This window comes from Mesorhizobium sp. M0016 (genome assembly GCF_040324035.1).
GTDB lineage: Bacteria > Pseudomonadota > Alphaproteobacteria > Rhizobiales > Rhizobiaceae > Mesorhizobium.
On sequence record NZ_JAMYVM010000006.1, the window covers coordinates 55,476 to 166,739 of the forward strand.

General features: G+C 62.5%; 113 protein-coding genes, 1 tRNA gene, 1 pseudogene and 1 riboswitch (2 of these 116 running past the window's edge). Of the genes and pseudogenes, 54 read left to right on the forward strand and 61 right to left on the reverse strand.

Annotated features, from left to right (window positions below; all coding sequences use genetic code 11):
- From gatB to NKJ88_RS11050, 3 genes are all read right to left on the reverse strand, one after another.
- Positions 1-187 carry the beginning of an Asp-tRNA(Asn)/Glu-tRNA(Gln) amidotransferase subunit GatB gene (gatB, locus tag NKJ88_RS11040; protein WP_023715796.1) on the reverse strand. 1,313 nt of this gene lie to the left of the window's left edge, so the window shows 187 of its 1,500 coding nt (coding positions 1-187); its start codon is at positions 185-187; its stop codon lies beyond the left edge, outside the window.
- Positions 188-381: 194 nt separating this feature from the next.
- The gene (locus tag NKJ88_RS11045) at positions 382-813 is read right to left on the reverse strand and encodes a CBS domain-containing protein (RefSeq protein ID WP_023667498.1); all 432 of its coding nucleotides are present in this window, start codon (positions 811-813) and stop codon (positions 382-384) included.
- 151 nt (positions 814-964) lie between these two features.
- Positions 965-1,732, reverse strand: coding sequence for a rhomboid family intramembrane serine protease (locus NKJ88_RS11050; RefSeq protein ID WP_352444053.1), 768 nt, complete (start codon positions 1,730-1,732; stop codon positions 965-967).
- A gap of 400 nt (positions 1,733-2,132) precedes the next feature.
- Here NKJ88_RS11050 and NKJ88_RS11055 point away from each other — a divergent pair, with 400 nt between their 5' ends.
- From NKJ88_RS11055 to NKJ88_RS11065, 3 genes are all read left to right on the forward strand, one after another.
- Positions 2,133-2,768 carry a PAS domain-containing protein gene (locus NKJ88_RS11055; RefSeq protein WP_023691213.1) on the forward strand — a complete coding sequence of 212 codons (636 nt, stop codon included), beginning with the start codon at positions 2,133-2,135 and terminating at the stop codon, positions 2,766-2,768.
- A gap of 124 nt (positions 2,769-2,892) precedes the next feature.
- Positions 2,893-3,510, forward strand: a complete 618-nt coding sequence (locus tag NKJ88_RS11060; RefSeq protein WP_023667501.1) for a PilZ domain-containing protein — start codon at positions 2,893-2,895, stop codon at positions 3,508-3,510.
- Positions 3,511-3,799: 289 nt separating this feature from the next.
- Positions 3,800-4,408, forward strand: coding sequence for a transglutaminase-like cysteine peptidase (locus NKJ88_RS11065; protein ID WP_023695381.1), 609 nt, complete (start codon positions 3,800-3,802; stop codon positions 4,406-4,408).
- A gap of 243 nt (positions 4,409-4,651) precedes the next feature.
- Here NKJ88_RS11065 and NKJ88_RS11070 read toward each other — a convergent pair whose 3' ends face one another.
- Both NKJ88_RS11070 and NKJ88_RS11075 read right to left on the reverse strand, forming a co-directional pair.
- On the reverse strand, positions 4,652-5,179 hold the full coding sequence (locus tag NKJ88_RS11070) for a gamma carbonic anhydrase family protein (RefSeq protein WP_023681510.1): 528 nt from the start codon (positions 5,177-5,179) through the stop codon (positions 4,652-4,654).
- Positions 5,180-5,264: 85 nt separating this feature from the next.
- Entirely contained in the window at positions 5,265-5,633 is a 369-nt protein-coding gene (locus NKJ88_RS11075) for a DUF6949 family protein (protein ID WP_352444054.1), read from the reverse strand.
- Between the two features lie 110 nt (positions 5,634-5,743).
- On the opposite strand from NKJ88_RS11075, the gene NKJ88_RS11080 reads away from it, so the two are divergent.
- Positions 5,744-6,469 (forward strand): hypothetical protein, encoded by a 726-nt coding sequence (locus NKJ88_RS11080; protein WP_352444055.1) that lies wholly within the window; start codon positions 5,744-5,746, stop codon positions 6,467-6,469.
- Positions 6,470-6,724: 255 nt separating this feature from the next.
- Here NKJ88_RS11080 and NKJ88_RS11085 read toward each other — a convergent pair whose 3' ends face one another.
- Complete coding sequence (locus NKJ88_RS11085; RefSeq protein ID WP_006200852.1) at positions 6,725-6,928, reverse strand: DUF3126 family protein; 204 nt, start codon at positions 6,926-6,928, stop codon at positions 6,725-6,727.
- 256 nt (positions 6,929-7,184) lie between these two features.
- Positions 7,185-8,033 (reverse strand): serine O-acetyltransferase, encoded by an 849-nt coding sequence (gene cysE, locus NKJ88_RS11090; RefSeq protein ID WP_023667506.1) that lies wholly within the window; start codon positions 8,031-8,033, stop codon positions 7,185-7,187.
- 133 nt (positions 8,034-8,166) lie between these two features.
- Here cysE and NKJ88_RS11095 point away from each other — a divergent pair, with 133 nt between their 5' ends.
- Positions 8,167-8,781, forward strand: a complete 615-nt coding sequence (locus NKJ88_RS11095) for an HD domain-containing protein (RefSeq protein ID WP_352444056.1) — start codon at positions 8,167-8,169, stop codon at positions 8,779-8,781.
- Here the strand turns inward: NKJ88_RS11095 and NKJ88_RS11100 are convergent.
- The 6 genes from NKJ88_RS11100 to NKJ88_RS11125 all read right to left on the reverse strand — a co-directional run bounded on the left by NKJ88_RS11100 (position 8,778) and on the right by NKJ88_RS11125 (position 12,189).
- On the reverse strand, positions 8,778-9,278 hold the full coding sequence (locus NKJ88_RS11100) for a GNAT family N-acetyltransferase (protein WP_352444057.1): 501 nt from the start codon (positions 9,276-9,278) through the stop codon (positions 8,778-8,780). The genes NKJ88_RS11095 and NKJ88_RS11100 overlap by 4 nt on opposite strands.
- Before the next feature lie 39 nt (positions 9,279-9,317).
- Positions 9,318-9,632, reverse strand: coding sequence for a hypothetical protein (locus NKJ88_RS11105; protein WP_023822943.1), 315 nt, complete (start codon positions 9,630-9,632; stop codon positions 9,318-9,320).
- Between the two features lie 70 nt (positions 9,633-9,702).
- Positions 9,703-10,074, reverse strand: coding sequence for a hypothetical protein (locus NKJ88_RS11110; protein ID WP_156033759.1), 372 nt, complete (start codon positions 10,072-10,074; stop codon positions 9,703-9,705).
- Positions 10,075-10,129: 55 nt separating this feature from the next.
- Positions 10,130-10,897, reverse strand: coding sequence for an alpha/beta fold hydrolase (locus NKJ88_RS11115; protein WP_027050417.1), 768 nt, complete (start codon positions 10,895-10,897; stop codon positions 10,130-10,132).
- A 10-nt stretch (positions 10,898-10,907) separates the two neighbouring features.
- Complete coding sequence (locus tag NKJ88_RS11120) at positions 10,908-11,480, reverse strand: DUF192 domain-containing protein (RefSeq protein WP_027050416.1); 573 nt, start codon at positions 11,478-11,480, stop codon at positions 10,908-10,910.
- Positions 11,481-11,592: 112 nt separating this feature from the next.
- The gene (locus NKJ88_RS11125) at positions 11,593-12,189 is read right to left on the reverse strand and encodes a cold-shock protein (RefSeq protein WP_031244492.1); all 597 of its coding nucleotides are present in this window, start codon (positions 12,187-12,189) and stop codon (positions 11,593-11,595) included.
- Positions 12,190-12,547: 358 nt separating this feature from the next.
- Here NKJ88_RS11125 and NKJ88_RS11130 point away from each other — a divergent pair, with 358 nt between their 5' ends.
- Entirely contained in the window at positions 12,548-12,988 is a 441-nt protein-coding gene (locus NKJ88_RS11130; RefSeq protein ID WP_023667513.1) for a VOC family protein, read from the forward strand.
- Between the two features lie 132 nt (positions 12,989-13,120).
- Positions 13,121-13,414 carry a DUF2218 domain-containing protein gene (locus tag NKJ88_RS11135; protein ID WP_023702485.1) on the forward strand — a complete coding sequence of 98 codons (294 nt, stop codon included), beginning with the start codon at positions 13,121-13,123 and terminating at the stop codon, positions 13,412-13,414.
- Between the two features lie 105 nt (positions 13,415-13,519).
- Here the strand turns inward: NKJ88_RS11135 and NKJ88_RS11140 are convergent, their stop codons facing one another.
- The 3 genes from NKJ88_RS11140 to ilvA all read right to left on the reverse strand — a co-directional run bounded on the left by NKJ88_RS11140 (position 13,520) and on the right by ilvA (position 15,684).
- Positions 13,520-13,765 (reverse strand): outer membrane protein, encoded by a 246-nt coding sequence (locus NKJ88_RS11140; RefSeq protein WP_352444058.1) that lies wholly within the window; start codon positions 13,763-13,765, stop codon positions 13,520-13,522.
- Between the two features lie 87 nt (positions 13,766-13,852).
- On the reverse strand, positions 13,853-14,431 hold the full coding sequence (locus NKJ88_RS11145; protein ID WP_023828646.1) for a DUF1697 domain-containing protein: 579 nt from the start codon (positions 14,429-14,431) through the stop codon (positions 13,853-13,855).
- A complete protein-coding gene (gene ilvA, locus NKJ88_RS11150) occupies positions 14,428-15,684 on the reverse strand; it encodes a threonine ammonia-lyase IlvA (RefSeq protein WP_023822945.1) in 1,257 nt (418 codons plus the stop codon). Before ilvA ends, NKJ88_RS11145 begins: the two co-directional genes overlap by 4 nt.
- A gap of 124 nt (positions 15,685-15,808) precedes the next feature.
- Here ilvA and NKJ88_RS11155 point away from each other — a divergent pair, with 124 nt between their 5' ends.
- From NKJ88_RS11155 to NKJ88_RS11165, 3 genes are all read left to right on the forward strand, one after another.
- Positions 15,809-17,212 carry an aminopeptidase P family N-terminal domain-containing protein gene (locus tag NKJ88_RS11155; protein WP_023710592.1) on the forward strand — a complete coding sequence of 468 codons (1,404 nt, stop codon included), beginning with the start codon at positions 15,809-15,811 and terminating at the stop codon, positions 17,210-17,212.
- A 100-nt stretch (positions 17,213-17,312) separates the two neighbouring features.
- Positions 17,313-18,386 carry an alpha/beta hydrolase gene (locus tag NKJ88_RS11160; protein WP_023710593.1) on the forward strand — a complete coding sequence of 358 codons (1,074 nt, stop codon included), beginning with the start codon at positions 17,313-17,315 and terminating at the stop codon, positions 18,384-18,386.
- A 133-nt stretch (positions 18,387-18,519) separates the two neighbouring features.
- Positions 18,520-19,683, forward strand: a complete 1,164-nt coding sequence (locus NKJ88_RS11165; RefSeq protein WP_352444059.1) for an alpha/beta hydrolase — start codon at positions 18,520-18,522, stop codon at positions 19,681-19,683.
- 21 nt (positions 19,684-19,704) lie between these two features.
- Here the strand turns inward: NKJ88_RS11165 and ade are convergent, their stop codons facing one another.
- On the reverse strand, positions 19,705-21,516 hold the full coding sequence (gene ade / locus NKJ88_RS11170) for an adenine deaminase (protein ID WP_352444060.1): 1,812 nt from the start codon (positions 21,514-21,516) through the stop codon (positions 19,705-19,707).
- Positions 21,517-21,777: 261 nt separating this feature from the next.
- Here ade and NKJ88_RS11175 point away from each other — a divergent pair, with 261 nt between their 5' ends.
- Both NKJ88_RS11175 and NKJ88_RS11180 read left to right on the forward strand, forming a co-directional pair.
- The gene (locus NKJ88_RS11175) at positions 21,778-22,629 is read left to right on the forward strand and encodes an alpha/beta fold hydrolase (RefSeq protein ID WP_023691196.1); all 852 of its coding nucleotides are present in this window, start codon (positions 21,778-21,780) and stop codon (positions 22,627-22,629) included.
- Between the two features lie 128 nt (positions 22,630-22,757).
- A complete protein-coding gene (locus NKJ88_RS11180; RefSeq protein ID WP_023691195.1) occupies positions 22,758-23,420 on the forward strand; it encodes an outer membrane protein in 663 nt (220 codons plus the stop codon).
- A gap of 397 nt (positions 23,421-23,817) precedes the next feature.
- Here NKJ88_RS11180 and NKJ88_RS11185 read toward each other — a convergent pair whose 3' ends face one another.
- Together NKJ88_RS11185 and NKJ88_RS11190 are read right to left on the reverse strand one after the other, a co-directional pair.
- Positions 23,818-24,201 (reverse strand): hypothetical protein, encoded by a 384-nt coding sequence (locus tag NKJ88_RS11185; RefSeq protein ID WP_352444061.1) that lies wholly within the window; start codon positions 24,199-24,201, stop codon positions 23,818-23,820.
- A 247-nt stretch (positions 24,202-24,448) separates the two neighbouring features.
- Positions 24,449-24,533 (reverse strand) — tRNA-Leu (locus tag NKJ88_RS11190).
- 1,185 nt (positions 24,534-25,718) lie between these two features.
- Between NKJ88_RS11190 and NKJ88_RS11195 the strand changes: the two genes are divergently transcribed.
- Together NKJ88_RS11195 and NKJ88_RS11200 are read left to right on the forward strand one after the other, a co-directional pair.
- A complete protein-coding gene (locus NKJ88_RS11195) occupies positions 25,719-25,910 on the forward strand; it encodes a hypothetical protein (RefSeq protein ID WP_352444062.1) in 192 nt (63 codons plus the stop codon).
- A gap of 953 nt (positions 25,911-26,863) precedes the next feature.
- On the forward strand, positions 26,864-27,112 hold the full coding sequence (locus NKJ88_RS11200; RefSeq protein WP_023691191.1) for a hypothetical protein: 249 nt from the start codon (positions 26,864-26,866) through the stop codon (positions 27,110-27,112).
- Here NKJ88_RS11200 and NKJ88_RS11205 read toward each other — a convergent pair.
- On the reverse strand, positions 27,109-27,972 hold the full coding sequence (locus NKJ88_RS11205; RefSeq protein WP_023748756.1) for an ATP-dependent DNA ligase: 864 nt from the start codon (positions 27,970-27,972) through the stop codon (positions 27,109-27,111). The genes NKJ88_RS11200 and NKJ88_RS11205 overlap by 4 nt on opposite strands.
- 86 nt (positions 27,973-28,058) lie before the next feature.
- Here NKJ88_RS11205 and NKJ88_RS11210 point away from each other — a divergent pair, with 86 nt between their 5' ends.
- Both NKJ88_RS11210 and NKJ88_RS11215 read left to right on the forward strand, forming a co-directional pair.
- Complete coding sequence (locus NKJ88_RS11210; protein ID WP_023681532.1) at positions 28,059-28,280, forward strand: hypothetical protein; 222 nt, start codon at positions 28,059-28,061, stop codon at positions 28,278-28,280.
- A gap of 724 nt (positions 28,281-29,004) precedes the next feature.
- Positions 29,005-29,193, forward strand: coding sequence for a hypothetical protein (locus NKJ88_RS11215; protein ID WP_023688348.1), 189 nt, complete (start codon positions 29,005-29,007; stop codon positions 29,191-29,193).
- A 367-nt stretch (positions 29,194-29,560) separates the two neighbouring features.
- On the opposite strand, the gene NKJ88_RS11220 is transcribed toward NKJ88_RS11215, so the two are convergent.
- A complete protein-coding gene (locus NKJ88_RS11220) occupies positions 29,561-30,532 on the reverse strand; it encodes an ATP-grasp fold amidoligase family protein (RefSeq protein ID WP_352444063.1) in 972 nt (323 codons plus the stop codon).
- A gap of 89 nt (positions 30,533-30,621) precedes the next feature.
- On the reverse strand, positions 30,622-31,200 hold the full coding sequence (locus NKJ88_RS11225) for an NUDIX domain-containing protein (RefSeq protein WP_023667531.1): 579 nt from the start codon (positions 31,198-31,200) through the stop codon (positions 30,622-30,624).
- Between the two features lie 143 nt (positions 31,201-31,343).
- Between NKJ88_RS11225 and NKJ88_RS11230 the strand changes: the two genes are divergently transcribed.
- From NKJ88_RS11230 to NKJ88_RS11245, 4 genes are all read left to right on the forward strand, one after another.
- Positions 31,344-32,441, forward strand: a complete 1,098-nt coding sequence (locus tag NKJ88_RS11230; protein ID WP_023667532.1) for an NADH:flavin oxidoreductase/NADH oxidase — start codon at positions 31,344-31,346, stop codon at positions 32,439-32,441.
- 124 nt (positions 32,442-32,565) lie between these two features.
- The gene (locus NKJ88_RS11235) at positions 32,566-32,880 is read left to right on the forward strand and encodes an SH3 domain-containing protein (protein ID WP_023704570.1); all 315 of its coding nucleotides are present in this window, start codon (positions 32,566-32,568) and stop codon (positions 32,878-32,880) included.
- Between the two features lie 84 nt (positions 32,881-32,964).
- The gene (locus NKJ88_RS11240) at positions 32,965-33,243 is read left to right on the forward strand and encodes a DUF982 domain-containing protein (RefSeq protein WP_032891817.1); all 279 of its coding nucleotides are present in this window, start codon (positions 32,965-32,967) and stop codon (positions 33,241-33,243) included.
- A gap of 59 nt (positions 33,244-33,302) precedes the next feature.
- On the forward strand, positions 33,303-33,542 hold the full coding sequence (locus NKJ88_RS11245) for a DUF2188 domain-containing protein (RefSeq protein WP_023667535.1): 240 nt from the start codon (positions 33,303-33,305) through the stop codon (positions 33,540-33,542).
- Positions 33,543-33,660: 118 nt separating this feature from the next.
- On the opposite strand, the gene NKJ88_RS11250 is transcribed toward NKJ88_RS11245, so the two are convergent.
- Both NKJ88_RS11250 and NKJ88_RS11255 read right to left on the reverse strand, forming a co-directional pair.
- Positions 33,661-33,933 (reverse strand): hypothetical protein, encoded by a 273-nt coding sequence (locus NKJ88_RS11250; RefSeq protein WP_023688343.1) that lies wholly within the window; start codon positions 33,931-33,933, stop codon positions 33,661-33,663.
- Between the two features lie 65 nt (positions 33,934-33,998).
- Positions 33,999-35,000, reverse strand: a complete 1,002-nt coding sequence (locus NKJ88_RS11255) for an alpha/beta fold hydrolase (protein ID WP_050586824.1) — start codon at positions 34,998-35,000, stop codon at positions 33,999-34,001.
- Between the two features lie 175 nt (positions 35,001-35,175).
- Between NKJ88_RS11255 and NKJ88_RS11260 the strand changes: the two genes are divergently transcribed.
- The 7 genes from NKJ88_RS11260 (at position 35,176) to NKJ88_RS11290 (ending at position 39,540) form a co-directional block, all read left to right on the forward strand.
- The gene (locus NKJ88_RS11260; protein WP_023681539.1) at positions 35,176-35,916 is read left to right on the forward strand and encodes a competence/damage-inducible protein A; all 741 of its coding nucleotides are present in this window, start codon (positions 35,176-35,178) and stop codon (positions 35,914-35,916) included.
- Between the two features lie 98 nt (positions 35,917-36,014).
- On the forward strand, positions 36,015-36,848 hold the full coding sequence (locus NKJ88_RS11265) for a universal stress protein (RefSeq protein ID WP_023681540.1): 834 nt from the start codon (positions 36,015-36,017) through the stop codon (positions 36,846-36,848).
- Positions 36,849-36,934: 86 nt separating this feature from the next.
- The gene (gpt, locus tag NKJ88_RS11270; protein WP_023667540.1) at positions 36,935-37,435 is read left to right on the forward strand and encodes a xanthine phosphoribosyltransferase; all 501 of its coding nucleotides are present in this window, start codon (positions 36,935-36,937) and stop codon (positions 37,433-37,435) included.
- A 206-nt stretch (positions 37,436-37,641) separates the two neighbouring features.
- Positions 37,642-38,139: an NUDIX hydrolase gene (locus tag NKJ88_RS11275; RefSeq protein WP_023667541.1), complete on the forward strand. Its 498-nt coding sequence runs from the start codon at positions 37,642-37,644 to the stop codon at positions 38,137-38,139.
- A 185-nt stretch (positions 38,140-38,324) separates the two neighbouring features.
- Positions 38,325-38,645: an ArsR/SmtB family transcription factor gene (locus tag NKJ88_RS11280; protein ID WP_023681541.1), complete on the forward strand. Its 321-nt coding sequence runs from the start codon at positions 38,325-38,327 to the stop codon at positions 38,643-38,645.
- Complete coding sequence (locus NKJ88_RS11285; protein WP_023688339.1) at positions 38,642-39,106, forward strand: SRPBCC family protein; 465 nt, start codon at positions 38,642-38,644, stop codon at positions 39,104-39,106. The genes NKJ88_RS11280 and NKJ88_RS11285 overlap by 4 nt, the downstream gene beginning before the upstream one ends.
- A gap of 20 nt (positions 39,107-39,126) precedes the next feature.
- Positions 39,127-39,540 carry a GFA family protein gene (locus NKJ88_RS11290; RefSeq protein ID WP_023725741.1) on the forward strand — a complete coding sequence of 138 codons (414 nt, stop codon included), beginning with the start codon at positions 39,127-39,129 and terminating at the stop codon, positions 39,538-39,540.
- 43 nt (positions 39,541-39,583) lie between these two features.
- On the opposite strand, the gene NKJ88_RS11295 is transcribed toward NKJ88_RS11290, so the two are convergent.
- The 6 genes from NKJ88_RS11295 to NKJ88_RS11320 all read right to left on the reverse strand — a co-directional run bounded on the left by NKJ88_RS11295 (position 39,584) and on the right by NKJ88_RS11320 (position 46,647).
- Positions 39,584-41,401 (reverse strand): ABC transporter ATP-binding protein, encoded by a 1,818-nt coding sequence (locus NKJ88_RS11295; RefSeq protein WP_023725740.1) that lies wholly within the window; start codon positions 41,399-41,401, stop codon positions 39,584-39,586.
- A 389-nt stretch (positions 41,402-41,790) separates the two neighbouring features.
- Entirely contained in the window at positions 41,791-42,201 is a 411-nt protein-coding gene (locus tag NKJ88_RS11300; RefSeq protein WP_023681545.1) for a GNAT family N-acetyltransferase, read from the reverse strand.
- Between the two features lie 70 nt (positions 42,202-42,271).
- Positions 42,272-43,222, reverse strand: coding sequence for a diacylglycerol kinase catalytic domain-containing protein (locus NKJ88_RS11305; protein ID WP_050588495.1), 951 nt, complete (start codon positions 43,220-43,222; stop codon positions 42,272-42,274).
- Between the two features lie 13 nt (positions 43,223-43,235).
- Complete coding sequence (locus NKJ88_RS11310; protein WP_023667548.1) at positions 43,236-44,120, reverse strand: SPFH domain-containing protein; 885 nt, start codon at positions 44,118-44,120, stop codon at positions 43,236-43,238.
- A gap of 32 nt (positions 44,121-44,152) precedes the next feature.
- Positions 44,153-45,868, reverse strand: a complete 1,716-nt coding sequence (locus NKJ88_RS11315; protein ID WP_023667549.1) for an NAD+ synthase — start codon at positions 45,866-45,868, stop codon at positions 44,153-44,155.
- A 62-nt stretch (positions 45,869-45,930) separates the two neighbouring features.
- On the reverse strand, positions 45,931-46,647 hold the full coding sequence (locus tag NKJ88_RS11320) for a DNA-3-methyladenine glycosylase I (protein ID WP_023667550.1): 717 nt from the start codon (positions 46,645-46,647) through the stop codon (positions 45,931-45,933).
- 91 nt (positions 46,648-46,738) lie between these two features.
- On the opposite strand from NKJ88_RS11320, the gene NKJ88_RS11325 reads away from it, so the two are divergent.
- Positions 46,739-47,302, forward strand: a complete 564-nt coding sequence (locus NKJ88_RS11325; protein ID WP_352444064.1) for a DUF1003 domain-containing protein — start codon at positions 46,739-46,741, stop codon at positions 47,300-47,302.
- Positions 47,299-47,907: a DedA family protein gene (locus NKJ88_RS11330; protein ID WP_023667552.1), complete on the forward strand. Its 609-nt coding sequence runs from the start codon at positions 47,299-47,301 to the stop codon at positions 47,905-47,907. Before NKJ88_RS11325 ends, NKJ88_RS11330 begins: the two co-directional genes overlap by 4 nt.
- Before the next feature lie 3 nt (positions 47,908-47,910).
- Here NKJ88_RS11330 and NKJ88_RS11335 read toward each other — a convergent pair whose 3' ends face one another.
- From NKJ88_RS11335 to NKJ88_RS11345, 3 genes and pseudogenes are all read right to left on the reverse strand, one after another.
- Positions 47,911-48,498 (reverse strand): hemerythrin domain-containing protein, encoded by a 588-nt coding sequence (locus NKJ88_RS11335; RefSeq protein ID WP_023667553.1) that lies wholly within the window; start codon positions 48,496-48,498, stop codon positions 47,911-47,913.
- A 43-nt stretch (positions 48,499-48,541) separates the two neighbouring features.
- Entirely contained in the window at positions 48,542-48,901 is a 360-nt protein-coding gene (locus NKJ88_RS11340; protein ID WP_023667554.1) for a diacylglycerol kinase, read from the reverse strand.
- Positions 48,902-48,976: 75 nt separating this feature from the next.
- A pseudogene (locus tag NKJ88_RS11345) lies at positions 48,977-49,395 on the reverse strand (GFA family protein).
- 338 nt (positions 49,396-49,733) lie between these two features.
- On the opposite strand from NKJ88_RS11345, the gene NKJ88_RS11350 reads away from it, so the two are divergent.
- From NKJ88_RS11350 to NKJ88_RS11360, 3 genes are all read left to right on the forward strand, one after another.
- The gene (locus NKJ88_RS11350) at positions 49,734-50,804 is read left to right on the forward strand and encodes a GGDEF domain-containing protein (protein WP_352444065.1); all 1,071 of its coding nucleotides are present in this window, start codon (positions 49,734-49,736) and stop codon (positions 50,802-50,804) included.
- A 105-nt stretch (positions 50,805-50,909) separates the two neighbouring features.
- Positions 50,910-51,308, forward strand: coding sequence for an MbcA/ParS/Xre antitoxin family protein (locus tag NKJ88_RS11355; RefSeq protein ID WP_023701176.1), 399 nt, complete (start codon positions 50,910-50,912; stop codon positions 51,306-51,308).
- Positions 51,268-52,038, forward strand: a complete 771-nt coding sequence (locus tag NKJ88_RS11360; RefSeq protein ID WP_023667558.1) for an RES family NAD+ phosphorylase — start codon at positions 51,268-51,270, stop codon at positions 52,036-52,038. Before NKJ88_RS11355 ends, NKJ88_RS11360 begins: the two co-directional genes overlap by 41 nt.
- A gap of 62 nt (positions 52,039-52,100) precedes the next feature.
- Here the strand turns inward: NKJ88_RS11360 and NKJ88_RS11365 are convergent, their stop codons facing one another.
- The 3 genes from NKJ88_RS11365 to NKJ88_RS11375 form a co-directional block, all read right to left on the reverse strand.
- Complete coding sequence (locus NKJ88_RS11365; protein ID WP_352444066.1) at positions 52,101-53,474, reverse strand: class II 3-deoxy-7-phosphoheptulonate synthase; 1,374 nt, start codon at positions 53,472-53,474, stop codon at positions 52,101-52,103.
- A gap of 135 nt (positions 53,475-53,609) precedes the next feature.
- Entirely contained in the window at positions 53,610-57,107 is a 3,498-nt protein-coding gene (gene mfd, locus NKJ88_RS11370) for a transcription-repair coupling factor (protein WP_352444067.1), read from the reverse strand.
- Positions 57,108-57,117: 10 nt separating this feature from the next.
- Positions 57,118-57,405: an FAD assembly factor SdhE gene (locus NKJ88_RS11375; RefSeq protein WP_023681561.1), complete on the reverse strand. Its 288-nt coding sequence runs from the start codon at positions 57,403-57,405 to the stop codon at positions 57,118-57,120.
- A 314-nt stretch (positions 57,406-57,719) separates the two neighbouring features.
- Between NKJ88_RS11375 and recG the strand changes: the two genes are divergently transcribed.
- Positions 57,720-59,828, forward strand: a complete 2,109-nt coding sequence (recG, locus tag NKJ88_RS11380) for an ATP-dependent DNA helicase RecG (RefSeq protein ID WP_352444068.1) — start codon at positions 57,720-57,722, stop codon at positions 59,826-59,828.
- On the opposite strand, the gene NKJ88_RS11385 is transcribed toward recG, so the two are convergent.
- The 4 genes from NKJ88_RS11385 to NKJ88_RS11400 all read right to left on the reverse strand — a co-directional run bounded on the left by NKJ88_RS11385 (position 59,780) and on the right by NKJ88_RS11400 (position 65,575).
- Positions 59,780-60,550 carry a DUF502 domain-containing protein gene (locus tag NKJ88_RS11385; protein WP_031193123.1) on the reverse strand — a complete coding sequence of 257 codons (771 nt, stop codon included), beginning with the start codon at positions 60,548-60,550 and terminating at the stop codon, positions 59,780-59,782. The genes recG and NKJ88_RS11385 overlap by 49 nt on opposite strands.
- 92 nt (positions 60,551-60,642) lie before the next feature.
- Positions 60,643-62,466, reverse strand: coding sequence for a glutamine--fructose-6-phosphate transaminase (isomerizing) (gene glmS / locus NKJ88_RS11390; protein WP_352444069.1), 1,824 nt, complete (start codon positions 62,464-62,466; stop codon positions 60,643-60,645).
- Positions 62,467-62,659: 193 nt separating this feature from the next.
- Positions 62,660-64,033, reverse strand: a complete 1,374-nt coding sequence (glmU, locus tag NKJ88_RS11395; RefSeq protein WP_352444070.1) for a bifunctional UDP-N-acetylglucosamine diphosphorylase/glucosamine-1-phosphate N-acetyltransferase GlmU — start codon at positions 64,031-64,033, stop codon at positions 62,660-62,662.
- A gap of 792 nt (positions 64,034-64,825) precedes the next feature.
- Positions 64,826-65,575 (reverse strand): cytochrome c biogenesis CcdA family protein, encoded by a 750-nt coding sequence (locus NKJ88_RS11400; RefSeq protein WP_352444071.1) that lies wholly within the window; start codon positions 65,573-65,575, stop codon positions 64,826-64,828.
- Positions 65,576-65,793: 218 nt separating this feature from the next.
- On the opposite strand from NKJ88_RS11400, the gene NKJ88_RS11405 reads away from it, so the two are divergent.
- The 8 genes from NKJ88_RS11405 (at position 65,794) to rpmG (ending at position 75,056) form a co-directional block, all read left to right on the forward strand.
- Positions 65,794-66,171, forward strand: coding sequence for a COG4315 family predicted lipoprotein (locus NKJ88_RS11405; protein WP_352444072.1), 378 nt, complete (start codon positions 65,794-65,796; stop codon positions 66,169-66,171).
- 316 nt (positions 66,172-66,487) lie between these two features.
- The gene (gene topA / locus NKJ88_RS11410; protein WP_023710622.1) at positions 66,488-69,151 is read left to right on the forward strand and encodes a type I DNA topoisomerase; all 2,664 of its coding nucleotides are present in this window, start codon (positions 66,488-66,490) and stop codon (positions 69,149-69,151) included.
- A gap of 4 nt (positions 69,152-69,155) precedes the next feature.
- Positions 69,156-71,462 carry a ribonuclease R gene (gene rnr / locus NKJ88_RS11415; RefSeq protein ID WP_023725727.1) on the forward strand — a complete coding sequence of 769 codons (2,307 nt, stop codon included), beginning with the start codon at positions 69,156-69,158 and terminating at the stop codon, positions 71,460-71,462.
- Entirely contained in the window at positions 71,462-71,914 is a 453-nt protein-coding gene (locus NKJ88_RS11420) for a DUF983 domain-containing protein (protein ID WP_031194788.1), read from the forward strand. The genes rnr and NKJ88_RS11420 overlap by 1 nt, the downstream gene beginning before the upstream one ends.
- A gap of 84 nt (positions 71,915-71,998) precedes the next feature.
- A complete protein-coding gene (locus NKJ88_RS11425; protein WP_023725726.1) occupies positions 71,999-72,739 on the forward strand; it encodes an NUDIX hydrolase in 741 nt (246 codons plus the stop codon).
- A gap of 79 nt (positions 72,740-72,818) precedes the next feature.
- Complete coding sequence (locus NKJ88_RS11430) at positions 72,819-73,994, forward strand: MFS transporter (protein ID WP_023681570.1); 1,176 nt, start codon at positions 72,819-72,821, stop codon at positions 73,992-73,994.
- 116 nt (positions 73,995-74,110) lie between these two features.
- Positions 74,111-74,566 carry a YqfO family protein gene (locus tag NKJ88_RS11435; RefSeq protein WP_023681571.1) on the forward strand — a complete coding sequence of 152 codons (456 nt, stop codon included), beginning with the start codon at positions 74,111-74,113 and terminating at the stop codon, positions 74,564-74,566.
- A gap of 322 nt (positions 74,567-74,888) precedes the next feature.
- Positions 74,889-75,056 (forward strand): 50S ribosomal protein L33, encoded by a 168-nt coding sequence (gene rpmG, locus NKJ88_RS11440; RefSeq protein WP_006201775.1) that lies wholly within the window; start codon positions 74,889-74,891, stop codon positions 75,054-75,056.
- 409 nt (positions 75,057-75,465) lie between these two features.
- Here the strand turns inward: rpmG and NKJ88_RS11445 are convergent, their stop codons facing one another.
- Positions 75,466-76,839 carry a PleD family two-component system response regulator gene (locus NKJ88_RS11445; RefSeq protein WP_023822972.1) on the reverse strand — a complete coding sequence of 458 codons (1,374 nt, stop codon included), beginning with the start codon at positions 76,837-76,839 and terminating at the stop codon, positions 75,466-75,468.
- 24 nt (positions 76,840-76,863) lie between these two features.
- Positions 76,864-77,235 carry a response regulator gene (locus NKJ88_RS11450; RefSeq protein ID WP_023667574.1) on the reverse strand — a complete coding sequence of 124 codons (372 nt, stop codon included), beginning with the start codon at positions 77,233-77,235 and terminating at the stop codon, positions 76,864-76,866.
- A gap of 239 nt (positions 77,236-77,474) precedes the next feature.
- Here NKJ88_RS11450 and NKJ88_RS11455 point away from each other — a divergent pair, with 239 nt between their 5' ends.
- A complete protein-coding gene (locus tag NKJ88_RS11455; protein WP_023822973.1) occupies positions 77,475-77,774 on the forward strand; it encodes a DUF3572 domain-containing protein in 300 nt (99 codons plus the stop codon).
- The gene (locus NKJ88_RS11460; protein ID WP_023822974.1) at positions 77,771-78,424 is read left to right on the forward strand and encodes a hypothetical protein; all 654 of its coding nucleotides are present in this window, start codon (positions 77,771-77,773) and stop codon (positions 78,422-78,424) included. The genes NKJ88_RS11455 and NKJ88_RS11460 overlap by 4 nt, the downstream gene beginning before the upstream one ends.
- 24 nt (positions 78,425-78,448) lie before the next feature.
- Here the strand turns inward: NKJ88_RS11460 and NKJ88_RS11465 are convergent, their stop codons facing one another.
- Both NKJ88_RS11465 and NKJ88_RS11470 read right to left on the reverse strand, forming a co-directional pair.
- Complete coding sequence (locus NKJ88_RS11465; protein WP_023822975.1) at positions 78,449-79,936, reverse strand: hypothetical protein; 1,488 nt, start codon at positions 79,934-79,936, stop codon at positions 78,449-78,451.
- Between the two features lie 100 nt (positions 79,937-80,036).
- On the reverse strand, positions 80,037-80,612 hold the full coding sequence (locus NKJ88_RS11470; protein WP_023822976.1) for a GNAT family N-acetyltransferase: 576 nt from the start codon (positions 80,610-80,612) through the stop codon (positions 80,037-80,039).
- A gap of 67 nt (positions 80,613-80,679) precedes the next feature.
- On the opposite strand from NKJ88_RS11470, the gene NKJ88_RS11475 reads away from it, so the two are divergent.
- Positions 80,680-82,008 (forward strand): DNA polymerase IV, encoded by a 1,329-nt coding sequence (locus tag NKJ88_RS11475; RefSeq protein ID WP_023734461.1) that lies wholly within the window; start codon positions 80,680-80,682, stop codon positions 82,006-82,008.
- Positions 82,009-82,014: 6 nt separating this feature from the next.
- Here the strand turns inward: NKJ88_RS11475 and NKJ88_RS11480 are convergent, their stop codons facing one another.
- The gene (locus NKJ88_RS11480) at positions 82,015-82,521 is read right to left on the reverse strand and encodes a hypothetical protein (protein WP_352444073.1); all 507 of its coding nucleotides are present in this window, start codon (positions 82,519-82,521) and stop codon (positions 82,015-82,017) included.
- Positions 82,522-82,704: 183 nt separating this feature from the next.
- On the opposite strand from NKJ88_RS11480, the gene NKJ88_RS11485 reads away from it, so the two are divergent.
- Positions 82,705-83,586, forward strand: coding sequence for a DMT family transporter (locus NKJ88_RS11485; RefSeq protein ID WP_352444074.1), 882 nt, complete (start codon positions 82,705-82,707; stop codon positions 83,584-83,586).
- 7 nt (positions 83,587-83,593) lie between these two features.
- Here NKJ88_RS11485 and NKJ88_RS11490 read toward each other — a convergent pair whose 3' ends face one another.
- The 4 genes from NKJ88_RS11490 to NKJ88_RS11505 all read right to left on the reverse strand — a co-directional run bounded on the left by NKJ88_RS11490 (position 83,594) and on the right by NKJ88_RS11505 (position 90,912).
- Positions 83,594-84,397: a potassium channel family protein gene (locus tag NKJ88_RS11490; protein WP_023710633.1), complete on the reverse strand. Its 804-nt coding sequence runs from the start codon at positions 84,395-84,397 to the stop codon at positions 83,594-83,596.
- Positions 84,398-84,550: 153 nt separating this feature from the next.
- Positions 84,551-84,949: a nuclear transport factor 2 family protein gene (locus NKJ88_RS11495; protein ID WP_023710634.1), complete on the reverse strand. Its 399-nt coding sequence runs from the start codon at positions 84,947-84,949 to the stop codon at positions 84,551-84,553.
- A gap of 169 nt (positions 84,950-85,118) precedes the next feature.
- Entirely contained in the window at positions 85,119-88,646 is a 3,528-nt protein-coding gene (dnaE, locus tag NKJ88_RS11500) for a DNA polymerase III subunit alpha (RefSeq protein ID WP_352444075.1), read from the reverse strand.
- 253 nt (positions 88,647-88,899) lie between these two features.
- A complete protein-coding gene (locus NKJ88_RS11505) occupies positions 88,900-90,912 on the reverse strand; it encodes an acetyl-CoA carboxylase biotin carboxylase subunit (RefSeq protein WP_352444076.1) in 2,013 nt (670 codons plus the stop codon).
- Positions 90,913-91,149: 237 nt separating this feature from the next.
- Here NKJ88_RS11505 and NKJ88_RS11510 point away from each other — a divergent pair, with 237 nt between their 5' ends.
- The 6 genes from NKJ88_RS11510 to NKJ88_RS11535 all read left to right on the forward strand — a co-directional run bounded on the left by NKJ88_RS11510 (position 91,150) and on the right by NKJ88_RS11535 (position 96,024).
- Complete coding sequence (locus tag NKJ88_RS11510; protein ID WP_352444077.1) at positions 91,150-92,277, forward strand: S-(hydroxymethyl)glutathione dehydrogenase/class III alcohol dehydrogenase; 1,128 nt, start codon at positions 91,150-91,152, stop codon at positions 92,275-92,277.
- Between the two features lie 122 nt (positions 92,278-92,399).
- Positions 92,400-92,969 (forward strand): S-(hydroxymethyl)glutathione synthase, encoded by a 570-nt coding sequence (gene gfa, locus NKJ88_RS11515; protein WP_023667587.1) that lies wholly within the window; start codon positions 92,400-92,402, stop codon positions 92,967-92,969.
- A gap of 64 nt (positions 92,970-93,033) precedes the next feature.
- Entirely contained in the window at positions 93,034-93,507 is a 474-nt protein-coding gene (locus NKJ88_RS11520) for a YaiI/YqxD family protein (protein ID WP_023667588.1), read from the forward strand.
- A 20-nt stretch (positions 93,508-93,527) separates the two neighbouring features.
- Positions 93,528-94,220, forward strand: coding sequence for a DUF1345 domain-containing protein (locus tag NKJ88_RS11525; protein WP_023667589.1), 693 nt, complete (start codon positions 93,528-93,530; stop codon positions 94,218-94,220).
- A gap of 135 nt (positions 94,221-94,355) precedes the next feature.
- On the forward strand, positions 94,356-95,231 hold the full coding sequence (locus NKJ88_RS11530; protein WP_023667590.1) for a cytochrome b/b6 domain-containing protein: 876 nt from the start codon (positions 94,356-94,358) through the stop codon (positions 95,229-95,231).
- A 1-nt stretch (position 95,232) separates the two neighbouring features.
- On the forward strand, positions 95,233-96,024 hold the full coding sequence (locus NKJ88_RS11535) for a molybdopterin-binding protein (protein ID WP_352444078.1): 792 nt from the start codon (positions 95,233-95,235) through the stop codon (positions 96,022-96,024).
- A gap of 151 nt (positions 96,025-96,175) precedes the next feature.
- Here NKJ88_RS11535 and NKJ88_RS11540 read toward each other — a convergent pair whose 3' ends face one another.
- Positions 96,176-97,177 (reverse strand): hypothetical protein, encoded by a 1,002-nt coding sequence (locus tag NKJ88_RS11540; protein WP_352444079.1) that lies wholly within the window; start codon positions 97,175-97,177, stop codon positions 96,176-96,178.
- A gap of 189 nt (positions 97,178-97,366) precedes the next feature.
- A riboswitch (glycine riboswitch) is annotated at positions 97,367-97,453 on the forward strand.
- 149 nt (positions 97,454-97,602) lie between these two features.
- On the opposite strand from NKJ88_RS11540, the gene gcvT reads away from it, so the two are divergent.
- The 3 genes from gcvT to gcvP are packed head-to-tail and all read left to right on the forward strand — an operon-like array spanning position 97,603 to position 101,906.
- Positions 97,603-98,703 carry a glycine cleavage system aminomethyltransferase GcvT gene (gene gcvT, locus NKJ88_RS11545; protein ID WP_352444080.1) on the forward strand — a complete coding sequence of 367 codons (1,101 nt, stop codon included), beginning with the start codon at positions 97,603-97,605 and terminating at the stop codon, positions 98,701-98,703.
- Between the two features lie 6 nt (positions 98,704-98,709).
- Entirely contained in the window at positions 98,710-99,078 is a 369-nt protein-coding gene (gcvH, locus tag NKJ88_RS11550) for a glycine cleavage system protein GcvH (RefSeq protein WP_023688297.1), read from the forward strand.
- A 17-nt stretch (positions 99,079-99,095) separates the two neighbouring features.
- Positions 99,096-101,906 carry an aminomethyl-transferring glycine dehydrogenase gene (gcvP, locus tag NKJ88_RS11555; RefSeq protein ID WP_023729867.1) on the forward strand — a complete coding sequence of 937 codons (2,811 nt, stop codon included), beginning with the start codon at positions 99,096-99,098 and terminating at the stop codon, positions 101,904-101,906.
- A gap of 12 nt (positions 101,907-101,918) precedes the next feature.
- Here the strand turns inward: gcvP and NKJ88_RS11560 are convergent, their stop codons facing one another.
- The 11 genes from NKJ88_RS11560 to cpaB all read right to left on the reverse strand — a co-directional run.
- Entirely contained in the window at positions 101,919-103,082 is a 1,164-nt protein-coding gene (locus tag NKJ88_RS11560) for a GGDEF domain-containing protein (RefSeq protein ID WP_352444081.1), read from the reverse strand.
- Between the two features lie 161 nt (positions 103,083-103,243).
- The gene (locus NKJ88_RS11565) at positions 103,244-103,714 is read right to left on the reverse strand and encodes a hypothetical protein (RefSeq protein ID WP_023667596.1); all 471 of its coding nucleotides are present in this window, start codon (positions 103,712-103,714) and stop codon (positions 103,244-103,246) included.
- Positions 103,715-103,847: 133 nt separating this feature from the next.
- The gene (locus tag NKJ88_RS11570; RefSeq protein WP_352444082.1) at positions 103,848-104,042 is read right to left on the reverse strand and encodes a hypothetical protein; all 195 of its coding nucleotides are present in this window, start codon (positions 104,040-104,042) and stop codon (positions 103,848-103,850) included.
- A complete protein-coding gene (locus NKJ88_RS11575) occupies positions 104,039-104,899 on the reverse strand; it encodes a PA3715 family protein (protein WP_352444083.1) in 861 nt (286 codons plus the stop codon). The genes NKJ88_RS11570 and NKJ88_RS11575 overlap by 4 nt, the downstream gene beginning before the upstream one ends.
- Positions 104,830-105,795: a type II secretion system F family protein gene (locus tag NKJ88_RS11580; RefSeq protein ID WP_023725707.1), complete on the reverse strand. Its 966-nt coding sequence runs from the start codon at positions 105,793-105,795 to the stop codon at positions 104,830-104,832. The genes NKJ88_RS11575 and NKJ88_RS11580 overlap by 70 nt, the downstream gene beginning before the upstream one ends.
- Before the next feature lies 1 nt (position 105,796).
- Positions 105,797-106,762, reverse strand: a complete 966-nt coding sequence (locus tag NKJ88_RS11585) for a type II secretion system F family protein (RefSeq protein WP_023688292.1) — start codon at positions 106,760-106,762, stop codon at positions 105,797-105,799.
- A 4-nt stretch (positions 106,763-106,766) separates the two neighbouring features.
- The gene (locus tag NKJ88_RS11590; RefSeq protein WP_023667600.1) at positions 106,767-108,188 is read right to left on the reverse strand and encodes a TadA family conjugal transfer-associated ATPase; all 1,422 of its coding nucleotides are present in this window, start codon (positions 108,186-108,188) and stop codon (positions 106,767-106,769) included.
- On the reverse strand, positions 108,185-109,399 hold the full coding sequence (locus NKJ88_RS11595; protein WP_023667601.1) for a CpaE/TadZ family protein: 1,215 nt from the start codon (positions 109,397-109,399) through the stop codon (positions 108,185-108,187). The genes NKJ88_RS11590 and NKJ88_RS11595 overlap by 4 nt, the downstream gene beginning before the upstream one ends.
- A 45-nt stretch (positions 109,400-109,444) precedes the next feature.
- Entirely contained in the window at positions 109,445-109,711 is a 267-nt protein-coding gene (locus tag NKJ88_RS11600) for a hypothetical protein (RefSeq protein WP_023667602.1), read from the reverse strand.
- A 4-nt stretch (positions 109,712-109,715) separates the two neighbouring features.
- Positions 109,716-111,116, reverse strand: a complete 1,401-nt coding sequence (locus NKJ88_RS11605) for a type II and III secretion system protein family protein (RefSeq protein ID WP_352444084.1) — start codon at positions 111,114-111,116, stop codon at positions 109,716-109,718.
- A gap of 78 nt (positions 111,117-111,194) precedes the next feature.
- On the reverse strand, positions 111,195-111,264 hold the final stretch of the coding sequence (gene cpaB, locus NKJ88_RS11610; RefSeq protein WP_352444085.1) for a Flp pilus assembly protein CpaB. Its footprint extends 836 nt past the window's final position; the window shows 70 of its 906 coding nt (coding positions 837-906); the start codon falls outside the window, past its right edge; its stop codon occupies positions 111,195-111,197.

Below are 111,264 nucleotides of genomic sequence, written 5' to 3' on the forward strand. Positions count from 1 at the left end.
TGGCCGCGTCGACGAGGCTGACATTGGCGTTGGGCGCCGCGCCGAAAGTCGTCGACGCCCCGGAAAACAGCTTTGCTTCCGAGGTCACCTGCGCATGAACCTCGAGGCCGATGATGATCTCCCAATCGCCGGTAGCGCCGGGAATAAAACGTTTGGCATCGGGCGTGCGGGTATCGATAAGGGTCATGGTGGCCTGCGCTTTTGGCTCGCGAAAACTGCGATTTTCGCGAATTTGGGTATCGGTCTTCGCTAGTGCAAACCGCTTCGCGAGACAAGCGCCCAAAGCAGCGGGCTGGCCTTTTCAGCCCCTTTCGGCCGCTCTACAACCAATAGAATGAACGCCGCCGGCCGGCATTCCCGGTCGGCGGTTTCTTCGTCAGGTCAGGCTGTTGCGATGTAGGCCCTGATCTCGTCGGCCTCGCGCTCGACATCCTCGATGCGGCGCTTGACCACGTCGCCGATCGACACGATACCGTCGAGCAGCCCATCCTTTTCCACCGGCAGATGGCGGAAACGGCCTTTGGTCATGATCTCCATCACCTCGTTGACCGTGTGGTTCTCGTTGCAGATCTTCACTTTCGGCGTCATCGCCGAGCGTACCGTTATATCAAGTGCGGCAGCGCCTTCCCTGGCAACGACCCGCACGATGTCACGCTCGGAAAGGATGCCGACGATCTTGCGATCGCCGTTGGTGATGACCAGTGCACCGATCTTGTGGTCGGCCAGGATTCGAATGGCTTCGCTGAGCTTTACATTCGGCCCGAGCGTGAACACGTCATGGCCTTTTCTCTCGAGAATTGCCTTAACCGTCATGGCGTCCTCCTCCTCCTGCTTGGCTAGCCAGCTCCCGCCCTGACCGGCTTCACATAAGAGTGAACATCGTGCGCCGTGATCGGTTGCTTTTCAAGTGTGCCAGTGGGGTGTGCCAGTGGGGTGTGCCAGTGGGCTGCGCCAATAGAGTGCGCTAGTCGGGGGTGCGCTGGTCGTCGGGGATCTCCCATTCAGGCGCCCGCCAGCGCCGGTCGAACCAGCGCAACCCGAAGAAGCCTGCGACGAGGCCGCCAATGTGCGCTTCCCAGGCGATCTGGCCGGGCTCTCCGAGCCCGAGACCGTAAAGGCCGGTGGCGAGATTGATGACCATCCAGGCGCCGAGAAAATTGACGACGCCGCGCATGCGCAAAACGATTGCGATCGGCAGCACGGGACCGGCAAAGGCCGCCCTGCCGGAGGAGCGGTCGGTACGGAACCCGAAGCGAGCCGCCGCACCCATCATGCCCGATATCGCCCCGGAAGCGCCGACCAGCGGTGCTTCGCCGTATGGATGGACCGCCCAGAACAGCACCACCGCGGCCAGCCCGGTAGCGGCGAAAAACAAGGCGAACCAGAACCAGCCGAGACGGTTGGCCAGCGGCGACCCGAAGGCGGCCAGCGCAACCATGTTGATGGCAATGTGGGCAACGCCACCATGCAGGAAGGCATAGGTGAAAGGACGGGTGAAGAGGAACCAGTCGAAACCGTATTGGCCGGTGTAGAGGACCGGAATGAAGGCGCCGTCGGTGAGCAATGTTATCTGCTGCTCTTCGGTCAGCACATATTGCTGCAGCAGGAAGACGGCAACGCAGATGCCGATCACCGCCAGCACCGCCGGTGGCAGGTTGAACACCGGCTCGCGGCGCGGCGGCGGCGCCTCCGCGGTCTGTTCGGTCTCCAGGGGGCCGGCCGGTTCGCTCATATGCTCTGATCCAGGGATTTGCGTGTCGCGAGCATCTAGGCCATGCCCGGACAAATCACAAACTACGAATCACAAAGCGCGAATCACAAACCGCGAATCAAAAAGAAGCCGTCCAAGGTTTCCCTTGAACGGCTGGTCGAGCCCCCTGCTCCCCTAAAACTATTGACCGAAGTGCTGTTGGTCGTCGCGAAACGACCGCTTCTGGAGTGGTTTTGGTGTGCCATGGCGAGCCTGTGCGCGCAACGTAAACCGTTTGTTAACCTTAACGTCCCCGACCCGTGAACAAGTCTTAACGACGCTGGCACGCATCCTGCTCCGGAACGCATGTAGGTCATCGGAGGGCGCCCTTTCTGTTCACCGATGGGACCATCAGACGGCAGAATGCGCGGAGTTTCATAGCATGAACCAGAACGGATCAATCGCGCTGTTCCATTATTGGAATCGCCTGCGTCATGGACGTCCTGCCCCAAAGCGTTCGGAAGTCGAACCGGCCGATATCAAGGCGCTTTTGGCCGACACCTTCATCCTGGAAAGGGATACGCGCGGCGAAGCGGTGTTCCGGCTTGCCGGCACCAGGCTTTGCGCCGGCTACGGCCGCGAGCTCAAGGGTTTTTCGTTCCCCTCGCTATGGCGCGAGAAGGACCAGCGGCTGGTGTCGCGCCTCATTCACGGCGTTTTCGAGCAGAAATCCGTGGTGTCGATCACTTATGAGGGATTCAGCCGCAACGGCCGTTCCAACCACTTCGAACTGCTTGCGCTGCCGCTCGATGGCGGCGTCGAGAACCCGCGCTGCCTCGGCGTCATCAGCGCCGTGGAAAAGCCGTTCTGGCTGGGCGCCGACCCGATCACCGATGCGCTGATCGATGCCATCCGCGTCATCGATCCCGACAAGGACCCGATGTTCCTGAAAAACCGGCCGGAAATATCCGTTCCGTCGTTGGCTCCCGAACTCGAAGCGCCGGAGACCATCTCGGCGCTCGGTCGGTCGCGCCGTATCCGCCACCTCGTCGTGTTCGACGGCGGGCGCGAGCAATAGTCTCCAAGCCGGCGCTAATCTTAACTATCGGCGACCCACTTTTCTCCTTTGTTAACCTGCTTGGCTGTAGTTTTGGCCGAGATTCCACGCACGACGCGGGAATGCCAACGGGGTGTAGGCAGTCATGAGGTCAGCGGCGGTCGAATACGCACCGTCCCGCGCCGAAAGGCGTAACTTTCAGCGCGTCCGGGTCAAGATCTACGGGCGCTTCATGCTGGAGGACCGCACCGAACACCCTTGCCAGGTCGTCGATATGTCACCGGGCAATGTCGCGTTGCGCACCGAGCGCGTCGGCATGCCGGGCGAAAAAATCATTGCCTATATCGATCATATCGGCCGCATCGAGGGCGTGGTGACGCGCACTTCGCAGGACGGCTTTGCTATGACCGTCATTGCCTCGGATCGCAAGAAGGACAAACTGGCCGCGCAGTTGACCTGGCTCGCCAACAAGCATGAACTCGACCTGCCGGAAGACCGCCGCCACGAACGCGTGGCGCCGCGCAACCCGACAAGCGTGCTGCAGCTCACCGATGGGCGCCAGTATCAGTGCCGCATCATCGACCTGTCGCTGTCGGGCGCGGCGGTCGAGATCGACGTCAAGCCGGCGCTCGGCATCCAGGTCATGCTGGGCACCATGCGTGGCCAGGTGGTGCGTCATTTCGAGGATGGCGTTGCCATCGAATTCGCCGTCATCCAACGCCCGGAAACGCTCGATTCCGAGTTCAACGCCCCGCGCGCCTGAACGATCGGCAACAGGCAGCAAAAACGAACCGGCCCTGCGCGGCCGGTTTTTTGTTGCCGGCGTTCCGCCTGCCTCTCCAGCTTGTAGCGGCACGCAGCAAATCCACGGCTCCACCCGGAAATCCGCGCCCCGACACCGCGGTTTTACGCCGAGACCCTGAACGATTTTATACTCAAATAGATCAAATTTTACGCGTATTCTATTGAGGTTTTACTCAATGTCTACTTCGGGTTTTTGCGTCAAATAAATCCAACGCTGTCATTGTCTCCTCAAACGGGGAGACTGACGAATGGCAAAGACGTGGGGCAAGCTGTTGCTCTTGGCAATGGCGATGCAGCTTTCCGCTTGGGGAACGGCGCAAGCAGCAGGACCGGCCTACATGCACACTGGCGGCCGCACGACACAGCCGGTCGGTCACTACGAATTCTGCCAGAAGCTGCCGCAGGAATGCGCTCAGCGCACGCCGAAGCAGGCGCCCGTCGAACTGACGCGCAAGCTGTGGGCGGCGATCGTCGACGTCAACAATTCTGTCAACACCCGGATCGTGCCGCGCACCGATATGGAAATGTGGGGCAAGGAAGAGGTCTGGTCCTATCCCGACAGCGGCTTCGGCGACTGCGAGGACTATGCGCTGGAGAAGCGCCGCGAATTGATGGCGCTTGGCGTTCCCGCCGGCAATCTCTTGATGACCGTAGCGCGCCAACAAAATGGCGACGGCCATGCGGTGCTGACCGTGCGCACCAGCCTCGGCGAGTTCATCCTCGACAATCTGGAGTCCAAGGTGCTGTCCTGGACCGACACCGACTACACCTACCTGAAGCGCCAGTCCGACCAGAATTCCGGCGTGTGGGTGACGATCAACGACGGCCGCGCCGACGCGGTTGCCAGCGTCCGCTAAAACGCCATCACAGAGGTCAAGCACATCGAATAATGCGACGTGCCTAACGAGAAAGCCCGGTCGAGTCCCCACCCTCCCCGTCCCCAACGACCGGGTTTTAAGGAGCCGGCCCCGTCCCCGGGCCGGCTCCACCATTTCAGACCATGATCCCGAGCCGAAGGACCGCGTCAGCGAAAGCGAGAAACGATTTTTGCTGCGCTGACCTGCCGTTCGGAAAAGATCAACGTCAAACATTAATAGAGTTCAGGCCTTCTTCAGCCCGGCCTTGAAGCGCTTGCCATTGGCGACATAGTGCGCGGCCGAGACGCGCAGCCTGGCAACCGCGGCATCGTCCAGCGTCCTGATCACCCGCGCGGGCGAGCCGACGATCAGGCAATTGTTGGGGAACTCCTTGCCCTCGGTGACCAGTGCGCCGGCGCCGACCAGCGAGTTCTTGCCGATCCTGGCGCCGTTGAGCACTATGGCGCCCATGCCGATCAGGCTGTTGTCGCCGATCGTGCAGCCATGCAGCAAGGCGCGGTGGCCGATCGTGCAGCCCTGCCCGATCGTCAGGGGAAAACCGGGATCGGTGTGCATCACCGTATGTTCCTGGACATTGCTGTCGGCGCCGATGACGATCGCCTCGTTGTCGCCGCGGATGACCACGCCAAACCAGAAGCCGGCATTGCGACCGACGCTGATGTCGCCGATCAACGTCGCGTCCGGCGCGATCCAGTTGCTGTCGGGATCCTCGAAACGGGGCGCTTTTCCGTCGATTGCATAGGTCGGCATTTGCAGTCTCCGATTCCTCGCAGGCCGGGACAAACCCTAGAACAATCCTAGGAAAACCGCGTAGCGGTTTCCCCCAGCAATTGCCTCAAGGCAAATACCGCGCCAGCGATTCCACCAAAAGCTGAAGCGCACCAGGAGAGCCAATGCCCCAGGAGGCAATGGCGATCAGCACGATGCCCAGCACCAGCGCCCAGGCGATCACCGTGCAGCCGCAGGACATCAGCATCAGCGTCGAAATGCGGCCCTCGCGCCGTGCATCGAGCGCATCGTTGGCGAGCATGAACGGCCCGGCGCAAGCGGTCGCGGCCAGCGAGCGCAGGATGTACGCCGGCGACACATAAGGCTCGGCAAAGGCAAGCCGGCGGCCCGCCGCCAGTTCCATCACGGACCCGGTAAGCCCGCAGGCGGTGAGCCCGACGGCAAAAGCGAAGAGAACGGGTAGCAGCAGGCTCATCTTTACCTTCCGTTTACCATGAAATCGCACAGTCGCGTCCAGCGCAGCAAGAGCCATGCCGCGGCATGTGTGCCGCCCAGGGAAAGAGGGCGGCGACTATGGGGATTGCGATGAAGCAGGCAGCGACCGCAGAAGAGTTCAACGTCGTCGATTCCGTGCTGATGAAGCGGGTGTTCTATGCTTTTGCCGCGCTGGCGCTGCTGTCGCTGGCGATCAGCCTTGGCGGAAAATGGTTCGGCCGCTCGATCGCCATGGCCGGCTACACCGACGACATCACGGTCCACAGGGTAGTGATCGGCAACAATGTCATTGCCGTACCGGCCAACGCCATCCGCTTCCTGCAGGCGCGCCGCGACGGCATCGCTTCGCGGCTCGACCTCTATCTGCGCTATCCCGAAATGGACGGCTACAGCGAAGCCGCCCGCGACGATTTCAACCACACGGGGGCCGCCAAAAACATCATCTTCCTGTCGTTCGAGCCGCAGATGATGTCGCGCGACATGAGCGGCCGTTTCGCACCGATCTACAGCGCGCTCATCAGCCAGCCCGGCGCGCCCGGCCCCGGCGGCACGACGATTTACGGTTTTACGGAAAAATCAGGCTATCTCAACGAGGTGCTCGCGGTCGCCGGCCGGGCCGGCAAGGACCCGTTCGTCGCCCGCTGCCTGAGCGGACCGAGCGCCGAGGAATCGCTGGCGCCCTGCGAGCGGGACATCCAGGTCGGCGACAGCCTCAGCCTGACCTACCGCTTTCCCCGGGAGTTGCTGGGCAACTGGCCGGCGCTTGACGCCGCTATCGTCGCCGAGGCCACGCGCGTCTTAAAGACCGCACGGTAGCGGCCCTCTGCTTTTGTCATACATGGGCGCGAAGCCGCGCGGACCCGAGGATCCGTTCCATGCGCTTAAGGCAGCGAAGCGGTGCAGAATTACTGTTGGGAAGCAGCAGAGGAAGTTCTGGACCGCCACATTCCTGAGCCGAGGCCTGGAATATATCCCAGGGTCTCAGCGACGCCGCTGTGCGGCTGCTTCTCCCCGGGATGACGATGGCGCAGCTGGCTGCCGCCAATCGCCGAAGTCCGTAGCCGTCTGGGCTCAGGCCAGATCGATGTCGAGGATCGCCATCGAGAAATTATAGTCGCCGTCGTCCTCGTCCTTGAAGACGATGCCGAGGAACTCGTCGCCGACATAGACCTCGGCCGAATCTTCCTTGCGCGGCCGCGCCTTCACCTCGAGTTTGGGATTCTGGAAGACGCGCTTGAAATAGGCGTCCAGCTTTCTGATTTCGTCCGGCTTCAAAAGTCTTCTCCGATCGTCGGGCTTGCTCGTTGGAACGCGCTTCTGGCACGTCGACAATGGCGATGTAAAGGCAAGCCGGCTGGATAGAACGCGAACCCTGGGGCCGGATGATTTCAGGTCGAATCCAAATCCGCCTCTAAATCAAGGAGGTAGAGCATGATGTCGTCCGAAAACCGCCTCACACTTTTCGGCATCATGCTTCAGAGGCAACGGCGCCGGCAATCGGACTTCCGTCCGGCGCGCCGGGTGTTGCAAATCAGATGTCGAAGCTGACGACCTGGTCCATCGATTGCGACGGCAAAAGCTGGTCCATCTGGCGCGAAGGCTGGTCGCAGCCGGTCTCGCCGACGACGCGGGCCGGTACGCCGGCAACCGTCTTGTTGTGCGGCACCGGCGACAGCACGACCGAGCCTGCCGCGATCTTCGAGCAATGGCCGATCTCGATATTGCCGAGAATCTTGGCGCCGGCGCCGATCAGTACGCCGTAACGGATCTTGGGGTGGCGGTCGCCGCCGGCCTTGCCCGTGCCGCCCAGCGTCACGCCGTGCAGGATCGACACATCGTCCTCGATCACCGCCGTCTCGCCGACGACGAGGCCGGTGGCGTGGTCGATGAAGATGCCCTTGCCGATGCGGGCGGCCGGGTTGATGTCGGTCTGGAACACCGAGGACGAGCGGCTCTGCAGATAGAGCGCGAAATCCTTGCGGCCCTGATTCCACAGCCAATGTGCCAGCCTGTGCGTCTGGATGGCATGGAAACCCTTGAAATAGAGCACCGGCATGATGAAGCGGTCGCAGGCCGGATCGCGGTCGTAATAGGCCTGGATGTCGACACGCACGATCGACGACCATTCCTTGTCGTCGGCCAGCATCGACTTGAACGTCTGGCGGATGAGGTCGGAGCCGATGTCCTGATGCGCGAGCCGCTCGGCGAGCCGATGGATGACAGCTTCCTCCAGGCTCTCCTGGTTGAGGATGGTCGAATAGAGGAACGCCGCCAGAAGCGGGTCGCGGTTGACCGCTTCCATCGCCTCGTCGCGGACCGAACGCCAGATCGGATCGACCGGCTGGACCATTGTGGGGCGGGAAATGCTGATGCTGTTCATCGACGTCTTGTCCTGCGTCCTGGCCGCTTGCCTATTCTCCGGCGGCACATATAAGCCAGATCATAGCACGATTGAACTCAATTTTCCTTAGTGCTCGGTGAAATGGATTTGGTTCACGGAAATTCAAGCCGCCATGGAAAACGAACCCTTGATCGACGCTCCGCTGAAACGCGCGCTCTCCGCGCTCTATCAAGCACCGGATCGCCACTATCACAACCTCGCCCATATCGAGGCGTTGCTGGCGCTGGCGGACGAATATCGAGCATCGCTGCATGATTCCGGCGCCGTCGAAGCCGCAATCTGGTTCCATGACGCCATATATGACAGCCGCGCCAAGGACAACGAGGCCAGGAGTGCAGCACTTGCGCAGGACAAACTTGCCGCCCGCACCGATCCGGAGCGCCTCGGCCGCATCGCGGCGATGATCGTCGCCACTGCCACGCATGAACTGCCCAGCCTTCAACCACGGGGCCTTGCCGATCAGAACTCCCTGCGCGACGCAGCGCTTTTCCTCGACATGGACCTGGCGATACTGGGTGCGTCAGCCGACACTTTCGACGCCTATGAACAAGCGGTCCGACGCGAACATGGCTGGGTCGAGGAGCCTATGTGGCGCGCCGGCCGCGGCGCGATTCTCAAGACTTTCCTCGCGCGCCAGCATATTTTTCACACGCAGGAATTCCGCCACAGGTTCGAGCCCCAGGCCAGGCAAAACCTGGCGCGGTCTCTAGAAACGCTCAAATCCTAATCCGGAAATGTCTCCATGCGCTGCGCATAGGCTTTGAAACCGGCGCGCCTGTAGACCGATTGCGCGGCCGGATGGTCGTATGTGTCGGTATGAAGCCAGACCCTTTGCGGCGCCCGCGACCAGATGGCGCGAAGCGCCTGGTCGAGCAGGAACGGGCCGAGCCTGCGACCCTGGAAGGCGGGAACCAGCCCGAAATGAACCAGCTCGACCTCAGGCTGGCCGACGCCGTTGAATTCGCACAGACCAGCGGCCTCGCCCTCGACGCGCAGCACATGGATATGTGTCGAGGGCAGCGCCAGCAGGCGCTCGAGGTCTTCCGCCGGCATGCGCAGCCGCTGGTCCCATTGCACGGGCTCGCCGACAGCGCGGTAGAGGTCGATGTAAGCGGCGCTGTCCAGCCTTTCCAGCGCCACCGTGGTCGCTGCTGCAGGGCTGACGCGTGCAGGCGCCAAATCGCGCGGGCGCATCTCCATGTAGGTGACGAGAAGATCAACCAAAGCGGCACCGCCTCCGGCTGCAAGCCAGACGAAGATCGATCACCTGAAGGCGCCAACGGACTTGGTCGCCGCCCAAACAAAGAACAGGCCGATCACCAACGACAGCCCGTTGAGGAGGATACCGACGATGCCGAGGACATGATTGTCGTTTGAACGTCCCAGTGCCATCAAGCCAAAAACCACGCCGGTGATGTGCGCCAGCGGCGCCGCAACGAGAAACACCACCAGAAAAACCCCGCCGAGGACGTTTTGAGCGGCCAGCGACGCCTCGCCTGGCATCAACGCCAGCGTGACCACCGCCGCAAAATCCATTGCGAACGCCAGCAGGGCCAGGATCACCGAGCGTTTGCCCAAGCTGCTCCGCCCCACCACGCCGGGCATTGCTATCGTGCTTCTTCCCCATCCGGCCATTACTCGTCCCCGATCAGGTGAAAGCGCCTATCGTCGATGCCATTGCCACAAGCAGCAGGAAGCCAACCGCCAGGGAGCCGCCGTTGAGCAGGATGCCGACGACCCCAAGCACGCGGCTATCGTTCGAACGCACCAGCGCCATCAGCCCGAAAATCAATCCCGCAATATGCGCCAACGGCCCTGCCAGCAGGAAAACCGCCATGAAGAAACCCGTGGCGATGTTCTGGGCACGCTCGGATGCGTGGGTCGGCAGCGCCACCATTGTGGTCAGCGCTATCACACCGGCACCGAAGGCGAGCAGCGCCAGGATGACGGAACGCTTGCCGAACTTGCTTGTCACGACGGCGCCCGGCAGAGCGTCGGCGCTTCTTCCCCATTGTGCCATTGTTGCCACCCCTCGCCGGCCGCCCAATCCATATCGCCCGAAAATCGCTTACCGGTTAAAGCGGATTTTCGGCATAAAACTCCAAAACCCGCTGCTTGAAGGTCTTGTCGCCCACAGCCAGCATATGGTCGCGGCCGTCTATGTGAAATGACTTGGCATTCGGCATCAGCGCGGCGAGCTCGTCGGGCGAGCCGCCGATATCGTCTGTCGTCCCGACCGCAATCAGCGTCGGTTGGGCGATGCGCGTCATGTCGTGTTCGCTGAGCAGTTCGCGCGACGTGGCGATGCAGGCAGCCAATGCCCGGCGGTCGCTGCGCGTCTGATCGGCAAAGGCGCGAAAGGAGCGACCGCGCGGATGGCTGGTGGCGGCCGGATCGTCGGCCAGCAGCGCCTCGGCGATCGGATCCCAGTCGCCGACCCCGTCGACCATGCCGATCCCGAGCCCGCCGAAGACCAGCGTCGCCACCTTGTCCGGATCCGACAGCGCCAGGAACGCCGAAATGCGCGCGCCCATCGAATAGCCCATGACATGCGCGCGCCCGATGCCGAGATGGTCGAGCAGGGCCGCCGCATCCGAGGCCATTTTGGCTGGTGTGTAGTCGGCCTCGTCATAGCTCTTCGACGACGAGCCGTGGCCGCGATTGTCGAAGGCGATGGCGCGGTAGCCGGCGTCGTTCAGCGTCTTGAACCAGCCGGGCGAGACCCAGTTGACATAGTGGCTGGAGGCAAAGCCGTGGATCATCAGCACCGGATCGCCATCGCCCGACGCCGGCTGGCGGTCGAGGAAGGCGAAGTCGAACCCGTCATGGGAGAAGAATTGCATCGGGAGCGGCTCAGCCGGCGCCGGGCGTGGGCGCGTTGCCCTTGTCCGATGGCGGCATGCCGGGGCCGGACACCGTGCCGACGGCCGGATGGCGCAGCAGATCGCCATAGTCGATGCCGTTTTTGGCGGCGGTGCCGGCCTTGAGCTCCAGCACGAAGCGCACTGGCACACCCGGCGAGATGACTGCATCGGACAATGGAGTGCCGTGCTTGACGGCCCGGACCTTGCCGTCCTGTCCAACAAAGATCAGGTCGAGCGGCATCGGCGTGTTGTGCATCCAGAAGCCGACCTGCTTCTGCATCTCGAAGACGAACAGCATGCCATGATTGTCGGCCATATCCTGGCGATACATCAGGCCGGCCTCGCGTTCCGAGTCGGTGTCGGCGACTTCGATCGAAAAGGATTTATCGCCCCCTTTCGTCGCCACGACCAAGGGTGTCGGATCGACGGGAAGGATCATCGCCTGACCGCCGGCGATCGTCTGCTGGGATGCGGTCGGCTGCCCGGAATAGAAGTAAGCGCCTGCGGCTCCCGCAACGATGACGCAGAGCGCGCCCGCTGTCAGCCAGTTCCTGTACGCCATTGGAAATCCTCGACCAAAGACCATGATCCCTAAAAGTGGTCTCAGGTATTCGGATAAGATCGTGGTGAAACCAAGAAAGAGCCGTCCTGACTTCCTCAGGAAGGCTCGCGTCCTAATGCGCGACCGGCAAGGTGCCCATATCGGGGTGAATCTCGGCAGCCATGAGGCCCTTGTCACCGCGTCCGAAACGCACCAGCACGACCTGTCCGGGCCTGAGCTCGGTGATGCCATAGCGGCGCAGCGTCTCCATATGGACGAAGATATCCTCGGTGCCCTCGCCGCGCGTCAGAAAGCCGAAGCCCTTGGTGCGGTTGAACCACTTAACCAGCGCCCGCTCGAGCCCGCTTTCCGGCGTCACCGCCACATGGGTGCGCTGTTCCTGCATCTCGGCCGGATGGATCGCCGTAGTGGTGTCCATGGACAGCACCCGGAACGCCTGCAAACCACGGTCGCCGTGCTTGACAAGGCACACGACACGCGCGCCCTCCAATGCAGTCTGAAAACCGTCCTTTCGAAGGCAGGTGACATGGAGGAGGATGTCGCCCGAAGAACCGTCATCGGGAAGTATGAAACCGTAGCCCTTGGCCACGTCGAACCATTTGATGGCGCCGGCGATTTCGACAAGGTCGGCGCTATCGCCGCCACTGTCACTCTTCAGGGCGTCGTCAAGGTTCTCATCCCGCCTCGTGAAAGAGGCCTTATCCCCCATAAGAATGCCCCCTTTTTTCAAGAAAACCGCAAGTGATTCTTGACATTAGATTAACACCGCCGCTTCCGGGGTGTGCAAGACCTGCCGTGCCTTTTTTCACGGTTGAATACAGGAATAGCTGACTTGTTGTTTGCCGGCGTCGCTGCCGACAGCAATGACGATCCATCAAGGCGGTCAACCGGTCGGCAATTTGCAAGGGATTTCGCCGAAATCGGCAACCACTTGTGTCCGACGCTTTTGTCAGAGCAATCTGATTTTTTCCAAAACCGGTGACCACTTTTCCAGTCCGATGCTCGTTGCCCTTCGGCGGGGTGGACCTTATGTTGCCTCGCAACCCAAACATCCCCGAGGAAATCCCATGCGCTACCTCCACACAATGGTCCGTGTCGCCGACGTCGATGTCTCGCTCGATTTCTACTGCAACAAGCTCGGCCTTAAGGAAGTGCGCCGCTACGAAAACGAGCAGGGCCGATTCACGCTGATCTTCCTCGCCGCCTCCGAGGATGTAGAAAGCGGCATCACTGAGAAGGCGCCGCTGATCGAACTGACCTACAATTGGGACCCGGAGGAGTACAAGGGCGGACGCAATTTCGGCCACCTCGCCTATGAGGTCGACGACATCTACGCCACCTGTCAGCATCTGATGGACAATGGCGTCATCATCAACCGGCCGCCGCGCGACGGCAACATGGCCTTCGTCAAGTCGCCGGACGGCATCTCCTTCGAACTGCTGCAGAAGGGCCCGGCCAAGCCCAAGGCTGAGCCGTGGGCATCGATGCCGAACACCGGCACCTGGTAGCGATCACGCCATCTTGAGCGAGGCGGCCGCGCCGACAAGCCGGCCCCTTTGCCATTTCGAGCAACGGCACCTATTTACCTGCCTGTCGCGCCAGCCAAGCAAAGCCAGTGCCTCACCCAGGAGAATTCATTTATGCCGACCAGCCGTGCCGATGTCTCCACCGCGTATGCCAGCCGCTATTTGCAGCAGTTGTGCAAGCACTGGGCGCACAAATTTCCCGTCGAGTTCGATCCGAACCACGGCACCATCGATCTGTCACTCGGCCGCACGGTTCTCGATGCCGATGCGGCAGCGCTGCATATCACGGTGTCGACGGATGAAAGCGGATCGCTGGAGCGCATGGAGAGCGTCGTTGCCGATCACATCAAGCGCTTCGCCTTCCGCGAGGAGCTGACTTTCGAGTGGAAGCAGGCTCCGGCGACCTGATCTGCGGTCAGCCGCAACGCCGAACGCCGGAAGCTGCCAGCCCCGGACAACGTTATGGCGTCACTTGGTTGCGACGCCATCTGAATTGTCGGAACGACGGATCGATCAGAACTTGTAGTTCAGGCCGATCTTGATCGTATGGGCGTCGATCTTCACCCTTGCGTCGTTGCCCTCGATATCTGTCAAACGGACCTTGCCGAAGTCGAAGTACTGGTATTCCAGCTTCGTGGTCCATTTGTCGGCGAAGGCCCATTCGACACCGCCACCGATCGTATAGCCGAAGCGGCCTCCGCTCCTCGATGCGCTGCTGTCCGGGTCGGGCACCCCCGTCAAAATCGAAAGTATCGCCATAACTCAATTTGTAGTGAGTCGCCGCCGCGCCGCCCTTGTTGTTTAGCCGAGGCTTAATTAGCATCGCGACCGCAACGCAGAAGCGGTTCAAAGCGAACGCGCTATCTGCAGCAGCGCCAGCACCGAGCGCCAGTTGCGCGCGGTGCCGGGCACTTTCAGCACGCGCGGGATGAGATTGGCGAACACCGATTTGCCGAGCCCGTCCGGCGCCTTGAGGTAGAGCACGTCGTCCCTGACCTCGAAGCTTTCCGGGCCGGTGCATTTCTCGGCAAGCCTGGCGATCTCGTCCGCCGTCGGCTGGCGCTCCAGCGTGTAGGCGTGAAGCTTGGTCGGATCGCCGGCGACTTCCGGATAAGGATTCTCCTTCACCAACCGTTCGAACCAGGAGAGATCGCGCACCATGATGCGCGAGTGAAAGCCCCATTTTTTCTCGAACGCCATTTCGATCTGTTTCGCCAGCGTGGCGGCGTCGCCCTTCTTGGTCCGGAACACGACATTGCCGCTCTGCACATAACTGGCGACATCGGTGAAGCCTAGCGCCTCGAATAACGCCCGCAACTCCGCCATCTGGACGATGCGGTTGCCGCCGACATTGATGCCGGAAAACAGTGCGACGAAGACCACCCTTCGCTCTTCGAGCTTCGGGTGGCAGGCTGTACCGCTCATATGATGAACCCGGCCAGGGTCTCGTTGTCGGTGATGTCCTGATAGTGCACGCCCTCGGCCTCGAAATTTGCCCTCAGCAGATCGAAGTTACGCCGGTCTTTGGTTTCGATGCCGATAAGCACAGAGCCGAAATTGCGTGCCGATTTCTTCAGATATTCGAAGCGGGCGATATCATCGTCGGGACCGAGCAGTTCGAGGAAGTCGCGCAGCGCGCCCGGCCGCTGCGGAAAGCGGATGATAAAATATTTCTTCAGCCCCTCGAAGCGCAGCGCCCGCTCCTTCACGTCGGGCAGCCGCTCGAAATCGAAATTGCCGCCCGACACCACCGCGACGATGGTCTTGCCGCGGATTTCCTTGCGCGAAAAATCCTTCAACGCGTCGATCGCCAAGGCACCGGCCGGCTCCAGCACCACACCTTCGATGTTGAGCATCTCGATCATGGTGGCGCAGAGCCGGTTCTCAGGGATCAGCCGCACCGCCTGAGCGGCGAACTCCTTGAGGTGGCGCAACGGCTCGCGGCCGATCTCGGCCACCGCCGCGCCGTCGACGAAATTGTCGACATTGGCGAGCCGGACGCGCTTGCCGCTGGCGAGGCTCTGATGCAGGCTCGGCGCACCGGCCGGTTCGCAAAAGACGTACCGCGCGTCACGTTGCTGCTCGGCGAAATAGTGCGTCACCCCGGCCGCCAGGCCACCGCCGCCAACCGGCAGCATGATGATGTCGGGCATGCGCGCGCCCGGCATCTGGTCGGCGATCTCATAGGCGACCGTCGCCTGCCCCTCGATAATGTCCTTGTGGTCGAAGGGCGGCACCATATGCGCGCCGGAACTTTCGGTGAATTCGAAGGCGGCGCGGTAGCAGTCGTCGAAGAAGTCGCCGACCAGCCTGATCTCGACGAAATCGCCGCCGAACAGCCGCGTCTTGTCGATCTTTTGCTGCGGCGTCGTCACCGGCATGAAGACCACGCCCTTCTTGCCGAAATGGCGGCAGACGAAGGCAAAGCCCTGCGCATGGTTGCCGGCCGAGGCGCAGACGAACAGCTCGGCCTCGTTGCCGGCGGCCAGCGCCTTGCGGAAAAAGTTGAAGGCGCCGCGGATCTTGTAGGAGCGCACCGGCGAAAGATCCTCGCGCTTCAACAGCACCCGAGCCCCCGTCTTCTTCGACAGATAGTCGTTTTCCTGCAGCGGCGTTTCGGGAAAGATCTCGCGGATCGCGGCTGCGGCGGTGGCGACACGGGAGGAGAAACTGTTCATGGCGCCGTCACCTCTGGATCGAATGGTTCGAAGGCGAAGCCTATTGCACAATTCGCCGTTTGCAGCCACCGATGCGGCGCGGCCGCTTTGACGCGCCAGCAGGAAATCCATTGGAGCCATCTTCATGCCTGTTTCGGCTGTCGCCCTGAAGACCGTAGACCTTCCTGAATTCGGCGAGCCAACAGTGATGCCGCTAGTTCAGCGGCGGACCTACGAAGCACGCATCGAGGCTCTGCTGGCGCGCGGCGCCAAGGCCGGGCTCGACGCCTTTGCCGTCTATGGCGACCGCGAGCACGCGGCCAATGTCGCCTATCTCAGTGGTTACGATCCGCGTTTCGAGGAGACGTTGCTGGTCATCGTCCCCGGCAGCCAGTCAAAGCTTCTCGTCGGCAATGAGGGCTGGGGCTATGCCGAAATCTGCGACGGGCCCTACGAGCGCGTCCTCTACCAGACCTTCTCGCTGCCGGCGCAGCCACGCGACCGCTCGGCCTCTCTATCCGACACGCTTGCCGCCTGCGGCCTGAAGGCCGGCCAGAAGATCGGCGCCATCGGCTGGAAGCCGTTCGGCCCCGGCGATGGCGGCTTTGGCGAGACGACGCTCGACCTGCCTTCCTTCATCGCCGATACGCTGCGCACACTGGCCGGCGACAGAGGCGCGGTGGTCAACGCCGCCAACCTGTTGATGAATCCATCCGACGGTCTACGCGCCATCAACGAGGCAGACCAATTGGCGTCCTTCGAATTCGCCGCGACCTTTTCCTCGCAGGGCCTGCGCAACGTGCTTGGGAATATTGAGCCCGGCATGAGCGAATTGCAGGCCGCGCGGCTGATGGGGATCAACGGCCTGCCCCTTTGCTGCCACCCGATGCTGTCCGCCGGCAGGCGTGCGCCCTACGGCTTGCCTAGCCCGCACCTCGACATCATCAAGCGCGGCGATCCCGTCACCATGGCGTACGGCATCCAGGGCTCGCTCAACGCCCGCGCCGGCTTCCTGGTCGAGAGCGCGGCCGAACTGCCGCGCGAGATAAGCGACTATGTCGAACAGCTGGTAGCGCCCTATTTCGCCGCCGTCGTCGACTGGTACGAGACCATCGGCATAGGCGTTGCCGGCGGAGCGCTTTGGAAAGTCGTGCATGACCGCATAGGCGACCCGTTCTTCGGCGTCTCGCTCAATCCCGGCCATCTCGTCCACATCGACGAATGGATGCATTCGCCGGTGTTTTCCGGCTCGGACATCAAGCTGCAATCGGGCATGGCGCTGCAGGTCGACATCATTCCGGCGACCGGAACCAGCTATTTCACCACCAACATCGAAGACGGTATCGCGCTTGCCGATGAGGCGTTGCGCGAGGAGATCGCGGCCCGTTATCCCGAGGCATGGCGCCGCATCGAGGCGCGCCGCGCCTTCATGGGCGATGTGCTCGGCATCAGGCTCAAGCCCGAGGTATTGCCCTTCTCCAACATCCCTGCGTTCCTGCCGCCATTCTGGCTTTCGCGCAACAGTGCGATGACCGTGGCTCGACGCTGACCACATTTCGGCTGGACACGACTTACTTCTGCCGCACTCTCACTGTCCGGGAGGTGCCGCGGGGGTATATGGGCCTTTTGGCCGGAGTGGAATTTTTGACGTGCGTTTGAAGACGATTTGCATTCTTGCACTTGCCCTGTTGATCGCCGGCTGCGGCGGCCGCAAAACCGAGGAACTGCTCGGCAGCGCCGTCATGTCCACGCCGGTGACCGAAATCTCGGGCAATCACTCGATCTTCATTGCCACCACACGCAAGAAATCCGACGATCCCAACAAAGTTTTCGACGGCGAACGCTCGGCGACGCTGAACTACGCCCGCGTCACCGTCACCGTTCCCGGCACCCACCAGACCGGCCAGATCGAGCGCCGCTCGCGCGGCAAGTCGAACGACCCGGCGAAATACTTCATGGCTTCCGAGGTCGTCGGCTACGATGCGCAGCCTCAATTCTCAAGCGCGCTCAATGCCGACATTGCCGCGCGCGGCGGCCGCGTCATGGTCTTCGTGCATGGCTACAACACCGGCTTCGACGACGCGGTCTACCGCCTGACCCAGATCGTCCACGATTCCGGCTATCCCGGCACGCCGGTGCTGTTTTCCTGGGCATCCGGCGCCAGAACCACCGACTATGTCTATGACAAGGAAAGCGCCAGCGCCGCCCGCGATCAGCTGGAGGTGACATTGCGCATGCTGCAGCAGTCCGGCGCGCGGCGCATCGACATCGTCGCCCACTCGCTCGGAACCTGGGTGACCATGGAAACGCTGCGCCAGATGGCCATCACCGGCGACCGCGATCTCGGCGGCAAGCTCGGCGATGTCGTGCTGGCTTCTCCCGACATCGACGTCGACGTCTTCAAGAGCCAGATGCGCCGCTACGGCAAGCCGGACAAGCCGTTCATCCTGCTGCTCTCCAACGACGACCGGGCGCTGCGGCTCTCAGGCCTGATCGCAGGCTCGCGGCCACGCGTCGGCGACTACAAGGATGCCGCCGACCTCGCCGCTTATGGCGTCACCGTGGTCGACCTCTCCAAGGTCAAGGGAGGCGACAGCTTCAACCACACCAAGTTCGCCGACAATCCCGAACTGGTGAAGATGATCGGCCAGCGGCTGCGCGAGGATGACGGCTTTGCCAGCGACCAGACGGTGACCGACCGCATCAGCGCGCTCGGACAATAAGGCTGTTGCCTTGCGGCGACCGTCGCCGCGTGAGGTCGCGAATGCCGCTCGGCCCGATCACTTTCAACTGGACCGGGCCGGTCTCTGCCTCTACGACATTGAAATCGGCGCCAATGCGCCAGCGGGAGCCCGCTTGAACGAGCGATGGAAGACTGTCCTGGTCCTTGCGTTCGCGCTAGCTGCCGCCGGCTGCGCCGGCCCCAACACCCATGACCTGTTGAACGAGTCGACGGTTTCGGTGCCTGCCTCCGACATCGCGGCCACCCACGAAATCTTCGTCGCCACCACCCGCAAGCAGGCGACCAAGGACCCACGCCAGGTGTTCGATGGCGATCGCTCGCTGACCACCAGCTACGCCCGCGTCGACGTCACCGTGCCGAAGGTCCACCAGGTCGGCGCCATCGAGCGCGCCAAGGGCTCGGCCAATTCGAACCCGGCCAAGCAATTCACCGCCACCGACGTCGTCCACTATGGCGACGCCTCGCAATTCGCCAAGGCCGTCGGTGCCAACATCACCATGAATGGCGACCGCGCGCTGGTCTTCGTCCACGGCTTCAACAACGGCTTCGACGATGGGGTCTACCGGCTGACGCAGATCGCCCACGACACCGAATATCCGGGTACGCCGATCTTGTTTTCGTGGGCTTCGAGCGGCAAGACCACGGGCTATATCTACGACAAGGACAGCGCCAACGCCGCGCGCGACGACCTCGAGGCGACGCTCAGGATGCTCGCCAAGACAAAGGTCAAGAGCATCGACATCATCGCGCATTCGATGGGAACCTGGGTGACGATGGAAGCGCTGCGCCAGCTCGCCATCACCGGCGACCGCGATCTCGACGGCAAGCTCGGCCGTGTCGTCCTGGCATCGCCCGATATCGATGTCGACGTCTTCAAGAAGCAGATGATCCGCTACGGCAAGCCCGACAGGCCGTTCGTCATCCTGCTTTCCGCCGACGACCGTGCTCTGAGACTGTCCAGCCTGCTATCCGGCGACAAGCCGCGCGTCGGCGACTACGGCAACGCCGCCGACATTGCCAGTTACGGCGTCGTTGTGGCCGACCTCAGCCAGATCAAGGGCGGCGACCGCCTGAACCACGCCAAATTCGCCGACAACCCGTTCCTGGTGCAATTGCTCGGTGACCGTCTGCGCGCTCCAGCCGGCCTGGCATCGGACGAACCCACGCAGGGCCAGATCGACAATCTCGGCCAAGGCCTCGGCAAGGCAGTCGGATCCGTCGCCGAGATCATTATCACCACGCCATTCAAGGTGCTGACCATCGCCACCGGCGGATGAGAGCCAAGCAGCGGGCTGATCTCAGATAAAAAGATCGACCTTCTGGAACGTCGTCACGTCGATCAGGCCGACATCGGAAATCCTGAGCTCCGGAATGACGACCAGCGCCAGCAGCGAGTGCTGCATGTAGGCGTTGTTGAGCGAGCAGCCCATCTTGCGCATCGCCTCGGTCAGTTTCTCCGCCTTGGCCGCCACGATTTCCGCCCGCTCGTCCGACATCAGCCCGGCGATCGGCATTTCGACAAGCGCAAGCTCCTTGCCCTTCGAAAACAGCACCACGCCCCCGCCGACCTCGCCCAGCCGGTTGACGGCCAGCGCCATGTCTTCCTTGTTGGTGCCGACGCAGATGATGTGGTGGGCATCATGTGCGACGCTCGACGCAATGGCGCAGTCGCCCATATAGCCGAAGCCTGAGACGAAGGCATTGGTGACGCCGCCGGTGCCGCGGTGGCGCTCGACCAGCGCGATCTGGCAGATGTCGTTGCGGCGGTCCATGGCGACCAGCCCGTCCTCGACCGGCAGGTCGGCCTCCAGCGCCCGCGTCGGCGCCTGGTTTTCGATCACGCCGATGACCCGCACCCGCACCTCGTTGGCGCCCTTGGGCGCCGCAATGTCGAAGTCGCCTGGCTTCAGCTTCTTGCCGAGCTTGACGGTGTTCTTCGCCGATTTGGGGTAATCATAGGCCGGGATGTCGATCTCGAGCTTGCCGCCCTTGGCCAGCCTGATACCGCGGCCATAGACCTCGTCGATGGTCATGGCGGCAAGATCGGAGACGATCAGCAGATCGGCCAGCCGTCCCGGCGCGATCGAGCCGATCTCGCGCTCCAGCTTGAAATGCTGGGCGGTATTCAGCGTCGCCATCTGGATCGCCGTCACCGGCTTCAATCCCTGTTGGATGGCGTGGCGGACCACCCGGTCCATATGGCCTTCATGCACCAGCGTGCCGGAATGGCTGTCGTCGGTGCACAGGATGAAGTTGCGCGGGTCGAGACCGCTCTCGGTCACCGCCTTGATCTGCGAGGCAACATCGTACCAGGCCGAGCCCAGCCGCAGCATTGCCTTCATGCCCTGGCGCACACGGGCGATTGCGTCCTCGGCGCGCGTGCCTTCATGGTCGTCCTCCGGCCCGCCGGCGACATAGCCATGGAACGGCAGGCCGAGATCGCGCGACGCGTAGTGGCCGCCGACCGTCTTGCCGGCCTTGATCGTTGCGGCGATCTCGCCCGACATGACCGGATCATTGGCGATGACGCCGGGAAAATTCATGACTTCGCCGAGCCCGATGATGTTTTCCCAGGTCATCGCTTCCGCGACATCGGCGACCGTCAGTTCGGCCCCGGCATGCTCCAGCCCCGGCGCGGACGGCACGCAGGATGGCATCTGGACGTGCACGTTGATCGGCATGGCGACGGCCTCGTCATGCATCAGCCGCACGCCGGGCAGACCCAGCACATTGGCGATCTCGTGCGGATCGATGAACATCGAGGTGGTGCCGTGCGGGATGACAGCGCGGCAGAACTCGGTCACCGTCACCATGCCGCTCTCGACATGCATATGCGCGTCGCACAGGCCGGGCACGAGATAGCGGCCGCCGGCATCGACCACCTTGGTGCCCTGGCCGATGGCATGGCTGGCATTCGGCCCGCAATAGGCGAAGCGGCCGCCTGAGATTGCGATGTCGGTGCCGGCTATGATTTCGCCGGAATGCACGTTCACCCAGCGGCCGTTTCGGATGACGAGGTCGGCCGGCTTGCGCCCCGTTGCGACGTCGACCAGATGCGTCGCCATCTCGGTCCAGGGCTTGGGTTTCGTCGCCGACGGCTGCTTGGCCATGAAAGACTCCTGTTTGCCCGACTGTGCCAAGCCGGCAAGGTTTTGGCCAGCGATCACGGACGAAATCCGTCGATGAGAATTCGCCCGGGCGGATGCGCCGCACCTGCTCACCCCGAGGGCAGGCATCAGTGGTGCGGTCATTCAGTTTGGCTTGTGCCGCCACTTATGCTACCATTCTGGCTATGGTGCTGATTTGCGCCGACGACCCGCCGCGAGGCGGGTTTTTGTTGTGATGAGCCCGAAACCTCCTGAGGTGAAGTCATGATCCGGTTCCTGAAAGCACTCGCCTTCGTCACCCTGTTCCTGATCTCGGCCGGCTTTGTATCCGCCGAGGAACGTTGGCAGACCTTGCCGGAGCCGGCGGCGATGCCCAAACCGGATCAGAGCGGGTATGCGCCGGTCAACGGCATCCAGATGTACTATGCCGTTTTCGGCGCCGGTGATCCGATTCTCCTGATCCATGGCGGCCTTGGCCATGGCGACATCTGGGCAAGCCAGGTGGCGACGATGTCCAAGACGCACAAGGTGATCATTGCCGACAGCCGCGGCCATGGCCGTTCTACCCGCACCGAGCAAGCTTACGGCTATGACCTCATGGCGTCGGACTATCTTGCGCTGCTCGACTATCTCAAGATCGACAAGACCGCTCTTGTCGGCTGGAGCGACGGGGGCATTATCGGCATCGACATCGCGCTGCATCATCCGGAGCGGCTGACACGGCTCTTTGCGCAGGCCGCCAACGTCACCACCGATGGCGTCGATCCGGGTGTGCTGACCAACAAGACCTTTGCCGCCTATATCGACCGCTCGGGCCGCGACTACAAGAAACTGTCGAAGACTCCCGACCAGTACGATGCCTTCGTGGCGCAGATCAGCCACATGTGGGAGTCGGAGCCGGCCTGGACCAAGGAACAGCTCGGCAAGATAACCACGCCGACCGCGATCGTTGCCGGCGACCATGACGAGGCGATCAAGCGCGAACACACCGAATACATGGCCTCCGTCATTCCGGGCGCCAAGCTCATCATCCTGCCCAACGCCAGTCATTTCGCCATGCTGCAGGCGCCGGACGAATATAGCCATGCGGCGCTGGACTTCATTGACGCCAAATAGCGCCCCCAGCTAGAGCACCCAGCACAGCAACGGGTACATTCCGATTGTTGAACAATGGGTTCCGTTTTGCGGCGAATAGGATTACCTTCCGGCAAGGCGCCTTCTGAACCGCCTTTTCGGAGAACTCGATGCGCTGTCTGACCATTGCCAGTGCCGGATTTCTGATTGCTCTGGCCGCGCCGGCATTCGCCGCCGACCCGATGGCGGTGCCGATGACCGAACCAGGCTTCGACTGGACCGGCTACTATGCCGGCCTGCAGGCCGGCTACGGCTGGGGCCAGTCCGACATATCAGTGACGGAAGGCGCGCCGTTTTCCATCTCGCCCGACATTGACGGCGGTTTCGTCGGCGGCCATGTCGCCGGCCTGTGGCAGTTCGATCAGGCGGTGCTCGGCGCCGAGGCGGAGCTCAATTATTCCGCCGTCGACGGTACGGCGGTATCAGGCCTTGGAAGCACATTCCGCACGGACATCAAGTGGTTCGGATCTGTAAACGCCAAAGCGGGCTTCGCCATGGACCGCGTGCTGGTCTACGGCGTCGGCGGCGTCGCCTTTGCCGGCATCGAAACTTCGCAAGTCGCGGGCGCGTCGTTCGCCGGCACACGCACGAATGTCGGCTGGACCTTGGGCGCCGGCGTTGACTATGCGCTGACCGACAAATTCATCGTCGGCGCGCAATATCGCTATTATGATTTCGGCTCCGAGCACTATGACGTGGCGGAACCCTTCAACGATCGCGATCAGGATGTGAAACTGAACGCGGTTGGTATCAATCTCAGCTACAAATTCTGAGCGTTCTCGGCGACTGAGATTTTCGCCACAACCAATTGTTTTGAAATCGCGAAACACCTTTCATGAGTCCGACACTCGGCAAAAGATGGCTTCACGGGTTTTCGCTGGCGTCTGAAAAGGGCAGGCCTGCGGACGGAATTGGTAGACGCAAGGGACTTAAAATTTGCCGTCAACTGGAGCAAGGGATGGCGTGGGTTAGGGTTGTTGAACGTATCGGTTACGGAGTTTGCCCAAAGTGCGGAAATCCCGGCTTCGACCTTGAAGCGGGCGAAGATATCCATGACGAGAGAGCCAAGATAAGGTGCGGCAAATGCGAATACATTTGCTCTGCCAACGAGTGGCCGACGGTGTCCGAAATCAAACCGGAAACACCATAATTTAGATTTCCTACGGCTGGTCAGTACTGCTGCTTTTCGGCCATTTCATTTTCGATGGCCACGCGCTGAACCACCTCGGGGGACACATGCATGATGGTGATATCGAAAGCCCGATAAGCCTCATCTGGCGTAATGCCGCGTTCGATTTCCGCCTCCGTCATGCCATCCTTCAGTTGCTCGTTGCGCAGTTTGGTCAGGATTGATCCAAGCCCATGGTGATGGCCGAAACTCGGCGCGATATATTCGCCTGAGGGCGTCCAGCCGCCGAAGTGCATCGCAAGATGCACATCGTGGAGTTCCTCCGGATCGGACGCGCTAATCCTGACTAGCTCTTTGATGAGGTCCTCAATTGCAGCTTTGGTCATGTATGCGGTTACGCCCATGGCATCCAATCGCAGCGCCAAGCTGAGCGGTCCGGCTGACATCTTTTTCGCTGGTTTTTTAGATGGTCGCCTAACCATGTTTAAAATTGCCTCCGTACCGTGATGCGATCCTATGGGAAGCATGGTGCCGGCGGCGGGACTTGAACCCGCATGGCCGAGGCCTCCGGATTTTAAGTCCGGTGTATGCCAATTTCACCACGCCCGTAGTGCCTGCACATGTACCCGTGGTGTGGGATTTTGCAAAGAGCGAGGGAGCATGCTCGAAGCATGGTGCGGGCGGCGGGACTTGAACCCGCATGGCCGAAGCCTCCGGATTTTAAGTCCGGTGTGTATACCAATTTCACCACGCCCGCAGTGCCCGCACATGTACCCGTGGTGTGGGATTTTGCAAAGAGCGAGGGAGCATGCTCGCACACTTGATTGCGGGGGAAATATCGTGGGATTTCCCTCAAATGTGGGAGAAAACCAGACTCACCATCAGCTCGACGTCCTGGTTTTCAGCCTATTGAGCGAGAAACACGCAGAAAAAGAGACTTTAAATCCCTCGATCTCTGATCGTACGGGTTCGATTCCCGTCGTCCGCACCAATTGAAATGCTTAGGATTCGTTCTGTAAGAACTCACTGGCTACCATAGAAAAGGCTGACGCGGGTAGCCGTAGAGCCGGGATACAAAGCCGGGAACTGCCATGCTGGAGTTTTGGTGTTCGGTATTGGCTGCCGTAAGAATAGTGACGGGGCTGACGGCGCAACTGCGCTTGAGCCAAATCCCGAACCTGTAGCCTTTTCGGTCGTAAGCTCGGCAGTTGGGGATCTAATGCAGCCGAAAAACGACGGTATCCGTGTCGCCGGACTTGCATCGAATGCCGACCAAAACGCCGGTTTCATAGTCGTCGACGTGCCACGGTCGGAACGTCGACCACACCGCAGCGATCAAAAGCTATATTACAAGCGTGCTGGTAGCTCTTCCGCAGCGGCCTCAACCCGGTGGGCATGCTCCGTCGCGATTTTAAGAAGAGTTGCAGCCGTTTCCTGTGGCGTCCAACCTTGCGCTTCTGACGCAGTCACCAAGGCCGCAAACGCGGCTTCTAATGCGACTTCACAGTTCACCTCACGGTCTGGGCTATCCTCTGGCAATATCGGGGGTTCGACGGATTGGGACATGGTGACTTCTTTCAAAGGGGAAAGCCCGCCGCCCCAGCCTTTTGCCACTCAAACATTTCAGCAAAGGATCATTCCAGCTATCAGCAGCGTGATTAGAACTGACAACGGCACGGCCAGAAGACCGACCAACTCAACATTTCTTGTGTTTTGTCGCTTGTCCATCTTCGTCGCCCGCATATCGTTGGCTTTGGCATCTTGCCGTCAACGTGCAGCTGTTGGAACCAACCACAAGTGCCGCTGATCGGAGATTCAGTCGGTGCTGCATATTAGCAACACATTGTGGAACGATCGGGCGGCATCAGCCAATTGCTTTTGAATGCCCTTGCACTTGCTTCGTACGATTCCGTACAGTTTCCCCCATTGGGGGAGGCGGCCGATGGACCATGACGAGGAAGGCTACAGCATTGACGCCTTCGATTTCGATGTGGTGTGCGAGACCTTCAGGAGATCCGTTCGGGAGTTGAACCTGGCTGAAGAGCATTGGGTAGACCACGCGAAGGCGCTGCTACGGGAATTCACCGACAGCGCACCTGATGACGACATGATTAGCCGGATCATCGGGCGCTAGTGGCCTATACAGCGGTAGTTGGTTAGAATCGTACCCCGGTCCTGCCACGGAAACCTTTTCCAAGGTTTGCCGCGTCATAGAGGCATCACAGAAGCTCCTGGAACAGATTGCCCAGCGCGGAGGGCCCTATAACGAAAAAGCTCGCCACCGTGAGGCAGCGGGCAGTTTTGGGAGAAACAGAAATGGGAACAATGGACCCCCGAATTGCCAACGGGCCATCGCCAATGCCGTCAGAGAGCCCTGCCTGGACGTGTGGCGTCCTGTCCGGCCCTCGCCATTGATTTCGTCGGCAAGCTTGTCTTTGGCCTCGTGATAGGTCTTGAAGTTGGCATCGGGATGGCAATCGCCGGCTGCCAAGGAGGCCGGCCGCTGGCCGACCCATCAGTTAGGCGTCCGTAGCCAGAGCGTTATAAAGCAGCAAACACGCCAGGATAGGAACGGCGCTGCCTAGCAGCTGGTCTGCCGTGAGGCCGGAAAAATAGACAAGATGAAACGTCACCATCGCTCTACCAATCACGGTTCGGAACACTGCCGAATTAACCGTTAGCCGACGCTAATGTTCCGCTCTGGACTCACTACCGCTTTGGAAGAATCCTGCCGCAGCGATCAGCGCCCCGCCCGACCTTGATCTCAACGTCGGTGCCACAAGGCTTTCCTTCGTTCGCATGGTTCGCAGAGATTAGCACGATCGCATACTCTCATCTCATCCGGCGTCGTCTCCCTCACAAAGCAGCGCCGGTAAGGCTCGGCGACCTTCTTGTTTGTCCCGTGTGCCAAAGGAGGTCGCCGGGCCTGCCGTTGCTCATCTTTGCTGGTGGTTGCTCCTGATGGCTGCGCGTGGCGCCGTCGCCCTACTGCTACCTGCGGGGTAAGGCCGGCGAGCCCTCTTGTCAGGCAGTCCGGCATGTAGGATTATAGTCCTCGTTGCGGCGACCCCCCAATGGAGAGCGCCAATGGCCAGAACCAAACCTTCGGAACAACTTTCCCGGGCTGAAATCGAGCGCTTCCTGGCGGCAGCCGAAGCGCTGCACAAGAGCATCGTCGGGCCGCTCCTGGCGTACCACGGCGAGCACTACCAAGCTCTACGTAAGGTCCATGGACCCCTGTTGAAGTCGATCGAGACCATCACCGGCCAGAAGGCGAAGTTCATCCAGTGGAACGGGACAGGACCGGCACAGCCCCGGGACAAGCCTCCGGGCTAAGTCTCCTCCCGGAAATCCAGCAGCTTGGCATGGCGAAGCTTCTCCTCGCCCTTTAGGAACCGCACGCGGCCGACCAGGCCCGGCTTTAGCCATTCGGCCTTGTCACTCTTGAGCCCTTTCGGCGCCGGCCCGCCAATCTTGCCTTGCACGCGGTCCCATAGGCGCTGGCGCTTGTCCGCCTTGAAGGTGACGAAGGCGCCGCCGGCATAGTGGCCTTTGTCGGCCATCAGCACCATGGCAGGCTTGCCGGCCTCGCGCTGCACGCCGACGATGTCCATCTCCTTTTCGGCATAGCACTTGATCTTGCGCCAGTTCGTCGTCGGACCCGACCGATACTTGCTGCCCTTCCGCTTTGAAACGATACCTTCAAGCCCAGCCTGGTCGACCAGATGAAAGACGGCGTCGCCAGTGCCCGGCATCGCTTCGCTGAACTGGATTCGGCCGCCGTCCGGGATCAACGCCCGGAGGATCTCGCGACGGTCTTCCACCGGCGTGTCCCGCAAGTCATGCCCGTTCAGATGCAAGAGGTCGAATGCTGGCAGATACAGATCGCGCGACGGCTTGCGGCTGGTCGCGGCTGATTGATGCGCATGGAAGTCGGATAGGCCAGCCTCATTGATCGTAATGGTCTCGCCGTCGATGATGAAGTCTTTCGCCTCGATCGCTTCCGCCTCACCGGCAAGTTGGATGTAGCGGCCCGTCCAATCATAACCGTTCTTGGTGATCAGCCGAATCCCGTCATCATCCTTGATGACCTGGGTGCGGTAGCCATCGAATTTGATCTCATGGATCCAATCATCGCCCATCGGCGGCGTGTCGACCAGTTCGGGTTCCATGGGCTTGATGAATTTCAGACGCATGCACTGACTCGCAGAACCACGACTTCAATTAGCTATCGCTAAATTAGTTCCGGAACATTTTAGACGAATTGGATGTTTGAAGGGCTATGAAGATCGAAGCCGACCAATGCCGGGCAGCGCTGACGCTCATCCGGCGCACAATGGAAGAGCACTGTCCTCCTGGCGTGCTGCCGAGCGAAGAGATGGTCAATGGGCTCTATGGTCCGGAACTGATCCATGAGGCGGAAGCCATTGCCGCCGGCATCGTCGCAACCATTGACCAGCTGCAATTGCCCGTGATGAAACCGCCGTCCCCTAGTATCAAATAGAGACCGACACAGGGAAGGTCGCTTGGCCGCGCGATCGTGGGCTCGCAACGACCGGCGAGGCGATGCCGGCCTCACCAAGGGTTACAGCCCCTCGACCAGCAGCGAAGGCGGCTCGCGGCAGTGCAACGCCCGAAGTGTTTCGAGACGACGATGTCCACCGAGCGTAGCCAGCGCGCGTTGTGCTGCACAAGGACCGAGGCAGCGGCACGGCCGCCCGGGCTACTCCAAAGGCGGCTCTTCGCTCTGTGGAGCCAAAACGGTGATATCCATCCTGGCGATTGTCGATGCGGCGCGCCCCTGGGCGCCAGAATCCGTGTCGCCACTTTCTGCCGCCATTGCCTTGGCGCGATGTCCTACGCTGTCTGCGCTTTTGCCTGGCGCAAATCCTTCGCCCGGTTCTGTCTTTGCGGGTTTCGGTCGAGTTTCAGCTGCCTGCCGATGTTGGTTTCCAATCGCCGAGACCATTGATACCTCCCCTTCATGAGGCCGCGACTGTACCTGTCAAGGCTGTAGCGAGGCTGATCACTTAAGTGGTCGGGTTGCGCCCGCTCGTAGTGGCCCTCCGATCACTGGGCTCTCGATGCCTTGGCGCTCGCGGACGTCTGGTCGGGTGGGAAGTTCAAACTCAGCCGCCCTTTGCGGCACCGGCTTCGCCCGACAACTAGGAACGATTTCGGCCGCCATGTGTTACGCAATCATGAATCTCGCGGATCCCGGATCAACAATGGCAACCGATCTTTTCACGATGCAACTCGCTGATGCTCAGCAGCGCATCAAACAGACCGAGTTCGCGCTGGTACTCAGCGAGAAAATGGTGGCTGAGAACCTCGCTTTATCCAGCAGGATACGATCGGCGAGGCGGCGTGTCCTGAAGGCCGGAAGGCCTCTGGCGACAGTCGACTCAACAAGCTGAAAGAGTTCTTCAAATGATCTCGACCCAGTCCGGACGTGGGAGAGCTTGCCGGTAACCTTAGCGGTAATCGGCCGAGTCGCAGCAGGAAGCGCGCCGAAAACTTGCTGGACGAAGATTGCGGCGTCGCTATGAATCCCGCCTTGTGTTGCCGAATCCGATCTGCGCAAAGGCGCATGGCCGAGACCAGGCAGCGGCTCACGAAGATTGATCCCAGCAGGACGAATTGACCGCTACGGCTCAGTTGAGACGGCACTTCGAAATCACGACTCCCTGCTGAGCTATCAGTTTCCCTCGATCTCTAATCGTATGAGTTCTGCGCACCACCCTTCGCTCTTCGAGCTTCGGGTGGCACGCCACCGAGTAGCCGTCAAACGTCGAGATAGCCGGCGGCGACGAGCATTGCCTTGTATCGTTGGGCAAATCGGCTGGGCAAACGGCTGAGGTAAGCTGACGCGCCAATATCCCAATGCGCGCCCAGTTCGCGGTCGAAGGCAGCCGGGTCGAATTGCAGCAAGCCGCTGCGTGGGTAGACCGTGAATTCTCCGAAGATCGGCTCCCCCTCCTCCTCGTAGAAATCGACACGCACCATGTCGAACTCGCTGCCGAGCGCCTCGGCTGCCTCGATCATCCGCGCCAGGCTCTTGGGAGGGGGAATTTCCAGGCTCGAGTCGATCGCGCCCTGGACGATGTTCAGCGGGCGCCAATCGCGATCCAGGTGGGCGGTATTCTTGGCCGTGGAACGGAAGGCGACGACGACGATGTAGGCGACGCGGCCAGCCAGCACACAGAATTTGTAGTCGACCGGGTCATAATCCTGGTCCTTGCCGACAAGCGCTTCGACGAAAACCCGCCGCTCTATGTGCGCATAGCTGCGCTCCAGCTTGCGGGCGCCATAGGTTTGGCCAAGGTATTCCGTCATCTCGGCAATGATCGCCTCCCGGTCGGCGTTGGCCGGATCGCGAACGATGACATTCATGGCGCAACCGTGGTTGCATTTGACGGCGTATGGGATTTTCAGGTCATCGAAGGGGATCTGGCGCGGATCGTCGCCCTGCCACAGCACCTCCGGGATGGCGAGCCCGGGAAGCCGCTCCCTGACGATTTCCTTGGACTTGAGCTTGTCGAGAAGGCCGATAAAGCGAGGATCGTCATCGAAAATCTTGCGCCAGTGGACCTTTTCCGTGAACGTCACCGGGGCTGCAAAATTCGGCAGATGCCCCATCCGCTCCAGGAAACGCTGGGTCAACCGGCGGTAGCGGACAAGCAGCGCGGCGTTCAGCAACAGGAGAGATGCCCGCGCGCTGTTTCGCTTCAGCCATGCCTTTGCGCCACGCGCCATTCCGGTGTCCTTGCAACCTGCGCAACTTCATCCGCGAAGTGGACGTGCCACCCTGCCCGCAGCAGTGAGGCACGTCGAGCTTCGCCGAGCTAGCCCTTCATCGGGTACAGTTTCAAATGCTGGATCAGGATGATCGTCTTGGCGTCGATGATGCGGCCGTCTGAAATGCCGGCCAGCGCTTCATCAAGAGGCATTTCCAGAACCTCGATGTCCTCGCCCTCGTCGGCCGCGCCGCCGCCGGCCGAGATGCGGTCGGCGGGTGAATAGCGCGCCACGAAGAACCACAGCCGTTCGGTGACGCTGCCCGGGCTCATATAGGGGGAAAACAGCCGCTCGATGTTCTGTAGGCGATAGCCGAGCTCTTCCTCGGCCTCCTTGAGGATGGCGGTTTCGGGATCGTTTTTGTCGAGCAGGCCGGCGCAGGCCTCGATCAGCGGTTCGCGGTGGCCGGTGACGTAGGCGGGGTAGCGGAACTGCCGCACCAGAAGCACCGTCTGACGCTCGGGATCGAAAGGCAGGATCACCGCGCCGTCGCCACGATCGTAGGTCTGGCGAATCTGCGTCTCCCACTGCCCGTCGCGCCGGCGATAATCGAGGACGGTCTTCTTCAGGACCGCCCAGTCGTCGGACAGGACTTCCTCCGAGCGGATGCGGATACGATCTTCCATGATGAGCTCCAAGCTGTCGGCGCCATGGCGTAACCGCGAACGGTTTTGCGCGCAACCGAAACGGCGAAGCTTTCACCGCCTCGTGTCTGGTGCCGGCAACTGCCATCGCCTAAATAGCTGCAGTCCCTCTCCGGAGTTTTTTGATGACCGCAGCGCTTTTCCAGCCGATCGCCCTCGACGGCCTGACCTTTCCGAACCGTATCGCGGTGGCGCCGATGTGCCAGTATTCCGCCGAAGACGGCTCGGCCAGCGACTGGCATCTCTATCACTGGATGAACCTGGCGATGTCGGGCGCCGGCATGGTCACCGTCGAGATGACCGACGTCGAACGGCGCGGCCGCATCACCCATGGCTGCCTCGGCCTCTATTCCGACGACAACGAGGCGGCCGCCCGGCGCACGCTGGATGCAGCAAGGCGCGTCGCCGCGCCGGAAACGAAATTCGGCATTCAGCTTGCCCATGCCGGCCGCAAGGCATCCAACCGAAAGCCCTGGGAAGGCGGCGGCCCATTGCAGCCGGGCGAGGATCCCTGGCAGACCGTCTCGGCCTCGGCCATCGCGTATGACACCGGCTGGAATGTGCCGCATGCGCTGGAGGAGGATGAAATCCTGCAGCTTATCGAGCGCTTCACTCAAGCCGCGAGGCGGGCCGAGCGCGCCGGCTTCGACTTCCTCGAGCTGCACGCCGCGCACGGCTATCTGATCTTCCAGTTCCTGTCGCCGCTTTCCAACCAGCGCACCGACCGCTGGGGCGGCTCGCTGGAAAACCGCATGCGTTTCCTCATCGAGATCGCCAAATCGGTGAGGAAGGCAGTTCCAAACCTGATGCTTGGCGCCCGCCTGTCGGTGAAGGACTGGGTCGATGGCGGCTTCGAGGTCGACGAGGCGATCGAGGTGGCCAAAGCCTTGAAGGCGCTTGATGTTGCCTATCTCTGCTGTTCGAGCGGCGGCAATTCGCCGTTGCAGAAGCTGCCGACCGGCCCCGGCTATCAGGTGCATCTGGCCGAAGCGGTGCGCAAGGGCGCCGGCATCCCGACCCGGGCTGTCGGCCTGATCGACGATCCCGCGCAGGCAGAGGCGATCGTCGCCGACGGCCGCGCCGACATGGTGGCGCTGGCCCGCGCCTTCCTCGCCGATCCGCGCTGGGGCTGGCGCGCCGCCGCCACCTTCGGCGAGAAAATCCATCCCGCGCCACAGCTCGCCCGCTCGGTGACGACGATGCAGCATTGGACGAAGGGCTGAACAGGCAGCGCCGACGGATGCGCCAAACGCATCTGCTGGACAGATTGCCGCAGCTTCGCTTTAATCCGCCCGCTATAGTCCCTGGGGGCAGGCCGCCTTGGCGGCCGGATTGGGAGCAAAGTCCATGGCATCAAGGGCAATCTATCCGGCGGCAGCCGCTCTGGTGGTCGCACTGTCGTTCGCCGCGTCGTCTCCGGTCGGCGCGCAATATTGCGAAGGCACGGTGCACGGCCTGTCCAGGCACTACGATCTCGATACTGGCAGCGGGTTTCTCGCCGTGCGCGCACGGCCGAACTTGTCGTCGCGCATGATCGGGCAATTGTTCAATGGCGACCACACCGAGATTTTCGACCGCCGCGGCAACTGGTACCAGGTCGAAATCGGCGGACGGACCGGCTGGGCCAACGCCCGCTGGCTGCGCAACGACTGCGGTTACTGAGACCAACGATTGCTGTTGGTGAGACGTTTGGGCGCAGGCTGACGGCCATTTTTGCAACCATATTGGCTGCTTTGCGTTGCGGCCATCATGGATAACAAACCTTTTGAAACCCCGGTCGTGGTCGAACTCGGCCATGTCGGCAAATATCGCCAGATCCGCAGCACCCAAGAAGCGGCGGAGTGTCTGATGACGGTGTGGCCGCTCAACCGCGGCCCGCGCCATCGTGATGCTCTCGACACTTGCCTCAAAGTGCTGGAAGGTTATCGTTCGACGGCCGATGCACGCAGGGCTTTGATCGAAGCGGCCAAGGAATCGGAAGTGCTGGTTCCCGAAGACCGGCTGCCAGACGCCAAGTTGCATTGAAGCCCAAATGGCATTGAAAAACGGGCCGCATTGAGCGGACGGACGAACCGGAGGATTTCATGGCGAAGCTGACTTACAAGATCGTCGAGCATGACGGGGGCTGGGCCTACAAGGTCGGTTCGACATTCTCGGAGACATTCCCGACCCACCAGGATGCGCTGCGCGCCGCCGAGATCGCCTCGGCCGAACAGCAGATCGCCGGCGCCACGGACGGCATCCAGTATGAGGATGCCGAAGGCAAGTGGCACGACGAACTGGCCGACGGCCGCGACCGGCCGCAGACCGAAGTTTCCGACTGATCCTTGCCCCTCAGCTTTCGCTGCCGGCCATGGATGCTCGCCTAAGCAATTCCCTTGGGAATTGCGTGTCAAAACAAACAGGGGGACATCCTGCCGGTCAGTCGAAGCCGCGGCTTGATCACTTGCCGCAATATTGATCGTTCACGTTGGGCCTCACATTTCCATAGGGTCCTGACGGGTCGGAGGCGCACGGCCCCGTAGCGCCGCCATAGCCTTGGCTGCCGTCGGCATTGATGCTGCCGGTGGTGCTCTGGTCGACGGTCGATGACTGCTCGTTCCCGAACGGCCACCAGCTGTGATGGTTGGAATACGTGCTGTCCGATGACTGCGCCATCGCCGATGTGGCAAGACCGATCGTCAGCACGGATGCTGCAAAAACTTTCCTGTACATTGAATTACTCCGTATCCGCCGCCTTGGGTGCGACACGGGGTAAAACCGGATATCAGCCGAATGGTTCAGTGAAATTGTTGTGAGGCTGTGGTGAGGTCTTGGCCGGCGAATGTCCGCTCGGCAATGCGCTTGATGAAGGCGATGACGCGGTCCGGCTCGACGAATTGCGGCATGTGGCCGAGGCCTTCGACCGTCTCGAAATCGAGCCCTTCGATCCTGTCCTTCATCGGCTCCCCATGTATGCGCATGGCGATGACGCGATCGGCTGTCCCGAAGAAAATGCCGGCCGGCATGGCGATCTCTTCATAGCGCTCTTCGATGCGGCCAAGATCCTGTTCGACCGCTACGAAATCGGTGGAGGTTGCATGGAAATGGCTTGGCCTCAGCCCGAGCCATCCGCCGCCATCGATCATGTAGTCGGCGGGAACGGCCTGCGGCGCGAAGATGAACTCCAGTGTCTGCCGCGCATATCTGAGGCTTGTCGGTATCGCGACGGTGTAGGCCATGATCCAGCGCCAAAGCCGCGAACGGATATAGAGCAGGCCCGCTTTCTCGCGGGCGCCGGCTTCCAGATGCGTCAGCGGCGCCAGCAAAGCGATGCCGGAAATCGCGCCGGGATGCTCCAAGGCCAGGGTCAGCGCGACGGCGCCCCCCAGCGAGTGCCCGACCACGAGCGGCCTTTCCAGCCCGAGTGTTTCGATGAAGCGCCTGATGATCTCGACCTGTTCAGGCAGACGGCCGGTGGCTCCTCGCGCGCGAACAGAATAGCCCGATCCCGGCCGGTCGAGTGCAATGAGGCGGTAGCCAGGGCCAAAGCGCTCAAACAGCGTGTGGCGAAACTGGTGGAGTTGCGCGCCAAGTCCGTGCACGAACAGGATCGGCCGTCCCTCGCCCGTTTCGACATAATGGATGCGGCTGCCGTCGATCTCGACGAAGTTTCCGCTGGCCGGCACCAGCCTTTCGGCCTTGGCGGCAATCCAGAGCGTAGCGGCCACCAGACAGGCCACGATGACGAGAGCCAGCACGGACAGGCCGGCGACAAGCCAAAGCAGAATCGATACCAGCATGTTTTCACCCGGGAAGCGGACCGGCGCGCACCATCACCCACTGACGAACGCTCGGCAAGGCAGATGGCGGCTTGTGTCGGCATTGCCGCCAGTTCGATGGCGCGCTATCTCAGGCGACCTTCTTTCTGCCTCAGGCGACCTTGTCTGCCAACGGGCCTGTTTGCCGGAGCCTTCCATGCCTGAAATCGTCACTGCCGCCATGCTTGTCATCGGCGACGAGATTCTGTCCGGCCGCACCAAGGATAAAAATATCGGCCACCTCGCCGACATCATGACGGCCATCGGCATCGACCTGAAGGAAGTGCGCATCGTTCCCGACGAGGAGGACGAGATTGTCGCTGCGGTGAATGCCGTACGCGCCCGCTACACCTATGTCTTTACCACCGGTGGCATCGGCCCGACGCATGACGACATCACCGCCGATTCCGTTTCCAAGGCTTTTGGGGTGCCGTGCGAATACGACGCCAAGGCCTATGCCATGCTGGGCGAGAGCTATGCCGCGCGCGGCATCGAATACACCGAGGCCCGCAAGCGCATGGCGCGCATGCCGCGCGGCGCCGACCATATCGACAATCCGGTCTCCGTCGCGCCCGGCTTTCGCATCGGCAACGTCCATGTCATGGCCGGCGTGCCGGCGATTTTCCAGGCCATGCTCGACAATGTCGTGCCGACGCTGAAGGCCGGCACCAAGATGCTGTCGGCCACCGTCCATTGCCCGTTCGGCGAAGGCCTGATCGGCGGTCCCCTGGGCGACATCCAGAAGGCGCATCCCGACACCATCATCGGCTCCTATCCGAAATATGGCGACGGCAAATTCTGGACGGAGCTGGTGGTCCGCGCCCGCAGCCAGGAGGCGCTGGATTCGGCACGCAAGGACGTCGAGGCGATGGTGGCCGGCTTCACCGCCGCCAATTGACCCTGGGTTCGCGGACCATCGCCGGGCCGGAACCAAGCACCGCACTCCCACGTTTTCCCTCGGGCGCAGCACGCGCTGGCAGATTTGAGGGATTTCGCATGCGCTTCAAGACCATCGTCGCCATATTGCAGAACGAACAGGACGCCGAACGCGTGCTCGACTGCGCCATCCCGCTTGCCGACCGGTTCGAGAGCCATCTCATCGGCATCCATGCCGAAGCGCTGCCCGTTCCCTACACCTCGGCAACCGGCTTCCCCGACACTGAGTTCCTGCAGGTCTCCGCCGACATGAACCGCGAGCGCGCCGAGAAATTGCAGGCGCTTTTCGTTGGGCGGATCGAGAATTCCGGCCTTTCCTTCGAATGGCGCAGCCTCGAGAGCTTTTCCGGCGACAGCGCGCTGACGGGTATTTCCAGCGTGCGCGCCGCCGATCTGATTATTGCCGCGCAGCGCGAGACCGGGGGCGACACGAGCGCCGATGTCGACACGCTGGTTTACGATGCCGGCCGGCCAGTGCTGGTGGTGCCGCATGAGGGGCCGTTGGTCACCACATTCAAACATGTGCTGCTGGCCTGGAACGGCAGCAAGGAGGCGGCGCGTGCCGCCTTCGACGCGCTGCCCTTCATCATCGAGGCCGAAAAGACCGACATTCTGGTCATCGATCCGCCGGATACGCTGGATGACAACCCGGAAGCCGCCGGCGCCGAGATCGCCGCGGCACTCTCCAGGCATGGCGCAACGGTCAGCGTGTCGGTGCAGAAATCGGGTAATGCTTCGGTCGATGACGTCATCCAGACCCGGATCGCCGAGACCGGAGCCGACCTTCTGGTGCTCGGCGCCTACAGCCATTCCTGGCTGCGTCAGCTTTTGTTCGGCGGCGTCACGCGCACCGTGTTGCGCAGCGTGCCGGTTGCGGCCTTTTTGTCGCGGTAACTCCACAGCTGGCCCCGCCCTTGCCAATGCCCTGACTTTCCAGTTAATTCCGCGCGCATTCCACAATGTTGCGCGCGGAGTGCAGAATGTCCCTTCCCGAAAAAGCCTTTCCGGTCTCCTGGGACCAGTTCCACCGCGATGCCCGGGCGCTCGCCTGGCGGCTTGCCGGCGCCAACAAGGGTCAGTGGAAGGCCATCGTCTGCATCACCCGTGGGGGCCTGGTTCCCGCTGCCATCATCTCACGCGAACTCGGCATACGCGTCATCGAGACGGTCTGCGTCGCCTCCTATCACGACTACACCAGCCAGGGGCAATTGCAGGTGCTGAAGGAGATCACGCCGGCGCTGCTCGCCGATGATGGCGCGGGCGTGTTGATCATCGACGACCTCACAGACACCGGCAAGACGGCAGGCATCGTGCGCGCCATGATGCCCAAGGCGCATTTCGCCACCGTCTACGCCAAGCCGAAAGGCCGGCCGCTGGTCGACACCTTCATCACCGAAGTCAGCCAGGACACCTGGATCTACTTTCCCTGGGACATGGGTTTCACCTACCAGAAGCCGATCGCCGACGATCACGCCGGCTGATTCGCGCCAGCCCCATTTCTGCCCAGACGGCCAAACCCGCCCCGTCTGCTATGAAAACAGACACTGGAAGGCACATTATTCTGTCGAATCGACGCCTGTTGGCGGATTGGACGGTTGGTGTGATGTTTTTTACTTTTAAGACTTACACTTGTCGGTAAGATTCATACGGCGGCTAACGATTCTGAGGGCTGGGGTAGCTTTCACTGATGCTGACGACACCGGCGACACACGACCATCTGGCTGAAAGGGTCCGCAAGCTCTTCGGCACTTCGCCTTGTCGCCTGCAGGTTGCCGCTTTGCCATGGCGCAATAACGAAGACGGCGTCGAGATCATGCTGATCACCAGCCGAGACACCGGGCGTTGGGTGCTGCCGAAGGGCTGGCCCGAGGCCAGGGAGCCGCTCTGCGAGGCAGCGGCGCGCGAGGCGGGCGAGGAAGCCGGATTGCGTGGCAAGATTTCGCTTTTCGAGGCCGGTCGTTACTTCTACGCCAAGGCCCTCGCGTCCGGCGAGGAAGTCCCTTGCGAAGTGCTGGTGTTTCCGCTGCAGGTCGAGCACGTTGCCGACCGCTGGAAGGAAAAGCGCGCGCGCACCCGCAAATGGGTCAATGGGGCCGAGGCCGTACGCATGGTCAACGAGCCGGACCTCTGCCAGATCATCGCCCATTTCTGCGCCGATCCCGACAAGTTCGTCGTTAGAGCCTAGCTCACAGCCACCGCTGCATAGTCCTGCGCGCCCGCACCGGTTCTTGCCCCGATTCCGGGCTCGGTGCTTCGCTCCGCGCGCCAGCAATCCGACACTATAAATCCCTCCCCTTCAGGCCAAGCTTAGCCACAGCTTGACATGCAGGCATTTACCTGCATATTGTGTCTTCAGGATGAGTGAGACCGATGGACGCCGACAAGGTTTTCAAAGCGCTGGGCGACCCGACCCGCAGAATGCTGCTCGATCTTCTGTGTGAGAAGAACGGCCAGACGCTCGGCGAGCTTTGCGAAAATCTCGACATGGCGAGGCAATCCGCCACGCAGCACATCGATCTGCTGGAAGCGGCCAATCTGATCAGCACGGTCAAGCGTGGCCGCGAGAAGCTGCATTTCATCAACCCCGTGCCGCTGCACGAAGTCTACGAGCGGTGGGTGCGAAAATTCGAACGGCAGCGGCTGAGCCTGCTGCACGACCTGAAACAAGAACTCGAAGGAGACGACCAATGACCCGGGAAACCACCAGTTTTGTCTACGTGACCTACATCAGATCGACGCCACAAAAGGTGTTCGAAGCCATCACCAGGCCCGATATCGCCAAGCGCTACTGGGGCCACGAAAACGTCTCCGACTGGAAGCCCGGCTCGAAATGGGAACACATCCGCGCCAATGACGAACGGACCGTCGAACTCGTTGGCAAGGTCGTCGAAATCTCGCCGCCAACCCGGCTGGTCATGAGCTGGGCCAACGCCTCGCAGGCCGACGATCCGACCAAGCACAGCCAGGTGACGTTCGCCATCGAGGAATACGACACCATGGTCAAGCTGACCGTCAGCCATGACGAGCTCGAAGCCGGCAGCGGCATGGCCAAGGGCATCAGCCAGGGTTGGCCGGCCGTGCTGTCCAGCATGAAATCCTTCCTCGAAACCGGCACGGGCATCGACCTGTTCGCCAAGCCGAAATCGGCCTGAAGCAACCGCGGAGAACGATGATGACCAAGCACTTTACCGGCGGCTGCGCCTGCGGCGCGATCCGCTATGAGGCCAGCGGCGAGCCGATCTTTCAGAACCACTGCCAATGCCTCGATTGCCAAAAGCGCAGCGGTACTGGCCATTGTTCCTATGTGACCTTCGGCCGGCGCGCTGACGTAAAGATCACCGGCGAGCCGAGCACGTGGCGGATGATCGCCGACAGCGGCAATGAAAAAGCCCAGGCCTTTTGCCCGACCTGCGGCACGCCGGTCTACGTAACGTTCGTCGCCATGCCGGAGGTGACGGCTATCCAGGCCACGAGCCTCGATGATCCCGGCCAGTTCGACCCGCAGGCGGTCACCTACACCGTGCGCGGCCACGCCTGGGACACGATCGACCCAGCGCTTCAGCCATTCGAGCGAATGCCTGGATGAACCAGGCAGAGCCCTATCCCTCGGATAGGGCTCTGCGTTCAGCTCAGATCACCAGGCCCTTGGTCAGTTCCAGCGCCTGCCGCTCGAACAGGCGGCGGTAGATGCCGCCCTTCAGCCGGATCAGCTCGTCATGCGAGCCTTCCTCGACGATCTTGCCACGGTCGAACACGAGCAGCCTGTCCAGCGCTCGCACCGTCGACAGACGGTGCGCGATGACCAGCGTCGTGCGGCCAACCATCAGCCGCTCCATCGCCTGCTGGATCAGTACTTCCGATTCCGAATCGAGGCTCGATGTCGCCTCGTCCAGGATCAGGATGCGCGCATCCGCCAGGAAGGCGCGTGCGATCGCCACCCGCTGGCGCTCGCCGCCCGACAGTTTCACGCCGCGTTCACCGACCAGCGTGCCGTAGCCCTTCGGCAGGCTGGTGATGAAGTCGTGCGCGCTGGCGAGCTTGGCGGCATGCTCGATCTCGGCCTGCGTGGCGTCCGGACGGGCATAGGCGATGTTTTCCGCCAGCGAGCGGTGGAACAGGATGGGCTCCTGCTGGACGATGGCAATCTGCGCGCGCAGCGACGCCTGTGCAACCTGGGAGATGTCTTGGCCATCGACCAGGATCCTGCCGCCGCTGACATTATAGAGACGCTGGATCAGCTTCACGAAGGTCGTCTTGCCCGAGCCGGAATGGCCGACCAGTCCGACCCGCTCGCCCGCCGCTATCTCCACCGAAAAATCGCGGTAGAGCGGCAGGCGATGGCTGCCATAGTGGAAGCCATAGTGGAAGGTGACGTTATCGAAGGCGATGTGGCCATGCGTGATCCGGATCGGCTTGGCGCCGGGCCGGTCCTCGATGCCGAGCGGTTGCGACTGGAAATCGACCAGTTCCTCCATGTCGTTGACCGAACGCTGCAAATTGCGGATATGCGTGCCGATGTCCCTGAGGTAGCCCTGCAGCACGAAGAACGAGGTCAGCACGAAGGCGACATCGCCCGCACTTGCCTGGCCCCAGGCCCACAGCATCAGCGACAGGCCGATTACTGCCGTCCGCAGCACCAGCAACATGGCGCCTTGCGTCGTGCCGTTGATGGTGCCGCGCACCCAGGTGCGGCTGGTCCGCGCGCGCCATTTGGCGACGACCTTGGCAAGACGCGTCTCCTCGCGCGTCTCGGCACCGAAACCCTTGACCACGGCATTGCAGCTCACCGCATCGGCAAGCGAGCCGCCAAGCCGCGTATCCCAGCTGTTGGCGAGCCGTGCCGCGGGCGCGACATAGCCGAGCGACAGCAGCGCCGTCACCGTGATGAACAGCAGCGAGCCGACTGCCACGACCAGCCCCATCAGTGGCCAGAACCAGCCGAGCAGCAACGTCGAGCCGACCAGCATGGCGACCGACGGCAACAACGCAATCAGGATGGTGTCATTGAGCAGGTCGAGAGCCCACATGCCGCGCGTGACCTTGCGCACCGTCGATCCGGCAAAGCTATTGGCGTGCCAGTCGGTTGAGAAGCGTTGCACGCGATGGAACGCGTCGGCGGCGATGTCGGCCATCATCTTCAGCGTCAGCTCGACAATGCCCATGAAAGCCAGGTTGCGCAGCACCACGCCGGTCATCGCCAAAGCGATGAGCGCGAAGAACGCCGCCATTGCCGCATTCCACGCGACATCGTCAGCCAACGCACTGCTGGCGACGGCGTCGACCAGCCGGCCGGAATAGAGCGGCGTCAACACGTCCGCTATGGTCGACAGCAGGAAGCTGCCCATGATCAGCGAAAGCCGCCACGGCTGGCGCCGCCAGTGGCTGAGCGTGAAGCCAAGAACGCTGCGAAAGGCGCTTGCACGCAGATCGATTCGAAAACGAGCCATGATGTCATCCGGGCGCAAATCTGCCCGGTCCCGGTAAGGTCTGAAAATTGAAAACCGCGCTGGGCAATTCGCCCGGGGCTGCGGAGGTTCGGCATGGGTGGCGGCGCGCCCCGGGTTGTCGGGTGGCGACCGGCATCGGCAGAAGCCTGTACTCGACCCGGCATCGGTGCGAAGGGCAAACCTTCGCCGGACGCCAGGTGAGACCTAGGCTTCGCGGCCTCGCATTACCATGTGAAATACTGCCATTCAGACCTCCCGCAAGACACTTGCGGAGCGGTCCTTATAGAGACGCCATGAAGGATCGCCAAGGCCGGGCACGTGGCAAAGCGTAACTGGTCCAACCAGTGAGGTTATTTTGCAACAACAGCGGGTCAACCCCTCGCTATGCCTCATTCCGGGTTGCGATCGAGGCGCATGTAGCGGCCGTCGGTCGATGCCTTGAAGCCCAGCTTCTCATAAAGGCCATGCGCGTCACTGGTCGACAGGCTCCAGTGCGAGACCGTGTTGAGTTCAGGGTGGTTGATGAGCGCCCGCACCAGTTGCGTGCCAATGCCTTGGCCGCGATGCTGCGGCCAGATGATGATGTCGGCGAGATAGGCAAACACCGTACGGTCGGTGATGGCCCGGCCAAAACCGACTTGGTTCCTATCGATATAGGCCGCGGTGCAGAACGAGTTGCCAAAGGCGCGGCGATGAAAGTCATCGCTGCGGCCGGCGCCCCAATAACTCGCCATCAACAGATCGGAGGTCGCCCGGAAATCGATCCGTGACATGTCGAAGCTGATTTCACAGTCGGGCATGGTGCCTCGCAAAGAATGGAGGGCGGCCGAATTCAGTCCGGCCGGTGATTTGGCTGCCCACGTGGCGCGTTTATGGCACCACGAGATAGGCCTTCTGGTCGGCGATCGCGATGGTCACGTCGGTGCCGGAATTGAACTCGACGAAATCGAGCTCCATCCCGTCGCTGAAGATGACGCCGCCCCTGCTCTGCCGCGAAGAAACCACCAGCGGCCGGTCGCGGGTGATGACGCCATGCACAAGCGACACGCCGGTCGTGTTGCTCGGAAACGGTTCGCGCACCGAAAAGAACAGCTGTTCGCCTTCGCGATCGTAGCCTTGCGGCGGCACGGTCGGCACGGAGTTGTCACCATAGGCCGCGGCCAGTCCCGCGGCGCCCGCCATCACCGAGCGCAGCCAGCCGGTGGAGCCGGCGCCCGTGGAGATGATAATGCCGCTCGACGACTGGCGCTCGGTCCTGCCGCCATAGGTCAACTCGTAGCGCGCCGAGACATGCGTCGAGGCGCCGACGTACAGATCGTTGAAGGCGATCAGCCGGCGTCCGTCATTGGAGCGCGCTTCGGCCATCACCACCGCCTGGCGCTTCGCCTTGCCGGCGATCGTCAGGCCGAGGACCTTTTCGGTATCGTCGGCATTCCACGGCAGCAACACGCCGTCGAAAAGCGCCGGGTTCGGGTTGATGCCGATCAGCGGCTGGTACGGGAGGTACTTCGCGGTGTTGGACACCAGCCCGTCCTGACCGAGCGCGATCACCGCGTCGGAGCCGAATTCGAACTGCGGGACCAGTTCGCGGTCGAGCCGCAACTGTTTGAGGCCTTGGGGAAGCGAACCCATCACCCGGTCGAGCGCCTGGTGATAGACGTCATGCGCCGCCTTGACCGGGTCGAAATTCATGCCGGCCTGCCGGAGATAAAAGCGCGCCTGTCCCTGCGTGTTGAAGCGCGTCGTCAGCTCCTCCAGCTCGGTCTTGCGGGTGACGACGATCACCCGGTCGATCGGCCTGCCGCTCTGGTCGCTTGCCACCCGAGCTTGCCTTTCAGGACCCGGCTTTCGGAGTGGAAAGCTGGCTGAGCGCGCTGGTGAGCATATCAGGCGTGATCGACAGATTGCCGACCGAACCGCCCTTTTCCGCCCAGGCCTTGAAAGCCATCGCCGTCAGCACGTGCGCCGGCGCCGACGAATAGACGGTCAGTTCCAGCTGTTGGGCCTTGGCTTGCGCCTCGGCAAGCGTCAGCTTGTTGCGCGCCTCGGTATCGACCAGCAGCTTGTTGCGTTCGGCAAGCTCGATTTCGGTCGCCAGCTCGCTCTGCTTGATCTCGCGCTCCTTCTCCACGCCCCAGGCACGGCGCCCATAGATCGCGGCATCGGCCTGGCGCTGCAGCGCCTCGCGATATTCGGTCTGGAGCGCCTTGCGGATCTCCGGCGTCGGCTGGACCGAGGTGATGTGAACCTCCTCGATCGACAGGCCGGCGGTCGCGGCAATCGGATCGTTGCGCAGGAGTTCGGCGAGATTGCCACCGAGCTTGGTCACCTCGGCCAGCGCCTGTTCCAGCGTCATGCTCGAAACCACCGCGCGGGCGCGGCTCTGTATCGCAAGCACCAGGCGCTCGGCGATCTTCTCCCGGCCGTCGCCGACGACGTCGGCACGGCTGAGCTTGGCGCTGAAATCAAAACCTTCGGCTGCCTTGAGTGGATCGATGATGCGGTAGCTGACCGACCCCTGGATTGCCAGATCCTGGAAATTCGCCGTCGTCTCGGTGAAGATGAAAGGGTTGTCGAGCGACGTCACCGGCACCATGGCGATGGTGGTGCCGAACGTCCCGTACCAGAAGGAGATGCCGCGCCCCTGCTCACGGACCTTGCCGTTCTTGAAGCGCAGGATGTGATATTCAGGCGTTCCCTTGAAATAGCTGAAAAACATGAAGGCCCCAAGGTTCTCTAATTAAACGAAGTTCAGCCGCGATCCCTGAAACGGTTGGTGATGGGATAGCGGCGGTCGCGGCCAAAATTCTTCCGGGTGATCTTCACACCCGGCGCCGCTTGCCGGCGTTTGTACTCGGCAATGTAGAGCAAATGTTCGACGCGCGTCACCGTCGCCCGGTCGTGGCCGCGCGCGACGATGTCGTCGACGCCCATTTCGTTCTCGACCAGGCATTCCAGAATGTCGTCCAGCACCGGATAGGGCGGCAGCGAATCCTGGTCGGTCTGGTTCTCGCGCAATTCCGCCGACGGCGCCTTGTCGATGATATTCCTGGGGATCACCTCGCCTGAGGGACCGAGCGCGCCCGGCGGCACATGGCTGTTGCGCCAGCGCGACAGCGCATAGACCTGCATCTTGTAGAGGTCTTTTATCGGGTTGAAGCCGCCATTCATGTCGCCATAAAGCGTGGCGTAGCCCACCGACATCTCGCTCTTGTTGCCCGTGGTGACGACCATCGAGCCGAACTTGTTGGAAATCGCCATCAGGATCGTGCCGCGCGCGCGGCTCTGTAGATTCTCTTCGGTGATGCCTTCCTTGGTGCCTTCAAAAAGCTGCGCCAGCGTGTGTAGGAAACCCTCGACCGGTTCGAAGATCGGCACGATGTCATAGCGGCAGCCAAGCGCACGGGCGCAATCCTCGGCATCCTTCAGCGAATCCTCCGAGGTATAGCGGTAGGGCATCATCACCGCCCGCAGCCGCTCCTCGCCGAGCGCATCGACGGCCAATGCCGCGCAGATCGCCGAATCGATGCCGCCGGAGAGACCCAGCACGACGTTCTTGAAGCCGTTCTTGTTGACGTAGTCGCGCAGGCCCAGCATGCAGGCACGGTAGTCCGCCTCTTCGCGCTCGGGGATTTTCGACATCGGCCCTTCCGAGCAGACCCAGCCGCCAGAGTTATCTGCATTTTGCGCGCCTGCGGCGACACGGCTGCGCTTCCAGGTGGTGACATCGACAGTTTCCTCGAACTGGCTCATCTGGAAGGCGAGCGTCTTGTCGGCGCCGATGGCAAAAGAGGCGCCGTCGAAGATCAGCTCATCCTGGCCGCCAATCTGATTGGCATAGATCATCGGCAAACCGGTCTCGATGACCTGGCGGATAACGACCTGATGGCGCACGTCCATCTTGGCGCGGTAGTAGGGCGAGCCGTTCGGCACTAGCAGGATTTCCGCGCCGCTCTCGGCCAGGGTTTCACAGATGCCAACGTCGCCCCAGATGTCCTCGCAGATCGGAATTCCGATGCGCACACCACGGAAGTTGACGGGTCCCTGAGCCTCGGGCCCGGCCTGGAAGACGCGCTTCTCGTCGAACTCGCCATAGTTTGGCAAATCGAGCTTGTAGCGCTCGGCGAGGATCTTGCCGCCATCGGCGACGATGATCGAATTGTGGGTGCCGCTCTTGCGCTTCAGCGGCGTGCCGATGATGACGCCCGGCCCGCCATCGGAGGTATCCGCGGCGAAATCCTGAGCGGCCTTCTCGCAAACCTTGAGGAAGGCCGGCTTCAGCACCAGATCCTCCGGCGGATAACCGGCAAGGAAAAGCTCGGTGTAGAGCACGATGTCGGCGCCCTGGCGGGCGGCATCCGCCCTCGCCTCGCGCGCCTTGGCAAGATTGCCGGCGACATCGCCGACCGTCGGGTTGAGCTGGGCAACGGCGATGCGCAGAATATCGGGTGCGGTCTTCTGGGTCATCTGTGCGGTTTAGCGCGGCAAATTTGCCCGAGCAATGGCGTTCGTTTGGACCAATTCGGTGATCAGTCGTCGCCCATATATTCGCGCAGCGATTGCGGCGAATGGTTCTCTCCCATCGACATCGCCAGAATGCGCGAAATGTGCCGGCGCGGCAGGCCGGTTTCCTGCGCCCATTTGTTGATCTGCGCCTGAATCCTGTCGAGATCCCTCTTCGACGTCGGACTTTCCGCGATGTCGAGGCCGGCGTCACGCAAAGCCGCGACCATATCGGCCGAGATGACGAAGGCGTCCCATTGCAGCCAGCGCAGGAAATACTGGCCGGTGTTGCCGCCAAGCCGGCTGCCATGCTTGCCGAGATACGCCATCAGCCCGACCTGGTCGTCGTCAGGCCACTCCGCGAGGAATTTGCCGAAACCGCCATGTTCCTTCGACACACGCTCAACGAAGGCGGCGTTGTCGCGGACGGATTTGATCTTCTGCGGGTTGCGCACGATGCGTTGATCAGCCGTCAGGTCGTGCCAGAAGTCATCAGGTTGAAACAACAGCCGTTTCGGCTCGAAATGGAGAAACGCGTCCTCGAACCCGGGCCATTTCTGTTCGATAACGCGCCAGACGAAGCCGGCGGCAAATACCCGCTCGGCCATCGTCGACAGGATGCGATCGTCCGTAATGTCGGCAACAGCAGCATTGTCAGACGCCGGCCCGAGCAGCGACGTCAGCACCGCGTCGCCGCCTTTGCGTTTTGCAGCACGGGCGCGAATCTTCGCGAAATCGGGCATCCTGCATCCTCGCGCCGCGCTTTTGACGAAACGCCATCTTCCTATATGCAAACAAGGCTGCCAAGCCGACGCTTTTCCTATGGAGACATCCATGCACAAGACCGTGCCAGAACTTGCCAACCGCTGGTTGAGGCGAACGCCTGAAACCCTCAGCGAGCTCGAGCGGCGGGTGTTGCAGAGCACTGTCGACCGCAAGCCCATCTCGCAGGATATCAACGACAGCCTCACCGGCCTTCAGGGCGCCGGCGACCGGGTCGCCGATGCCATTGCCCGCATCGGCGGCTCGTGGACGTTCATCCTGTCCTTCATTGCTTTCCTGGTGCTGTGGATCGGCGCCAATTGGTGGCTGCTCGGGCGAGACTCGTTCGACCCCTACCCCTTCATCTTCCTAAACCTGGTGCTGTCGATGATCGCCGCCTTGCAGGCGCCGGTGATCATGATGTCGCAGAACCGCCAGGCCGCGCGCGACCGCATCGACGCCGCGCATGACTATGAGGTCAACCTCAAGGCCGAGATCGAGATCATGGCTCTGCATGAAAAGCTGGACGAACTGCGCCACAGCCAGATCATCGGCGTGCGCGAGGACATCGCGCGCCTGGCCGAACAGGTGAACCGCATAGACGAAAAACTGTCGGGCCGGCAAACCTCTCAATGACCGGGATCGTCCATCACCTCATCGAGCAATATGGGTTGATCGCGGTTTTCATGGGCTGTGTCGCCGAAGGCGAAAGTGCGGCCATCCTCGGCGGCTTCTTCGCCCATCAGCATGTCTTCATCCTCTGGAAGGCTTTCCTCACGGCCGCCATTGGCGCCTTCGTCGGCGACACGTTTTTCTTCATTCTCGGCCGCAGCTTTGCCGACCATCCCAGGGTGCTGAAACTGAAGGCGAGGCCCGGCTTCAACCACGCCTACCGTCTCGTCTCGTCCCATCCCAACATATTCGTCCTGTCCAACCGCTACATCTATGGCCTGCGCCTAGTCGGCGGCATCGCGGCCGGTTTCGCCAGCATTTCGGTAGCGCGCTTCGTTATCCTCAACGCGGTGTCGTCGCTGGTCTGGGCGGCTTTGTTCTGCGGCATCGGCTACGTCTTCGGCCTCGGCGCCGAGCAGATGATAGGCAAGGCACTGCTCCATCACGAACGGCTGCTGATCGCGCTTGCCATAGGTCTGGGTGTCGCCATCATTGCCTGGCTCATCGCCCGCACCGTCGCCGGCAAGGAGCGCGCCAAGGACGCCCGCGACAGCGAAACCACATCGTAAGGTTCAGTCGTCGTCCTCGACCAGAGCCCGGTCGCCGCGATCGAGGATCAGCGGGATGATGAGATCTTCCTCGTCGGCCAGATGCCGCTTCAGCATGGCGATCAGCCGGCTGTTCTCGTCCGCATAGGCGTCGGCGGCGAAGCGCTGCCTGTCCTCGCTCTCCTCGAGCGTGCGGATGAAGGCGTTCGCCGTCTCGGCGTTGCGCTCCAGCCCCTCATGAATGGTGTGATGGTCGGCATCGAGGATTTCGAAGCCGCGCTTCAGGCGCGGCTCCGCCTTGGCGAAAGCCGGGAAATATTGGTAGTCCTCGACATTGTGGTGGCCGTCGAGATTGCCGAGAAAGTGGTTCAGCCGCGGCGCGAACCAGCGCGCGAAATCCGGCGCCGTCAGCCTGCCTTCGCGATAGTCGCCAATGCCGTTGGTGAGCATGCCGCCCAGCTCTCGGAACATGTCGTGCCGCTGCAGCCACATGTTTGCCATGCCGTGGATGTTGGCGTGGCCCTGCCATGTCTCGCGCGGATATTTTTCCGCCAGCCAGCGCAGGTCTTCCGGCAGGCCGGCTCTTTCAAGCAGCAGAAAATTGGCTTCCACGACGTCAGTCTCCTTTGGTGACTAACATATGGGAGCGTTCAGATCAGATCGGTAGTCCCGTGATGCGCTCGATGAGGGCGATTCCCCAGACGCCGGCGACGATAACAACCGAAATCAGCACCGCCAGCGAGCCGCAGTCCTTGGCGAGCTGGATGTCGACGTTGAACTCGCGACTGAAGGCATCGCAGGCTGCCTCGATGCCGGTGTTCAGCACTTCGACCATGATGAGCAGCAGCACCGCGCCGATCAACAGCGCGTAGCCGCGCCACGAGACCGAGACGAACCAGCCGAGCGGCAGCGCCAGCACCAGCAGCATCAGTTCCTGCTGAAATGCCCTTTCGCTGGCGGCGAGCTTGCGAAAGGCTCGCACAGAATTGAAGTAAGCACCGATCAGCCGCTGCATGCCGCATCCCCTTCGAATCACCGGCAGGGGATATCGCAATGGCTGGATCAAGGGAATAAGGCAGCCGCCGCAAAATCACTCCTCCGCAACCTTGATCGTCGGCGTCGACTTCTCGAACTGCGGCAGTCCATCGTCGATCGTATAGTAATCGCCTTGTCGCCGACAAAGATGTGGCATTGGCCTTCGAGCCCGGTCGGGTTGTCGAACGATCCGGCCAGAACTGAGACATAGGCATCCTGACCCGGCTTCCAGAACAGCACCGAGCCGCAGATCTTGCAAAAGCCGCGCTTGGCAAAGGAAGACGATTCGTACCAGCTGATGTTGTCGGCGCCGGTTATCGTGATGTCGCCGTCGGCGACGTTGGTCGCGGCGTAAAAATGCCCGCTCTGCTTGCGGCACTGCGAACAGTGGCAATAAATGACGCCGCGCAACGGCCCTCGCGTCTGGAAACGCACGGCTCCACACAGGCAAGATCCGCTGTGGTTGTTGCTCATCCCTACCTCCACCAGCCATCGTCCACGGCTTCGCCGCTGGCCGAGAGGATTTCAGTTTTGCCGCAGCCGGGCACCGGCAAATGCGACATGGGCTGGGCGTGTTCGGACCTGACCTCAGGATCTTTGCAAACCATTTCTGCAGCCTGCGGTAGAACGGACGCGTTACCTGGCGGCACATTAAGGAAACTTTAGCGCCGGCGCATCTATGGTCGTTGCCAAGCGAATGTCGCGATTGGGGACGTGTCTTTCGCAGGATGATCCGAAATACGGCTGGCACTCTCCGGTCGGCGGCATCTCGCACGGTCTGCGATGGTTCCCAGAGGCAGAGTGAACAGAACATGCAGCCGGCAGCCGTCCAGACCGACCGAAACAGCGACATTGCAACAGCCGTTGTGGCGACCATGCGTCAGCTCAGCGTGCTTGGCCTGCCGCGCAATTACGAAATCTTCTACGAAGCACTGAAAGGCACCAATCGCGAACTCGGCCTGGCCGTCGTCGCGCTGGGCAACCAGCCGACGCAGGACGATCTCGACCGCATCGGCCGCGCTTTCTTTGCCCAGCATCACGGTCCCGGCATTGTCGAGCAGGCGCGCGACGTGCTGGCCAGGGAACTCGAGGACATCGCCTTGCTGCTGCGCAGCGAACGTAGCCATATCGAGAAATACGGCAAGATCCTCGATGAGACATCGAGTGGCCTCGCCAACCGCAGCCTGCTTTCGCAGGATCTGCTGCAGAAGGTCGCCAGCGCCATGGCGGCGGCCACCAACTCGACCCTCGACCACGGCAAGCAGGTTGCAACCACGCTGAGCGACAAGACGGCGGAACTGGAGAGCGTCAAGTCGAAGCTTGAGGAGTACAAGCGGCTCGCCGACACCGACCCCTTGACCCATATCTGGAACCGCCGCGCCTTCGACAAGCAAATCACGGCGATTTACACCTCCAACAAGGGGATCCTGTTCAACGCCCTGATCCTTGCCGACATCGACCATTTCAAGGGTGTCAACGATCGCTACGGCCACCCGGTCGGCGACAAGATCATCCAGATCGTCGCTGACATCTTCCAGACCAGCATCCGTGAAGACATGTTCGTTGCCCGCACCGGCGGCGAGGAATTCGCGCTGATCGTCGAGGGCGCCAGCGAGGATACCACTTACGAGATCGCCGAACGCATCCGCGTGCTGATCGAACAGACGCCGTTCACCAGCAGCCAGACCGGCGCCAATTACGGCACAGTGACCGTTTCCATGGGCATCTGCATGGCTTCCGAAGCGGAAAGCCCGGAGGATCTTTACACCAAGGCGGACCGGGCGCTCTACCGCTCCAAGGTTGGCGGGCGCAACCGCGTCACCCGGCACTCGACAATGGCCGGCCGCACCGGCAAGAACTGGCTGCTCTACAAGAAAGACTGACGCTTCGGCGTGCAGCCAATTCCCGGGCACAGGCAAATTTATCGGATCCCGCCTCTTTCCATATGAATTTCCGTGGACTATATTTTCCATGGAAAGAGCGAGGCCATGTCTGTTACACCACCCAATGCTGCCGCCCCTGATCTGACCGCGAAGGCGGCCGAAAACGCGGTTCTGACCAAGGCCACGCTGCGCGCCGCCGAACTCTTGGATATAACCGCCAGGGTGCTTGCGTCGATCATCGGCGTCTCGGAAGCCACGGTTTCACGCATGCGCAGGCAGGAATTCCTGCTGGAGCGCGGCACCAAGCCGTTCGAACTCGCGGTGCTGTTCGTGCGGCTGTTCCGTTCGCTCGATGCCATTGTCGGCGGTGACGAGACGATAGCCCGGGCATGGCTGAAGAATGCCAACACGGCTTTCGATGGCAGCCCGCTTGAAAAGATCCTCACCATTACCGGGCTTGTCGATGTCATTGCCTATCTGGACTCCCGACGCGCTCTCGTCTGAAGCCGTCCGGCTCGACGGCAAATACTGGCGCATGGTCGAGGCGCAGCACCGCGTCTCGACGCTTAAGATCGTCGACACGCTGGACGAACAGGCGCTGCTCGAGGATCTGATCGAGGAGACCAAACCGCAAATCCCCATGGAATGCCGGCATCTCCACTATCTCCTGGCGACGCCCTTCCGCTACGGCTCGATCTATCCCTACGGCTCGCGCTTCCGCCGCGCCGGCCGCACCCTGGGTGTCTACTATGCCGCGGAGACGATCATGACGGCGGTCGCCGAAATGGCCTTCTACCGCTTGTTGTTCTTCGCCGATTCGCCCGAGACGCCATGGCCGCACGACGCCGCCGAATACACCGCCTTCGCCGCCGCGATCCGTACCGACAATGCCATCGACCTGACGCGGCCGCCGCTCGACCGCGACCGGGCCCATTGGACGCATCCGACCGACTATGCCGCCAGCCAGGCGATTGCCGATGTCGCGCGTGAGGCTGGGCTGGAGGCGATCCGTTACCGTTCGGCGCGCGACCCGAAGGGCGTCAATGTGGCGCTGCTGACATGCCGCGGCTTTACCAAGGCCAAGCCGCTGGAGCCGCATACCTGGCGCATCCGGCTCGGCGCGTTCGGCGTCCAGGCCATCTCAGAATTTCCGGAGAAGCGGATCGAGTTTTCCAGAACCGCCTTTGCCAACGATCCCCGGCTCAACGGATTGCGCTGGGAACGCGGGCGTTGATCTAAACGAAAAAGCGCCGGATTTCTCCGGCGCTTATCATTTCAGTTTCTGAAAACAGGCTCTCAGCCGTTCACGGCCTGCTTGTGCTGGATCGGATGGGTCTTCTTCAAGAGGTCGGACACCAGGAACGCCAGCTCGATCGCCTGGTCGGCGTTGAGGCGCGGGTCGCAATGGGTGTGGTAGCGATCCTGCAGTTCCTCTGCGGTGATGGCGCGGGCGCCGCCGGTGCATTCGGTAACATTCTTGCCGGTCATTTCGACATGGATGCCGCCGGGATGCGTGCCTTCGGCGCGATGCACCTCGAAGAAGGTCTGGACTTCCTTGAGGATGCGGTCGAACGGCCGTGTCTTGTAGCCGGCGGCCTCGATCGTGTTGCCGTGCATCGGGTCGGACGACCACACGACGCTGCGACCTTCCTTCTGCACCGCGCGCACCAGCTTCGGCAGATGGTCGGCGACCTTGTCGGAGCCGAAGCGGGCGATCAGCGTCAGCCGGCCCGGCTCGTTCTCCGGATTGAGCAGGTCGATGAGCTCCAGCAGGCCGTCAGTCGTCAGCGACGGGCCGCATTTGAGGCCGAGCGGGTTCTTGATGCCGCGGCAAAATTCGACATGCGCATGGTCGGGCTGTCGGGTGCGGTCGCCGATCCAGATCATGTGGCCCGACGTTGCGTACCAGTCGCCGGAGGTCGAATCGACGCGGGTCAGCGCCTCTTCATAGCCGAGCAGCAGCGCCTCGTGACTGGTGTAAAAGTCGGTCTCGCGCAGCGCGTAGTTGGTCTCCGAGGTGATGCCGACGGCCTTCATGAAGTCCATCGTCTCGGTGATGCGGTTGGCGAGCATGCCATACTTCTCGCCTTGCGGGCTGTCGGAGACGAAGCCCAGCATCCAGCGATGCACATTCTCCAGGCTGGCGTAGCCGCCTTGGGCGAAGGCACGCAGCAGGTTAAGGGTCGCCGCCGACTGGCGGTAGGCCATTTCCTGGCGGGCCGGGTCGGGAATACGCGACTTGGGGTCGAACTCGATGCCGTTGATGATGTCGCCACGGTAGCTTGGCAGCGTCACCTCGCCCTTGGTCTCATTGTCAGACGAGCGCGGCTTGGCGAACTGGCCGGCGACACGGCCGACCTTCACCACCGGCTGCGCGCCGGCAAAGGTCAGCACCACCGACATCTGCAGGAAGACGCGGAAGAAGTCGCGGATGTTGTCGGCGCCATGTTCGGCGAAACTCTCGGCGCAATCACCGCCCTGCAGAAGGAATGCGTCGCCGGCAGCGACAGCCGCAAGCTGCTTCTTCAGCTTGCGCGCCTCACCGGCAAAAACCAGCGGCGGAAAGGTGGCGAGCTGGGCTTCCGTGTTCTTCAGCGCGGCGAGGTCCGGATAGGCAGGAACCTGCTTGATCGGCTTTGCTCTCCAAGAATTCGGCGACCATTTCGTCATCGCTGCACCCAAACGCTCTTTCCAGCAGGCTTTTGCCCGCCATTCCCGCCCCATATGGGGATGGCGGCTCCATACACGAAGCCGATTTCCTATTCTAGACCGGAATTCAAGCGGTGGCGAATGGTAGCCGGCGGGCTATGCGGCCTTCTCCACCAGCCGCGCCAGTTGCGTCATGACGACCGCCGAGCCCGCCAGGCGCTTCTCCGCCGTTGGCCAGTCGCGGATGAAGACCACGCTGTGGTCGGCCCTGATCTTGGCCAGCGAGCCCTGTTCGCCGATGTACTTGACCAGCCCGACCGGGTTGGAAAACTCGCGCTTGCGGAAATGGATGACGACGCCCTTGGGGCCGGCATCGAGCTTTTCGACATTGGCCCTGCGGCAGAGTGCCTTGATGAAGACGATCTTGAGCAGATGCTTCACTTCCTCCGGCAGCGGGCCGAAGCGGTCGATCAGCTCGGCGCCGAAAGCATCGATCTCCTCGGTGTTTTCGAGATCGCCAAGGCGGCGGTAGAGCGCCAGCCTGAGCTGAAGGTCCGGCACGTAGCTTTCCGGGATCATGACAGCCGTGCCGACAGCGATCTGCGGCGACCAGCCGCCGTCCTGGACCTCGCCGGAGTCCTTCACCTCGGCCACCGCCTCTTCCAGCATCTGCTGGTAAAGCTCGAAGCCGACCTCCTTGATGTGTCCGGATTGTTCTTCGCCGAGTAGATTGCCGGCGCCCCTGATGTCGAGGTCGTGGCTGGCGAGCTGGAACCCGGCGCCAAGCGTGTCCAGCGACTGCAGCACCTTCAGCCGGCGCTCGGCCGTGTCGGTGAGCTTGCGGTTGGCCGGCAGCGTGAACAACGCATATGCCCGCACCTTGGAACGGCCGACGCGGCCGCGCAGCTGGTAGAGCTGCGACAGGCCGAACATATCGGCGCGATGGATGATCAGCGTGTTAGCGGTCGGAATGTCGAGCCCGGATTCGACGATGGTGGTCGACAACAGCACGTCGTACTGGCCGTCATAGAAGGCGTTCATGATGTCGTCGAGTTCGCCCGGCGGCATCTGACCATGGGCCACCGCCACCTTCAGCTCGGGGACGGATTCGCGCAGGAAATCATGGATTTCGGCGAGATCGCTGATGCGCGGAACGACATAGAAGGAATGGCCGCCGCGGTAGCGTTCGCGCAGAAGCGTCTCGCGGATGACCAGCGGGTCGAAAGGCGAGATGAAGGTGCGCACCGCCATGCGGTCGATCGGCGGCGTGGCGATCAGCGACAGTTCGCGCACGCCGGTCAAGGCAAGCTGCAGCGTGCGCGGGATCGGCGTCGCCGACAGCGTCAGCACGTGGACATCGGTCTTGAGGTCCTTCAGCCGTTCCTTGTGCTTGACGCCAAAATGCTGCTCCTCGTCGATGATCAGCAGGCCGAGATTCTTGAACGAGATCGCCGACCCGAGCAGTGCATGGGTGCCGATGACGATGTCGACCTGCCCCTCGGCGATGGCTTTCTTGGTTTCCGCCAGTTCCTTGGCGCCGACCAGCCGCGAGGCCTGGCCGACGCGGATCGGCAGGCCGGAGAAGCGCTGCGAAAAGGTCTTGAAATGCTGGCGCGACAACAGCGTCGTCGGGACCACGACCGCGACCTGGAACCCTTCCATCGCCGCGATGAAGGCGGCGCGCAACGCCACTTCGGTCTTGCCGAAGCCGACATCGCCGCAGATCAGCCGGTCCATCGGCTTGCCGGCGCCGAGATCGTCCACGACGGCATCGATCGCGCCCTGCTGGTCGTCGGTCTCCTCATAGGGAAAGCGCGCCGAGAATTCGCCGTAAAGCCCTTCCGCCGGCACCATGGGCGGCGCGGTACGCATCTGGCGCTCGGCGGCAATGCGGATCAGCTGTCCGGCCATGTCGAGCAGGCGCTTCTTCAGCCGCGCCTTGCGCGACTGCCAGGCGCCGCCGCCGAGCTTGTCCAGCGTCGCCTCGGCTGTGTCAGAGCCGTAGCGCGACAGAAGCTCGATGTTTTCCACCGGCAGGAACAGCCGGTCGTCGCCGGCATAGTGGATTTCCAGGCAGTCATGCGGCGCGCCGACCGCCTCGATGGTGCGCAGGCCGATGAAGCGGCCAATGCCGTGATCGGCGTGGACGACGATGTCGCCGGCCGACAGAGACGAGGCCTCGGCAATGAAATCCGAAGCGCGCTTCTTGCGCTTCGAGCGGCGGATCAGCCGGTCGCCCAGAATGTCCTGCTCGGCGACGACAACCAGCTGTTCGGTCTCGAAGCCGGATTCCAGCGGCAGCACCGCAAGGGCGGCCTGGCCCGGCTCGAGCTTTTCGGCTTCGGCCAGCGTCGCCACCGGCACGAGATTGCCGAGATGATGCTCGGCCAGGATCTGGCCAAGCCGGTCGAGCGAGCCTTCGGTCCAGCCGGCGACGATGACCCGCCGGCGCGCCGCGCGCTCGTCGGCGATGTGTTTTACGACGACATCGAAGACGTTGATGTTTGGGTCAGCCCGTTCCTCGGCAAAGCTGCGGCCATGGCGCGAACCGCCATGGAAGACCTTCCTGGCCCCGACATCCGGCGCATCGAAAGCAGTGAAGTCGATGGCTTCGCGCGGTCCGAGCGACGCCACGAGGTTTTCCGGTGAGAGATAGAGCAGGTCCGGCGCCACCGGCTTGTAGGGCACGGCGTCCTTCAACGCGGCGTCGGCCTGTTTGCGGCGCGCTTCGTAGTGGTCGAGGATCAGCGTGTGACGCTCAGCCAGCGCTTCGTGCGCCAGATGGTCGAAGATGACAGGCGCATCCGGCAGATAATCAAACACTGTCTCCAGCCGCTCGTAGAACAGCGGCAGCCAGTGCTCCATGCCGGCAAAGCGCCGCCCTTCGCTCACCGCCGCATAAAGGCCGTCGTCGCGCTGCGGCGCGCCAAAGGCTTCGATATAGGAGCGGCGGAAGCGGCTGATGGTTTCGGGGGTCAGCGCCACTTCACTCATCGCCTGCAGCGCCATCGACTTGCGCTGGCCGGTGGTGCGCTGCGTGGCGGCGTCGAAGACGCGGATCGATTCCAGCGTGTCGCCGAAGAAATCGAGCCGCAGTGCTTCCGTCCAGCCGGGTGCGTAGAGGTCGAGGATGCCGCCGCGCACGGCGAATTCGCCGATACCGCGCACCGTCGGCACTCGCTCGAAGCCGGAAATCTCCAGCCGGGACACCAGCGCGTTCATGTCGATTTGGTTGCCGGGCTTTGCGTGGAAAGTCTGCGCTTCGACCAGATCGGCCGGCGGAATGCGCTGCAGCAGCGCATTGGCAGTGGTCAGGATGACCGCGCGATGCGGCTTTTTTGCCAGCGCGATCATCGCCGTCAGGGCGTCGAGCCGCTTGGCGGCGGCATCGGAGCCTGGCGAAACGCGGTCATAGGGCAGGCAATCCCAGGCCGGCAACTCCAGCACCGGCAGGCCGGGGGCGGCAAAGGTCAGCGCCTCGATGATCGACGGCAGGCGCTGGCCGTCGCGCGCCACGAACAGCACCGGTTTGTCAGGCGCAATCTCATGGATCGCCTGCACCAGCGCAAAGGCTTCGTAGCCATCGGCAACGCCGTCGACGATGAACTGGCCGGCACGGCCTTTCGGCAGACCGATTTTGGGAATGAGGCTCATGGTTGCACGTTTAAAATGTCATGGTCCGGCGCGATGCCAGGATCTTTTGCAGGACGGCACAGTCGATATTCCTGGGAACCGGGCGTTCGCCGGTGACCATGGGCAGGAATTCGGTGTCGGGGATGTCGAGGAGCCTTTCATATTGGTCGATTTCATCGCCGGTCAAGGCGCCGATCTCGTTGTCGGCAAACGTACCGAGGATAAGGTCCATCTCGCGCATCCCGCGATGCCAGGAGCGGAACAACAGCTTGCGGCGCCTGATATCCAGCCCCTCGCTTGATCGTTTCGTCCCGGTCATCGTGCCGCATCCTTGCTTGGTGCGGCGCATATAGCGTGGATAGAGGGCGGTGTCAGCCTTGCAACGCACGGGTGGGCGGCTAAACATCCCTGGTGTGAAGAACACTCCTGACAACGCTGGTGCCGGACACCGCCCGCACTTCACCCTCCCCCTTGTGGGGAGGGTCGGCGAGCACGCTTCGCAAAGCGAAGCGAGTGAGACGGGGTGGGGGTGCGGCGCTGACCTACCGACTTCCTCGAAAGTTAGCCGCGCACCTACCCCCATCCCGCTCCGCTTCGAGGATCGACCCTCCCCACAGGGGGGAGAGTGAAGCCATGCGCCCCTCCCTCCTCGACCCTCTCTTCGTCCCGATCACTTCGCTTGCCGGCGTCGGCCCCAAGGTTGGCGCTCTGATCGAGAAGGTGGTGGCGGCCGATCTCGGCGAACGGCCGGCGCGCGCCGGCGACCTGTTGTTCGTTCTGCCGCACACCGTCATAGACCGCCGCAATCGTCCCGGCATCGCGCTTGCGCCGGCCGGCGCCATCGTCACGCTCGACGTGCGCATCGACCGCCACCAGCCGCCGCCGCGCGGCAACCGGTCGGTGCCTTACCGCGTCTATGCCCATGACGACACCGGCGAGATCGGCCTGATCTTCTTCCACGCCCATGCCGCCTATCTCGAAAAGGCGATGCCGGTGGGCGAGCATGTCGTCGTCTCCGGCCGCATGGAGTGGTTCAACGGCCGCCCGACCATGGTCCATCCCGACCATATCGCCCTGGTGAGCGAGGCGGAAACACTGCCGCTGGTCGAACCGGTCTATCCGCTGACCGCCGGCCTGTCGGGCAAGGTGCTGCGCCGCGCCATCGGCCAGGCGCTCGGCCGGCTGCCGGAATTGTCGGAATGGCAGGACGGCGCCTTCATGCGCAAGCAGACTTTCCCCGCCTTCGCCGACGCGCTCGCCCGCATCCACTATCCCGCGGACCCGATCGATGTCGCCATCGAGGGGGTGGCATGGCGCCGCCTTGCCTATGACGAGCTTCTCGCCGGCCAGGTCTCGCTGGCATTGGTGCGGGCAAAAGTGCGCCGCCTGTCGGGCCGGCCGCTCATCGGCGACGGTCGCATCGTTGAGAAACTGCGCGCAGCCCTGCCCTATTCATTGACCGGCAGCCAGGAATTCGCGCTTGCCGAAATCAATGCCGATCTGGCCGACCCCGAGCGCATGCTGCGCCTGCTGCAAGGCGATGTCGGCTCCGGCAAGACGGTGGTGGCGCTGCTGGCCATGGGGCGCGCAGTCGAGGCCGGTGGCCAGGCGGCATTGATGGCGCCGACCGAGATCCTGGCGCGCCAGCATCTGGCGACGATCACGCCTTTGGCCGAACAGGCCGGCCTGCGCGTCGCTATCCTGACCGGCCGCGAAAAGGGCCGCGAACGCACTGAAACGCTATCAGGTCTCGCCAGCGGCGAGATCGACATCGTCGTCGGCACCCATGCGCTGTTCCAGGAAACGGTGACCTATCACGACCTCGTCTTTGCCGTGGTCGACGAGCAACACCGCTTCGGCGTCCACCAGCGGCTTGCCATCACCGCCAAGGGCGACGCCCCCGACATGCTGGTGATGACGGCGACGCCGATCCCGCGCACTCTGGTGCTGACCGCCTTCGGCGACATGGACGTATCCAAGCTGACGGAAAAACCGATCTGCCGCCAGCCGATCCGCACCGTCACGCTGCCACTGGAACGGCTGGACGAGTTGGTCGGTCGCATGCTGGACGCGGTTGCCGACGGCCAGAAGATCTACTGGATCTGCCCGCTGGTCGAGGAATCCGAAGAGATCAAGCTGATGTCGGCCGAGGACCGTTTTGCCTCGCTGCAGCCCTTGTTCGGCGATCGCATCGGCCTCGTCCACGGCCGCATGAAGGGTGCCGAAAAGGACGAGGCGATGCGCGCCTTCAAGGCCGGCGAAACCCGCATCCTGATCGCCACCACCGTTATCGAGGTCGGCGTCGACGTGCCGGACGCCACGATCATGGTCATCGAGCATGCCGAGCGTTTTGGCCTGGCGCAACTGCACCAGCTGCGCGGCCGCGTCGGGCGCGGCGACAAGCCTTCTTCCTGCGTGCTGCTTTACAAGGACCCGCTCGGCGAGACGGCAAAGCGCCGGCTGTCGGTGATGCGCGAGACCGAGGACGGTTTCCTGATCGCCGAAGAGGATCTGAAGCTGCGCGGCGAAGGCGAATTGCTCGGCACCCGCCAGTCCGGCACGCCGGGCTTCCAGGTGGCGCGCATCGAGGTGCACGCCGACTTGCTCGAAGCAGCCCGCGACGATGCAAGGCTGATCCTGTCGCGCGACCCGGAACTACAGTCTGAGCGCGGCGAGGCGCTGCGCCTGCTGCTCTATTTGTTCGGCCGCGACGAGGCCGTACGGCTCTTGCGCGCCGGCTGAGCGCCCTCGGCGATCAGCCCGCCAAGCGGCGGGTTGGCGAGATCTCCGTCGATCGGCTGGCCGTTCATCGTCACCATTTTCGGCTTGACTTCGGGCGCCACCAGCCCGGCCGAGACGATCAGCCTGGCGCCGTCCTCGATCGTCATGTCGAGCAGCACGATGTCGGATTTCGGCACGTACATCAGGAAACCGGTGGTAGGGTTCGGCGTGCACGGCATGAACACGGCAATCATCGGGTCGCCTGCATGGTCGAGCTTCTGGTTGATCTCGGTTTCCTTCTCGCTGGCGACGAAGACCAGCGACCAGACGCCTTTTCGCGGATATTCGACCAGCCCGACCTGGCGGAACATATCGCCCTTGTTCGACAGCACCGTCTGGAAAATCTGCTTCAGCGAACCGTAGATGCCGCGCACCAGCGGCATACGGCCAAGCAGCCGTTCGCCGAAATTGACGATGGCGCGACCGACGATGTTGGCGGTCATGAAGCCGATCAGCGTGATCAGCACGAGCGCCACGATCAGGCCGAAGCCGGGCACCGGAAACGGCAAATAGGTGTCGGGGCTGTAGCGCGCCGGAATGTACGGCTTCACCCAGGAATCGACCCAGCCGACGAACGACCAGGCGATATAGGCGGTGATCGCCAGCGGCGCGCAGACGATAAAGCCTGTGAGGAAATAGTTCCTCAGCCGGGTCATGCCGGAAGTTCTGGGAGCATCGGACATGGTTCACCGGGGATGCGGGTTGCAGCGCCACACTAGTGAAGCGGACGGCGCTTTGGAACTGCGAAGTTTTTTAGACCCCCGATGAGCGCCGACTACTCCACGGTCACCGATTTCGCCAGATTGCGCGGCTGGTCGACGTCCGTCCCCATGAACACGGCGGCGTAGTAGGCCAGCATCTGGATCGGCAGCGCATAGATGATCGGCGAGATGATTTCCGGCACGTCAGGCAGGATGATCGTCTCCATCGTCTTCAAGCTCACCTGAGCCGCGCCCTTGGCGTCGGTGATCAGGATGATCTTGCCGCCGCGCGCCGCCACCTCCTGCATGTTCGACACAGTCTTTTCGAAGATGCGGTCATGCGGCGCGATGACGATGACCGGCATGTTTTCGTCGATCAGTGCGATCGGGCCATGCTTCAGTTCGCCCGCGGCATAACCCTCGGCATGGATGTAGGAGATTTCCTTGAGTTTCAGCGCGCCTTCCATGGCGAGCGGGAAATTGGTGTCGCGGCCGAGATAGAGCACGTCCTTGTAGCGCGAGATTTCGCGCGCGATGCGCTCGATCTGCTCCTCGAGCTTGAGCACCTGGTTGGCGTAGCGAGGCGCCTCCGAAAGAGCGCGCACCAGCGTCTTTTCCTCGTCCTTCGAGATCGTGCCGCGGGCCACACCCGCACGCACCGCCAGCGAGGCCAGCACCGAAAGCTGGCAGGTGAAAGCCTTGGTCGAGGCGACGCCGATCTCCGGCCCGGCCAACGTCGGCAGCACGACGTCGGATTCGCGCGCCATGGTCGATTCGCGCACATTGACGATGGCGCCGATCTTCATGCCCGCCTTGCGGCAATAGCGCAGCGAGGCCAGCGTGTCGGCGGTTTCGCCGGACTGCGAGATGAAGAAGGCAGCATCATCAGCCGATAACGGCATTTCGCGATAGCGGAATTCCGAGGCGACATCGATGTCGACCGGCAGCCGCGCATAGCGCTCGAACCAGTATTTGCTGATCAACCCCGCGAGATAGGCGGTGCCGCAGGCCGAGATCGCCAGCCGGCCGATCTTAGCGAAGTCGAACGGCAGTTCCAGCGGCTTCGACACGCCAGAGACGAAATCGACATAGTGCGCCAGCGTATGCGAGATCACTTCGGGCTGTTCATGGATTTCCTTTTCCATGAAATGGCGGCGGTTGCCCTTGTCGACCATGAAGCTGGTCGACAGTGATTGCTGGCGCTTGCGGGCAACCTCTTTGCCGTCGATGTCGAAGATGGTGACGCCATCGCGGCGCACCACCGCCCAGTCGCCGTCTTCGAGATAGGTGATGGAATTGGTGAACGGCGCCAGCGCGATGGCGTCGGAGCCCAGAAACATCTCGCCATCGCCATGGCCGACGGCCAGCGGCGGGCCATTGCGGGCGCCGACGATGAGATCCTCGTCGCCGGTGAACATGATGGCCAGAGCAAAGGCGCCTTCCAGCCGCTTCAGCGCCTGGTGCGCCGCCTCGATCGGCTTCAGCCCTTTGGCAAGCTGCCGCGCCACCAGATGCGCTACGACCTCGGTATCGGTCTGCGACGAGAAGGAATAGCCGTCGCGGATCAGCTCATCGCGCAACTCGGCGAAATTCTCGATGATGCCGTTGTGAACGATGGCGACGCCGTCGGAGAAATGCGGATGGGCGTTGGTCTCGTTGGGCACGCCATGTGTGGCCCAGCGCGTGTGGCCGATGCCGATCGTGCCATCGAGTGGCTCGTCCTTCAGCCGGCGTTCGAGGTTGATCAGCTTGCCTTCGGCGCGGCGGCGGCCAAGCCGGCCATGCTCGATCGTGGCGACACCGGCCGAGTCATAGCCGCGATATTCCAGCCGCTTCAAAGCATCGACGATGAGCGGCGCGACTTGGCTCTGGCCGACAATTCCGACGATACCGCACATGCGCCTGCCCCCGATTCACCTGGAAAACCAGTCCGATGGAAAACCAGCGCTATCTAGGGATTGCCGGCCCGCCGCGAAAGTCACTTTGCGTTTCGTCTGCTGTAACGGAACGCTTCTCAACCCGATGCACCATGACACACCGCTCTTGCAATCCGGTTACCGCAATTCCTCGGTTGTTCAATTGCTTCGGCGGTTAATGGCCGGTGCCGGCCTTTTTCTTCGCCGCTGCGGCAGACGCGAAGCGCTCGCGCAATTCCTTGCCCTTGCCGGGAATGGTCTTCTGGCGGGCGCGGCCGAAGGCCAGCGCATCGTCCGGCACGCTTTCGGTTATGACGCTACCCGAGGCGATGTAGCCGCCCTTGCCGATCGTAACCGGCGCCACCAGCGACGAGTTCGAACCGATGAAGGCGCCCTCGCCGATGTCGGTGAAAAACTTCGAGTAGCCGTCATAGTTGCAGGTAATGGTGCCGGCGCCGATATTGGCCCCCGCGCCCACACGGGCATCGCCGATATAAGTCAGATGATTGACCTTGGCGCCCTCCTCGATGACCGCCTGCTTGACCTCGCAGAAATTGCCGACCTTGGCTTTCTCGCGGAGATCGGCGCCTGGCCTGAGCCGTGCGAACGGACCGACGTCGCAATTGGCAGCGACGGTCGCGCCTTCGATGTGGCTGAAGGCGTGGATCTTGGCGCCGCCGGCGATTTTCACGCCCGGGCCGAACCAGACATTGGGCTCGACGATGGTGTCGGCGCCGATTTCGGTATCGTGCGAGAAATACACGGTGTCCGGCGCAATCAGCGTTACGCCCGACAGCATCGCCTCGTCCCGACGACGCTGTTGCCAGATGCCTTCCGCCTGCGCCAGCTCGGCCCTGTTGTTGATGCCGAGCGCGCTCTCGAAGCTCGTTTCGGTGGCGACGACATCGAGCCCTTTCGCACTGGCGATCTCGACGATGTCGGTGAGATAGTACTCGCCCTTGGCGTTCTTGTTGCCGACCTTGTCGAGCAGTTCGAGCGCATGAGCGCCGGCCACCGCCATCATGCCGGCATTGCAGAAGCCGATCTTCTTTTCCTCGGCGGAGCAGTCCTTCTCCTCGCGGATGGCGGTGAGCTTGCCACCTTTTTCGATCAGCCGGCCATAGCCGGCCGGGCTGGGCGGACGGAAACCGATCACCACGACGGCCGCGCCATCGGCAAGCTTTTGCCGCGCGGTCACCAGGGCTTCAGCATCGATCAGCGGCGTGTCGCCGAACATCACGAGAATATCGTCATAACCCTTTGATATCGCATCGCGCGCAGCCCGCACGGCATGCGCAGTGCCGAGCCGCTTCTCCTGCACGAAGGTCTCGGCCTTGGGCGCGAATTTCGCCGCCGCCTTGCGCATATCATCGGCGCCATGGCCGATCACCAGCGCCTGGCTGCGGGCGCCGGCGGCCTCGGCCGCTTTCACCACATGGGCGACCATCGGCAGTCCGGCGATCTGGTGCAGCACCTTCGGCGTCGCGCTCTTCATGCGCGTGCCTTCACCGGCGGCGAGGATAACGGACAGGCAGGATCTGGTTTGCATGTTGGGAGTTTCCGAGGACCGAGATTCGTTGCAGTCTTAGCACCGGAGGCATCGCGGTCCAATGCGGCTGAATTTCGGTAGAAACCTAACAAAGACCCTTGGCGGTCGTCAGGTAAGTATGGTCATCCGCAGGAGACAGAAAGTGCTTTGGGGATGAATACCCAGATTTCGTTCCCGCGAGCTGTCAGTTGGGCCTTTCGGTCCGATTTCGACAAACGGCGGCGATTTGAGTTGGAGAATTCGCCTGCTTTTGACGAGATTGTAGAGCGAATATGCAAGGAAGCCGCTTCAAGAAAGATAGATGCGTCTGTAAGGCCCGGGAACCGAGCCGAATTATTCGGGTGTCATCGCGCTGGGTTTTGTTTGCGGGTTAAGCCAACGACCTTTGACATTTTCTTTAATAGCCCCACGGGTTTGCGAGCTCAGTATCTAGTTCATCCTGATCTTGGACAGGCGGCAAACTGCGTGTTGATCGCGGCTCTCAGATTGCAGTTGCTTGATGCCTATAAGAAGGAATCGCTACCGATTGCGCATAAAAATTGGTCAATCGACAACTCCATCGACGCAACATCGGCAAGGATATGGCGATACGAGTTGGTCTCTACCGCACCCAAACACGATCTTAACATCCCAGGGTGGGACGGACATGGATAGTCCGCCCCAATGGGAGAATGCTTAGTTGTAAATGGTGCGTGGATCGACTCGGATGGCCAGGAGGTAGTCATTCCGGAGAAGATCGGACGGCGATTTGAAGTGCACAGAAGCGGATATTCCTAGGGTCAAGCCCAGCACCTACCCCAGCCGGCCCAGCACCGGAAAATTCTCCAGCAGCCAGTAGGACACCGTCTGCACGCCGCCGGTGAGAAAGAACACCCCGGCGACGACCAGCAGCGCGCCGATGACTTTTTCGACGCGGCCGAGATGGACGCGGAACCTGCCGAGGAAGCGCATGAAGGCGCCGGAGAACAGGGCAGCAATCAGGAACGGAATGCCGAGGCCAAGCGAATAGGCGGCAAGCAGAAGAGCGCCCTCGCCCACCGTCTCGCGGCCGCCGGCCAAGGTCAGGATCGGCCCCAGCACCGGGCCGATGCACGGCGTCCAGCCAAAGGCGAAGGCCAGCCCCATGACATAGGCGGCGACCATGCTGGCAGGCTTGCCCTGCGACTGAAAGCGCGCCTCGCGCGACAGAAGTGGTATGCGCAGGATGCCGAGGAAATTCAGCCCCATCAGGATGATCAGCACCCCGGCCGCCATCGCCAGCGGCTCCTGCCAGACGCGCAGCCAGTGGCCGATGGTCGAGGCGCCGGCGCCAAGCGCCACGAACACGGTGGAGAAACCGAGTACGAAGGCGAGCGAGGAATAGATGAGCGCGCCGCGGGCGCCGGCCTTGGCCGTGACGCCGGCACCGCCACCGCGAAAGTCGTCGACCGACACGCCGGCCATGTAGCAGAGATAGGGCGGCACCAGCGGCAGCACGCAAGGCGACAGGAACGAGATCGCCCCCGCTCCGACCGCGCTGACATAGCCGATGTCCAATGGCATTCCAGAACTCCAGATTCCTTGGCGCCGATATAGCGACGCAAAATCGTGTTCGCCAATCACCATCGTGTGGAATTTGGCTACAGATACGATCCGGCCGGACGAATTGTTGTCGGCCAATCCCAAGTTGACCAAGCCGGGGAAGAAATATCCCTCGCCGAACGTTCACAGAGCGAAGCCGCGATTTCTGCGCGCTTCGTCGGATCACCAGGGAGATTTCCATGAAAACGATCACCGTCGGCCTGGCCGCCCTTCTGCTCAGCACCGCCGCATCCTTCGCCGCCGAAGCGTGGAAGGAAGCCGAAGTCGGTGGCACCAAGATCTACACCGATGCCAATGGCATGACGCTCTATACCTATGACAAGGACGAGAAGGGCAAGACCAACTGCTATGACAAATGCGCCACCAACTGGCCGCCGCTGAAGGCCGAGGATGGCGCCAAGGCGGACGACGAATGGACCATCGTCGAACGCACCGACGGCACCAAGATGTGGGCCTATGACGGCAAGCCGGTCTACACCTTCATCAAGGACAAGAAGGCCGGTGACATCACCGGCAACGGCGTCGGCGAAGTCTGGCACATCGTCAAGGCCGACTGATCGTCCGAACCTCTATCCCGCACCCCATCGGCGGGACTCGGCTGGCCGCCGGCTCCAAGCGACCCGGCGACCAGTTCGGCATTTACGGGCAGCACGAACTGGTCGCGGCGCCTTTCCCGGTGGCTCGAAACACGAACCCTCCCAGACAAAAATTTTGTGATCTTCTCCATACACTCTAAGAGTGTATTGCGGCACACGCCTCCGCATTTTGGCCGCTTGCCCTTGACCGATCGCAAAAGCGCGGCCATGTGAGCGACCAATTGAATGCGTCACGCAGCGGAATTCTTCTGCCGCCCCACAGCTGATATGAGACCTCATGGACGTCGTCGTCGTCGAATCGCCGGCCAAGGCAAAGACAATCAACAAGTATCTCGGCAAGAACTTCAAGGTTCTGGCCTCGTTCGGCCATGTCCGCGATCTGCCGGCCAAGGATGGTTCGGTGCGTCCCGACGAGGATTTCGCCATGTCCTGGGCGGTCGACACCGCGTCCGGAAAGCGTCTCACCGACATCGCCAACGCGGTCAAGGATGCCGATGGCCTGATCCTCGCCACCGATCCGGATCGCGAGGGCGAAGCCATTTCCTGGCACGTGCTGGAGGTGCTCAAGCAGAAGCGCGTGTTGAAGGACAAGCCGGTCAGCCGCGTCGTCTTCAATGCCATAACCAAGTCGTCGGTGCTGGAAGCGATGGCCAATCCGCGCCAGATCGATGCACCATTGGTCGATGCCTATCTGGCTCGCCGCGCACTCGATTATCTCGTCGGCTTCACGCTGTCGCCGGTGCTGTGGCGCAAATTGCCGGGCGCCCGTTCGGCCGGCCGCGTCCAGTCGGTGGCGCTGCGCCTGGTCTGCGACCGCGAATCCGAGATCGAGCGCTTCATCCGCGAGGAATACTGGCAGATCGCTGCCCTCCTCGGCACGCCACGTAACGACAGCTTCGAGGCGCGGCTGACCGCGTTCGAGCGCAAGAAGCTGCAGAAGCTCGACATCGCCAGCAAGGCGCAGGCCGACGATATCAAGGGCATGCTCGAAGGCGCGACCTTCAAGGCTCTGTCGGTGGAAGCCAAACCGACAAGGCGCAATCCTGGCCCGCCCTTCACCACTTCGACGCTGCAGCAGGCGGCATCGTCGGGCCTCGGCTTTTCGGCGACGCGCACCATGCAGGTGGCGCAGCGCCTCTATGAAGGCATGGAGATCGGCGGCGAGACCACCGGCCTGATCACCTATATGCGAACCGACGGCGTGCAGATGGCGCCGGAGGCGATCGACGCCGCCCGCGACACCATCGCCAAGGAATTCGGCCCAAGATACCTCCCGGAAAAGCCGCGCCAGTACACAGCCAAGGCCAAGAATGCCCAGGAAGCGCACGAGGCGGTCCGCCCGACCGATTTCATGCGCACGCCGGCTTCGGTCAGGCAGTATCTCGATTCCGACCAGCTGCGGCTTTACGAATTGATCTGGAAGCGCGCCATCGCCAGCCAGATGCAGTCGGCCGAGATCGAGCGTACCACGGTCGAAATCGAGGCGGTCAATGGCGCTCGCACCGCGGAGCTTCGCGCCGTCGGTTCCGTCGTTCGCTTCGACGGCTTCATCGCCGCCTACACCGACCAGAAGGACGACGACGCCGAAGACGAGGAAAACCGTCGTCTGCCCGAGATCCGTGCCGGCGAGCAGCTGGCCCGTCAGGCGATCAATGCCACCCAGCACACCACCGAGCCGCCGCCGCGCTACTCCGAGGCGTCGCTGATCAAGAAGCTGGAAGAGCTCGGCATCGGCCGTCCGTCGACCTACACCGCGATCCTGAAGACGTTGGAAGACCGTGACTACGTCACCATCGACAAGCGCCGGCTGGTGCCGCAGGCCAAGGGCCGGCTGCTGTCGGCTTTCCTCGAAAGCTTCTTCGAGCGCTATGTCGAATATGACTTCACGGCCTCACTCGAGGAAAAACTTGACGAGATTTCCGACGGCAAGCTCGCCTGGAAGGACGTGCTGCGCGACTTCTGGAAAGATTTTTCCGGCGCCGTCGCCGACATCAAGGAACTGCGCGTCACCGACGTGCTCGATGCGCTGAACGAGGAACTGGCGCCGCTGGTGTTCCCCGCGCGGGAGGATGGCTCGAATCCCCGCATTTGCCCAAAATGCGGCTCCGGCAATCTGTCGCTGAAACTCGGCAAGTTCGGCGCCTTCGTCGGCTGCTCCAATTATCCGGAATGTTCCTTTACCCGCCAGCTCGGCGATGCCGCCAACCCGAATGGCGAGAATGGCGGCGGCGAGGACGGCACCAAGGTGCTCGGCAACGATCCCTACACGGCAGAGGAAATCACGCTGCGCTCAGGCCGCTTCGGTCCTTATATCCAGCGCGGCGACGGCAAGGAAGCCAAGCGGTCCAGCCTGCCCAAGGGCTGGACGCCCGACTCGATCGACCATGAAAAGGCCTTGGCGCTGCTGTCGCTGCCGCGCGATATCGGCAAGCATCCTGAATCCGGCAAGATGATCTCCGCCGGGCTTGGCCGCTATGGTCCATTCGTTTTGCATGATGGCACCTATGCCAATGTCGACAGCATAGAGGATGTGTTCTCGATCGGCCTCAACCGCGCTGTCACCGTGATCGCCGAGAAGCAGCTGAAGGGCAAGGGCGGCCGCAATGGCGGCACTGCGGCGGCGCTGAAGGAACTCGGCGACCATCCCGATGGCGGCGGCAAGATCGTCGTGCGCGATGGCAAATACGGGCCCTATGTCAACTACGGCAAGGTCAACGCGACACTGCCCAAGGGCAAGGATCCGCAGTCGGTGACCGTCGAGGACGCGGTGGCGCTGATTGCCGAGAAGGAAGCCAAAGGCGGCGGCAAGAAGCCGTTCCGCAAGGCGGCAGCCGCCCGGGCCCCCACAGCCAAGAAAACCACTGCCAAAACAACCACTGGCAAGAAAACCACAGCCAAGAAGTCGGCGACCAAGAAGCCGGCGGCGAAGAAAAAGGGATAGCAGCGTGGCGCGCAGGATCACCGGTAGAAGCCACGGCGATCCGCGCACCGCCGACACGAGGGCCAAAGTCAAGGACGACTACAGGCCCTCGCGTGACGAAATCCTGCGCTACATCGCCGAGAACCCCGACCGCGCGGGAAAACGCGACATCGCAAAGGCGTTTGCCTTGCGCGGCGACGACCGCATCTGGCTGAAGGACATTCTGCGCGACCTGCAGGACGAAGGCATCCTGACCAAGGAGCGCAAGCGGCTGGCCCGTGTCGGCGCCCTGCCCCATGTCGCCGTGCTCGACATTTTCGGCCGCGACGGCGACGGTATTCTGCTGGCGCATCCGGCGGAGGCCGTCGGCACCGGCGAACCGCCGGTGATCTCGATCCGCGTCTCCCGCGGCGGCAATGGCCCGCAGCCTGGCATTGGCGACCGTGTGCTGGCCAAGACCTTCCCGACCGACGAGGCGACCGGGCCTGCCTATACGGGCCGCGTAATGAAGATTTTCGAGAAGCGGACAGATGCCGTGCTGGGCGTCTTCCGGATCCTGAGGGACGGCACCTTCCGCATCGAGCCGGTCGAACGTCGCCAGCCCGAACTGATCGTCGACAAGGAATTCCAGAACGGCGCCAGGAACGGCGACCTTGTCGAGGTCGAGCCCGCGCGGGCCTCCCGGTATGGTTTGCCGCGCGCAAAAGTGCTGGCGGTGCTGGGCTCGCTGACCAGCGAAAAGGCGGTCTCGATGATCGCCATCCACGCGCACGACATTCCGCATATCTTCCCGGCCGACGTCATCGCCGAATCCGAGGCGGTAAAACCGGCGACGCTTGCTCACCGCGAGGACTGGCGCGACCTGCCGCTGGTGACCATCGACCCGGCCGACGCCAAGGACCATGACGACGCCGTCTTCGCCACGCCCGACCTCGACGAGAAGAACCCGGGCGGCGTGATCGCCACGGTGGCGATCGCCGATGTCGGGGCCTATGTCGGCTATGGCACCGCACTCGATCGCGAGGCGCTGAAACGCGGCAATTCTGTCTATTTCCCCGACCGCGTCGTGCCGATGCTGCCAGAGCGCATCTCCAACGACCTGTGCTCGCTGCGCGAAGGCCAGGACCGTCCCGCGCTTGCCGTGCGCATGATTTTTGCCGCCGATGGCCGCAAGCTGCGTCACACCTTCCACCGCGTCATGATGAAATCGGCGGCAAAGCTCGCCTATCCGCAGGCCCAGGCCGCGATAGACGGCCTTCCTGACGACAAGACCGGCCCGATCCTCGACACGGTGCTGAAGCCGCTGTGGGACGCCTACGCCATCCTCAAGCGCGGCCGCGATGGCCGCCAGCCGCTCGAGCTTGATCTGCCGGAGCGCAAGATCCTGCTCAAGCCGGACGGCACCGTCGACCGCGTCATCATCCCGGAGCGGCTCGACGCCCACAAGCTGATCGAAGAATTCATGATCCAGGCCAATGTCGCCGCCGCCGAAACGCTGGAAGCGAAGAAGCAGGCGCTGGTCTACCGCGTCCACGATGCGCCGTCGCTGGCCAAGCAGGAATCGCTGCGCGAGTTCCTGCAGACGCTCGGCCTGTCGCTGGCGCGTGGCGCGCAGATGCGGCCCGCCCAGTTCAACGGCATTCTCGAGCGCGTGCGTGGCGCCGACAATGAGGGGCTGGTCAACGAAGTGGTGCTGCGCTCGCAGAGTCAGGCCGAATATTCGCCCAAGAACATCGGCCATTTCGGCCTCAACCTGAAGCGCTACGCGCATTTCACCTCGCCGATCCGCCGCTATGCCGATCTGATCGTGCATCGCGGGCTGATTGCCGCACTTGGGCTCGGCCCCGGCGGGCTGACGCAGGACGAAGAGACGCGGCTGGAAGACGTCGCGGTGCTGATCTCCGGCACCGAGCGCCGCGCCATGGCGGCCGAGCGCGACACCGTCGACCGGCTGATCGCTGCCTACCTCGCCGAGCGCATCGACGACCGCTTCGACGCCCGCATTTCGGGCGTCACCAAATCGGGACTATTTGTCCAATTGCCGCAGTTTGGCGCAGATGGCTTCATCCCGGTGTCAAGTCTGGATGGCGATTACTATATATATGACGAAACCGCGCGATCGCTGTTCGGAGAACGCACCGGCAAGGGCTATCAGCTTGCCGACCGCGTCGAGGTTCGCCTGATCGAGGTGGCGCCTATGGCCGGGGCGATGCGTTTCGAGATGCTGACCGACCCGAAGCCCCTGCCCGGCTCCAAACGGTCGTTTCACAAGGCAAAAGGCCGCGCCCGCGCGTCGCAATCGCGCCCGGGGTCGCGCGGCAGGAGACGATAATGGCAAGCGAAATGGGAATCCAGAAGCAGGTTTTCGGCGGCGAACATCATTCGGGCCGAGTCGCCCGCCCGCTGTGGACGGCGATGAAGCGCGGCGCCCTTGGCCGCTGCCCGCATTGCGGCGAAGGCAGGTTGTTCGCCGGCTTCACCAAGAGCGTCGACAAATGCGCCGTGTGCGGTGAGGAGTTCCACCACCACCGCGCCGATGACCTGCCCGCTTATCTCGTCATCGTCATCGTCGGCCACATCGTTCTCGGCGCCTTCATGGGCGTCGAGGCGACGTCGACGCTCTCCATGTGGCAGCACATCGCCATTTGGGTGCCGTTGACGATCGTGCTGTCGGTCGCTCTGCTGCAACCGGTCAAGGGCGCCGTCATCGGACTGCAATGGGCGCTCTATATGCACGGCTTCGGCGGCGAAAAAGACGGCACGGAGCCGCATCCCGGAACCTAGTTGCGTCAGGGCAATGTCGCCTGGCGCAACACGCCGCGTGAAAGGCCACTTTCGTTTGCCAGAAGTTTCCGCTAGGTCCTGCGCATGGAAGGTATGACCAAGGCGGAAGTCAGCAGGATGGACCGTGGCGCGGCCGCCCACAGCAGCCAGTCCATACGTCCGCGCGATGCAGCCACCCTGATCCTGCTCGACCGCGAGGGCGACGAGATTCTGGTGCTGATGGGCCGGCGCCATGCAGGCCACGCCTTCATGCCCGGCAAGTTCGTCTTTCCCGGCGGCCGCACCGATTCGGCCGACAGCCGCATTGCCGTTGCCACCCCATTGCTTCCGGAGGAAGAAGCCAGGCTGACCGCCGGCGTCGGCCGCATCAGCCCGTCGCGGGCCCGTGCCATCGCGCTCTCGGCCATCCGCGAGACCTATGAGGAAGCCGGCCTGCTCATCGGCCGCAAAGGCTCTTTCGCAACCGACAAACGCGACTGGCAGGGCTTTGTCGAGCACGGCGTCCAGCCTTCGCTGGCGCCGCTGCGCTTCATCGCCCGCGCCATCACCCCGCCCAATCGCGTGCGTCGTTTCGACACCCGCTTCTTCACCGCCTGGCGCAGCGATGTCGCCGTGGAACTGCCGGGTGGCGGCCCGACCAATGAGCTGGAAGAACTGGTCTGGCTGCCGCTCGCCAAGGCCAGAGAGGCCGATATCCCCGACATCACCCGAACGATCTTGCAGGAACTGGAGACGCGGCTTGCCGACGATCCGCGCCTGCGACCGGGTGGGTCCGTGCCGTTCTACCGGCTTGTCCGCAACCGCTTCGTTCGCGAAATTCTTTAGAGCAATTCCAGGAAAAGTGTGACGCGGTTTTCCGTCCGGAATTGCGCAATATCAAACAGACAGAGTATTCAGGCATCCCATGACGGTCGATACCCAGCAAGAGGGCGACGAGCGCGTACATTGGCTACCGATGATCGCCGCGATCTCGTCGATCAGCGTCGTCGGCATCGCCATAGGCCTCGGCATGCCGCTGCTCAGCGTTATTCTCGAGAGCCGCGGCCACTCGGCATCGATGATCGGCCTCAACACCGCGGTCGCCGGCCTCGCCTCGATCGCCGGCGCCCCGCTGGCCACGCCGCTGGCGATGCGCTTCGGCGTCGCCTGGACGATGATCGCCATGATCGCCGCCGGCGCGCTCGCCTTTGTCGGCTTCCACTTCGCGCCGGACTTCTGGATGTGGTTCCCACTACGCGTCGTGCTGCACATCGCGCTGACGGTGCTGTTCATCCTGTCGGAATTCTGGATCAGCACCTCGGCGCCGCCGCGCCGGCGCGGCCTGGTGCTCGGCATCTACGCCACAGTGCTGTCGCTCGGCTTCGCCGCCGGGCCATGGATCTTCGCCCATATCGGCAGCACCGGCTTCTTGCCGTTTGGCGTCATCATCGTCCTGGTCGCGCTGGCCGCAATCCCGGTGCTGGCCGCACGGAATGAAAGTCCCACAATCGTGGTTGACGGCGAAACCAGCAACTTCCTGCGCTACATCTGGCTGGTGCCGACAGCGACCGCCGCCGTGCTGGTGTTCGGCGCCGTCGAGACCGGCGGCTTTGCGCTGTTCCCCGTCTATGGCAACCGCATCGGCTATTCCGAGGCGGATGCAGCCCTCCTGCTCACCATGATCGGCCTCGGCAACGTGCTGTTGCAGATCCCTATCGGCATGATCAGCGACCGCGTCTCAGACCGCCGCTATCTGCTTTTGGCCTGTGCCACGGTCGGACTTGCCGGCACCATCTTCATGCCGTTCTTCGCCGGCAATTGGCACCTGATGGCGGCGCTTCTGTTTGTCTGGGGCGGCGTGGTGGCCGCCATGTACACGATCGGCCTTGCCCATCTGGGCTCGCAGCTCTCCGGCCATGAACTGGCCTCGGCCAATGCCGCCTTCGTGCTCTGCTACGGCGTCGGCATGGTGCTTGGCCCGCAGGCGATCGGCATCGGCATGGATGCCTTCGGGCCCTCCGGCTTCGGCTGGTCGCTCGGCCTGTTCTTTGCCGCCTATATCGCCTTGGTCAGCGCCAGGCTGGTCCGCAAGATCTGGTAGCCTGTCCGTCGCCAGCCTGCGCAATCCTGACGGGATGTCGCCGCTGCTGACAGAACCGTGTCAGGAGACCTCAGCTAAAAGGGTGTCCCAAAAAACCCGAGTTTGAGGATACGGCGATGATCGACAGCGGCTTTGAAACCACATCTCTGCGCATGACGCTTCTGCTGCTTGTCAGCTTCCAGGCCCCGGCAGCCGATGTCGACCGCATCATGGACGCCGTGGTCGCGATCGCGCCGCTGGCGATGGGAAAATACGATCGCAACGCCTATCAAACGGCGCACGGCATCGAACGCTACCGGCCGCTGGAAGGTGCAGCCGCCGGCGTCGAAACCGAACTGCGCCGCCGCCCCGGCACCGTCGAGGTCTCGTTCGAGTTGCCCGACGACCAGGCGCTCGCCGCCCGCGTCGTCGAGGCGATTTTCCAGGCGCATTCCTACCAGGAGCCGGTGATCCGCATCCAGCCAATCCTCGCCAGCCGCTCCAAGGGCCTGGACGACCGCGCCAATCCGAATCGCCGGTGGAACACCACCGGGGACTGGAAGAAAGCGCTTCCAGTTAAGGAAGAAGCCTAGAAATCCGGCCCCGCAGAGGGCGAGCAACAGCGACCTTACCTTCTCTCCTTGTGGGGTGAGAAGCGGCCTCGTAGCGGACGAAAAGCCAATTGCTTGGCTTTTCAAGATTCGAACGCCCTGAGCCTCAGCCTCCATCGAGCCGGTGATAAAACCGGACAACCATGTGCTACCTAATCCGGACAACTCATGTGCTTACGACATGGCAAGGCGTCGGGCTTGACTTTCCGGGCACGTTCTTTATGTGTCGCGCCAAGTTTCCCGCGTCCGGGTGTTTTCCCCCGCTCCAGCGGCCAAAACCCCACGAACATAACGGACTGATACAATGGCCAAAGCCGCAAACATCAAGATCAAGCTTCTGTCGACCGCCGACACCGGTTTCTTCTACGTGACCAGCAAGAACAGCCGTACCAAGACCGACAAGCTGTCGTTCCGCAAATACGACCCGGTCGCCAAGAAGCATGTCGAGTTCAAGGAAACCAAGATCAAGTAATCTGGTTTTCATACGCTCTGTCAAAAGCGCCGCCCCTTCGGGCGGCGTTTTTGATTCAAGGCCCCGAAAAGCCAGAACCCTCCGCTGTTTGGCGCGAAGTGCTCATCTCATGTTTTGGCAAAAAAGGGGGCCGGTCGGCGTATGGCAGCGGTACGAGGAGGCCACTATGTGCCAGCGCCGGCCGGCCGACCCCACGGACCCAGGAGATGCGGCGGACCTGAGCATCATGGGGTATTCGGCGAAGCGATGCGGCTGTCTACCCTCGTGCCCGCATCGCCCTTGTTCTTGCACCGCACATTTGCGCAACAATGTTTGAAAATCAATAGTTTCTTAACCAAGCCTGCCGAATCGCTTGGATTAAGGTAAATTCCTAACCCTGTCCGATTGACTGCATAATCGGTGGTCTAGCCTACGCTGCCTTGGCGACGACCCGGTTGCGGCCGCCACTTTTGGCTTCGTAGAGCGCCACGTCGGCACGTTTCATCAACGCCGCGACCGTGTCCGCGCCCTTCAGAACCGATGACACGCCGACGCTGACCGTGACTTCGATCGCCTTGCCGTCAGGACCGATGGCAAACGGCAGCTGGGCGATTTCGGCGCGAATGCGCTCGGCAACCTTCTCCGCCACCGTGCCGTCCGTGTCCGGCATCACAACGACGAATTCCTCGCCGCCGAAGCGGCAGGCAAGGTCGATGCCCCTGACGTTCTTGCGCAGCCGCCTTGCGAACTCGCGCAGCACATCGTCGCCGCCATCATGGCCATGCGAGTCATTGACGGTCTTGAAGCGGTCGAGATCGGTGATCATCACCGACAGAGGCCGCCGCCGCGCCACGGCGCGGTCGAACAGCGTCTGCAAATGGCTGTCGAGGTAGCGGCGGTTGTGCAGCCCGGTCAACGCGTCGGTCACCGCCATCTCGATGGTCTGGGTGACACTGGCGCGCAGCTGGTCGTTGTAGCGCTTGCGGCGCACCTGCGTGCGCAGCCGCGCCGTCAGCTCCTGCTGGTCGATCGGCCGCATCAGATAGTCGTTGATGCCGAGCTCGAGCCCGCGAATGATGCGCCCCTCCTCGCCTCCATCGGCAATCAGGATGATCGGCAGGAAGCGGGTGCGGTCGAGCGAACGAAATTGCGAACACAACCGCAGCGGATCGAAATCGGCAAAACCGGTCGAGATCAGCACGCACTCATAGAGCGCCTCGGCGGCTTGGAAGAAGCCGGCATGCGGATCGGTCGCAATGTCGAGCTCGGCGCTGCCGCGCAGCATTTTCTGGATGCGCTCAACCGACGATTTGCGCTCGTCGATCAATAGCACCTTCGGCGTGGCGTCCTCCGACGCGAAGCTGCGGCTCAACAGCGCATCGATGCCGATGTTGCGGGTGGTCGATGCGCGCAGCCGCAGCTCGTCGGTCAGCGACTTCAGCCTGACCAGGCTCTTCACCCGCGTCATCAGCTGCAGATCGTTGACCGGCTTGGTGAGAAAGTCGTCGGCGCCTGCCTCGAGGCCGCGCACCCGGTCGGCAACGTGGCCCAGCGCGGTCACCATGACCACCGGTATATGCGCGGTCGCCGGATCGCTTTTCAGCCGCTTGCAGACCTCGAACCCGTCCATGCCGGGCATCATCACGTCGAGCAGCACGACATCGACCTTGCCGTTTTCGCAGATCTCGATCGCGTCCGGCCCGTTGGAGGCCGTCAACACCTCGAAATATTCGGCCAGCAGCCGAACCTCGAGAAGTTTGACATTGGCAGGGATGTCGTCGACGACGAGGATCCGCGCGGTCATGTCACAAGGCTCCGGCTGAAGGCATCAGGCATCACCGAGATAGGATTTGATGGTCTCGATGAAACGCGGCACCGAGATCGGCTTGGAGATGTAGGCCTCGCAACCGCCCTGGCGAATGCGTTCCTCGTCGCCCTTCATGGCGAAGGCGGTGACGGCGATGACCGGAATGGAATGGAGGTCGTCGTCCTCCTTCAGCCATTTCGTCACTTCCAGCCCCGACACTTCGGGCAGCTGGATGTCCATCAGGATCAGGTCGGGCCTGTGCTGGCGCGCCAGATCGAGCGCCTCGAGCCCGTTGCGCGTGCGCACCGTTTCATAACCGCTGGCTTCGATGAGGTCGCGAAAGAGCTTCATATTGAGCTCGTTGTCCTCGACGATCATGACCTTCTTAGGCATCGATTTCCCGTCCCGGCCAGGCTTCTGCCCGAAGCCCTGCCGCTATGCGCCCTTGTCGAAGCACACCAAACCCTCGCCCACTCTTAAGGCAATATGATTGACGAAATGGAAACTCGAAGCGGCAAAAGCCATTCGGATTCCACCTCGAAAACCACATTGGATCGGGGCTGTGGCTTGCCGCAGGCGACGCTTGCGATTACTGCGGAAAAGAGACTCATTTCCGCAACGAGAAAGTAGTGATGGCAAACGCAGCGTCAATGCGCGAGGAAGCGGAAACCATTGCCGTGAAGGCACTGGGCTTCGTCGCCGCCGACCCCGAACTCCTGCCGCGCTTCCTGGCCCTCACCGGCATCGAGGCGTCCGCCATCCGCCGCGCCGCGGCCCAACCGGGATTCCTTGCCGGCGTGCTGCAGTTCATCCTCGCCCACGAGCCGACCTTGCTGCGCTTTGCCGAGGAAACCGACACTCCGCCGGCCTCAGTCGGCAAGGCGTTGCGCGCGCTGCCTCTTGGCGGCGACGACCATGAGCATTCGATATGAGCGACGATCCCGAGACGGCACGCCAGATCGCCGAACTTGCAGCCGACGACCGGCCTCTGCTGATCCTCGATGTCGACGATGTCGTGCTCGAATTCATCCGGCCGTTTCCGCATTTCCTGAAATCGCGCGGCTTCGGCCTGACCCTGGCCTCCTTCCGTCTCACCGGCAACATTGCCGAAACGGCGAGCGGCCGGCTGATCGAACAGCCGGAGGTGACGGCACTTCTCGGAGATTTCTTCGATACGCAGGCCGACTGGCAGAGCGTTACCGACGGTGCCGAACAAGCGCTTGCCAGCCTCAGCGACCGCGTCGAGATCGTCCTTTTGACCGCCATGCCGCACCGGCATCGCGCCGCCCGCCGCGCTCATCTCGATGCGCTCGGGCTGCCCTATCCGCTGTTGACCACGGAGATGGCCAAGGGACCCGCGGTGGCTAAGTTGCGTGGTAGCAAAGGGCGGCCGGTAGCCTTTGTCGACGACCAGCCCGCCAATCTCATCTCGGCACGCAACTCGGTTGCCGACGCCCACCTCTTCCACCTGATGGCCGACAATTCGCTGCGCGCCTTCCTGCCGCCGGTGCCGGACGACATCATCTCCGTCGAGGACTGGCACGAGGCCGCGCCAAAGATTGCTAGCGCGCTGGGACTCTGAGTTAGCCGCCCCCGAGGTCAGTGCTCAAGGCTTCGTTGCTGTCCCAGGGATCGCATCCGGATCGGCGTTGTCTTCCACGACCGGATCAGGCCCCTTCAGCATCGCGCCGTTGACCGTCACCGACCCATCATGCCTGGCGTTGATCACCCATTCGATACGGCCGTCCGGCAGCGTCTTGGCGAATCCCTTAATCGCAAGCGCCCCTGTGAAAGCCTGCGAGGCCTCCGGGTCAGATTTAGCCGCCGCCTGCAAGGTTTCAACGATCTTGTCGTAGCCGGTTACGTCGACGGTCACGCTCGCATCCGGCTTCTTGCCGGGGAACGTCATTTCGCCCTCCATCGCGACCTCGATGTCGCCGTTCTTCACCGTGCTGTGCCCGAGAACGAATTTTGGTATCTTGGCCAGGAAATTGGCGGAAATCTCGTCGCCGAAATCTGGCGGCAGCGGTGGATCCTTGCTGAAATCGAGGGTGTCGATGGTTTTCCTGGCCATACTGTCGAGATCGATGTTGGCGCCGCCGAAATTCAGGTCGAGATCCGTCGGCAGCAACGCAACGGTCCAACTGGGCAGCATCTGCTGCGGTATTGTCAGGCCGGAAACCTTGAATGCGTAGCTGATCTTGCCGTCCTTGGTGATGCCGTCCATGCCGACAACGGTGTTCAGCTGCGCCGCGCCGAAATTGCCGGCATATGTTTCAATGGCAAGGTTTTTGAATGCGTAGGTCCCATCGATCCGTTCCCATAGCGGCAGCGCACCGAGCAGAAGCGTTTTGAACTCTGCTTGATCGGCCTTCAGCCGGGCCTCGTCCTCATGGGCGACGGCGAACGCCAAAAGATCCAGAAGCGGCTTGGTCTGAATGGCCTTAGCGGTCACGTTCACAGCGAGCTCCGGTGCCCGGAGCGCTGCGATTGACCGGTCATCGATTTTGACCGTTTCGACGAAGTCCGCCATCGCCTGTGTGAAATTAAGATCGACGCCGCCGTTGGCCGACTTCCTGGCGTCAAATTTGGAAGAGCCCAGCCCCACGCTCAAATCGGTCAATTGACTGACTTGGCGCGACGTCATCGTCATGCCCGCAATCGAACTGGTGCCGCTGGTAAATGCCGCCAGTTCCGGGTCATAGACGCCCGTGAACTTGCCATCCTTGACAACGATTTGCCCGGTGTTCAGGCCATTTGGGCCATTTACCTCGATGGACCCAGTCGTAGAGAAATCCGAGGCGACATCCCAGCCTCCGTCGCTGCGCGGTTTGACCCGCAGCGTGACGGGCGGGAAATCGAACCGCTTCAGATCCTGCTTCGGCATCTTCGCCACAAGCGCCATCACATCGAAGGTGATCTTGTAGGCACCCTCCTCGGCTGAGATCTTCAAAATGCCTTCATTGAGCGCCTGTTTGCCGACATAGCGAGAGAGCTCATCGGAAAGTTGCTTGGCACCTTGGGCATCGACAGCCTGGCCAAAGGCAGGAGCGCTGAGGGCGAGAAGGAAAGCAAGCGGCAAGACACGGTTCACAAAATTCTCCATTTGACCAAAAAGGAACGCTTCGTTCGTCTGCTATGAAACCAACCTACAGCTTCCACAGGACATCAACAAACGCCGACGGGTAATTAGACTACAACACCAGCCGCATCAGCGGCCGTCCGGCCTTGCGTTCGACAAGCCGCTCGAAGCCGGCCTTTTCAAACACACGCGACGAGCCGACGAACAGTCCGATCGAACGCGAATCGCGCGACACGTCGATCGGACACGCCTCGACCAGCCGCGCCTTGTTCTGGCGGGCAAAAGCGATGCCGCCCTCGACCAGGCGGTGGCTGACGCCCCGGCCGCGCGCGCTGGCGCGGATGAAGAAGCAGGAGATGGCCCAGACGCCGGGATCTACGGCGTCGGTTGGATCGACCGGCGCCGAGCCCCTGCCCCGATTGTTCCATTCGGGCACGTCGGCGCGCGGGCCGATCTGCATCCAGCCGACCGCTATGCCGTCCTCGAAAGCCAAAAGCCCCGGCGGCGGTCCGGCCTCGATACGCGCCTTGATATGATCCTTGTTGCGCTGCTTGTCGCTGGCCCGTCGGACCGCCGGCGCCATCCGGAAATGCGTGCACCAGCAGCCGTAACAGGCGCCCTGCTTGCCAAAAAGATCCTCGAAATCCGCCCACAGGTCAGGCGCCAGCGGCGCTATGGTGGTGCTCATGAGTTCTCTCCCGGCTAACCGCTTGTGGCGGCTTCCGTCCTGGCGTACCATTGCATCTGTTCTCTTTATGTTCGCAGCGATGGCGGCCCCTGTCAACAATCCCGAGCACGGTTTTTGCCGCGACTGCCTGACCTTTCAGCGCAGCGATACCAGGCGCTGTGAGCGTTGCGGCAGCCCTCGACTCACCCGCCATCCCGAGCTCTACCAGCTGCATCTGGCGCATATCGATTGCGACGCCTTCTATGCGGCGATCGAAAAGCGCGACAATCCGGCGCTGAAGGACAAGCCGCTGATCATCGGCGGCGGCAAGCGCGGCGTCGTCTCCACCGCCTGCTACATCGCCCGCATCAAGGGAGTGCGCTCGGCAATGCCGATGTTCAAGGCGCTCGAAGCCTGTCCGGAAGCGGTCGTCATCCCGCCCAATATGGAGAAATACGTCCGCGTCGGCCGCGATGTCCGCGCCTTGATGCAGGCGCTCACGCCGCTGGTCGAGCCGCTCTCCATCGATGAGGCGTTTCTCGACCTTGCCGGCACCGAGCGCCTGCACGGCATGCCGCCGGCGGTGGTGCTGGCGCGCTTTGCGCAGACCGTCGAAAAGGAAATCGGCATCACCGTTTCGGCCGGCCTTTCCTACTGCAAGTTCCTGGCCAAGGTTGCCTCCGATTTCCGCAAGCCGCGCGGCTTTTCGGTGATCGGCGAAGCCGAGGCGCTGGGTTTCCTGGCCGAACAGCCAGTGACGCTGATCTGGGGCGTAGGCAAGGCTTTTGCCGCAACGCTCGAACGCGACGGCATCCGCAGCATCGCCCAGTTGCAGCGCATGGAGCGCGCCGATCTTATGCGCCGCTATGGCGTGATGGGCACCCGGCTCTACCATCTCTCGCGCGGCCAGGACGACCGCCGTGTCGATCCCGACCAGGATGCGAAAAGTGTGTCGGCCGAAACCACTTTCGACACCGACATAGCTGAAATGGGCGAACTGGTTCCAGTGCTGAGGGGATTGTCGGAAAAGGTCTCGGCGCGGCTGAAGAAGTCAGGCATTGCCGGGCGCACCGTGGTGCTGAAGCTGAAGACGCAGGATTTCAAGCTGCGTACCCGCAACCGCCAACTCGGCGATCCGACCAGATTGGCCGACCGTATTTTCCAGACCGGTCTCGAGCTGTTGCGCAAGGAGGCGGACGGGACAAAGTACCGGCTGCTCGGCATCGGTGTCAGCGATCTCTCGGATGACGAGAAAGCCGATCCGCCCGATCTCGTCGACGTCGGCTCGCGCAAGCGCGCCATGGCCGAAAGCGCCATCGATACGCTGCGCGACAAGTTCGGCAAGAAGGCGGTGGAAACCGGCTACACCTTCGGTAAAGGCCGCAACGCCAACCCGCCGGAGCCGATCGAGGAGTGAGACGGCTTAGATACGCTTGAGATCGATGCGGCTCGTCACCACGTTGTTGCAGGTTTTCGGATCGACGTCGGTAACGGTCAACCGCATTCCGTCGCCGCTGGTTTTCTCGACCGTCAACCGCGCCTTGCGATCGCCATTGACCTCCGCCGCCCAGCGAATGCCGAGCCTGATCGCGTTCCCGGAACGGCTGCCGGCGAGCTGTGCCGGCCCGGTGCGCGACCCGACATAGACGCCAGTATACTTCGCCCCGCGGGCCTTCAGATTGGCGCTGATGGCGCGCGTCACCACGACAAGACCACGGCAATTGCCGTCAAGCGACAATGAACTCGAGGTCGCGTCGGAATTGAAGGTGCAGGACACATTCACCGTCGGTGCGTCGGTGGTGACCTTGACTGTCCCCTTGCCGGAGAAATTCCCTTGCAAGGAGCTGAGAAAATTCGCCTCGTCGGCATGGGCCGTGGCGCTTGCAGTTAGCAGGCAGCCGGCTAGCAGAGACCGCGCGAATGATTTCATCGGAATCTCTCCCCCGTTGATGTTGAAGAAACGATGCGTCCAGCAATTGGCCAATACCGGGAACCAACGCCTGCCGTAGCGTCAGGTTCCACGTCCAGCATGGCTGTTTTGCAACGGGTCTGGCCCAGTCGAATGCGTGGCCTAACGGTTGCGATAGAAGTCCCGGCTTGCGACATAGCGCCTATGGCACCTTCCCCATCGATCCCCAAAGCCGCGTTCTGGATGGCGCTGTCGATCGCCTCGTTTCTGGCGATGTCGGTCGCCGGCCGCGCAACCACCGCCGAGCTCAACGTCTTCCAGGTGCTGGAACTGCGCTCGGTGATCGGCTTCTTCATCCTGTTGCCGCTGGTGATGATGAGCGGCGGATTCGCTGCAATGCGCACGCAGCGCCCGTTGGCCCATATCGCTCGCAATGTCATCCACTATACGGGCCAGGCCGCATGGCTCTATGCGCTGACGCTGATCCCGCTTGCGGTCCTCATATCGGTCGAATTCACCACGCCGATCTGGACCGCGATCCTGGCGGTGGCGTTTCTTGGCGAAAGGCTCTCCCGCCCGAAAATTGCGGCGGTCGTGCTTGGCCTGATCGGCGTGGTGGTCATCGTTCGCCCCGGCGTCGGCTCCATGGATCCGGGTCACCTCGTCGTTCTCGGCGCGGCCGTGTGCTTTGGCGTATCGGTGGTGTTGGTCAAGTCGCTGACCCGCACCGACAGCGTCGTGCGCATCATCTTCTGGATGCTGATCATCCAGTCGGTGGTCGGCCTGATCCCGGCGCTTTATGAATGGCGCAACCCACCGCTCGAACTCTGGCCATGGATCCTGCTGATTGCCTTCACCGGCATGTCGTCGCATTTCTGCATGGCGCGTGCCCTCACCTATGCCGACGCTACGGTGATTTCACCGATGGATTTCCTGCGCGTGCCGCTGTCAGCGCTGATCGGCTGGCTGCTCTACAGCGAACAGATCGACATCTTTACAGCCGGCGGCGCCCTGCTGATCCTGATGGGCAATCTGCTCAACCTGCAGCGCAAGGCGCCAAAGCCGGCTGAGGCCGCGGCCTCGTAGCGGTCGGTCAATTCCCCTCATCCGGTATGTTGAGAAGATGCCCGCAGGCCTTGCAGTGCACGGCGTCCGGCTCATGCCGTTGCAGTCCGCACTGCGGACAGGGAAAGAACACCTTGGCGGGTCGAAAAATCGCGGTCGCCAGTCTGACGAACAGCGAGATGCCGATGATCATGGTGGCGATCGCGGTCAGCTTGCCGGCGATCCCCGGCAGCACGATGTCGCCGAAACCGGTCGTCGTCACCGTGGCAACGGTGAAATACAGCGCATCAATGTAGTTTTCGAGGCCGGCGCCGGTGCGGAAGAAGAAGGTGTAGACGAAGCCGGTGATGACGAACAGGAACGTCAACAGGTTGATGACCGCGTGGCTCGCCTCGCGCCAGGGCCTCAAGCCACGCATTTCGAAATGCCGCCACAGCGACCCGCTGCGCGACAGCGACCACAGCCGCAGGATGCGCAGGAACGCCAGATTTGCCAGCGCCGTCGGCATCAGCAGCGTCAAAAGGATGAAGACATCGACCCAGGATGTCGGCTGTTTCATCAGCCGCAACATGTCGTTGGAGGCTAACAGTCGGGCAATCAGGTCGGCGGCGACCAATGCGGCGACGGTATAGTCGAGCCACAGGAATGACGGCTTGTCCTGGAGCACCGGCGTGGCAACGAAGAAGGCGACGATGGTGAGGTCGATGATGACCGCCACCAGTTGAAACCGGAACGCCGCCGGCGTGCGTCCGTGATAGAGCTTGCGCAGCCTGTCACGCAGCCGCGCCATCGCTGAGCTTTGCTGCAATCCGTCCTTCTCGGCTGCTTTCATCACCAAGTGCGTAACGGTCCCAGCCGGGGTCGTCTAGAGCATGATCCCAAAAAGTGGGTGCCGGTTTGCGGAAAAGATCATGCTCCAACAAAGGGTTAGATCATGATGAGATTTCAACCGAATCTCATCATGATCTAGTGGCCCCGGTGATCGTCAGCCCTCCACCACCTTGCCGTCCGGCCCCACGAGGCGCCAGGCCGAGGCGGTGTCGTAGACGAACCGCTCCTCCGCAATCCGGTCACCACGCCAGCGCTGCAGGGCCACCTCTTCCAGCCGGCGCACGGTGCCGGCCTTGTCGATACGGTCGAAGGTCCAGCGGATGGCGACATTGTCGCCATCGACCAGGAATGTCTGGACAGGATGGGTGTGCATCTTCTCGATCCGGTCGAGTGCTGCCTGCTCATGCGCCATCAGTGTTTCCTTGCCGCGCCGCGGGACGCCGAGATTTTCCTGCATGGTGGCATCGTCATGGTAGAAGTCGGCGATCGCCTTGACGTGGCTGCCTTCGACCACCTCCTTGAGGAAGGCTTCGACGCGTTCGCGGCTGGGCATGATTGTGCGTTCCTGTGAAGTTTCTGCTCAACGCATGTGGTTCAAAGGAAGGTCAGTTCAACCACGCCCCGCACGCTGGCCCTATCGGCTGCAATGTCAGGCCCAGAGCATTCTTAGGCCGTCATGCACTGGCCGACGTCGATGCGACTGCCGTGTATATCAGGGCAGCCTAGACGAGCTCGACTTCGACCACCCCCGGCACCGCGCGCATGGCCGACGCGATCTGCGGCGAGATGCGGTAGCGATTGGGCAATTCGATCTCGATCTCACCTTGCCCGGCCTCCTTGATCAGCACGAAGCTGACCTGGCCCTCGCCCTTCACCGCAAGCTGGCCGGCCAGCATGCCGATCGGAGCCGCATCGCGCACGAAGATGCGCAGCGCCTTCTGGATGCGGCTGGCCTCATCCTCCAGCGACTGCACCGTCTGGATGCGCAGATTGACCCCTTCGGGCCTATCCTCGGCCGAAACGGTGATCACCACCGAACGTCCAGGCTCGAGCAGATCGCGATACTGCGCCAACCCTTCCGAAAACAGCACGGCTTCATACTGGCCAGAAGTGTCGGAAAAGGCGATGACGCCCATCTTGTTGCCGGTGCGGGTCTTGCGTTCCTGCTTGGTGGTGACCGTGCCGGCCAGCCGGCCGGCGGCGGCGCCACGCTTGACCGCGGCCGAGAACTCTCCCCAGTTCTGCACCCGCATCTTCTGCAGGGCCGCCTTGTACTCGTCGAGCGGATGCGCCGAGAGATAGAAGCCGACGACCTGGAATTCGCGGTGCAGCCGGTCGGCGGCAAGCCAGGGGTCGGTTACCGGTAAATTGAGCGCCTGCTGCTGCGCGCCGAGCGACGCGCCGAAAATGTCGTGCTGGCCCGAAATGGCATTCTGCTGCGCCAGCGAAGCCAGCCCCATCATCCGTTCGACGCCGGCCATCATCTGGGCGCGGTCGTGGCCGAAGCAGTCGAGCGCGCCGGCCATGATCAGGCTTTCGAAGACGCGCTTGCCGACGATCTTGGGATCGACCCTTTCACAGAAATCGGCGAGATTCTTGAACGGCTTTTCGCCGCGCATGGCGACGATGTGCTCGACCGCCGCGTCGCCAACGCCCTTGAGTGCCGCCAGCGAATAATAGATGCGGTTCTCGCCGACCTCGAAATTGCGGAAGCTGGTCATCACCGACGGCGCCACCACCTCGATGCCGAGACGCAGCGCATCCTGGCGGAAATCGGCGAGCTTGTCGGTGTTGCCCATGTCGAGCGTCATCGACGCCGCCAGGAACTCGACGGGGTAATGCGCCTTGAGATAGGCGGTCTGGTAGGACACGACGGCGTAGGCGGCCGCGTGCGATTTGTTGAAGCCGTAGTCGGCGAACTTGGCCAGAAGGTCGAAGATGAAGTCGGCCTGCGGCTTGCCGACGCCGCGTTCGACCGCGCCGGTGACGAAGCGCTCGCGCTGCTTGTCCATTTCGGCGCGGATCTTCTTGCCCATCGCGCGGCGCAGCAGATCGGCTTCGCCGAGCGAATAGCCCGACAGTTCCTGCGCGATCTGCATCACCTGTTCCTGGTAGACGATGACGCCTTGCGTCTCCTTCACCAGATGGTCGATCTTGGGATGGATCGATGCCATCTCCTCCTCGCCATGCTTTCTGGCGTTGTAGGTCGGGATGTTCTCCATCGGGCCGGGACGGTAGAGCGCCACCAGCGCGATGATGTCCTCGATGCAGTCGGGCCGCATGCCGATCAGCGCCTTGCGCATGCCGGCACTTTCCACCTGGAACACACCGACCACTTCGCCGCGCGACAGCATGGCGTAGGTTTCAGGATCGTCGAGCGGGATCGTCGCCAGGTCGATCTCGATGCCGCGCCGGCGGATCAGCTTCACCGCCGTCTCCAGCACCGTCAGCGTCTTCAGGCCGAGGAAGTCGAACTTCACCAGCCCGGCCTGCTCGACATATTTCATGTTAAACTGGGTGACCGGCATGTCGGAGCGCGGATCGCGGTACATCGGCACCAGTTCCGACAAGGGCCGGTCGCCGATGACGATGCCGGCGGCGTGCGTCGAAGCGTGGCGGTAGAGCCCTTCCAGCTTTTGCGCCATATCGAGCAGCGTCTGCACGATTGGCTCCTTCTCGGCCTCCTCGGCAAAGCGCGGCTCGTTGGCGATGGCATCCGCCAGCTTGACCGGATTGGCGGGGTTCTGCGGCACCATTTTGGAGAGCTTGTCGACTTGGCCGTAAGGCATTTGCAGCACGCGGCCGACGTCGCGCAGCACCGCGCGCGCCTGCAGCGTACCGAAGGTGATGATCTGCCCAACCTGGTCGCGGCCATATTTCTGCTGGACGTAGCGGATGACCTCTTCGCGCCGATCCTGGCAGAAGTCGATGTCGAAGTCGGGCATCGACACGCGGTCCGGATTGAGGAAGCGCTCGAACAGCAGCGAGAAGCGCAGCGGATCGATATCGGTGATGGTGGTGGAATAAGCGACCAGCGATCCGGCGCCCGAACCACGGCCCGGCCCGACCGGAATGCCTTGCGCCTTCGCCCATTTGATGAAGTCGGCCACGATCAGGAAGTAACCGGGAAATTTCATCTTCTCGATGATGGAGAGCTCGAAATCGAGCCGCTCGCGGTATTGTTCGACCGTGTAGCCGGCGGTGGGTCCATGCGCCGCCAGCCGGGCGTCGAGACCTTCATGGGCCTGCCGGCGCAGTTCATCGGCCTCCGCTTTCAGCGCCACCTCATTGTCGGCGACATCGCCGCCGGTAAAGCGTGGCAGGATCGGATTGCGGGTCTTGGGATAATAGGAACAGCGCAGCGCGATCTCGACGGTGTTGTCGATCGCTTCCGGCAGGTCGGCGAACAGCCGCGCCATATCCGCCTGGCTGCGCAGGAAATTGTCCGAAGTCAGCCGGCGACGGTTGTCGGCGGCAACCACCGAACCCTCGGCAATGGCGATCAGAGCATCATGCGCGTCATAGTCGTCGCGGGCGGCGAAGAACGCCTCATTCGTGGCGACCAGCGGCAGATCATGGATATAGGCAAGGTCGACCGATGATTTCTCGATAGCGCGGTCATAACCGGAAACACGGTCCAGCTCGACATAGAGCCGGTCGCCGAACAGCGCCTTGAGTGCCAGAAGCCGCGTCTCGGCAAGATCTCGGCGATCCTCCTTCAGCGCCCGGCCGATCGGGCCGCGCGGCCCGCCGCTGAGGCAGATCAGGCCATCGCTATGGCCTTCCAGCATTGCTGACGTCAGATGCACGGGCTCGCCCGGCGGCGTCTCCAGATAGACCTGGCTGACCAGCCTGACGAGGTTGCTGTAGCCGGCCTCGGTGGCGGCGAGCAGCACCACGGCGTGCATCTCCGGACCATGGCGGCGGCGGTCGCGCTGCGCGTCGCTGGTCTCGCCGGAAAAGGCGAGATCGATCTGGCAACCGATAATCGGCTGGATGCCTTCCTTCACCGCCTTCTGGGCAAATTCCAGCGCGCCAAACAGATTGTTTGTGTCGGTGACTGCGATTGCCGGGCACTCGTCCTTGACGGCATGACCGACAACGGCGGCGACCTGCAAGGCGCCCTCGAGCAGCGAATACGCCGAATGCACCCGCAGATGGATGAACGGCCGCGCCGGCGCCTCCGGGCGCGCAGCAGCGAGCGCTGCTTCGCGCCTCAGGGGATCGCGTGGAAGTTTGTCATCCGCCATGATGTTTCAAATTGCTCGAAGGGCTTTGAGTCGATGGAGATGTATTGTCCCGGACCGGGCGATGCCAGTCCAGCACAAATGACCACCGACCACAGGCTTCCGTACCCAGCCGCACGGCTCAGAGATTGTTTCGAAATTCGAGTCATATGAGGGTGGTTCCGAGAACCGGAGCGCAGCGGCCATTGGTCCGTGAGCACGGGAAGCGCAGAAACCGCCTTCAGATGGCCGCCGGAGTAGAATTTCCAAACAATCTCTAGGCGAACTCCATGATCACCGCATCCACAGCCAGGCTGTCACCCGGCTTGGCGTTGAGCTTCGACACGACAAGATCGCGGTCGGCGCGCAGCACGTTTTCCATCTTCATCGCCTCGACCACGGCCAGCGTCTCGCCGGCCTTGACCTCCTGCCCCTCGGCAACCGCGATCGACACGACCAGGCCCGGCATCGGGCAAAGCAGCATCTTGGACGTGTCCGGCGCCACCTTCTCCGGCATCAGCCTTTCCAGTTCAGCCGTGCGCGGCAGCATGGCGCGCGCCGTCACCGACATGCCCTTCCAGGCGATGCGCAGGCCGTTCGGCAGCGGCCTGATCTGCGCCGTGACCTTGCGGGCACCGACAGTGCCGCGCCAGATGAGGTCGCCCGGCCGCCAGTCGGACGCCACGGTCAGCGCTTTGCCGCCATCGACCGACAGATCGATTTCCATCGGAATGGAGATCATGCCCTCGATGATCGAAGCCTGGAGATAGTCGTCGCCGAGCTTCACCACCCAATCGCGCTTGAGTGCGCCCGAATGCGGCGCCAGCCGCCCGCCCAGCCGGTCAAGCCGATCGCGGCGCAGAAGCTCGACCGCGGTGGCGATCGCCGCCAGCACTGCCTTTTCATCGCCATTGGGCACGATCGGCGCGAAGCCGTCAGGATATTCCTCGGCGATGAAGCCCGTCGATATCCGCCCCTCGCGCCAGCGCGGATGCTGCATCAGCGCCGCCAGGAACGGGATGTTGTGCTCGATGCCGTCGACGACGAAACTGTCCAGCGCTTCCGACATGGCATCGATGGCCTCGATACGCGTGGGCGCCCAGGTGCAGAGTTTTGCCACCATCGGATCATAGAACATCGGAATCTCGGAGCCTTCGGTGACGCCGGTGTCGTTGCGGATGACGACATCGCCGAACGTGCCCTCCTCCGGCGGCCGGTAGCGCGTCAACCGGCCGATCGAGGGCAGGAAATTGCGATAGGGATCCTCGGCATAGAGCCGGCTTTCCACCGCCCAGCCGTTCAGCTTGACGTCGCTCTGCTCGATCGCCAGCTTCTCGCCTGCGGCGACACGGATCATCTGCTCGACCAGGTCGATGCCGGTAACAAGCTCCGTCACCGGATGCTCGACCTGCAATCGTGTATTCATTTCAAGGAAATAGAAGTTCTTTTCAGCATCGACGATGAACTCGACGGTGCCGGCGCTCTGGTAGTCGACCGCCTTGGCCAGCGCCACGGCCTGCTCGCCCATGGCCTTGCGCGTCCTGGCATCGAGGAATGGCGACGGCGCCTCTTCCGCCACCTTCTGGTTCCGGCGCTGGATCGAGCATTCGCGCTCGCCGAGATAGAGGGCGGTGCCATGCGCGTCGGCCAGCACCTGGATTTCGATATGACGCGGATCGACGACGAACTTTTCGATGAAGACGCGGTCGTCGCCGAACGAGCTTTTCGCCTCCGAGCGCGCCCGGTCGAAGCCGTCGCGCACTTCCGACTGGCTCCATGCAATGCGCATGCCTTTTCCGCCACCGCCGGCTGAGGCCTTGATCATCACGGGATAGCCGATCTCGCCGGCGATCTTTTCGGCATGGTCGGCATTTTCGATGACACCAAGCCAGCCCGGTACCGTCGACACTTCTGCGGCCTTGGCGAACTTCTTCGATTCGATCTTGTCGCCCATCGCCTTAATCGCCCTGGCTTTTGGACCGATGAAGACAATGCTCTCAGCCTCAAGCGCTTCGCAGAAGGCGGCCCGCTCCGACAGAAATCCGTAGCCGGGATGCACGGCCTGCGCGCCGGTCTCCTTGCAGGCGGCGATGATCTTCGCAGGCAGGAGATAGCTTTGCGCCGCAGGCGATGGGCCGATATGCACGGCTTCGTCGGCCATTTCCACATGCACGGCGTCGCGATCGGCGTCGGAATAGACCGCTACGGTGGCAATCCCCATCCTGCGCGCCGTCTTGATGACGCGGCAAGCAATCTCGCCGCGATTGGCGATCAGGATTTTCGTGAACATCGAAGGCGTTTCCTCGGTCTTTCGTCCTTCTTATGGGCTTCGGCAGCCGGGCTCAAGCACCGCCGGCAGCGCATCCATCAAGACGCTCCCGGCCCGCCAGGCCCGTGCCGCGAGGCGAAGGTTGGGCTCGCCGACGACTGGGCCAAGATTTGCGCCATATTTGGTCGCCAAATCGTGTTGAAACAGTATAAAAACCCTGAAAGCCTGAAGACCAATCGCCTTGGGAGGAATTGCCTGATGAAAACCCGCGCCGCTGTCGCTGTCGCCGCCGGAAAGCCGTTGGAAATCATGGAGGTCGACCTCGACGGACCGCGCGAAGGCGAGGTGCTGGTCGAGATCAAGGCGACCGGCATCTGCCACACCGACGAGTTCACTTTGTCGGGCTCCGATCCCGAAGGTCTGTTTCCGGCAATCCTCGGCCATGAAGGCGCTGGCGTTGTCGTCGATGTCGGCAAGGGCGTCACCTCGGTCAAGAAGGGCGACCACGTCATCCCGCTCTACACGCCGGAATGCCGGCAGTGCCCGTCCTGCCTGTCGCGCAAGACCAATTTGTGCACCGCCATCCGCGCCACGCAGGGCCAGGGCCTGATGCCGGACGGCTCGTCGCGCTTCTCGATCGGCAAGGACAAGATCTTCCACTATATGGGCTGTTCGACCTTCTCCAATTTCACCGTTTTGCCCGAGATCGCCGTCGCCAAGGTCAACCCGGACGCGCCCTTCGACAAGATCTGCTACATTGGTTGCGGCGTCACCACCGGCATCGGCGCGGTCATCAACACCGCGAAGGTCGAGCAAGGCGCGACTGCTGTCGTCTTTGGTCTCGGTGGCATCGGCCTCAACGTCATCCAGGGCCTGAAACTCGCCGGCGCCGACATGATCATCGGTGTCGACCTCAACAACGACAAGAAGGCATGGGGCGAGCGCTTCGGCATGACGCATTTCGTCAATCCGAAGGAGATCGACGGCGACATCGTTCCTCACCTCGTCAACCTGACCAAGCGCGGCGCCGACCAGATCGGCGGCGCCGACTACACATTCGACTGCACCGGCAACACCAAGGTGATGCGCCAGGCGCTGGAAGCCTCGCATCGCGGCTGGGGCAAGTCGGTTATCATCGGCGTGGCCGGCGCCGGCCAGGAGATTTCGACCCGGCCGTTCCAGCTGGTCACCGGCCGCACCTGGATGGGCACCGCCTTCGGCGGCGCGCGCGGCCGCACCGACGTGCCGAAAATCGTCGACTGGTACATGGACGGCAAGATCCAGATCGACCCGATGATCACCCATTTGCTGAAGCTTGAGGACATCAACAAGGGTTTTGATCTCATGCATGAGGGCAAGTCGATCAGGAGCGTCGTCGTTTACTAAGTGCGATCAACAAAAGTGGCGCCCGGTTTTGCGTCCGATCGCACACCAAACGGAGGAAGAACAAGCCGCCGACCGAAGGGCCAGCGACTGAAGTTGCACAGGTTCAACAAGGGAGGAAGACAATGCCTGAGAAACTGCATCCCAAAATCGACAATGGCTTGCCAAAGGAGAGCGCAAGCTTTGCCGGCGGCACGCTGGTCTGCGCCTGCACCAGCAAGCCGGTGAAGGTGACGGTCAAGGGCCAGATCGCCCACAACCATGCCTGCGGCTGCACCAAATGCTGGAAACCGGACGGCGCGGTGTTCTCGGTCGTGGCGGTCGCCGGCACTGGCGACGTCACCGTCACCGAGAATGGCGACAAGCTGAAGGTGGTCGATCCGGCAGCGTTGATCCAGCGTCATGCCTGCACCGGTTGCGGCGTCCACATGCACGGCCCGGTCGAGCGCGACCATCCGTTCAAGGGTCTGTCCTTCATCCATCCCGAGCGCTTCCAGGAAGACGGCTGGTCACCGCCGGGCTTCACCGCTTTCGTTTCGTCGATCATCGAATCCGGTGTCGACCCCAAGCGCATGGACGGCATCCGCGGCCAGTTGAAGTCGATCGGCCTCGAACCCTATGACTGTCTCAACCCCGGCCTGATGGATTACATAGCCACCTGGACGGCGAAGAAGTCGGGCGCGCTGCCGGCCTGACAGTACGAGATTTCTGGCATGGGGCCGGGTAACATGCCGGCCCCATGTCCGTTTTGGAGAGATAATGCCCGCACCCGCCATCTACGTCGACGCCGACGCCTGCCCGGTGAAAGCCGAGGTCGAGAAGGTCGCCGAGCGCCATGGCGTGGTCGTCACCTACGTCTCCAATGGCGGGCTGCGTCCGTCGCGCGATCCTATGATCCGCAACGTCGTCGTCTCTAAAAGCGCCGATGCCGCTGACGATTGGATCGTCGGGAACGCAAAACCCAACGACATCGTGATCACCGCCGACATCCCGCTTGCCGCTCGCACCGTGGCGCTCGGCGCGCATGTGCTTGGGCCAACCGGCCGGCCGTTCACGCCGGAGACCATCGGCATGGCGGTTGCAATGCGCGATTTGAAGCAGCATCTGCGCGAAACCGGCGAGAGCAAGGGCTACAATGCCAGCTTTGCGCCACAGGATCGCTCGCGTTTCCTGGGTGAGCTCGACCGTATCTTGCGGCGCGCCCTGAAATCCGTCACACCCGACCAGACGTGAAGCACCATCCGAGGTCGGGTATGGCCGACATATCGCCGAATATCCCCTTGCAGCGGCACAAGCAGTTCTTTGTGTCGCTAGCCGTCGGTCTGGTCGTATTTGCCGCGGTATTCCCTTTGATTGGATCGCTCCCCGTCTCCACGCGGCTTGCTTATTCGATTTCGATTGCCGCCGATTCCTTCTTCGTCGTCTTCATCGCGCTCGTCATCGCCAAGATGCCGCTGCTGTCCGGCCGCTATCTCAGCAAGAACGCGCGCGAACTGGACCTCCCAGTGCTGGGCATCTTTGCCATCACGCTCGGCATCGTCGCCATGGCCATCGTCCTGCTGTTCCTTTTGATCAATCACAAGGATCGCGACCCCATCGAACTCGGCTTCGCCATGCTGTCGATCCCGCTTGGCTGGTTCACCATCCATGCCATGGCCGCCCTCCACTATGCGCATGTCTACTGGATGGACGGCGACGCGATCGATACCGAAACCAAGAAGAAGATACCGGTCGGCGGCCTCGATTTTCCCGGCAGCAAACGGCCGGACGGTTGGGACTTTCTCTATTTCGCGACGGTGATCGGCATGACCGCGCAGACCGCCGACACCGCGATCACGACCTCGCATATGCGCCGCGTGGTGCTTGTCCATTCGATCCTGTCGTTCTTCTTCAACGCCGTCATCGTCGCCGCCGTCGTCAATCTCGCGGTGAGCCTCGGCAATTGAGTATCCGTGCCCGCGATAAACCGTGCCCGTAATAAAAACGTGACCGCATGAAACATCGCTTTCGATAGCGACGTATTGGGAGGACAAGGACGAGCGCGGCCATCCCAGGATCGCGCAGCCGGAGGCGAGGAAAAGATGGAAACCATTACCATGAGTCAGCCCGGCGCAGGCGTCGATGCCGCCTCAACGAAGGATGCGACGCTGATCTACCGGCAATCGCGCTGGACCCGCCTGACGCACTGGCTGTGGGCGATCTCGCTGTTCTTCATGCTTTTGTCCGGCCTGCAGATCTTCAATGCCCGGCCGCAGCTCTACATCGGCAAGCAATCCGGCTTCGAGTACAACAACACCGTCTTTGCCATCGGCGCCGAAAACACCGCCACCGGCCCGCGCGGCTATACCGAAATCTTCGGCCATCGCTTCGACACCACAGGCGTGCTCGGCTGGTCGGGCCCGGCCCGGCAGCAAACGTCGCGTGCCTTCCCGTCCTGGGCGACAATCCCGTCCTATTACGATCTCGGCACCGCCCGCGTTGTGCATTTCTTCTTCGCCTGGATACTGACAACCACCTTGGTTGTCTGGCTGGTCGCCAGCCTGGTCAACGGCCATCTGCGCCGCGATCTGGCGCCGCGCCTTGACGATCTCAAGCGGCTGCCGCAGGACATCATCGAGCACGCCAAGCTCAGGTTCCACCACACACGCGAATACAACACGCTGCAGAAAATGGCCTATGGCGGCGTACTGTTCGTGCTGTTGCCACTCATGATCATCACCGGCCTTGCCATGTCGCCGAGCATGAACTCGGTGCTGCCCTGGCTCAACGAACTGCTCGGCGGAAGGCAGACGGCGCGCACCATCCATTTCACGGTGATGGTGCTGCTGGTCGGCTTTTTCATCGTCCATATGATGATGATCCTCGCGGCCGGCCCGATCAACGAACTGCGCTCGATCATCACCGGCTGGTACCGCACCGATCCGCCAAGGCATGGCGACACCGAGAGGAGTGCGTGAGATGGCCAAACTCCAGATCAGCCGCCGAAAGTTCCTGACGGGCGCCGGCCTCGGCGTTTCCGGCATCATGTTGTCGGGCTGCGATGCCTTCGACAGCCAGCTCGGCATGGGCGACGGCCTGCGCAGTTTCCTCGAAAACGCCAATGGCCTGACCTACCGCGCGCAACGCTGGCTTGCCGGCCGCGATGCTCTGGCGCCGGAATTCACCGAGGCCGACATCCGCCAGCCGCAGCGGCCGAACGGCGTCACCGCGCCTGACGATGACACCTACAAGGGCCTGCTCGCCAACAATTTCGCCGACTGGCGGCTGGAGGTAACGGGCCTGGTCGAAAAGCCGCTGTCGCTCAGCCGCGAGCAGTTGGAGAACATGCCGAGCCGCACGCAGATCACCCGCCACGACTGTGTCGAAGGCTGGAGCTGCATCGCCAAATGGACCGGCACCCCGCTGTCGCTGGTGCTCGACCAGGCTGTGGTCAAGCCGCAGGCCCGCTATGTCATGTTCCACTGCCTCGATACGATCGATCGCAGCCTCTCCGGGGAAATCAAATATTACGGCACCATCGACCTGATCGATGCCCGCCACCCGCAGACGATCCTCGCCTACGGCCTCAACGGCAAGCCGCTGCCGGTCGAAAACGGCGCGCCGCTGCGCGTGCGCGTCGAACGACAGCTCGGCTACAAGATGCCGAAGTATCTCTACAAGATCGAGCTCGTCGACAGTTTTGCCAATATCGGCGGCGGCCGCGGCGGCTATTGGGAAGACAATGGCTATGACTGGTATGGCGGGATTTGATGGCCTCGCATTCTGACCGAGCACGATCTGACTCCGACCGAACCGAGCTTGCCTGAGGAAGCCGGTTTCGAGCGCGTGGCCGAACTTGGCGATTGGCCTGAAGACACTCCAATATCGTCCTCTGCAAAACGGTCGCAGAAAACGGCGCGGCTTAAGCAACCTTGTCGAGCAGTGGCTTGAGCGCCGGATGTATCTCCGGCGAGGCGAGTTTGATCAGCGTCAGCAGCGCGCGTTCATTGTCACGCAGCGGGCGGTCGGTGCCGATGCGATCGGCCAGCCATTTCGCCTCGCTGGCGTCGATCGTCTCGGCGCGGCGCGCGAGTGCCTCGGCGGCACGGTTCTTCGACTCCCATTCGGCCTCGATATCGCCGGGCGAACGATAGGCTTCCATGATGCCGGCCAGTCCGCCCGACACCATGCGGCTGAAGAAGCCACCAATTTCGGGCTCGACCTGGTCCAAGAAACTGTCACGACGCAGCGCCACATCGCGCGTCGGCGCTTCGTAGCCGGCCGAACACATGACGAAATTGGCGAGCGCCTTGACGAACAGGTCGTTCCAGGACGGGTCGTTGTGGGCCGCTGCGGTCTGCTCGTTGATCTGGAACAGCACCTCGGCCTCAACCCGTGTGATGGCAATGTTACCGTCGCCGCCATAGGCATGGAGAATGCGGCGCAACAGATCGACCTCTGCCTTGGCGACCAGCCCGGGAACCAGCGCGCCGCCGAGCATCAGTGGTCCCTTGCCGTCGACCACCGCGTTGGCGACCTGCTCGAGCGCATAGGCGGAGAGCCGGCCGGGCGATGATTTCGCCCTTTCCAGCACATGCACCAGCAGCTCCAGTTCGGTCACACTGTCGACCATTCCGTCGAGCGAGATGGTCTGGATCAGCCAACCGGCATTGTCTTCAGAGATATAGCCTGCCGGCTTTTCCTGGTGGACGATGTAGTCGGTAACGGCCTCGACGAAGAATTCAGGCCATTGCGGGCATTTGTCCGTCGCTGTCGCATCGAGCGCGAACAGTGCTTCAGCCTCGCCGCGCGTCACCACGCCGTCGGCGAACACTTCGCGACGCAGCATGACGACATCTTCCGCCGTGATGCGGTCCTTCGAGGCCAGCCCCGCCACCGGCGCGCTCCCGATCCGTTCGCCCATCTGTCAATCCCCATCCGCCGTGCCCAACGCAATTGCCGGCCAAACCGTCAGCCCAGAATATCGCCATTGTCTTGAAAAACCGGCAAACGGCGTGGTTAGCGAAGACTTGTCAGGAAGATGTCGCTGGCAGGTGACAAGGTGTCGCCGACAAGCTATGGATGGCGCGTCGAGGGCTCAGGGTCTGAGTCCTACCTGTTTGCGGGAGAGAGCAGCGCGAGCTGCCGCCGAAGGGGAAATCGCCCGAAATCTCTCAGGCAAAAGAACCGTAGACGGGAAAGACACTCTGGAAAGTCGGGGCTTGCCCCCGCGCCGAAGGTGTAAGCGTCGCCGACAGAGTTCCGGTTGCGCGAGTCTCTCAGGCTTCAGACAGAGGGGCACGGACTGGTCGCCAGCAGCGGCCGATTGCGTGCGACTCTGGAGATGACATGACGGGCGACGACACCAAACACCTTCCTCTCGAAGATCTGCACACCGCCGCCGGCGCACGCTTTGGCGCCTTTGCGGGCTGGTCTATGCCGCTGATCTATCCGGCCGGCGTGATGAAAGAGCACCTTCACACCCGCGAACATGCCGGCCTGTTCGACATTTCGCATATGAAGCTGTTCGCTGTCAGCGGACCGGGCGCTGCGGCACTGCTCAACCGCGCCAGTCCGCTCGATGCCGGCGCGCTTGAGATTTCACAGTCCAAATATACTTTCTTCCTCAACGAGGCCGCCGGGATCATCGACGATCTGATCGTCACCCGGCTCGGCGCCGAGCGCTTCATGGTGGTCGCCAACGCCGGGAATGCGGTCGAGGACGAGAAGCATCTGCGTGCGCTGGCCGCGGACTTCGAGGTCAAAGTCGATGCGCTCGACCGCGTCTTCCTGGCGATCCAGGGGCCGGAAGCCTGGGCTGCCTTGTCCCGCGCCGGCATCGAGACCGGCTCACTCTTGTTCATGCATGGCATCGAGCCTAAGCAAAACTGGTTCATGAGCCGCTCCGGCTACACCGGCGAGGACGGCTTCGAGATCGGCCTGCCGGAGGCGGATGCGCGCGCTCTGGCCACGAAACTGCTCGAGGACGAGCGTGTGTTGTGGATCGGCCTTGCTGCCCGCGACTCGCTGCGGTTGGAGGCCGGCCTGTGCCTGCACGGCCAGGACATCACGCCGGAGATCGATCCGGCCAGTGCCGGCCTGATGTGGGGGATCCCCAAAGATCTCCGCGCCGGCGGTTCCTTCATCGGCGCCGATGCGCTGCGGTCCATCCTGGAGCGCGGGCCGTCGCAAAAGCGCGTCGGCCTGAAGCCGGACGGCCGCCAGCCGGTGCGCGCCGGCGCTGCTTTGTTCGATGCCGACGGCAATCCGGCTGGCCACGTGACATCAGGCGGCTTCGGTCCGTCGGCCGGCCATCCTGTCGCCATGGGCTATGTGTCAACGGCCTTGGCCAAGCCGGGCACGAAACTGTTCGCCGACGTTCGCGGAACGAAAATCCCGGTCGATATCAGTTCCATGCCCTTCACTCCTCATCGCTACCGCAAAGGATAAATCCCGATGGCAAAGACCTATTTCACACAAGACCACGAATGGCTGAGCGTCGAGGGAGGCATCGCCACCGTCGGGATCACCGACTATGCGCAGGAACAGCTTGGCGATCTCGTCTTCGTCGAACTGCCTCAAATCGGCACGAAGCTCAGCAAGGGCGATACCGCCGTGGTCGTCGAATCAGTCAAGGCGGCCTCCGATGTTTATGCGCCGGTTGACGGCGAGATCACCGACGCCAACGGCGCGCTGTCCTCGGACCCGTCGCTGGTCAACTCCGCTGCGACCGGCGACGGCTGGCTGTGGAAGATGAAGCTCGCCGACGAAGGCCAACTCGCAGGCCTCATGGATGAGGCCGCCTACAAAGCCCATATCGGTTGATATCAGGACCTATTGCCATGAGCGCAGCACTTACCCCCTTCTCGGCCCGCCACATCGGTCCTGATGTAAACGATGTCAGAGCCATGCTTGCCGTGATCGGCGTTCCCTCTGTCGAGACGCTGATCAGCCAGGCTGTGCCGCAGTCGATCCGCCTCGATCTGCCGCTGGCCCTTCCCGCGCCGGCGAGCGAAGCCGAAGCGCTGGCCGAATTGGCTGCGACCATGGCAAAAAACAGGGTGCTGAAGAGCTTCATCGGCGCCGGCTATCACGGCGTCCATGTGCCGCCGGTCATCCAGCGCAACCTGTTCGAGAACCCGGCCTGGTACACGGCCTATACGCCCTACCAGGCCGAGATCAGCCAGGGCCGCCTGGAAATGCTGTTCAACTTCCAGACCTTGGTCACCGAATTGACCGGCCTGCCGGTGGCTTCGGCCTCCCTGCTCGACGAAGCGACGGCGGTGGCCGAAGCGGTCGGCATCGCGCTGCGCCATCACCGCGACAAGCGCACCAAGGTGGCGCTGGCCGGCACGCCGCATCCGCAGACGCTGGACGTCGTGCGCACCCGCGCCGAGCCGCTCGGCATCGAGATCGATGGCGAGACCATCGACGACAACACCGCCGCCCTGCTGGTCTCCTGGCCGGACACGTTTGGCGTCTATGGCGACCACAAGGCGGCGATCGAGAAAGCTCGCGCCACCGGCGCCGTGGTCGTCTTCATCGCCGATCCGCTTGCGCTCACGCTGACCGAAGCGCCGGCCAGGCTTGGCGCCGACATCGCCGTCGGCCCGATGCAGCGCTTTGGCGTGCCGATGGGCTTTGGCGGCCCGCACGCCGCCTATTGCGCCGTCTCCGACAAGCTGACCCGGCTGATGCCCGGCCGCCTCGTCGGCCAGTCGATCGACAGCAAGGGCCGTCCCGGCTATCGCCTCGCCCTGCAGACGCGCGAACAGCATATCCGCCGCGACAAGGCGACCTCCAACATCTGCACCGCGCAGGCGCTGCTTGCCAACATGGCGACCGCATACGCGATCTGGCACGGGCCTACTGGTTTGCAGGCGATCGCAGCCCGAATTCATGAGCTCGCCAACGGCCTCGCAGCAGGCCTGAAAACCGCTGGTGTTTCCGTGCTCGGCTCAAGCCGTTTCGACACGGTGACGGCCGAAGTGAAGGGCAAGGCAGCTTCGATCGCCGCTGCCGCTGAAAAAGGTGGTCGGCTGCTGCGCGTCATCGATGCCGACCGCATCAGCATCGCCTTCGACGAAACCTCGACCGAGGCGGATCTCGAGGCGATCGCCGCCCTGTTCGGCGCCAAGTCCGGCGCTACTGAGGCCGGCGCGATGCCCGGCAAGCCGCGCGGCAAGGAGTTTCTGACCCAGCCGGTTTTCCGCGAAAACCACTCCGAGACCGACATGATGCGCCTGCTGCGCAGGCTAGCCGACAAGGATTTGGCGCTCGACCGCACCATGATCCCGTTGGGCTCCTGCACCATGAAGCTCAACGCGGCGGCCGAAATGATGCCGGTCAGCTGGCCTGTTGTCGCCAACCTCCATCCCTTCGCGCCGGCCAGCCATTCGGCCGGCTATCGCGCCATGGTCGGCGAGCTGGAAGGCTGGCTGGCGGAGATCACCGGCTTCGACGCCGTCAGCCTGCAGCCCAATGCCGGCAGCCAGGGCGAATATGCCGGCCTGCTCGCCATCCGCGCCTATCACCGTTCGCGTGGCGAAGGCCATCGCACCATCTGCCTGATCCCCCAGTCCGCGCATGGCACCAATCCCGCGAGTGCGGCGATGGCCGGCATGAGCGTCGTCGTCGTGCGTTGCCTGGAGGACGGCAATATCGACATGGACGATATGCGGGCCAAGGCCAACGAGCATTCGAAGAATCTCGCAGCCCTGATGTTCACCTATCCCTCGACGCACGGCGTCTACGAAGAAGGCGCGCGCCACCTGTGCGCTCTCATTCACGAGCATGGCGGCCAGGTCTATTTCGACGGCGCCAACCTTAACGCCCTGGTTGCTTTGGCGCGGCCCGCCGATATCGGCGCCGATGTCTGCCACATGAACCTGCACAAGACCTTCTGCATCCCGCATGGCGGCGGCGGTCCGGGCGTCGGTCCGATCGGCGTCAGGGCGCATCTGAAACCCTATCTGCCGGGTCATGTCACCGAAGGTTCGGCGCATGCCGTGTCCGCTGCCCCGTTCGGCAGCGCTTCCATCCTGCCGATCACCTGGATGTACATCCGCATGATGGGCGCCGCCGGCCTGAAGCAGGCGACGGAGACGGCGATCATCTCGGCCAATTATGTGGCGACGCGGCTCGCGCCGCACTTCCCGCTTCTCTACAAGGGCAGGCACGATCGCATCGCGCATGAATGCATCCTCGACACGCGCGTGCTCAAGGAGAGCGCCGGCATCAGCGTCGACGATATCGCCAAGCGGCTGATCGACTACGGTTTTCACGCGCCGACCATGTCGTTTCCGGTCGCCGGCACGCTGATGGTCGAGCCGACCGAATCCGAACCCAAGCGCGAGCTCGACCGGTTCTGCGAGGCGATGATCGCCATCGCCGGCGAGGCAGCGAAAGTGGCGAAGGGCGAATGGCCGCTCGAGGACAACCCGCTGGTCAATGCCCCGCACACGGCGGCCGAAACCCTTGCCGGCCAGTGGACGCACCCCTATTCGAGGCTGGAAGCGGCCTACCCCGCCGGCGATGTCGATACGGCGGCCAAATACTGGCCGCCGGTTTCGCGCATCGACAATGTCGCCGGCGACCGCAACCTCGTCTGCTCCTGCCCGCCGCTGTCGGAATATCTCGGCGCCGCCGAATAACACTCTGGCCTGTCAGGCTGAGCGCAGGGCCGGTCCGTCGGCTTTGCCGTTGAGGACAAGCACGCGATTTCGCCCGGCGTTCTTGGCCGCGTAGAGCGCCCGGTCGGCCTCGGCCAGCACTTCATCCAGGCTGCTGCCGTCTTCCTTGCCAAAGCCAATGCCGCCGCTGACGCTGCTGCGCAACGGCCCGCGCGGCGTCGGCACCACTTCCGTGCCGAAGGCGACGCCGATCCTGCTGGCGAAATCGTAGGCCTTGTCTTCGGTCATCCGAGACATGACCAACGCGAACTCCTCGCCGCCCAGCCGGAAGGCGTCGACGCCAACCCTGTCATACTTCTTGATGACTGCGGCGAAACGGCAGAGCACCCGATCGCCGACGGGATGGCCATAGACATCGTTGGTTCGCTTGAAGTGGTCGAGGTCGAACATGGCGACCGACATGAACGGGCCGAAGACGCGCTCGCGATAGAGCGAGTTCAAAGCCCGCCGGTTCATGAGACCGGTCAACGGGTCGGTCAAGGTCTCGGCCTTCAGTTCGATCTGTGCCTGCAGATGATGCAGCGACAGCGTCAGCGCGCCGAGCGCCGTCATGCAGGCGACTGCCACGACCGAATTCAACCGCTCGGCCCAATTGTCGGGTGCGACGCCGAGCACCCACTGGCCCTTGACCAGAAGCACGGCGCCGCAGAGCCCGAAGGATACGCCGCAGACGCCGCTTAGCGCCGAAACGACCAGCAGAATGCCGCGATCCTGACTGCCCTTGATCCAGAACATCACCCCGATCGAGGCGAGCAGCACTGTTACCGTCGTATAGGTGAGGATGAAGCCGACACCATCGAAACCGAGATAGGTCACGCCGGCGCAGACAGCCATCGCAAGCATGGCCGGCAGGACAGCGCGGCTGTAATTTCGCACACCGAGATATTGCATGGCCGAAAGTGAAAGCGCCAGGAAACCGAGGCTGAGCAGCGCCAGCGCCGCCTGGCAAAGCAAGGGACTGGGCTCCCTCGTGTAGCGCCAGAAGACGATGACGTGGGCGACAAGGACGAGAATGCCGCACGCCACCGTCAGCACGAAGCGTGCACGCGGCGCCGTGAACCAGATCACAAACATGGTGACGCTCAGGCATGTGCCCGACAGCGCAGCCGCCAGCAATAGCGAACTGAAATCCAGCATGGATGAGCGGCAACCTTTGGGATCTTCGATTTGTGGCGCATCATAGGCATGCAACCGGCCGGAGATACCGTTTTCGGCCGGTTTTCAAAGCAACCTGCCGACAGGGTTTACAAAGCGTCGACTGCCGTCCCGCGAAGCTCGGCACGCGAGTGTCCCTAGTCTCAGCCCTTGTTGAGCAGCGCCAGATTGGCGTTGATCACGCTCGGGTCGGCCATGCCGGCCCTTGCTTCCATGAGCAGCGCTCTCGCCTTCTTCTTGTTGCCGCGCAGCAGCTGCGAATAGCCCATATTGTTGACAATCTGCGGCTTGCGCCCGGCAACCTTCAAAAGCTGGTCGTAGGCGCGGTCGGCGAAGTCGAAGCGGCCGAGTTCGTCATAGGAGGCGGCAAGCCCCATCCATCCCTCGGCACTGTCGGCCTTCAGTTCCACGGCCTTGCGGAAATGCTGTTCGGCAAGGCCGTAATTGGCCTCGCGGAACTGCGCCTTGCCTTGCGCAAGGTCGGAGGTGCTGACGTCTTTTGCCACCGGTTGGATCGATGTGGTCTTGGTTTTGTCGACGTTGTCGGTCGTGCAGCCGCCGACCATCAAGACCGCCGCTAGCGCGGCCATTGCCGTGAAACTTCTGTGACGCATGCCCCTGGCCCCAATCGCCCGATTTACCGGGTCGTTCTCTGAGGAAGCAGACTACAACAGGGCGATTAAACTTCAGTGCGGAAACGCGCCTAAAATTTGGTTTCGGGCACAGAAGCCATTAACCAACCGAAGCCTATTCCGGCTCCAGCGCCTTGAGCCCCGCCGGAAACTGATAGCGCCTGCCGTCGTAGCGCAGCCGGTAGGTTCGTTTCATGGACCTGCCGGGATGGGACTGGCACTCGCCATTCTTGTCGACAGACGGATTGTCGGTGTCCAACCGCTCGAACACTGTGATGTCGTGATAGCCGTGATGTCTCGCCGGGCTCATCGCCAGGCTGACCCGGTTGGATTGAAAGGATCCTGCGCATTGGTGTCGCCTTCGCAGCCAAAGCCGGCCACGATGATGCCGTCGAGCACCAGGCGCAGAGCACCGCCGTCAAGGGCATAGAGCCGCAGGTCGGTTTCACTGAAAGGATTCGGCTGCGAATGGTTTCCCATGTCGATGCGCAGGCCGAAGGCGCCGACATCGGGCGCCAATCTGTAGCGCCCGGTATCGAAGTCGATCTCGCGGATGCCGACGGCATCATCGGTCATCAGCCCGGGCTGGAGCAGGCGCTGGCGCACCTGCCGGGTCTTCCTGTCGACGACCAGAAGCTCGACATCGCCGAAATGCCCGTCGTCGCTGGATTGGGAGCTGTCGATCAGCGGCACGGCGACCAACAACAGGTCGTCATGGGCGGGCCAGATCTTGCAGACCACGCCGAATGGCGCATCGCCATCCCAAAGCGTCTGGGCGATGCTGGTATGAGGTTCGAGCGTGAAGGAGGCGCCATCGGCACTCTTTTGGGCCTTGGGATATGCCTGCTGCACCAGAGCGGCAGCGTCGCCGCAATCGTCGGCCGCGGCCGAGGCCAGCGACAGACTGGCCGCGGCGAGGCCGAGGAAGGCGGTGCACAATACTATTCGCATGGACGGCTCACTCATTTTGCTTTTTGCGGATTTTGCCGAAGGAAAGCGGCCAAACCGGCCGGATATGACATCCAGGCGAAGCGTAGTTGAAGTGAGTAACCGCAGAAAGCCGCCGGGCGGCCACTTGGTATCTACTGCCTTGGTATCTACTGAACCGCCGTCATTTTGACGATGATCGGGATGACGGCGATCATCAGCACCACCGGCAGGATGCACACCACCACCGGCACCGACATCTTGGCCGGCAAGGCATGTGCCTTCTCCTCGGCCAACGACATGCGCTTGTGGCGCATTTCGTCGGAGAACACGCGCAGCGCCCCGGCGAGGCTGGTGCCGAGTTCCTTCGACTGCTGCAAGAGCGTGGCGAAGGAGCGCACCTCGTCCAGGCTGAGGCGGTCGGCGAGCGCCTTCAATGCATCGTCGAGGCTGCGGCCGGCCCTGAGTTCCAGCGACACCAGCTGCAGATTCTGGCTCAGCGACGGATAGGTCTTGGCCAGTTCCTTCGAGACCCGCTCGATGCCGGCCTCCATGCTCATGCCGGCATCGGAGCAGACGATCATCAAATCCATGAAGTCGGGAAAGCCGTTGCGGTATTCGCGCATCTTTTCCCGCACCTTCTGGCTGAGCACCAGGCCGGGCACGAAATAGCCGGCGGCTCCCGACAGGATGATGAAGGTCCAGCGGCTGGTCGCGGTGGAATCGGCGCTGCCCATCCAATGGTTGACCAGGAACGCGCCGATCGCTGCGCCCACCAGGCAGGCGAAGCGGATCAGGAAGAATGTGCCGACCGCGCGCGGCTCCATATAGCCCGCCTGGATCAGCTTCATACGCAGCCGGGCGACATTTTCCGGATCGCTCTTGGCGTAGAATTCCTGCGCCCGCTTCACCGCCTTCTCGCGCACGACGCTCTGGTTCTTCTTCGGCGCCACCTCGGCCTGTTGGGGAGTCTTGCTGTCGTCGATCTTGAGCCGGCGCTTGAGATCGTTGCGGTCGCCTTTGGCCACCACCAGCGGCCATGCCACCGCGCTGCCGCCCAATGCCAGCAGCATCGCGGCTACCGGCATCAGCGACGTCGGCGCCAGCGAGGCAAGAAACTGGATCACCTGCTCCATCTCAGAACCGGAAGTTCGACATCTTGAACATGATGATGTTGCCCAGCATCAGCCATGTCACCGAACCGCCCAGCAGATACCAGGTCTTCGGCACATCCCAGACGCTTTGATAAAATTGCGGCATCATCACCATGATGGCGGCGAACAGCAGCGCCGGCACCGCCGTCAGGATATAGGCCGACATACGACCCTCGGTCGAAATGGCGCGCACCTTGCGGCGCAGCTTGCCGCGTTCGCGGATCGTCGTCGACAGCCCGTCGAGGATCTCGCGCAGATTGCCGCCCGAACTCGTCTGGATGGAAACCGCGGTGACGAACAGCGGCAGATCCTCCTGGCCGACGCGATCAAACAGTGAATTCAACGCCGAAACCAGGTCGGAACCATAAGTCACCTCGTCGGAGATAACGCCGAATTCGGTGCCGATCGGATCGGGCATCTCGCGCGACACCATGGAGATCGCCACCGGAACCGGATGCCCGGCCTTCAAGCCGCGCGTGATCAATTCCAGCGCCTCCGGCAACTGCACGCCGAAACGCTTCACCCGCCGGGCACGCTTGGAACGCAGCACAATTACCGGCAGCAGCGCTGTCAGCACCACAAACAGCAAAATGGCGAGCAACAGCGGCAGGCCGTACCAGAGCGCGACGAGCATCATCGCCAGCGCCACGCCCGTCGTCATCGTCAGGAATTTCGGCAAGGGCATCACCATGCCAGACTGCGTGCGCAGCGCGCGAAAACGGTCGGGCGAGAAGAATGACGTGCCGGAATCGAGGCCGCGTTCCTTGCGCAGCTGGATCAGCACCTGTTCCTGGCTGATCTTGTTTTCCTGCAGCTTCATGCGCCGGTTGATAGCCAGGCGCTTGTCGCTGCGGCCGGCATAGAGCAGATAGCAGCCTTCGGCGATCATGATGCCGGTCAGCGCTGCCGCGGCATAGACGACATAGATCGGGCTGAAATTCTCGAACACCCGGCTACTCCTGCGGCCGGCCGGGTTCGAAATATTTGCCGGGGAATTCAATGCCCATATTGCGCAGGTCCTCGAGGAAACGCGGGCGAATGCCGGTCGCCTCGTAGTGACCGAGGATCTTGCCGTCGGCTTCCATGCCGGTGCGCACGAAGCGGAATATCTCCTGCATCTGGATGACGTCGCCTTCCATGCCGGTCACCTCGGCGACGCTGGTCACCTTGCGCTTGCCGTCCGACAGTCGCGTCAGCTGGACGATAAGGTCGAGCGCGCTGGCGATCTGGCTGCGGATCGACTGCACCGTCATCGGCATGCCGGTCATGCCCAGCATCTGCTCGAGGCGCGAAATGGCGTCGCGCGGCGTGTTGGCGTGGATGGTCGCCATCGAGCCTTCATGGCCGGTGTTCATCGCCTGCAGCATGTCGAAGGCCTCCTCGCCGCGGCACTCGCCGAGGATGACGCGGTCAGGGCGCATGCGCAGCGCGTTCTTGACCAGGTCGCGCTGCTTCAGCTCGCCATGACCTTCGATGTTGGCGGGGCGCGTTTCCATGCGCGCGACATGCGGCTGCTGCAGCTGCAGTTCGGCCGCGTCCTCGATGGTGATCAACCGTTCGTCTTCCGGAATAAAGGCTGACAATGCGTTGAGCATCGTCGTCTTGCCGGTGCCGGTACCGCCCGAGATGATGGTCGTTTTGCGGGCGTGGACTGCAGCCGCCAGCACCTCGGCCATGTTCTGGGTGATGGCGCCGAACTCGACCAGCTTGTGCAGGCCGAGCTTGTTCTTTGAAAACTTGCGGATCGACACCAGCGGCCCGTCGACGGCGACCGGGCGAATGGCGGCGTTGAAGCGCGAGCCGTCGAGCATGCGGGCATCGACCATCGGCTGCGATTCGTCGACCCGGCGGCCGACGGCGGCGACGATCTTGTTGACGATGCGCAACAGGTGCGCCTCGTCCTTGAACGGGATATGGACCTGCTGCAGCTTGCCCCGTTTTTCGACGAAGCAGTTCTGGTGGCCGTTGATCAGGATGTCGTTGATGTCGGGGTCCTTGAGCAGCGGTTCCAGCGGGCCGAGGCCGACCATCTCATCGACGATGTCATCGACCAGCGCTTCAAGTTCGACGGTGTTGATCGCCATACGCTCCTGGCGGGTCTTTTCCGACACGAACTCCTGCACCTGCCGGCGCATCTCATCCTTGGGCAGGCGCTCCAGCGCGACCAGGTTGATTTCCTCGAGCAGCAGCCGGTGGATGCGCACGCGGGCATCGAGCACCTTGTTGGCGCTTTTTCCCGGTGTTGTCTCCGGCTTCGGCGGCAAGGCCTTGCGGTTCGTCGGGATGACCACGGCGTGATGCGCGACCGGCGCCGCCTCGGCCGGCTTCAGCGCGCGGACGTCACGGTTCTGCAGGGTCGAGAAGCGGCTGGTCATCCGGCTTTCCTCTTCAGGAGGCCCCTGCCGATGCCGAACAGCGAGCGCGATTTCTCCGGCGTCACCACGGCTTCTTCCGGCAGGATGATCCTCTTCAGATCGTTGACGACATTGGCGTTCGGGTCGATCTCATGCAGCGGCACGCCGCGGTCGACCGCTTCACGCACAAGCCGGTAATTGTTGGAGATGCCGCCGACGAAATGCTCGCCCAGGATTTCCTGGACATCCGCCTGCTTGATGCCGTTGTCGAACATCTTCTGCTCGAAACGATTGACGATGACGTTCGGCTTCACTTCCTTGCCGGCCGTCTCGTAGACCGCCTGGATCAGCCGCTGCGTGTGGCGCAGGCATGGCACCGTCATTTCGGCGACGATGTAGAGCTTGTTGGAGCCGAGCAGCACCGTCTCCGTCCACGGAAACCAGGTGCGCGGCATGTCGATGACGACGTTATCGAAATAGGCCGAGACGAGATCGAGCATGCGCACCACGACATCGGTCTTGAACGAGCGCATTTCCGACGGATGCGTTGGCGCCGCCAGCACGCAGAGCCCGCTCGCATGCTTGGACAGCATCACATCCAGCAGCTGACGGTCGAGGCGCTCGGGCTGGTTCTCGATTTCGGTGATGTCGAAGCGCGGCTCGAGGTCGAGATATTCGGCGCAGGCGCCTTGCTGGAAATTGAGGTCGACCACGCAGGTCGACGCGCCGCGCGTCACCGAATGATGCAGCTGGAAGGCGGTCTGCAGCGCCAGCGTCGTGGTGCCGACGCCGCCGGCGGCCGGCATGAAGGTATAGATCTGCGACTCGGTGTTTTCCTCGCGCCCCGGCCCTTGCAGCGCGCGCACGACCGACCGCACCAGATCGGCGGTGGTGATCGGCTTGACCAGGAAATCGGCGACCTGGAGCTGCACCAGGATACGCACTGCGGCTGCGTTGAATTCCTGGGTGACGACGACCACCGGAACGCGGCCTTCAAGCCGGCGCATGATGCGCTGCAGCGACTCGATCTCTTCCAGCTTTGCCGCATCCATGTCGACGATGAGCGCGCCGAAATCGGCTTCCTGGACCTCGCCGCGCAGTTCGGTAATGTTCTTCTCGACGGTCGAAAGCTGGATCACCTCCGAGGCCGCGAACGCGGTGCGCGTATCCTGCGCAAAGGTCCGGTCGCTGGACACCAGCAGGATCTTCTTGGTCTTGATGCCGCTTGCCATTTTGTCAGCCTGTCAGGTCATTCCCGGTCAAATCACCGGGGCAAATCAATCGGTTGTCGCTGTCGGTTGCACGGCCTTGGCAGCAGCAGCCTGGTCGGCGGCGTTGACTGCCGCCTCACTGCGCTGCGCCGGCACCAGCAGCCTGGTGTTCTGGACGCCGTATTTCCAGGGATCGACCATCTGCATGGCCGTATTGGCGGCCTGTGCGTTGCCGGCGGCAATCGTCGGTCCCTCGGAGCGGACATAGTCGTCGCTGGTGCAGCCGCCGGCGAGGCCGGCGATCAGCAGGGCGATGCATGATTCCACGCGCATGGCTTCAATCCTTCGGCAGGTCGAGGAAATGCCCGACGGTGGTGACCGCGGCCGGCTGTGGCGTACTGCCGCTGGCCATTGCCACTGCACGATTGGCTTCGGACGATTTCACTTCCTCGGTGTTGTTGAGGAAATAGTCGACATTGCTGGCCGGCTGCGTGCCGTCGGTCGGCTCGAGCAGCTTCTTCGACGGATCGACCGGCTTGACCAGATAGGGGGTGACGATGATCACCAGATCGGTCTCGCGCCGCTGATAGGATTTGGAGGAGAACAGCGAGCCGAGCACCGGCAGCTTGCCGAGGCCGGGTAGACGCGATGTGGTAATGTCGTTCTGTGACTGCAGCAGGCCGGCGATCATGAAGCTCTGGCCATTCTTCAGGTCGACGGATGTTTTGGCGCGGCGCACGATAAAGCCCGGGACCGAGATATTGCCGATATTGTAGGAGGCCGAAGCGTCGATCGAGGACACTTCCGGCGCGATGTCGAGGCTCACCAGCCCGTCCTTGAGAACCGTCGGCGTGAAGTCGAGGCTGACGCCGTATTTCTTGTAGCTGACGGAAATCTTGCCATTGTCCTCGGAGACCGGGATCGGGAACTCGCCGCCGGCGAGGAAGCTTGCCGTCTGGCCCGAGCGTGCGATCAGGTTCGGCTCGGCCAGCCGCCTGGCGAGACCACGTTCCTCCAGCGCCTTGATGGCGACGTCGATCGACAGGCCGTTGGACAGCAGCCGGCCGATGATCTCGCCATTGCCGGCTCCCGGCACCGTGCCAGGATCGAGGGTGACGTCGCGCCCGCCAATGCCGTAAGCGAAATTGGCGCTGTATTTGGCGCCGAGATCCTGTCCGGCCTGGCGATTGATCTCGACGAAGCGGACGTTGAGCTGAACCTGCTGCGAGGACGAGATGTTGACCGAATTGATCACTTCTTCATTGCCGGAGAAGCGGCTGGCGATCTTGCTTGCCTTCTCGGCGGCGACCGCGTCATCGGCCTCGCCCGACAGCACGACGCGGCCATTGGCCGAGCCGACCTTGATCTTGGCGTCCGGCACGCTGGCGCGAATGGTGCTGGCCAGCTGGTCGGTGTCCAGCGTCACCTCGATGTCGACGGTGCCGACCAACTGCTTGTTCTCGTCGAACAGCGCGATGCCGGTGGTGCCGAGATTGTTGCCCAGCACATAGAAGGATTTGTCGGTCAGCGGATTGACGTTGGCGATCTCCGGATCGCCGATGACGATCTGATAGAAGGCGGCATTGGTCATGACCGTCTTCGGCTTGCCCTTGGCCACCTTGATCGACGCATTCGTTGTCGACGAGACATGGACGATATCGTTGTCGGCCTTGGCTGGCGCGCTGAGGCCGAGCATTGCGGCCGCGGTGAGGCAAGCCGCTATCGCGAGCGCCCGCATTGGGCGCAGTCCTTTCGTCGTCTGAAATGCATGAAGTCCCGACATCTGTCCCGTCCCTCGCCCGGTCCCCACCGGCAGTTATTGCTGGTCCCGCGCAGGAACCTGGTATTCTTCGACCTGCGTGCCGCGCGTCACGATGATCGTCTTG

Excerpts from the sequence above, each read along its gene's own strand:
- NKJ88_RS11295 (WP_023725740.1), bottom strand. The coding sequence starts at position 41,401 with ATGGCTCGTTTTCGAATCGATCTGCGTGCAAGCGCCTTTCGCAGCGTT.
- NKJ88_RS11300 (WP_023681545.1), bottom strand. The coding sequence starts at position 42,201 with ATGCCCGACTGTGAAATCAGCTTCGACATGTCACGGATCGATTTCCGG.
- NKJ88_RS11375 (WP_023681561.1), bottom strand. The coding sequence starts at position 57,405 with ATGACCGGGACGAAACGATCAAGCGAGGGGCTGGATATCAGGCGCCGC.
- NKJ88_RS11125 (WP_031244492.1), bottom strand. The coding sequence starts at position 12,189 with ATGGGGGATAAGGCCTCTTTCACGAGGCGGGATGAGAACCTTGACGAC.
- NKJ88_RS11505 (WP_352444076.1), bottom strand. The coding sequence starts at position 90,912 with ATGTTCACGAAAATCCTGATCGCCAATCGCGGCGAGATTGCTTGCCGC.
- NKJ88_RS11135 (WP_023702485.1), top strand. The coding sequence starts at position 13,121 with ATGCCGACCAGCCGTGCCGATGTCTCCACCGCGTATGCCAGCCGCTAT.
- NKJ88_RS11260 (WP_023681539.1), top strand. The coding sequence starts at position 35,176 with ATGCCTGAAATCGTCACTGCCGCCATGCTTGTCATCGGCGACGAGATT.
- NKJ88_RS11065 (WP_023695381.1), top strand. The coding sequence starts at position 3,800 with ATGGCAAAGACGTGGGGCAAGCTGTTGCTCTTGGCAATGGCGATGCAG.
- NKJ88_RS11580 (WP_023725707.1), bottom strand. The coding sequence starts at position 105,795 with ATGGAGCAGGTGATCCAGTTTCTTGCCTCGCTGGCGCCGACGTCGCTG.
- NKJ88_RS11210 (WP_023681532.1), top strand. The coding sequence starts at position 28,059 with ATGAAGATCGAAGCCGACCAATGCCGGGCAGCGCTGACGCTCATCCGG.
- NKJ88_RS11060 (WP_023667501.1), top strand. The coding sequence starts at position 2,893 with ATGAGGTCAGCGGCGGTCGAATACGCACCGTCCCGCGCCGAAAGGCGT.
- NKJ88_RS11535 (WP_352444078.1), top strand. The coding sequence starts at position 95,233 with ATGGCCAAACTCCAGATCAGCCGCCGAAAGTTCCTGACGGGCGCCGGC.
- NKJ88_RS11310 (WP_023667548.1), bottom strand. The coding sequence starts at position 44,120 with ATGTTTTTCAGCTATTTCAAGGGAACGCCTGAATATCACATCCTGCGC.
- ilvA (WP_023822945.1), bottom strand. The coding sequence starts at position 15,684 with ATGAACAGTTTCTCCTCCCGTGTCGCCACCGCCGCAGCCGCGATCCGC.
- NKJ88_RS11120 (WP_027050416.1), bottom strand. The coding sequence starts at position 11,480 with ATGGCGTACAGGAACTGGCTGACAGCGGGCGCGCTCTGCGTCATCGTT.
- NKJ88_RS11130 (WP_023667513.1), top strand. The coding sequence starts at position 12,548 with ATGCGCTACCTCCACACAATGGTCCGTGTCGCCGACGTCGATGTCTCG.
- NKJ88_RS11425 (WP_023725726.1), top strand. The coding sequence starts at position 71,999 with ATGGAAGGTATGACCAAGGCGGAAGTCAGCAGGATGGACCGTGGCGCG.
- NKJ88_RS11325 (WP_352444064.1), top strand. The coding sequence starts at position 46,739 with ATGCACAAGACCGTGCCAGAACTTGCCAACCGCTGGTTGAGGCGAACG.
- NKJ88_RS11275 (WP_023667541.1), top strand. The coding sequence starts at position 37,642 with ATGCTGACGACACCGGCGACACACGACCATCTGGCTGAAAGGGTCCGC.
- NKJ88_RS11225 (WP_023667531.1), bottom strand. The coding sequence starts at position 31,200 with ATGGAAGATCGTATCCGCATCCGCTCGGAGGAAGTCCTGTCCGACGAC.
- NKJ88_RS11600 (WP_023667602.1), bottom strand. The coding sequence starts at position 109,711 with ATGCGCGTGGAATCATGCATCGCCCTGCTGATCGCCGGCCTCGCCGGC.
- NKJ88_RS11590 (WP_023667600.1), bottom strand. The coding sequence starts at position 108,188 with ATGACCAGCCGCTTCTCGACCCTGCAGAACCGTGACGTCCGCGCGCTG.
- gcvP (WP_023729867.1), top strand. The coding sequence starts at position 99,096 with ATGAGCGCAGCACTTACCCCCTTCTCGGCCCGCCACATCGGTCCTGAT.
- NKJ88_RS11460 (WP_023822974.1), top strand. The coding sequence starts at position 77,771 with ATGAGCGACGATCCCGAGACGGCACGCCAGATCGCCGAACTTGCAGCC.
- glmU (WP_352444070.1), bottom strand. The coding sequence starts at position 64,033 with ATGCAAACCAGATCCTGCCTGTCCGTTATCCTCGCCGCCGGTGAAGGC.
- NKJ88_RS11435 (WP_023681571.1), top strand. The coding sequence starts at position 74,111 with ATGATCGACAGCGGCTTTGAAACCACATCTCTGCGCATGACGCTTCTG.
- NKJ88_RS11565 (WP_023667596.1), bottom strand. The coding sequence starts at position 103,714 with ATGCGTCACAGAAGTTTCACGGCAATGGCCGCGCTAGCGGCGGTCTTG.
- NKJ88_RS11365 (WP_352444066.1), bottom strand. The coding sequence starts at position 53,474 with ATGACGAAATGGTCGCCGAATTCTTGGAGAGCAAAGCCGATCAAGCAG.
- NKJ88_RS11095 (WP_352444056.1), top strand. The coding sequence starts at position 8,167 with ATGGAAAACGAACCCTTGATCGACGCTCCGCTGAAACGCGCGCTCTCC.
- NKJ88_RS11110 (WP_156033759.1), bottom strand. The coding sequence starts at position 10,074 with ATGGCACAATGGGGAAGAAGCGCCGACGCTCTGCCGGGCGCCGTCGTG.
- NKJ88_RS11315 (WP_023667549.1), bottom strand. The coding sequence starts at position 45,868 with ATGACCCAGAAGACCGCACCCGATATTCTGCGCATCGCCGTTGCCCAG.
- NKJ88_RS11420 (WP_031194788.1), top strand. The coding sequence starts at position 71,462 with ATGGCAAGCGAAATGGGAATCCAGAAGCAGGTTTTCGGCGGCGAACAT.
- NKJ88_RS11075 (WP_352444054.1), bottom strand. The coding sequence starts at position 5,633 with ATGAGCCTGCTGCTACCCGTTCTCTTCGCTTTTGCCGTCGGGCTCACC.
- NKJ88_RS11145 (WP_023828646.1), bottom strand. The coding sequence starts at position 14,431 with ATGAGCGGTACAGCCTGCCACCCGAAGCTCGAAGAGCGAAGGGTGGTC.
- NKJ88_RS11430 (WP_023681570.1), top strand. The coding sequence starts at position 72,819 with ATGACGGTCGATACCCAGCAAGAGGGCGACGAGCGCGTACATTGGCTA.
- NKJ88_RS11285 (WP_023688339.1), top strand. The coding sequence starts at position 38,642 with ATGACCCGGGAAACCACCAGTTTTGTCTACGTGACCTACATCAGATCG.
- recG (WP_352444068.1), top strand. The coding sequence starts at position 57,720 with ATGCGCCCCTCCCTCCTCGACCCTCTCTTCGTCCCGATCACTTCGCTT.
- rpmG (WP_006201775.1), top strand. The coding sequence starts at position 74,889 with ATGGCCAAAGCCGCAAACATCAAGATCAAGCTTCTGTCGACCGCCGAC.
- gfa (WP_023667587.1), top strand. The coding sequence starts at position 92,400 with ATGCCTGAGAAACTGCATCCCAAAATCGACAATGGCTTGCCAAAGGAG.
- NKJ88_RS11455 (WP_023822973.1), top strand. The coding sequence starts at position 77,475 with ATGGCAAACGCAGCGTCAATGCGCGAGGAAGCGGAAACCATTGCCGTG.
- NKJ88_RS11560 (WP_352444081.1), bottom strand. The coding sequence starts at position 103,082 with ATGCTGGATTTCAGTTCGCTATTGCTGGCGGCTGCGCTGTCGGGCACA.
- NKJ88_RS11155 (WP_023710592.1), top strand. The coding sequence starts at position 15,809 with ATGCCTGTTTCGGCTGTCGCCCTGAAGACCGTAGACCTTCCTGAATTC.
- glmS (WP_352444069.1), bottom strand. The coding sequence starts at position 62,466 with ATGTGCGGTATCGTCGGAATTGTCGGCCAGAGCCAAGTCGCGCCGCTC.
- NKJ88_RS11245 (WP_023667535.1), top strand. The coding sequence starts at position 33,303 with ATGGCGAAGCTGACTTACAAGATCGTCGAGCATGACGGGGGCTGGGCC.
- NKJ88_RS11255 (WP_050586824.1), bottom strand. The coding sequence starts at position 35,000 with ATGCTGGTATCGATTCTGCTTTGGCTTGTCGCCGGCCTGTCCGTGCTG.
- NKJ88_RS11265 (WP_023681540.1), top strand. The coding sequence starts at position 36,015 with ATGCGCTTCAAGACCATCGTCGCCATATTGCAGAACGAACAGGACGCC.
- NKJ88_RS11530 (WP_023667590.1), top strand. The coding sequence starts at position 94,356 with ATGGAAACCATTACCATGAGTCAGCCCGGCGCAGGCGTCGATGCCGCC.
- NKJ88_RS11235 (WP_023704570.1), top strand. The coding sequence starts at position 32,566 with ATGGCATCAAGGGCAATCTATCCGGCGGCAGCCGCTCTGGTGGTCGCA.
- NKJ88_RS11475 (WP_023734461.1), top strand. The coding sequence starts at position 80,680 with ATGTTCGCAGCGATGGCGGCCCCTGTCAACAATCCCGAGCACGGTTTT.
- NKJ88_RS11115 (WP_027050417.1), bottom strand. The coding sequence starts at position 10,897 with ATGCAATTCTTCTCCCATGACGGGTTCGACTTCGCCTTCCTCGACCGC.
- NKJ88_RS11045 (WP_023667498.1), bottom strand. The coding sequence starts at position 813 with ATGACGGTTAAGGCAATTCTCGAGAGAAAAGGCCATGACGTGTTCACG.
- NKJ88_RS11495 (WP_023710634.1), bottom strand. The coding sequence starts at position 84,949 with ATGCCCAGCCGCGAACGCGTCGAAGCCTTCCTCAAGGAGGTGGTCGAA.
- NKJ88_RS11490 (WP_023710633.1), bottom strand. The coding sequence starts at position 84,397 with ATGAAAGCAGCCGAGAAGGACGGATTGCAGCAAAGCTCAGCGATGGCG.
- NKJ88_RS11485 (WP_352444074.1), top strand. The coding sequence starts at position 82,705 with ATGGCACCTTCCCCATCGATCCCCAAAGCCGCGTTCTGGATGGCGCTG.
- NKJ88_RS11230 (WP_023667532.1), top strand. The coding sequence starts at position 31,344 with ATGACCGCAGCGCTTTTCCAGCCGATCGCCCTCGACGGCCTGACCTTT.
- NKJ88_RS11205 (WP_023748756.1), bottom strand. The coding sequence starts at position 27,972 with ATGCGTCTGAAATTCATCAAGCCCATGGAACCCGAACTGGTCGACACG.
- NKJ88_RS11520 (WP_023667588.1), top strand. The coding sequence starts at position 93,034 with ATGCCCGCACCCGCCATCTACGTCGACGCCGACGCCTGCCCGGTGAAA.
- NKJ88_RS11385 (WP_031193123.1), bottom strand. The coding sequence starts at position 60,550 with ATGTCCGATGCTCCCAGAACTTCCGGCATGACCCGGCTGAGGAACTAT.
- NKJ88_RS11320 (WP_023667550.1), bottom strand. The coding sequence starts at position 46,647 with ATGCCCGATTTCGCGAAGATTCGCGCCCGTGCTGCAAAACGCAAAGGC.
- NKJ88_RS11595 (WP_023667601.1), bottom strand. The coding sequence starts at position 109,399 with ATGGCAAGCGGCATCAAGACCAAGAAGATCCTGCTGGTGTCCAGCGAC.
- NKJ88_RS11525 (WP_023667589.1), top strand. The coding sequence starts at position 93,528 with ATGGCCGACATATCGCCGAATATCCCCTTGCAGCGGCACAAGCAGTTC.
- NKJ88_RS11050 (WP_352444053.1), bottom strand. The coding sequence starts at position 1,732 with ATGAGCGAACCGGCCGGCCCCCTGGAGACCGAACAGACCGCGGAGGCG.
- NKJ88_RS11570 (WP_352444082.1), bottom strand. The coding sequence starts at position 104,042 with ATGAGCCCGGCGAGACATCACGGCTATCACGACATCACAGTGTTCGAG.
- NKJ88_RS11175 (WP_023691196.1), top strand. The coding sequence starts at position 21,778 with ATGATCCGGTTCCTGAAAGCACTCGCCTTCGTCACCCTGTTCCTGATC.
- NKJ88_RS11220 (WP_352444063.1), bottom strand. The coding sequence starts at position 30,532 with ATGGCGCGTGGCGCAAAGGCATGGCTGAAGCGAAACAGCGCGCGGGCA.
- NKJ88_RS11280 (WP_023681541.1), top strand. The coding sequence starts at position 38,325 with ATGGACGCCGACAAGGTTTTCAAAGCGCTGGGCGACCCGACCCGCAGA.
- gpt (WP_023667540.1), top strand. The coding sequence starts at position 36,935 with ATGTCCCTTCCCGAAAAAGCCTTTCCGGTCTCCTGGGACCAGTTCCAC.
- NKJ88_RS11360 (WP_023667558.1), top strand. The coding sequence starts at position 51,268 with ATGTCATTGCCTATCTGGACTCCCGACGCGCTCTCGTCTGAAGCCGTC.
- NKJ88_RS11080 (WP_352444055.1), top strand. The coding sequence starts at position 5,744 with ATGAAGCAGGCAGCGACCGCAGAAGAGTTCAACGTCGTCGATTCCGTG.
- NKJ88_RS11290 (WP_023725741.1), top strand. The coding sequence starts at position 39,127 with ATGACCAAGCACTTTACCGGCGGCTGCGCCTGCGGCGCGATCCGCTAT.
- NKJ88_RS11140 (WP_352444058.1), bottom strand. The coding sequence starts at position 13,765 with ATGGCGATACTTTCGATTTTGACGGGGGTGCCCGACCCGGACAGCAGC.
- NKJ88_RS11400 (WP_352444071.1), bottom strand. The coding sequence starts at position 65,575 with ATGCCATTGGACATCGGCTATGTCAGCGCGGTCGGAGCGGGGGCGATC.
- NKJ88_RS11215 (WP_023688348.1), top strand. The coding sequence starts at position 29,005 with ATGGCAACCGATCTTTTCACGATGCAACTCGCTGATGCTCAGCAGCGC.
- NKJ88_RS11180 (WP_023691195.1), top strand. The coding sequence starts at position 22,758 with ATGCGCTGTCTGACCATTGCCAGTGCCGGATTTCTGATTGCTCTGGCC.
- ade (WP_352444060.1), bottom strand. The coding sequence starts at position 21,516 with ATGGCCAAGCAGCCGTCGGCGACGAAACCCAAGCCCTGGACCGAGATG.
- topA (WP_023710622.1), top strand. The coding sequence starts at position 66,488 with ATGGACGTCGTCGTCGTCGAATCGCCGGCCAAGGCAAAGACAATCAAC.
- gcvT (WP_352444080.1), top strand. The coding sequence starts at position 97,603 with ATGACGGGCGACGACACCAAACACCTTCCTCTCGAAGATCTGCACACC.
- NKJ88_RS11330 (WP_023667552.1), top strand. The coding sequence starts at position 47,299 with ATGACCGGGATCGTCCATCACCTCATCGAGCAATATGGGTTGATCGCG.
- NKJ88_RS11540 (WP_352444079.1), bottom strand. The coding sequence starts at position 97,177 with ATGGGCGAACGGATCGGGAGCGCGCCGGTGGCGGGGCTGGCCTCGAAG.
- mfd (WP_352444067.1), bottom strand. The coding sequence starts at position 57,107 with ATGAGCCTCATTCCCAAAATCGGTCTGCCGAAAGGCCGTGCCGGCCAG.
- NKJ88_RS11470 (WP_023822976.1), bottom strand. The coding sequence starts at position 80,612 with ATGAGCACCACCATAGCGCCGCTGGCGCCTGACCTGTGGGCGGATTTC.
- NKJ88_RS11405 (WP_352444072.1), top strand. The coding sequence starts at position 65,794 with ATGAAAACGATCACCGTCGGCCTGGCCGCCCTTCTGCTCAGCACCGCC.
- NKJ88_RS11480 (WP_352444073.1), bottom strand. The coding sequence starts at position 82,521 with ATGAAATCATTCGCGCGGTCTCTGCTAGCCGGCTGCCTGCTAACTGCA.
- NKJ88_RS11250 (WP_023688343.1), bottom strand. The coding sequence starts at position 33,933 with ATGTACAGGAAAGTTTTTGCAGCATCCGTGCTGACGATCGGTCTTGCC.
- NKJ88_RS11200 (WP_023691191.1), top strand. The coding sequence starts at position 26,864 with ATGGCCAGAACCAAACCTTCGGAACAACTTTCCCGGGCTGAAATCGAG.
- NKJ88_RS11195 (WP_352444062.1), top strand. The coding sequence starts at position 25,719 with ATGGACCATGACGAGGAAGGCTACAGCATTGACGCCTTCGATTTCGAT.
- cysE (WP_023667506.1), bottom strand. The coding sequence starts at position 8,033 with ATGAACAGCATCAGCATTTCCCGCCCCACAATGGTCCAGCCGGTCGAT.
- NKJ88_RS11445 (WP_023822972.1), bottom strand. The coding sequence starts at position 76,839 with ATGACCGCGCGGATCCTCGTCGTCGACGACATCCCTGCCAATGTCAAA.
- NKJ88_RS11355 (WP_023701176.1), top strand. The coding sequence starts at position 50,910 with ATGTCTGTTACACCACCCAATGCTGCCGCCCCTGATCTGACCGCGAAG.
- NKJ88_RS11070 (WP_023681510.1), bottom strand. The coding sequence starts at position 5,179 with ATGCCGACCTATGCAATCGACGGAAAAGCGCCCCGTTTCGAGGATCCC.
- NKJ88_RS11055 (WP_023691213.1), top strand. The coding sequence starts at position 2,133 with ATGAACCAGAACGGATCAATCGCGCTGTTCCATTATTGGAATCGCCTG.
- NKJ88_RS11340 (WP_023667554.1), bottom strand. The coding sequence starts at position 48,901 with ATGCAGCGGCTGATCGGTGCTTACTTCAATTCTGTGCGAGCCTTTCGC.
- NKJ88_RS11350 (WP_352444065.1), top strand. The coding sequence starts at position 49,734 with ATGCAGCCGGCAGCCGTCCAGACCGACCGAAACAGCGACATTGCAACA.
- gcvH (WP_023688297.1), top strand. The coding sequence starts at position 98,710 with ATGGCAAAGACCTATTTCACACAAGACCACGAATGGCTGAGCGTCGAG.
- NKJ88_RS11450 (WP_023667574.1), bottom strand. The coding sequence starts at position 77,235 with ATGCCTAAGAAGGTCATGATCGTCGAGGACAACGAGCTCAATATGAAG.
- dnaE (WP_352444075.1), bottom strand. The coding sequence starts at position 88,646 with ATGGCGGATGACAAACTTCCACGCGATCCCCTGAGGCGCGAAGCAGCG.
- NKJ88_RS11605 (WP_352444084.1), bottom strand. The coding sequence starts at position 111,116 with ATGCGGGCGCTCGCGATAGCGGCTTGCCTCACCGCGGCCGCAATGCTC.
- NKJ88_RS11510 (WP_352444077.1), top strand. The coding sequence starts at position 91,150 with ATGAAAACCCGCGCCGCTGTCGCTGTCGCCGCCGGAAAGCCGTTGGAA.